This is a genomic window from Vibrio sp. S457-15 (assembly GCF_000960545.1).
GTDB classification, from domain to species: domain Bacteria; phylum Pseudomonadota; class Gammaproteobacteria; order Enterobacterales; family Vibrionaceae; genus Vibrio; species Vibrio parahaemolyticus.
Map to the genome: position 1 here is coordinate 230,686 of NZ_JYOQ01000005.1, position 115,343 is coordinate 346,028.

The window sequence follows — 115,343 nt, forward strand, 5'->3', positions numbered from 1 at the left end:
AGAATCTTATTTTTCAATTCCGAAATGAAGATATGCACGATCTGTGGCGATTCTTCCTCGGGGAGTGCGTTGTAAATAGCCTTGCTGAATCAAATATGGTTCTAGCACATCTTCAATGGTGTCTTTTTCTTCACCAATAGCGGCAGCCATATTGTCGAGTCCAACTGGACCACCACCAAATTTCTCCATGATAGCGAGAAGAAGCTTGCGGTCCATGTAATCGAAGCCCTGAGCATCCACATCCAACATATTAAGCGCTTTATCAGCAACATCGGCACAAATATGTCCGTTGCCCTTCACTTCTGCATAGTCACGGACACGGCGCAATAGACGGTTTGCAATACGAGGCGTACCACGAGCTCGTCGAGCAACTTCTAACGCGCCTTCTGGCTCCATCGACAACCCTAGGCAATCTGCACTGCGTTGAACAATGTTCTGTAGATCTTGCACTTTGTAGTACTCAAGACGCTGAGTAATACCAAAACGGTCACGCAGCGGAGAAGTCAAAGACCCCGCACGCGTCGTTGCGCCAATCAATGTGAATGGTGGCAAATCAATTTTGATAGAACGTGCGGCCGGGCCTTCACCAATCATGATGTCCAATTGGTAATCTTCCATTGCCGGATACAGCACCTCTTCGACCATAGGGCTAAGACGATGGATCTCATCAATGAAAAGCACGTCGTTTTCCTCAAGGTTGGTCAACAACGCGGCCAAATCGCCTGCTTTTTCGAGAACAGGTCCAGAAGTAGTACGGATGTTCACTTCCATCTCGTTAGCAACAATGTTTGCCAACGTCGTTTTACCCAAACCTGGAGGGCCAAAAATAAGTAGGTGGTCTAACGCCTCACTACGCAATTGTGCCGCTTTGATGAAAATCTCCATCTGATCACGGACATGATCCTGACCTTGATAATCCGCCAACTTTTTAGGGCGAATAGCACGGTCAATAACATCTTCATCACGAAACGCTGGATTTTCAGGAGCGATTAAACGATCGGCTTCAATCATACTGTTACCTTGAACTTTCCGTTACACCATTGATTTTAGTGCTTCACGGATCAGCTGCTCGCTGCTCATGTCCGGTTTAGCAATTTGAGAAACGACTTTCGACGCTTGAGTTGGCTTGTAGCCTAGAGCAAGAAGTGCGCTGACCGCCTCTTCTTCTGCACTATTTGACGAAGCGGCAGCCGAGTCAGTAGGAGCGGCATCAGTAAACGGCGTGAATAAGTCGCCAGCTCCCCAACCTTTTAAGCGGTCTTTCATTTCAACGACTAAACGCTCGGCGGTTTTCTTACCAACACCAGGTAACTTCACAAGCGTAGAAACATCTTCACGCTCTACACAAGACACAAACTGGCTCGCTGTCATGCCTGAAAGAATACCTAAGCCAAGTTTAGGGCCAACGCCGTTTGCTTTGATCACTTCACGGAATAGCGCACGCTCTTTTACTGTATTAAAACCGTAAAGCAATTGCGCGTCTTCACGCACAACAAAATGAGTATAAATAATCGCTTCTTCGCCGATATTTGGCAGTTCGTAGAAACAGCTCATTGGCATCTGAACTTCATAGCCAATGCCGTTAACTTCAATTAAAACTTCAGGTGGTTGCTTTTCAAGCAAAATGCCGCGAAGACGTCCAATCACTATAAATACTCTTTGGAAATGAATTTGCGACAGGATAATAAAGAACTGGATAGACATCCAGTCCTTTATGCTGTGGGGTTAGATTTTTGAGACAACTTGATCAAGTTGTTGTGTGAGCGTCCGGACAGCAACAACTTGACCGCTGAGCTCTTTGCCATATTGAGCCACAATCTCGGCAATGTATTTTGTATTCACTACACTATTCGCCACTTCACTACTCGCTTCATCAAGTTCTTTTAGCGCTGCCATTTGCGTTGCCATGATGCTTGATAAACTTTGTACGTCATGAGATATCGTCGTCACTTGCTGAATAATAGTGTTCATCCTCTCCGTGCTTGACGTCACTACGTCTTGACCATGCTTTACTTCTTGCTCACTACGATCAAGTAAGTGACGAATCTCAATAGCGGACTGGCTACTCTTCGCAGATAGCTCTCGTACTTGCTCGGCAACCACAGCAAAACCTCTGCCCTGCTCTCCTGCTCGCGCCGCTTCGATTGCCGCATTTAAAGCCAGCAAGTTGGTTTGCTCTGCGACAGAGGTAATCAAGTCTGCCACTTTCATGATTTCTTCATGGCTAGTAATGATCTGGCTGATCGCTTGGGTAGAATCCTCCAGCAATTCCGAGCTTTTCTCTGCTTGTTGATGAACGTCTTCACTCTTCTCGCGCAGCTCTTCCACAAACTTGCTCGACTCTTCAATCCCTGTGGCCATGTGATGTACTTGTTGGCTCATTTGCTCTGCCGCACTTGCTTGAGATTCACTATTCACGTTGAGTGCATTGACTTGCTCATCCAACTGCGACGATTGCTCATCAAGCGCTTGCGAAACAGATTTCAGCTCTATCGAATTTAAATTAGCTTGTTCCAATACTTCAGCCAGATGCAGTTCACCTTCTGTTGCTTTTTTGGCGACTTGTTCACTTTCGACTTTTGCTGCTTCGGCATTTTCAATCGCATCATCACGTTGCTTAGCAGTAAATGCCTGAGCGATACAAATCACCACCAGCGGCAATACGGTACCAGACCAAATTTCTAATCGCTGAGAAGCTTCCGATAATACCAGTTGAGGAAACTCAAAACCTGAAACATGCTGATGTGTCATTAAGGCGGAAATGGCAATCACCACGCCACTCCAAGCAATAGCGATAAGACGAGTGCCAGATAAGAAGAAAGCGACAACCAACAAAGGCACCCAATAAGTTTGAGTTGAATCAACCACACCACCACTTTGATAAATGATATTGAGTGCATGCACCGACATCCCGACAAAACCAAGGTTAAGTGATAACGCAGGTTGCTTAAACCATTTGAGACTAGAAGCGGAAATAAGCTCAAGAGTAATCAGAATGACAGAAGTTAAGATCAAGCTTTCGTGTCCATGCTTGAACCACTTAATTAAGCTATAAATTCCGACCAGAAAAGCGATGAAGGTAAATAAAGAGAGGATGTCAGCTTGACGTTGTTGCGTTCTCGTCCATTGAGGTTGGCGCGGCATAAATACACTGCGCCACAGCGTGGCTGGATTCATGTTCAATCTTCCTTGATTGATTTCTTATTAGACATCCGACCACTATAGTTTTGCAACATTTTCACAACAAATTTATTCCTTAAATCTGTCTGAGGTGTCTCATTTTTAGTACGGTGAGAGTCTAGCGATAACGCCCTTTTCTCGCACTGCTTGCTTTACCTGCGAGCGCAACCAAGGTCTTGTTCGTATTGGCATGACAAATTGCCACACCGAGTGCATCCGCGGCATCGGCTTGAGGCTTTGCAGGTAATTTTAACATGTGCTGCACCATGTGCTGAACTTGCACTTTGTCTGCACCACCAGTCCCCACTACAGCTTGCTTAATAAGACGGGCAGCATACTCATACACAGGAAGATCCGCATTCACCGCCGCAACGATCGCACTACCGCGAGCCTGCCCTAGCTTTAGAGCAGAATCGGCATTTTTCGCCATGAACACTTGCTCAATTGCAAATACGTCTGGTTGAAACTGGGTGATGATTTCCGTAACGCCGGCATAGATTTGCTTAAGCCGACCTGGCAATTCTTTTTCTGAGGTACGAATACACCCACTGCCAAGATATTGCAGATGACGGCCTTGCTGGCGAATAACGCCATAACCAGTAATACGAGAACCTGGGTCAATACCCAAAATAATTGACATGAAGCGTCCTAAATAACTCGCTATTTTTATTAGAATCTAAACCCAAGCATTCTTAAGTCGTTTGGATATATCCCATTAAAACAAAAACTCCCGCAGGTGCGGGAGTTTTTTCTTTAATTGTTGTGCGCTTATTCTGCGTCTTTTGCTTTCGCTGCAGTTACCGCAATCGCTAGTTCTTCTAGAGCCGCTGGGTTTGCAATGCTTGGAGCATCTGTTAGCAAACACGCCGCTGCTGTTGTTTTCGGGAACGCGATAACATCACGGATGTTCTCAGTACCACATAGCAACATTACTAGACGGTCTAGACCGAATGCAAGGCCAGCGTGTGGAGGCGTACCGAATTTTAGAGCGTCCAATAGGAAGCCGAATTTCAATTGTTGCTCTTCTGCATCGATACCTAGGATATCGAATACCGCTGCTTGCATTTCTGCGTTGTGGATACGTACAGAACCACCGCCCACTTCGTAGCCGTTTAGCACCATATCGTATGCGTTTGAGTTCGCTACTGCTGGGTTCGCTTTTAGCTCTTCCGCTGTCACACCTAGAGGTGATGTGAATGGGTGGTGCATCGCGTGTAGGTTGCCTTCGTCGTCTTCCTCGAACATTGGGAAGTCAACAACCCATAGAGGAGCCCAAGTGCCTTCTTTAGTCAGGCCTAGGTCTTTACCTAGTTTAAGACGAAGTGCGCCTAGTGCTTCCGCAACGATGTTAGCTTTATCTGCACCAAATAGAATGATGTCGCCAGATTCCGCTTGAGTGCGATCTAGGATACCGTTGATCACGTCTTCGCTTAGGAATTTAGCTACAGGAGATTGGATACCTTCCACACCTGCTGCACGGTCGTTCACCTTCATCCATGCTAGACCTTTTGCACCGTAGATACCTACGAACTCTGCATAGCCGTCGATTTGCTTACGAGTTAACTCTGCACCGCCTGGTACACGGATAACTGCAACGCGGCCTTTTTCGTCGTTCGCTGGACCAGAGAATACTTTGAACTCAACGTCTTTTACTAGGTCTGCAACGTCTACTAGCTCTAGTGGGTTACGTAGGTCTGGCTTATCAGAACCGAAACGACGAATCGCTTCGCTAAATGGCATTACTGGGAATTCACCTAGGTCAACGTTCAGTAGCTCTTGCCACATTTCACGAACCATTTTTTCAGTTACTTCACGAACTTGATCAGCCGTCATGAATGACGTTTCGATATCGATCTGAGTGAATTCTGGTTGACGGTCGGCACGCAAGTCTTCATCACGGAAACACTTAACGATTTGGTAGTAACGGTCAAAACCAGACATCATTAGAAGCTGTTTGAATAGCTGTGGAGACTGAGGAAGCGCGTAGAAGCTGCCTTTGTGAACACGGCTAGGTACTAGGTAGTCACGCGCGCCTTCTGGTGTCGCTTTGGTTAGTACTGGTGTTTCGATGTCTAGGAAACCGTTGTCATCTAGGAAACGACGAACAAAGCTAGACGCTTTAGCACGTAGCTTGATACGGTCGCTCATTTCTGGACGACGTAGATCTAGGTAACGGTACTTCAGACGTTGCTCTTCTGAGTTCTTTTGGTTGAAGTCTAGAGGCAGAACGTCACTGCGGTTGATGATTTCAAGACCTTTCGCAAGGATCTCAACTTCACCTGTTGCCATGTCTTTGTTTACTTGGCTTTCTGGACGAACGCGAACTTCACCCGTCAATTTGATACAGAATTCATTACGAAGTGTGTTAGCCACTTCATACGCATCCGCCATATCTGGATCTACAACTACCTGAACGATGCCTTCACGATCTCGCATATCAATGAAAATAAGACCGCCTAAATCACGACGACGGTTAACCCAGCCGCAAAGTTCTACAGTTTGTCCTGCAAGGGACTTGTTCAGGTGACCACAGTAATGGGTACGCATAATGAAATTCCCAATCTCTCAAATATTGTTAACTACGCTCTGTCAGCCTCATTGCCGAGCAGAGTAAAGATTCCGTTATACGCTGAAAGTCTATGAAAATCGACTACTCAACATACAATTAAGTGTGTTTTATCATTCCCTGGTGGTTTTTAGTACAACAAATGTTCAAAAGCCCACCAAAGCGAAAAAATTGGTGGGGATTATAGCGTGAAATTACCTATTTCAGCAAAACTCTCGTAAAGTGCGTACAGGAGATACAAACAATAAAGAATGATGGATAATTTACCCCTTCGACTTGGTTTAACCATGTGGTCTCACAACCAATGGCAACAAAGCTTTTACGGTAGTGGAACTAAACCTGCTGAGCGTTTAGAAAAATACGCTCAGGTATTTCATACTGTGGAAGGAAATACCACCTTTTACGCCACGCCGACACACAACACGGTGCAAAATTGGAAAGCCGCGACTCACGACGATTTCAAATTCACGTTTAAGTTGCCCAAAGCCATCACCCACGAACAAATGCTCAAAGGCTGTAGCGAGCAGTTACGTGACTTCATGAAAGTCATGGAGCCGCTGCATGAACGAGTCGGTCAATGGACGATTCAGCTTCCTGCCGCTTTTGGTCCCGAACACCTCGATAGACTGAAAAAGTTTTGCGCCAGTTTCCCACCCAACTTTCCATTGGGCGTAGAAGTGCGTCATATGGCCTTTTTCTCTAAAGGCGAGGAAGAGCGAGCGCTTAATCAGTGGTTGGTCGAAAACGGTATTGACCGAATAATCATGGATAGCCGCCCTGTATTTGCGGCAAAGCCTGACAATGAAGCCATCATTGATGCTCAAATGAAGAAGCCCAAAGTTCCCGTTCATGCGATTGCAACCGCTTCACACCCGATGATTCGTTTTATTGGCCATCCGGAAGAACAACAAAATTACGACTTCTTTGTGCCTTGGCTAAGTAAATTGCCACAGTGGATTGCGGAAGGTAAACAGCCATATGTGATGATTCACACAGCAGACAATATTATTGCACCTGAGCTGGCAGCGAACATTTACAAGAATCTACAAAAGCATGTCGCCCTGCCAGATTTAGCCCCCTTCCCTGCCAATGATGGCAACTCGCAGTTACAGATGTTCTAACAATAATTTGCTCAACGCATGACAGAGGCGCGAATTTCTCATAAAATACGCGCCTTTTTTGATGCCTGACGTTTTTTGAAAACTAGACCAATAGTTTTTTGAAGACGAATCGCCCCGTCAGCTTGTATGCAGAGATTTGGTTATGAACCCTAAGAGCAATCCAGATACTATTTTTTCGGCTCCAATCGATAAAATTGGGGATTTCACGTTCGATGAACGCGTAGCGGAAGTTTTCCCTGACATGATTCAGCGATCAGTGCCGGGTTACAGCAATATCATTTCTGCAATCGGTATGTTGGCTGAACGTTTTGTTAAGCCTCACTCAAACATCTACGACTTAGGTTGTTCTTTGGGTGCCGCTACGCTGTCTATGCGTCGTCATATCAAACAAGAAGGCTGCCAAATCATTGCGGTAGACAACTCTCCAGCAATGGTTGAGCGTTGTAAGTTACACGTCAACGCTTACCGCAGCGACACACCAGTGACTGTGGTTGAAGCCGATATTCGTAATATCGAAATCGAAAATGCATCTGTCGTGGTGCTGAACTTCACACTCCAGTTTTTGTCACCAGAAGACCGCTACGCGCTGCTTGAGAAAATCTATGCAGGTCTGCGCCCGGGCGGCATTTTGATTCTGTCTGAAAAGTTCGTGTTTGAAGATGAAGTATCGAACGAGCTGCTCATTGACCTTCACCACGATTTCAAACGTGCCAACGGTTACAGCGAACTGGAAATCAGCCAAAAACGCAGCGCGATCGAAAACGTGATGCGCCCTGACTCGAAGAAAGATCACAAAGAACGTTTTGCGAAAATTGGCTTCTCAAGCTACGACGTTTGGTTCCAATGCTTTAACTTCGGATCTATGTTCGCGATTAAGTAAGGTTCGCGATCAAATAGAATTCGCGACCAAGTTACGTTTGCGGCCTTAGGCAGCAATTCAATTATTTTTTACACCATCAACTCAGCGATTAACTAACTATGTTTAACTTTGCAAATTTCTACCAATTGATTGCCCAAGACACACGTCTTCAACCTTGGCTGAATGTGTTACCACAACAGTTAACGGACTGGCAAAATGCAGAGCACGGTGACTTTGGTCGCTGGTTGAAAGCACTGAACAAAATTCCAGAAGGCTCACCAGATCAAGTTGATATCAAGAACTCTGTAACCATCAGCAACGATACGCCTTTCCATGAAGGCGAACTGAAAAAGCTAGAAAACTTACTGCGTACTTTCCACCCTTGGCGCAAAGGTCCATACACGGTGCACGGCATTCATATCGATACCGAGTGGCGTAGCGACTGGAAATGGGATCGCGTACTTCCACACATTTCTCCACTGAAAAATCGCAGCGTGCTCGATGTGGGTTGTGGCAATGGTTACCACATGTGGCGCATGTTAGGCGAAGGTGCTCGTCTTTGCGTGGGTATCGACCCGTCTCACCTGTTCCTGATCCAGTTTGAAGCAATTCGCAAACTCATGGGCGGTGACCAACGTGCGCACCTACTGCCGCTGGGTATTGAACAACTGCCTAAACTGGAAGCGTTTGATACCGTGTTCAGCATGGGTGTTCTATACCACCGTCGTTCTCCACTTGACCATTTGATTCAACTAAAAGATCAGTTGGTTTCTGGTGGTGAGTTAGTATTGGAAACTTTGGTAATCGAAGGCGATGAAAACGCAGTACTTGTGCCGACCTCACGCTACGCTCAAATGCGCAATGTGTACTTCTTCCCGTCTGCGAAAGCACTAAAAGTGTGGCTAGAACTGGTTGGTTTTGAAGATGTTCATATTGTGGATGAGAACGTGACTTCTGTTGATGAACAACGCACAACAGATTGGATGACACACAACTCTCTACCAGATTACTTAGATCCAAACGATCCAAGCAAAACAGTGGAAGGCTACCCGGCACCACGCCGCGCTGTGCTGGTAGCACGTAAGCCATAATTAACTGAGATTTCTGACATTGTCTTAACTCTTTCCTGCCATTAAGACATTACCCTCTCTTCTATTCTCATCAAGGGTGCACTTTGCATCCTTGATTATTAGCTTTTCATCACTATTCCTCACTCAATAAGAGATAGAGAAAGATTCTTACTTGTGAGCCTTTATCGATATAAGCTAAACTCTTAAAAAACAAACAACTTAATCCAATCCCAAGGTTTTCAATGTTAATACGATTGACTCCGGTTGTTGCCATCGCCTTATTATCTGGATGCACACTTACCAAAGGCGAACAGTACCACCAAGAAACGTTAGCCGCTATTCAAGCTTCAGAAGCGAATTTCAATAATCGCATAACTAACTTAGAGCTGCAGATCAGTAACCAATCAGATTACATCGACAGCCTTGAAGACCAAGTCGATAAGTTACAAGGTGATCTAAGCACCTTCCGCGAAGAGGCAATGGCAGAGGTTAAAAAACCGAAAGAGCCTATTATTGTCCAAGCGCCCGCCCCTATTGAACCAACGCCGACTCATGACATCGTTTTAGGTTCAATCGAAAAAGTGACCATCGACTCCATCAAACAAACGTTTGATGCTCGCGTCGATACAGGTGCGGCTACATCATCTTTGAATGCAGTTGATATTGAAGAATTCGAAAGAAACGGCAAAAACTGGGTTCGTTTCCATCTTGCTGATGCAACAAAATCAGAAGAAGAGAAAAATACATGGATCGAAGCGCCTGTTCTTCGTTATGTGAAAATTCGTCAAGTAACAAGCGAAGAACTGGAGCGTCGCGCAGTGGTCGAACTTTGGGTGCGAGTTGGAAAAATTCATGAAAAAGCGCAATTTACGTTGGCGGATCGCTCCCACATGAACCATCCTGTTTTACTAGGTAGAGAATTTATGCGCGACATCGCATTGGTTGATGTGAGCCGTACATACATTCAAACGGACGAAGATAAAAAATAATAAGGTAGATTATGACGTCAAAAATACCGTTTTACCTTTCAATCATCTTGTTGGTGGTTGCGGGCATTGCTTTGAGTGTTTTCAGACACCAAAATTACGGCGTGCCTTGGACGCCAGGCGAAACACGTCAAGTGTGGGATGTAGAGGCTCGTATCGAGTTCAATGCAAACGGGAATGAAGTGAAAGCTTCTCTTGCCGCTCCTCATACACAGAGTGGTTATACACTGATTGGCGAGTCTGCTTCTTCTTCTGGTTATGGCGTTTCCTACATTAACTCTGATTCAGGTCGCCGTGCCGAATGGTCGATTCGCCAAGCGAAAGGCCCTCAAACAATTTACTACAAAGCGCAGTTCTTAGTTGATCCACAAGCTAAAGTAGAACCACTGCCTCCTGCTGGCGATATCACGCCACCGACTTTATCCGCTCCGCAACAAGCGGCAGCAAGCGCCCTCATCGATCAAGCCATGAGCCGTTCTGCGGACAACGTGACGTTTGCACGCGAGTTAATCAAAGCGCTTAACGATCCAGACAGCCAAAACTCCGCTCTATTATTGAACGATTTTGACCGCACCGATGCATTGCACAAGATTCTTCTGTCAGCTGGCGTTCAAAGTAAAATTGTTGGCGTAATCGAGCTTGAAGATGGCCGTCGTCGTCAAACCATCCAACCGATGGTGCAAGTTTGGTCTGGAAAAGATTGGGTTCTGTTCTCGCCAAATTCAGAGCAGAAAGCCGTAAAACCTAACCTTCTTGTTTGGGATGAATCGAACGTTTCGTTACTTGACCTTGTGGGAGGTAAGAACAGCCAAGTTCATTTCTCCATGATCAAACAAGAAGTGACGCCTCAACAAGCGACAAACAACAAGGTTGAGGCCGATGGCCTGCTTAACTTATCAATCCACAGCTTGCCTCTAGAAGAGCAAGCGATGTTCAAGACCATCATGCTGATCCCAATTGGCGCATTGATCGTTGTGTTCCTGCGCGTGATTATTGGTCTTAAAACCTCTGGTACGTTCATGCCAGTACTGATTGCGGTTGCGTTCGTTCAAACGCAGCTTGTGACTGGTATTGTGGGCTTCCTATTAATTGTTGGTACAGGCTTGATCATCCGAAGCTACTTATCGCGGCTCAACTTACTTCTGGTAGCAAGGATATCCGCGGTTATTATCACGGTTATTATGATCATCTCGGTGTTTACCGTTGTAGCATTCAAGATTGGTTTGACAGAAGGTCTAACAATCACCTTCTTCCCAATGATCATCTTGTCATGGACGATCGAACGTATGTCGATTCTGTGGGAGGAAGAAGGCGCGAAAGAAGTAGCAATGCAAGGTGGTGGTTCACTACTGACTGCGGTACTGGTTTACTTGGCGATGACCAACTCGTATATCCAGCACTTAACGTTTAACTTTATCGGCCTACAGCTAATTGTTTTGGCGGGTATTCTATTACTAGGTACTTACACTGGTTACCGTCTAACAGAACTACGTCGTTTCAAACCGCTAGCGGAGGATTAAACGATGTTTGAACGTTACACTACGCCATCAAAACTTCGCCACAAAGGCATTATGGGCATGAACAAGCGTAACCATAGCTACATTGGTCGCTATAACGATCGCTCTAAATACCCATTGGTGGATGACAAGCTAAAAACCAAGATCATCGCTCAAGCTGCAGGGGCAACCGTCCCTGCCCTTATCGGCGTGATCCACAACCAAGCAGAAGTAAAAACCATCCACAACATGGTGAAAGACTGGCCTGGTTTTGTGATCAAGCCAGCTCAAGGCAGCGGTGGTAAAGGTATTCTAGTGGTGACATCGCATAAAGACGGTGTGTACACCAAACCTTCTGGTGCGACAATCAACAAAGAAGAAGTGGAACGCCACATCAGTAATGCACTGGCGGGGCTGTTCTCGCTCGGCGGTAAGAACGATGTTGCCGTGGTTGAGAACTTGATTAAGTTTGATGACTGCTTCGATGGTTTCAGCTACGAAGGTGTGCCAGACGTACGTATCATCGTATTTAAAGGCTACCCTGTCATGGCGATGATGCGCTGCTCAACATCAGCGTCTGATGGTAAAGCTAACCTTCACCAAGGCGCGGTCGGCGTCGGCATTGATATCGCAACAGGCAAAGCCATTCGCGCGGTGCAATTCGACCAACCAGTAACGCACCACCCAGATACGGGTAAAGATTTATCGACTCTGCAAGTGCCTCATTGGGAGCGTTTGCTAGAACTTGCGTCAAGTGCTTGGGAAATGACGGGGCTTGGTTACATGGGCACCGACATGGTTCTCGACAAAGAAGAAGGTCCGATGGTACTTGAGCTGAATGCTCGTCCTGGTTTGGCTATTCAAATCGCGAACGGAGCAGGATTGCTTCCTCGCTTGAAGCATATTGAAAGCCTCGGCACTCCAGCGGAGTACCCTAAGCCTATAGAGCGCGTAGCCTACGCGGTTGAGCAATTTGGTGTAAAACCAAAGTTCTAAACCTTACAAGCTAGCAATCAGCACATGGTTGCTAGCTTTTTTCTTTCTGCCATCGTTTTCACTCCCCTTCCTATCTCATTTCGCCGGTTTCATCATTTGAATCAATGATCGAGCTAACAGAATCAACATAGATCGTTTCTTTTCTACTGAGCCCATTGAGTATGATGTTTACTCCCCTTACTCAACTTAAAGAGGTTGGGCGATGCTAACAAAAGAAACAAATAATAATGAACCACAGCTTGTAGACCAGGAAACTTTTGACCAACACTTACAGCGTTTGTCTGAGCTTTCGGTTCAAGCACTTGAAGAGCTTGCTGAAATTATCGAAGCTGGAACCGATATTTCAGAGGAATAGCGCTTAGATTGTTTCCAATACTCCCTGCTATTGGTCTAAGTGCTCACGAAAAAGCCGAGACTGTCGTCCTACAGCCTCGGCTTATTTTATGCCCGTTACCTGCATCTCTCTGTTAATCAGATACAAAAACGCCCGCTTTAATTGCGGGCGTTTTTTATGCTTCCAAGCTTATGATTCAAACTCTTCAATCATTTCTTGAACTTCACTCTTCGGTTTATCTGTTTGACCAAAGCCACGTAGACCAACAACGTGTACGTGTTCGTGATCTTTAAACACCTTACGTACCAACTTGTAGGTTGTACCTTTCTCTGGGCTAATGTTCTCTGGCGCAGCAATCAACAGCTGCATATCCAGACGGTCACACAGTTCGAATAGCGTTGAAATCGACTTCGCATCCAGACGAGCCGCCTCATCGAGGAACAACAAACGACATGGGATGATGTCTTTGCTGCGTAGACGACGGGATTCTTCTTCCCAGCTCTGAACAACCATCAATAGGATAGACTGGCCAGTACCGATTGCCTCACCCGTTGATAGCGCCCCAGATTCCGCTTGCAGCCAACCATCAGAACCACGGTTAACTTCCACACTTAGCTCTAGATAGTTACGATAATCCAGTAGCTCTTCACCCAGAACCTGAGGAGAGCGTTGACCCATATCGATGTGAGGGTTCACGCGTTGGAACAGTTTTGCCATCGCTTCTGAGAAAGTGAAACGTGGAGATTCAAACAAATCTTTATGCTGTTCTTGCTGCGAAGACAGACCATGTAATAGCACTTCATGGCTTTCACGGATCTTCACGTTTAGACGCACACCTTTCACCTGACCGAACGAGATGTTCGACAAGCCTTGGTTTAGCATGCGAATACGGTTTTGCTCACGCTGAATCGTCTTCTTGATGATGCTTGCCACAGACTCAGAGCTGATTGCCAGACGGTTTTCGCGTTGAGTTAGCTCTTCAGTCAGACGCGCTAGCTCTACTTCCATTTCTTCGATGGCTTCTACTGGGTCATCTGTGCGGATGATGTCCTGACGAATACGCTCACGAAGGTGCTGGTAAACCGCAATGTAAAACAGAACTTTACGCTCTGGACGTGCATTATCTTCAGACAAACGTAACGCATCACGTAGGTCATCATTGTTTGCAACAGCAAGACGCAGCGCACCCAACGATTTATCCGACATTGAACGCAGTTCATCGGCAGACATGTACGCCAACTCGCGCTTGTGAAGACGACGTTCAACATCGTTTTCACGTGCCAAGCGAAGTACTGAACACCAGCCCGCTTTCGCAGCAACCACGAAGGTACGCAGCTCTGCGTATTCCTTCTGAACTTTCTTCAGACGTTTCGCCAGACCTTTCATCTCTAGCTCAGTAGAGGTGATGGTACGCTCGTATTCACTCTTACGACTACGAGATGTGTGTAGACGCTCGTGCAGCTCATCACGGCGACGGATCGCACGCTCTTCTGCGCCTTCATCGGCGTTAACACCAAACTCTTGCAGTTCTTGTTTGAACTCTTGAACGGTTTCCAATTTCGCTTGGTGCGAGCTTTTCAATGATGCCAATACTTGGTTGTATTGGTTCATTTGACCTTGCGCTTGTTTCAACTCTTCACGAGAGCGTGTACGCATTTGCTCAGCCTGAACCAGCTTCGCTTTTAACTGCTCACTAAGTTCACTGCTTTGGTTAAGCAAATCAACAGAGTCTGAATAGGCAAAGTAGTGACGACGCTCAACGAGGTCAGACAAGGCAAAGATCTGCTTCTTCAATTCTTGAAGTTGCTCGTCCGCAGCTTTGTATTCTGCTTCTAACGCATCGAACTGTTCAGGGTCTGCATCAAGTGCAGAAGCAATTTTTTCAAGCTCAGCCACGGCTTTCGCGTGGTTGTTCAAGAACGCTTTCGCTTCTGACAGTTGCGCAATTTTCTCTTCCAGCTCGTCGAAACGCGCTTGCAGCGTATCGTCTTCAATCAGAGCCATGTTTGGTGCGAGCTTGTCTAACGAAGACAGAGCTTGCTTGCTAGTCTGAAGCTGAGAACGATGTTGTTGTTCTTTCGCTTCCAAATCAGCCAATACACGGGCGATTTGACCACGTTTTTCGCGAACATTTGCCAATGCTTGTTCTGGGTCAGCTTCAAACGCGACTTGAATGTGGTTAGCCACAAACTGGTTGAATGCTTGGTATAGACGCTGCATCTTTTGTGAATCGAAAGCCGCTTTTGCGTGCTTCTCAACCACTTCCTCACGTTCATTGCGCAGTAGCTCTAAACGCTGTTCACGCGCCGCGCGTCCAAACAATGGAATTTCAGGGAAACGAGAGTAACGCATTTGGCGGTCGTTCATACGAACGCATACCGCGCCTTCAAGTTCTTCTGCGTCAAACGAACTGTCATCAAAGGCATCTATGTCACCTTCAATGATGTACAAATCTTCCGGACAGTCGTCTAGCTCTACCAGTTTCTCTTCGATACCCGACAGGTCAGAAACCACAATCGCGTGACGTGCCGGACCATACATCGCGCTGAAGTAAGGTGCGTCGTCGATTGTAATGTCGTCGTAAATCTCGGATAGAAGCACACCGCCTAGTGTATCTGCCAAGCCTTTCAGACGAGGATCGTTTGAACCACCAGGTGATGCCAATCGTTCGATTTCGCTTTCTAGTTGCGAGCGACGCTCTGCCAGTTTGTCTTTCGCTAGAGACAGTTCTTTCTCTTGCTCCAGAACAACCTGCATGTGGCTCATCACAGCATGGCGATCTTCTAAGTCTACACCGCTTTGCTCACGCAATTTTTCTAGCGCATCGTTCGCCGCAATCCATGTTGGTGCAATGGCTTCTAGCTTGTTGATTTCTGCCGCAGCATCTTGTTCTAGACGACGCTGTTCACTGCGTTGTTCACGCAGCTCTTCTTGCGTCATTTCTAGCGTTTCGATTTGCATCGCGTGACGTTCACGTTCTTGTTCAAACGTGATTTCGTCCGTCAGTTCAGCATGGAACTGTTTTTGATATTCCGTGACCAATTCACGAGCTTGACGCTGTTGGTTTAAGCTACGTTCGAGGTCGCGATGTTGAGCACGCCATTGTTGTTCGTTTTGTGCGATTTGCTGAGATTCACGCGCTTTCGTAATGACGATTTTCGCTTGTTCAGCCGCATCTTTACGTTCGACTTGCCCAACGATACTTTGTACGAGCTTCAGCGCAGTTTCAAATTGCTCTGCTGCTGCAGAAGACATATCCAGCTTGTGCTTAACCGATAACAGCGCATTGGTGCTTTCTGATTCTTTGTTCTTAAGCTCAGAAACAAGTGCTTGCGCGGATTCTGCCGTCAGGCAGTCATCACCAAGTAGTTGTTTCGCTTTCTCAAGTGCTTGAACCGCTTGTTGGTATTGAAGAGCACGAGTTTGCTGAACGTCTAGTGCTTGTTGGTAGTCAGCAAGTTGCGTCTTGAGGCTGTCCACCTCTTCTTCTGCAACGGTTGCTTGCTCTTCCACCATCATCACGCGTTCTTGCGCTTCTTCAACGACCATCATCTGCTCTTCAAGACGCTCGCTAAGCTCTTCAAGATCTTCTTGGTAACGTTCGATTTTCTCTTGCTGACGCAGTGCGTTTTGCACCAATTGCAAGTGGTCAGAAGCCGCTTGATAGTCTTGCTCTAGGGCCGATTCCGATTCGATTAGAAGCTCAAGTTCTTCTTGAACGCGATTAAGCAGATTGTTTTGCTCAATCAACGTCTCGCGTGAGCCAAAGAGCTCAGAGCGCAAAGATAGAGTTTGTTCAAGCTTGTTGCGACGATCGTTAGCATGGCGCATGTAGTCAGCAGCCACGTAGTTTGTCGACTCGGTGATCAAGTGTTTGAACAAGTCACGGTCAGCCTGAGTGGTTTTGATCGCTTCTAGCGTCATGCGGTTTTCACGCAACGCCGATTCCATGTCTTGGAATGCTTTCTTCACACCACCGTTTTGTGGCAGAAGGTAATCGCGCAGTGAGCGTGTAATCGCACTCGAGATACCGCCGTAAAGCGAGGCTTCGATCAAACGATAGAATTTAGAGCGGTCACTTGAGTTGCGCAATTTCTTCGGAATCACACCGAACTCGAACATTTGCGCGTGGTAATCCACGATTGAAGAGAAGGCTTTGAATTGAACGCCTTCAAATTCCGCAATCGCATCTTTGACTTCATTGATTTGACGTACGCGCGCTTGAGTCGCCGATACGCTTTCAACCAGAATATCCGTTGGTTTCACATGGCTTGGAAGACCTTGGATAACAAACGGTTTGATGTCTACTTTTTTGTCACGACCCGCGACTTGCTGCAGTTTTACTGCAAACAATAGACGTTGGTTACGTGAGTTCACTACGTCTAACGCTGCGTAACACGCACCCGGCTGTAGCTTACCGTATAGACCTTTATCGCGAGACGATTGGCTGCTGCCCGCTTCGGTTGTGTTACGGAAGTGCAGTAGCGTTTGGTCAGGAATCAACGCTGTGATAAACGCTGCCATCGTGGTTGATTTACCGGCACCGTTACCGCCCGACAGCGTCGTAACCAGACCATCGATGTCAAACGTACGGGCAAAGAAGCCGTTCCAGTTGACCATGGTCAGCGATTGATATTTACCGCGTTCAATCATGCTCATGCTTCACCCTCTTCTGTCATTTCTTCTTGGGCTTGTTCTTCTTGGTCTTCTTCAGACAGCAAGCTGCCTTGGCTCGGCTCTTTAGTGTGAACTACGGCTTCACCATCACGGATCAGACGCAGCTGCGCTTCACGGATGTCATCGCCCACACGAACATCAGCACCAAAACGGAATACCGCTTCGCTAATGCTGAATTTACCGGTTTCACCGATGTTGATGATCATCCCTAAACGACGTAGGCGACGAAGTGACGTACGTACTTTTTCAAACAGTTTTTCTTTGTCTAGATCCGAACCCGTTGCACGGTTCGTCACGAGTTTCATCAGCTTTTTCTCGTCTGCTAATGCAAGCAACTCGTCGTAAAGCTCTTGATTGGTGAAAATGCCTTCGTGCGCTAAGCGCTCTGGGCTTAGGTATAGGAAACACAGTACCTTACCCACCAGCATATCCAGCTCAGATAAAACACTGCGGCCAATCAATGACGTTGAACGTGGACGTAGGTAGAAAAAGCCTTCTGGCGCTTTTACCAACTCGGTGTTGTAGCGCTGGTAGAAAGAAGAAAGCTCAAGTTCGAAATCAGACAACAACGCGTGATTGTCGAGATCTTCAGTTGAAATATGACGCCCTGCTCGTAGCATGCTGTCTAGCGCTGGGAACAGAGGGTTAGAAATTGCTTTTGCCAGATTATCTGACATGTATTCATTAGTATCGGTCGATGACATTCGCTTGTACCTTTGCCCCAAATTCGTTGATTGCTTTCCAGTCAGGCTGAATCGCTTGATAATCCGATTCCGAATAACCAAGACGTACGGCTTGATCAACGATAATTCGAGCTAAATCAAAGTGATGAGTGTATGGATGTTGTGCAAGGTAATCTCGCAGCACCACACTCAAATCGATTGGCGTGCCTTGCTCTTTATGCGCTTTTAGCATGTCACCAATGCGTTCTGATAGCTCATCATTGACTTGTTGAAATTCTTCGTATTCCACTTCCATCGGAACTTGGCCGGTTACCTCGTCATCACGCAGTACCAAAGCTTCATCACGAAGGTCGGAAAGCCTTTCTGCATCTGCAAAAGTCAGATACCAAGGCATATCAAAATAGTCTTTTATCGATTGACGCAGACGCGAGCTAAATGCACGGTTCTTATCCATATCGATAGCGGTACGGATGAACTTGTGCACGTGTCGGTCGTAGCCAATCCAGAGGTCAATCGCTTGCTGGCCCCAGCTTGTGATTCGGTCTAGCTTCATTTGCAGACCAAACAAGGCTTCTTCAATAAACTCAAGCTCAGAGTCACCATAAACAATCTCTTGGATGTCTAGGATTTGAGTTTGCAGTTCATCACTCGCGGCTTGCAGCGTATCTTGAAGTTCACGCAGCGTGCTGGAGGTTTCGGACAATAACGCTTCACAGTTGTTGATTGCTTCACGCCAGTCTTTGTTTAGCAGGTCGGCAATTTGTTGTTTCACAGATTGCTGCTGCTCATCCATGACACGTTGGTTGAGGTCGATTTGATCGAAGATTTCGCCTACAGAAAATTTTAAAACTCCGTACACGTTTTTCTTCCAGTGGCCCGGTGTGCCACCTTTTTGTGCCGCTTCAATCGCTTTCGCCATTTCATCCGCTACCATCGATAGCTGGATAGACAGACGCAGTCTTGAAAACTCGCGATGACGCACGTAGTAATCGGTAATTCCTATCGCTAAAGGCGACAAGCGGTAAATGCTCGCTCCGTCAGTAATTTCACTGACAAAACGGCTAATAAGACGCTGCTTGACCATCTCGTTGATGGCGTTGTTCGCACGAAAAGCGGAGGCTTCGCCAGTCTCATCAAATAGTCGAGTGACGATGGCAAACGCATCGTGCAGTTCACCTTCACCCAGTTCTTCGTCGAACCTTTCATTGCTCAGTACGGCGATGGCAATCAAAAATGCCAATCGCTCTGTGGTCAGGTTCAACGAGAAATCGTGCTGCTTAACCCAGCCAACCAACTCATCGATTGGTTGCTCTGCAGCATTGAGAGTCATCTCACTCATTGTTATTCCTGTTTATCGTTCTTTTTGGCCCACACGTGAATATAGCGGCCTAATGAGAGGTATGGCTCTTGTCGACATAGTTGTTTTTCTAGCGCCAACACATCTTCAAACTCGTAATCGCCCATGTATTGCATATTACCTATGTAATCACTAAAGGAACGAATACCAGATTTGCCACAAATGCTAAAACCAGCCTCTTCTATCCAGTGATAGACATCTTCCGGTTTCAAGCCTTTTTGCGGCTGTAGTTTAAATCTTTTTCGGTGGGGCATGCCGTCTAAAATATGAGGAATGTTGCCACAAACCACGTTTTTGTAGACTAAACCATGGTGGTTATAGAACATCACTGATGCGATGCCCCCCGGCTTTACTTGTTCCAATACTGTCTCTAGCGCCGTTTTAGGATCAACGAGCCACTCCATGACAGCGTGGAACATAACGAGATCCACCTGTTCTTCCATGTGCTCCGCAATGGACTGAACAGGCGAATGAATCAGGCGATACTGCTCAAGCAAACCGTTTTTTTCAATATCCTGTTTGGCTAGTTGCAGCATTTCCGAAGATAGATCACATAACGCAACACGATGTCCGAGCTTAGCAAGCTTTTGCGACATTTGTGCTAAACCACCACCTGCATCAAGTACTTCTAGGGGTTGCTGGCTCGCATCCAATTCACTTAGAATCTGTAGAAAATCTTCCCACACAATGATTTGGCGGATCTCCCCTTTATCGGAGCCGTAAATATTTTTTGCAAATTTGTGGGCGATATCGTCGAAATTGCGGTCTTCTGTCACTTCTGCTGAGTTATCATATCGGATTGTGCCGCTATTCTGGCACAAGGAAAGCAGGAATAAAGAGGGTCACCCTCATTTTTATTATCAATTGATGTTTTTTCGGACTATTTATGTATGTTTGAGCTGAAAAAAGTAATGTCAGCCTTGCTTATGCCGCTTCCGGCATTGCTACTGATAGGCTTGTTAGGTCTTGCTCTCATTAGTTTTACCACAAAACGTAAAACTGGCTGCTTCGTTGTTCTGTTCTCTTTTGTTGGCCTTTTTCTAGTTGCCTTCCAACCTGTTTCAACCAAGCTTCTCATGCCACTTGAGCGCGAGCATAAGGCCTTTTTACCTGTGTCAGGTACCATTGACTACGTTATGGTGCTGGGTAATGGTCACGTGGTCGATGACGAAATTCCACCAACATCGCAATTAAGCCGCGCGGCGTTGATGCGATTAACGGAAGGCATTCGTATTTTGCGTATGTACCCAGGCGCAAAGCTAATTTTATCTGGTTATGATGGTGGCTCTGAGATCAGCCATGCTCGTATGATGGCAAACGTTGCTTTGGCATTAGGTGTTGCAAAATCCGACATTATTTTGTTAGAAGACGCAAAAGACACGTGGGAAGAAGCAAGACAAGCCGCCGCTTTTGTTCAACAAAAAGAGATTGTGCTAGTCACGTCAGCGAGCCACATGAGCCGTGCGCTGTACGAGTTTAACGCAGCTGGAATTAAACCCATCCCTGCTCCAACGAATTTCTTAGCGATAGACGAAGTTAGCCAACCGTGGGACAAGTATTCACCTAAAGCTCGCTACCTTGAGCAAACTGAACTGTTTTGGCATGAATACCTTGGTAGCGTTTGGCAAAGACTGCGTGACACCGTAGGGCAAACGCCGATGGTGGAAGCGGAATAAACCCGATTTATAAACACAAAAAAGGAGAGCATTGGCTCTCCTTTTTCTTTACTGCTTGTTGATGGTGATTAATCACCTGCGAACATATAGCCTTCACCGTGAACGGTCACAAAAATTTGTGGGTTCTTAGGATCAAACTCCATCTTAGCGCGCATGCGTCGGATAAGAACATCAATCGTACGATCATTTGGAGCATCAACTCGATGACTGATCATATTCAAAATACGTTCACGACTCAGCACTTGATTCGGGTAAGACGATAACGCCACCAAAAGCTCATATTCTGCTTTGGTTAGTTTTACTGGCTCACCATTACGGCTAAGTGCTCGACGCTGAATATCGAATGTCCACTCACCAAAGCGAACAATGTGTTCATCGTTTGTTTCGCTTGCCGCTTTACTTGCTCCACTTCGCGCCGCAGAAATGCGCCACAGTAGATTTTTAACTCGAACTAGTAATTCCCTTAGTTCAAAAGGCTTTGTCACATAATCGTCTGCACCCATCTCTAGGCCTACGATTTTGTCGATGCTATCCGTGCGTCCTGTTACCAATATGATGCCGATGTCTGATTGACTGCGTAGCTCACGCGTAAGCATTAGGCCGTCTTCGCCCGGCAAGTTAATATCCAACATAATAAGGTCTACATCACCGCCTTGCAGAACTTCGCGCATCTCCGCGCCACTTTCTGCTTCGCTAACTTTGTAACCTTCATTTTGGAAATATCCCGCAAGCTTACTACGAGTTACAACATCATCTTCTACGACTAATACGTGATAGCTCATTTACACCACTTTCTGTCTTCTTATTATCCAAGACGTATTCTATTCATAACTAGTAACATTTCTAGTCATAGATACATTAAAAAGCAAGATTTAGCGTTTTTATTGATTCAAAACAAGCTTACCCATCACCGTTAACAAGTGCACACAATTCAACATAATCAACAATAATTATAGTTACTGCTATTCATCTTATTTGATTACACTTAGGGGATATCCCTAATTGACTTTATGATGCAATACTCGAAGCATCCTTCAGGAGCCAAAAATGCAAGAAGTGAAAGCTTTTAATGAAAAGCGTGCTGAAATTTACTGGTGGTTTTCGAGCTTATTCGCTAAAGAACTCAGCGAAAAAGAACTAGAAACCTACCACAGTGTTGAAATTCGCAGTTTTTTAGCAGGCTTAGGTGAGAACGAATCACTCAAGCCAGCCGTTGATAGCCTAGTTGATGCCCTAAACCGACTCCAAGACCGCAATGATGCTCAACTAGAACTTGCAGCAGATTTTTGCGAGCTGTTCTTAAAAACAGATAAGTATGGGGCACTGCCGTACGCGTCTATGTACATTGGTGAATCTGGCTTGCTCAATGACAAACCTGCAGAAGAGATGGAAAAACTGATGGCAGATTTTGGGGTTCAGGTAGACGAAAACCTCAAAGAACCAGCAGACCATCTCGCTGTCGAATTGGACTTTTTGGGCAACATGATCATTCGCTCAAATGAGTTAGAGCAAGAAAAACATATGGAAGAGGCTTTCGTTAAACAAAATGACTTCATCCAAAATCAACTCATGTCTTGGTTGCCAAAATTTGCTGAAAAATGTAAGCAATTTGATGAATTTGGCTTCTACTTAAGCGTTGCGCAACTATTAATTGCATTTTGTAAACTGGACAGCGCTTACCTTCTTGGTGAATAATCACCGCCTATTTTTAGGGAGCCGCCTGTCGGGCTCCCTATTTTATTCGCTTGCTTTTAATCTGGCTCAAAGACGTTCGTTCATTTAGCAGTCAAAATGTGACTTCAAATACACAAAACTCTTGCTGAAAATATTGCCAGTCAGCCCACATAAGGCTAAAATGTGAACGCAAACGATTAAACATGATTTATATGTAAACCGCTGAAATATAGCGGTTTTTGTTTTTTATTAATAGGTTGATGACCACTTCCTCATATTTAGTAGGAAGCCGAGTACCTTCAACCAAGTTGCTACAAATCTTTTTATACCGATTTCGGTACAACCGCTGCCTACTAGAATAGACACTACTGTTGTTGTGGTGTTTAGTTTGCGCAAAAAACTAAGCGTATGGTTGTATTCACTACGGTATTAAGTAGCTCGATACAGGACATCATTTATGGCCACTATAAAAGACGTTGCTCGCTTAGCCGGCGTTTCTACTACCACAGTTTCGCACGTTATTAATAAGACACGTTTTGTTGCAGAAGCAACCCAAGAAAAAGTAATGAAAGCGGTTGATGAGCTTAACTACGCACCAAGCGCAGTTGCTCGTAGTTTAAAATGCAACTCAACTCGTACTATTGGTATGTTGGTAACACAGTCAACTAACCTGTTCTTCTCTGAAGTGATCGACGGTGTAGAAAGTTACTGCTACCGTCAAGGTTACACATTGATCTTGTGTAATACTGGCGGCATCTACGAGAAACAGCGCGACTATATCCGCATGCTTGCTGAGAAACGTGTAGATGGCATTTTGGTGATGTGTTCAGATCTAACCGAAGAACTAAAAGAGATGTTAGATCGTCATTCAGACATCCCGAAAGTTGTGATGGATTGGGGCCCAGAGAGTTCTCGTGCGGACAAGATCATCGATAACTCTGAAGAAGGTGGCTACCTAGCAACTAAATACCTTATCGATAATGGCCACACTGACATCGCCTGCCTTAGTGGTCACTTTGAGAAACTAGCTTGCCAAGAGCGTATCGCTGGTTTCCGTCGTGCCATGGCTGAAGCAAAACTGCCAATCAATGAAGATTGGATTCTTGAAGGTAACTTTGAATGCGATACTGCGGTACTGGTTGCAGACAAGATCGCCGCGATGGAAAAACGCCCTACTGCAGTATTCTGCTTTAACGATACCATGGCACTTGGCTTAATGAGCCGTCTGCAACAAAACGGCATCAAGGTTCCAGATGACGTTTCTGTTATCGGTTACGACAACATTGAACTTGCAGAGTACTTCTCACCACCGCTAACAACGATTCACCAACCTAAACGTCGTGTGGGTAAAAATGCGTTTGAGATCCTACTTGAACGCATTAAAGATAAAGAACACGAAAAGCGTGTGTTCGAGATGCAACCAGAGATTGTTATCCGCAACACCGTTAAGAAACTTAATTAAATGAACACAAGCGCCCTTAGGGGCGCTTTTTTTTATTAAAAAAATAACACTTCCCGCACACTTTGCCTCATTCTTAAAAACAATAACTTCCATAAGTTACTGTTTTCTTTACATGTGAATTATTAATTCCCGCTTCTTTTCAAACATTAAGTACAATTCTCAATTATGAGTACCCATGCACAAAATGGCATTATTTATTGAATAAAGATCACGTTTTAAAATCTAAAGTGTGATGTTAATTCAATATACGAAGTATCCTCATCTGGTCACGCACAGGGCAAACCATCCGAAAGGGTGGGACGCAAAGCCTCCGGCCTGAACCATAGTAGTATATGGAAGGTAGCGGGGTTACCGATGGCAAGTGTGCAACCAATGTCTTTACCCTTTAATGACATTGCCTTTGCGCACGTTTGCTACTCTCTCGGACCTGACTTTTGGTGGCGTAATATTAATTACACCGAGATAACAAAACATGGATAAACCGATACTCAAAGACTCTATGAAGCTATTTGAGGCACTTGGTACTATCAAGTCGCGCTCAATGTTTGGTGGCTTCGGACTTTTCGCTGATGAAACGATGTTTGCACTAGTGGTAAACAACCAGCTTCATATACGAGCAGACCAACAAACTTCATCTGACTTCGAGACACAGGGTCTAAAGCCTTACGTTTATAAAAAACGTGGCTTCCCAGTCGTTACTAAGTACTACGCTATTTCCAGCGAATTATGGGAATCTAGCGATCGCTTAATTGAAGTAGCGAAAAAATCCTTAGAAAACGCCAAACTTGAGAAAGAACAACAAGCGAGCACTAAGCCTAATCGCTTGAAAGATCTGCCGAATCTGAGATTGGCTACAGAAAGAATGCTTAAGAAAGCGGGTATTGATTCTGTTGCTCAACTTGAAGAAGAAGGCGCACTAAGTGCTTATAAAGCGATCAGAGACACGCACTCCACCACAGTTAGCCTTGAGCTACTTTGGGCCTTAGAAGGTGCTATTAACGGCACACACTGGAGTGTAGTTCCCCAGTCTCGTCGTGAAGAATTAATGAATGGCCTTTCGTAACAGAAGTCTGCTCTAATCTATCGACTAAAGCCGCAGTGTGAACTGCGGTTTTTTTATGAAATTTTTATAGCTCCCCTCGTGTCTACTCCTTTGTAAATCCCAAAACACCCGTATCTTCAGCGCCACGACTTAGTTTCGATAACGAGATTGTTAAAACAATATTCAGTATGAATACTTTAAGCGGTAGCCTAGATATAGAAACGGAGCACACATGAATAAAAAACTTATCTTTGGACTGATACTTGTTGCCACCATTCTTTTGTTAGGCGCTAATTTTGGTCAATACCTAACGCTTGAAAACGCAAAAGCGCAGCAAGAAGCGCTCAATTCATTCATCGAAACCAACATCGTCTATGCCGCCACGGTGTATTTTTTAGCGTATGTTGCGATTACCGCATTTTCTATTCCCGGAGCAGCAGTGGTTACTTTGCTAGGCGCAGCTTTGTTTGGGTTTTGGTTTAGCTTACTTTTGGTTTCTTTTGCCAGTACGATCGGTGCGACCTTAGCTTTCTTGAGTAGCCGATATTTGCTTAGGGATTGGGTTCAATCGAGATTTGGGGAAAAGCTTGTTGCGATTAACCAAGGAGTAAAAAAGGATGGCGCGTTTTATCTGTTTTCTTTGCGCTTAATTCCAGTGTTCCCATTTTTCCTCATCAACCTACTGATGGGATTAACACCTATGAGCATTGCGCGCTTTTATTTAACCAGTCAAATAGGCATGCTCCCTGGTACTGCCGTTTACCTTAACGCTGGTACTCAGTTAGCAACCATTGATAGCCTTTCTGGTATCGTATCCCCGACTGTATTAGCATCTTTTGCTTTGCTGGGGCTGTTTCCAATACTCGTAAAATGGGTTATGAATAAGGTCAGGCCAACCCCTACTCAGCCAAATGGCAGTATTTGATGAAAATCTTTATCGCGAAAAATCCAGCAGAAGCGCACATCGTATGTGAACTATTAAAAACTGAAGATATATGCTGTGAGGTGCGTGGCGAAGGACTTTTTGGTCTGAAAGGTGAGCTTCCTTTTGGCGATGATACTGATCCTTATGTTTGGCTATTAGATCCAGAACAACAATTGAAAGCTCACGCAATTATTGAAGCATTTAGGCAGCAGTCACAAAGCAACATATATGAAGACTGGCAATGTCCTCATTGTCTTGAACACAACGAAGGACAGTTTGGTGCGTGTTGGCAATGTGGATATCAAATTGGGGAGCCATGATCGTTCCCCTATTCTCGCATTTTAGGTGTCTATCTTGATGGCTAGGCGACGATACTTTGTTGCTTTATAAATTCGATAGAGTGTTGGTTAAAATCTTCAGGACGCTCTACATTGCAAACATGACCGCAGTTTGGAATTTCACGCAAGATACTGAGCTTATGCGCTGCAACCATCTCTTTCACCGGTTGGATGAACATATAGTCTCTATCACCCATCAAATACAATGTCGGTATGGGTAACTCTCTGTCTTTGAAGTACTTCATCAATGGGTTTACATCCGCGGCAAGAATAAACCAGCGTTTAAACTCTTTTTGGCACAGCTTCTTTGCTTCTCGAATAAACAAATGCCTTGATTCACGCTGACTTCGTTGAGGCATCACAATGTAGGCAAACAGCTTATACAACCACATATAAGGCAAGATATGTTTACAGAAGTTACCCAACTTAACCAAAATCTGCGAACGCGTATTCAAGCGTGTCACCGCACCGCCTAAAACCATCGAACGAACTCTTTCAGAAGACAACTCCGCTAAATTTCGAACAATGATCGTACCCAACGACATGCCAACAAAGTGCGCCGACTGGATTTTTAGGTGATCCAGCACTTTTAATATATCTTGCGTCACTTCCGTGAAGGTGTAACGACTAGTTATCAACTCTTTCAAAAGCTGATTGGATTTTCCATGTCCTCGTAAGTCGATCAGCAACAAATTAAAGTGCTGCTTATATGCTTTAATTTGTTTAAACCATATCGAAGAACTGCCACCAGCACCATGCACGAAAACAACCCACTCATTACTAGTAGGATGCAAATAGGTTTTGTGAAAAAGCAGTGGCTGAGTCATGAGTCAGTATAAGTAAGGTTCTTTGTGATAGAGAGTGACAGAATCCTATCACACTCCGTAAAACCAAGGTAATAAAGGCACCTCAATAGGTGCCTTTGGTTACACTTTTTATCAAACTTGCGTCAATTTAACGCTGAACGATAGAGTTGCAAATACGATTCTGCGGCCTTCCGCCAGCAGAAATCTTTTTGCATTGCATGCAGTTGTACTCTTTGCACTTCCGTCAGGTTTTGCGCATACAACAGCAACGCTCGCAGCATAGTAAGTAGCAGCGCTTGAGGCGTCGGTTCATAAAATACAAATCCAGTAGCGTCGCAAGGGTCTACGTCGTAATCATTCACACTGTCTTTTAAGCCACCTACCCCTCTCACGATAGGCAAGGTGCCATAAGCCATGCTGTAGATCTGATTTAAGCCACATGGCTCGAATTCAGAAGGCATTAAGAAGAAATCCGAACCAGCTTCAACTAAATGCGCGAGTTCATTGTCATACGCCTCAACAAATACAAACTTGTCGGAGAATTGCGCCGCAACCTCTTCCAATTGTGCAGCCAGAACGGGATCACCCGTCCCAACAACAACGACTTGAACATCATGCTTCAAAAAATCAGCCAAAGCCGGCAGCAAGTAATGTACGCCTTTTTGCTGAGTCAAACGACAAACCATACCAAACATGGCTACGTCTTTTTCAGCAAGGTTTAGCTTCTGCTGTAATGCGCGCTTACAAGTGTTTTTACCTAGAACCATACTTTGTTTGTCGGCACTATAGTTCATTGGTAAATAAGCATCAGTTTCAGGATTCCAAGCACTGTAATCGCAGCCATTTAAAATTCCGACTAAATCCCCTGCACGTTGCTGAAACTCCCATGCCATTCCATGACTGCCAAGTTCTGTTTTTAACTCTTCAGCGTACGTTGGGCTGACTGCATTTATCTTATCGGCATTCATTACGCCAGCTTTGAGCATAGTAATATGCGTTGCACTCACCGCCGCATCGGGAACGTTTCGGCAGTGAAACTCAGGCAAACACTGTACGTCGTCGTAACTAAATACGCCTTTAAAGACCGCATTATGAATTGAAATGACGCTTTTTGTATGAGCAAAAAAGGGATCATTGCCATACCTGTGCTTAAGCAAAAACGGAACCAGCCCTGTGTGCCAATCATTTGCATGGATGATATCAGGTTGAAACGCCAGTTTCGGCAACATGTCGAGGCATGCAGCGCTGAAAAATGCAAAACGTTCACCATTATCGGTATACGCTTGGTTGTTCTCTGCATACATTGATGGTCGATTGAAGTACGGCTCACAATCAATCAGATAGACAGGATTGTTTCCTAACGTAAGCAATAGAACTCGATATTCTGTATGCGGCCATGACGTTAGATTTGTTTCTAGCACAACTTCTGCGTCCGCTAATCTTTCGATACTGGTGTACGCAGGAATCGTAATTCTTACATCTTGCTGTAGGTTTTGAAGAGCTTCCGGCAGTGCCTTGGCAACATCTGCCAAGCCACCACTTTTAATAAGACCTTCAACCTCAGAAGCTACAAACAGAATGGATAAGTTGTTAGTAGCCAACTCGTGCTCCTTTCGGAATAACAACAATGCCCTCTTCCGACACATGGAAATGCTTTTTATCTTCTTGAAGATTCACACCAATTTGAGTGCCAGGTGCAATATCGGCATCCTTGTCGACAATAACACGACGTAACACACAGCCTTCGCCAATTTTTACGTCACCTAATAGGATACATTCGCTAATATCACACGCGGATGCAATATTGCTGCGAAATCCAAGTACTGACTTCTCGATACGAGAACCACGAACATAACTGCCATTACATACCAAGCTATCGATGATCTGCACTCGACCGTTGTCTGAATCGGTAAACGTTGCAGGTGGCAATGGTGGGTAATAGGTATGAAGAGGCCACTTACGGTTGTACAAAGAGAATGGCGCGTCTTTTTCTAATAGATCCATGTGCGCTTGCCAATAAGCATCAATCGTACCTACATCACGCCAGTAAACCTCTTCTTTCTCACCACTGATTCTGTTGGTGCTGAAGTCATAGACAAAAACGTCACCACGAGGGAACATTTTCGGGATGATATCTTTACCAAAATCATGAGAAGAAGCTTCATTGTCTGCATCTTCCACGAGTTCAGAAAATAGAACTTGTGCTTCGAATACGTAGTTCCCCATCGAGACTAACGCGAAATCTGGTTCTCCAGGAATCGATTTTGGATTAACGGGTTTTTCCTCAAAGCCAATCATTCTGCCTTCAGCATCAACCTCTATTACACCAAACTGAGAAGCTTCTTTTAGTGGCATGCGCAGTGCAGACACCGTCAATGACGCCTTCTTCTCCGTATGGAAGTTCAGCATCTGCTTGATGTCCATCTTGTAAATGTGGTCAGAGCCAAAGATACAAACCTGATCCGGTTCTTCAAGCTCCATAAAACGTAGGTTCTGATAGATAGCATCTGCAGTGCCTTCATACCAACGCTTACCCGTACGCATTTGCGCAGGAATTGGGTCAATAAAGCGATCAGTAATACCATTAATATTCCACCCTTTTTTCAAGTGATGGAAAAGTGACTGAGATTTAAATTGAGTAAGGACATAAATGCGCATCAAATCCGCATTTACAAAGTTGTTTAGAGCGAAATCAATCAGCCGATAACTTCCACCAAAAGGTACCGAAGGTTTACTACGGGATTCAGTTAAAGGTCTCAAACGAGAGCCTTCACCGCCAGCAAGAATCATTCCCAAAACACCAGCCATTCGTTGTTCTCCATATCGTTATAGCTTGGATTTAGTACTCACTTGAATGAGTAAAACTCGGGGAGTCAAGCGAATACATTGTAGCACCTACACCTGAGCCTCTATTGAGCCCTTGCAGTGTAGATAAAAAAGCTATTGCATTTTCCAGTATGCAAATATTCAAATTGTTCTTATTTTTTGACGCTAAATAAATGCATACAATTGCACTAATTTTGTAATAAATTATCCAACCAGAATCTAAATTACAATTTTTAATATGCCGTTCTGTGTTGCATACAAAGGTTACTTGCTCAAGACGATATCCAGATCACACAAGGCCAAGTAAGCGATTACATTGTGAAAACAATTTACGAACGCGTTAACTACAGTTCATGTTTGAAATACCAAGATATAACAAATGTGTGAATATAAAATGAATAGTTCAACTGAATGTTGTTTACAGAAAAGACACTTGTAGATTCATACAACACAAATCGCTAAAAGTGGGAAAACAGAGCTTAAAAAAGGTAGGGAAAGGAGCAGATAGAAACCCGCTTAGACAGGTGGATATAAAAATAAAGGCAGCGTATTTGCTGCCTTTATTTTACAAGTTGAGTTTAAGCTTTCGCTTTTTTACGTTTATCAGTGATTTCCCACTTACCATCAACGTAAAGTGCAGTCCAACCACTTGGTTTACCGTCGTCTTCTGAACGAACATAGTTCTCTTTCGTCTTACGGCTAAAGCGAACCACGGCTGGGCGACCATCTGGATCCTCTTGAGGAGCCGTTGTTAGGTACTTAAACTTCTCTGGTAGACGCTCTTCAAAACGCGCCAGTTCAGAGACTAGAGGTGCTCTTGTTTCACGCGATTTAGGGAAGTTGCTTGCCGCCATAAATAGGCCAGAAGCACCATCACGAAGCACGAAGTACGCATCTGAGTTTTCACATGGCAATTCAGGGAAGTGCACAGGATCTTCTTTAGGTGGCGCTACTTCACCGTTCTTCAGGATTTTACGGGTGTTCTTACAAGTTTCACTCGTACAATCCATGTATTTACCAAAGCGGCCGTTCTTAAGCACCATGTCTGAGCCACACTTGTCACACTCAACAACAGGGCCATCGTAGCCTTTCACTTTGAATTCGCCGTACTCAACAACATAGCCTTCACAGTTCGGGTTGTTACCACAAACGTGCATCTTGCGCTTGTCATCAATCAAGTACGCGTCCATCGCAGTTTCACAGATCGGACAACGTTTTTTCGCACGAAGAGCAGCCGTTTCAACGTCTTCTTCTAAAACGTTGATAATACCTTCTTCGTCACCCAAGTTAATGGTTGTCTTACAACGTTCTTTAGGTGGCAATGCGTAACCAGAACAGCCTAAGAATACGCCTGTAGAAGCGGTACGAATACCCATAGGGCGACCACATGTCGGACACTCGATATCCGTCATCACAATGTGGTTTAGCTTCATACCACCTTCAGATTCATCTAACTCGGCTTTTTCTAGGTCACCAGTGAAATCCGCAAAGAAGTTGTCTAGTACTGCTTTCCAGTTCACTTCACCTTCTGCGATTTGGTCCAGTTTCTGTTCCATACGCGCAGTAAAGTCGTAGTTCATTAAATCGTTGAAACTGTCATCAAGACGGTCAGTAACAATTTCACCCATTTTTTCAGCGTAGAATCGGCGCTGATCTACTTTTACGTAGCCACGGTCTTGAATAGTAGAAATGATCGATGCGTAAGTCGAAGGACGGCCAATGCCTCGTTTTTCTAACTCTTTAACCAATGCCGCTTCCGTAAAGCGCGCAGGTGGCTTTGTAAAGTGCTGTTTAGGGTCAAGTGACTCTAGGCTTAGCTTATCGCCAAGTTGTACCGCAGGAAGGATTGTGTCCTCGTTTTTGCCCATTGGACGCTGTACGCGAGTCCAACCATCAAACTTAAGGATACGACCTTTCGCTTTTAGCGTGTATTCCGCCGCTTTTACGCTGATTGTGGTTGAATCATATTCTGCAGGTGTCATTTGACACGCAACGAACTGATTCCAGATCAGTGAGTAAAGCTTGTGAGCATCCGCATCTACACCTTGCAAGTCTTCTGCTTTCACTGATACATCAGATGGACGAATCGCTTCGTGCGCTTCTTGAGCACCTTCTTTGCTGCCGTACGTCAGTGGCTTAGCTGGAAGATACTTGTCACCAAATTCTGAACCAATGAAGTCACGAACAGCATCAACTGCTTCCGCACTCAAGTTAGTCGAGTCGGTACGCATATAAGTGATGTAACCCGCTTCATACAGACGCTGAGCTAACATCATGGTTTTCTTAACGCCGTAACCTAAACGGGTACTTGCCGCTTGCTGCAATGTTGATGTGATGTATGGCGCAGAAGGCTTGCTCTTCGTCGGGCGGTCTTCGCGCTTACACACTTCGTAGCTTGCGTTTTCAAGGACAGAAATGGCTGCCTTGGTTTCTGTTTCGTTAACAGGCTTAAACGCAACGCCATCTTTCTGCGCAACCAGCAGTTTGAAATCTGACTTATCTTTAGTTTTGGTATTTGCGTGAATATCCCAGAATTCTTCTGGCACAAATGCGTTGATTTCACGCTCACGTTCTACCAATAGCTTCACCGCTACAGATTGAACACGACCAGCAGACAGGCCACGTGCCACTTTCTTCCATAACAATGGAGAAACCATGAAACCTACAACGCGGTCCATGAATCGACGAGCTTGCTGCGCATTAACGCCATCCATATTTAACTCGCCAGGAGTCTGGAAAGCTTGTTGGATAGCATTTTTAGTAATTTCGTTAAAGACTACTCGTTTGTATCGCTCTTCATCGCCACCGATGATCTCACGAAGGTGCCATGCGATTGCTTCCCCCTCGCGGTCCAAATCGGTTGCGAGATAAACGCAATCAGCATCTTTGGCTAATTTTTGTAGTTCGCTTACGACTTTTTCTTTACCCGGAAGAATCTGATAGTTCGCTTCCCAGTCATGATATGGGTTAATCCCCATTTTTTTGATCAGCGCTTTGCGATCTTTTTCTTTTTTAACGCGCGCTTTCTCTTCTGCGCTCATCCCTTTTGTTGAGATAGCTGCAGCTTTCTTCTCACCAGTGCTTTGACCGGCCGTAGGCAGATCACGCACATGACCAACACTAGACTTAACAATAAAGTCCTTACCAAGGTACTTATTTATCGTCTTTGCCTTGGCTGGAGACTCCACTATAACGAGTGATTTACCCATAACTGACTCTAACGTCCTTCATAATAATGCGGGTAGAAACCTCGTTTTAAGGTCACCCGCATAGTGTTCTATTTTATTGCTTCTTTTTTTACTATTGTGCGAGATGAAAAGAAGATCAACTGCTTTTTTGAAATTCAGATCCGATTGGTTGACAATTCATCGTCTTTATACTTCAAAGAGACAGGGGTCTGAAAGGTATTGAGCGGCATATCTAAGCAGGCAAACTTTGCTACTGCTAATCCAATGCAATAAATTTTGTTACTCATCACAAAATATTTTCTGTCAATATGGCGCAACCTTAGGTTGTTGCGCTGAAAGCCACTTTGTATCCGCGTAACCTCAGTACTGAGTTAACCCTCGCCTCAAATCAACCAACGTGGCGATGGAATTAATCATGCAAACCCTTAAAGAATATGGGTATACTTCGCCACACTTTTTAATTTGTAATGAATGATGAGAACGTTATGTCTGATAGAAAGTTTATTGAAGAATTCGACCTTCTTTTAATCGCAAACCAAATCATCCAAGAGCACGATGATTACATCAATGGAATGCGAGCGACAAGCGTAGAAGAAAAAGACGGGGTTTTGGTATTTAAAGGTGAGTACTTCCTTGATGACAAAGGCTTACCAACCGCAAATACTACGGCAGTATTCAATATGTTCAAATACTTAGCCCATCACCTTTCTAAAGAATTTACGCTGATTAAATAACAGCAAATTAAGACAAAAAAGCCAGAGCATCATCGCTCTGGCTTTTCAGTTAGAGATCTAGCAGCTCAACGCTTTAAGCTTGTCGAAATAATCCGGGAATGTTTTGGACGTACATTTCGGGTCATTAATCGTCACTGGTGTATCGCTTAACGCCACCAGAGAAAAGCACATTGCCATACGATGATCATCGTAGGTATCAATCGCCGCATGTTTAAGGTGAGGTACTGGTTTAACGATGATGTAATCCTCACCTTCCTCCACTTCCGCACCAACTTTACGAAGCTCTGTTGCCATTGCAGACAAACGATCGGTTTCTTTTACACGCCAGTTATAAACATTGCGAATTGCCGTGGTACCTTCAGCAAACAAAGCCGTCGTCGCGATGGTCATAGCTGCATCTGGAATATGGTTGTAATCCATATCGATGCCCTTAAGCTTACCGACGCGGGAAATAACGTAATCATCGCCCCATTCAATCTCTGCGCCCATTTTTTCTAGCGCATCAGCAAATTGAATATCACCTTGGATGCTATTTTTACCGATGCCAGTTACTTTGACTTCACCGCCTTTGATTGCAGCCGCCGCTAAAAAGTAAGAGGCCGACGAAGCATCCCCTTCCACAAGAAAATCACCAGGCGCAACATAGTGCTGACCAGCTGGAATCACAAACTCTTGATAGTCGTTGTTGATCACTTCAACACCGAACTGCTTCATGATATGCAGCGTAATATCAATGTAAGGCTTTGATACCAAATCACCTTCAATCTTAATACGCACTTCGCCTTCGGCAAGTGGTGCAGACATCAAAAAAGCCGTGAGAAACTGACTAGAAATAGAGCCATCAATCGACACTGTGCCTGCTTTCAGACCAGTACCGACAATCTTTAGTGGTGGGTAGTTTGTGTTTTCCAGATATTCAATATCTGCTCCCGCCTCTTGCAATGCAGTCACAAGATGACCAATTGGTCGTTCTTTCATACGAGGCTCGCCAGTAAGCACATATTCACCTTGGCCAACACAAAGTGCGGCTGCTAAAGGTCGCATGGCTGTGCCCGCATTGCCCAGAAAGAGCTCGACAGGTTCTGATACTGAGAACGGACGACCAAGGCCTTCAACCACACATTCTGTTTTATCTGCAGATAATGTGTACTTCACGCCTAGTTTAGTGAGTGCGTTTAGCATGTGACGAATGTCGTCACTATCGAGAAGGTTGGTGAGACGAGTCGTCCCCTCTGCTAGTGCAGCGAGTAAAAGTGCTCGATTAGAAACACTTTTGGAACCAGGAAGGTTCACTTCCCCTTGAATTTTATTGATCGGTTGTAACGTTAGGCTTTCCATTAAAAGTTGATAATCCTTTGTGCTCTCAATTCACGCCGTTGTGAGAGCTAAACAATTCTTCGTGGATTCAGACTAACGAAAAAACCAGCACAAAACCAGAGCAAATCTGCGCTAATTTCTGAATAATTAGTCAACGATAAAATTGACGCTAAAATACCCTTTCAGTACGCTAAATCTACGCGCACTCCATCATCGAAATATAAGATACGAACTTCATCCCCTTGGCTAAACAGCATATTCTTATCAACATCCTGAATAACGTTGATCAGCTTGTCGCCTTTAACTTTAATTAGCAGTTCAACCAACTTATATTCAACTGTGTATTGATAATTACTTTGGTTTTGCGCAACCGCAGCGCCAGCCAGTGCGCCGACCGCCGTTGCTACCTCTTTACCCGTGCCACCGCCAAACTGGTTGCCAACTAAACCACCAATGGTTGCCCCTAATAGGGTTTTCCAACCGTTGCTTTTGGATTGCACAACTTCTTGTTGAGTGATGTAACGCACTGAATCTATCTTCCCGTACACCACTTCATTCACTGGTTTTGCGACATTCCTTTGGTACGCTGCATTGGCGAAAAGGGGTAAAAACAGTATGATCCAAAGACATACTTTCAAAAATTTTCTAACTCGAGTCATCACAAGTTCCTTTGGTTCGATATTGGTCAGTACTTTTCTATGGCAATCTATTTAACTGAACTCGATTCAACGTTCAACTTCCCATCCCCTTACGAAGCTCTGTCAGATCCCAATGGTCTGTTGGCTTTTGGCGGAGACTTAGATCCACATAGAATTTTGAGTGGCTACTACCAAGGTATTTTCCCTTGGTATGGTCCAGGAGAACCCATTTTATGGTGGAGTCCTTCGCCACGTGCGGTGTTTGATCCTTTAACGTTTAAGCCATCAAAAAGTCTTAAAAAGTTTCAGCGCAAGCATCAATATAAAGTCACTATAAATCAAGCGACTGAGCGCGTCATTCAACTTTGCTCGTCTACCCGGCCAGCAGATGAAACATGGCTGAATGAAGAAATGCAAGCCGCTTATATTCAGCTATCCAACCTAGGGCATTGCCACTCAGTAGAAGTATGGCATGACAACACGCTTGTTGGCGGTTTATACGGCATTAGCGTGGGTCAACTTTTTTGTGGTGAGTCCATGTTCAGTTTGAAAGACAACGCATCAAAAATCGCATTGTGGTATTTGTGCACGCATTTGGCGTCAAAGCATGGTCAATTAATAGATTGTCAGGTAATGAACCCGCACTTGGCATCTCTCGGCGCATTTGAACTTGACCGAGACGAGTTCATACAAAAGCTACTATCTTTAAGAGAAAAGCAAACGGCTTCTGACACCTTTACGCCCCAAGTTTTGCAGGATTCAGAATCATGAGCACAGATCTACAACACATTCGAATTGGGTTAACCAACAACCATCCTTGTAGCTATTTACCGGATCGACAAGAGCGTGTTGCGGTGGCATTGGACGCTGAATTACATACTGAACAAAACTATCAACTATTGATGGCTAATGGCTTTCGTCGCAGCGGAGATACAATATACAAACCACATTGCGAGCGTTGCCATGCTTGCCAGCCTATTCGCGTATCGATACCTGATTTCGTACTATCTAGAAGTCAAAAACGACTGCTCAGTAAAGCCAAAAATCTGCGTTGGGAGATGAAAACGGAGATGGATGCCGAGTGGTTTGAGCTCTACAGCCGTTACATTTGCAAGCGACACAAAAACGGTACCATGTACCCTCCAAAGCGAGATGAGTTCTCACGTTTTGCACAAACGACTTGGCTGACAACGTTGTTCTTGCATATCTATGATGAATCAAATCAACTACTTGGTGTAGCGGTGACTGATGTGATGGCACAATGTTCTAGCGCGTTTTATACGTTTTTTGATCCAGACTACCCACTTTCACTCGGTACACTAGCGGTGCTGTACCAAGTGAACTACTGCCAACAAAATAACGAGCAGTGGCTATATTTGGGTTATCAGATTGATGAATGTCCAGCAATGAACTACAAAACGCGTTTTCAACGCCACCAAAGGCTAGTAAATCAGCGTTGGCAAGGGTAGAATACGCCCCAACTTTACATAATTCCTATTTAGCGGCACAATAACGCTCGCTAATATTGCCTAATTTCTAAAGAGGATTAAATGGCTAAAGAAGACGTAATCGAGATGCAAGGTACTGTCCTTGACACTCTACCAAACACTATGTTCCGTGTTGAACTTGAAAACGGTCACGTTGTGACTGCTCACATCTCTGGCAAGATGCGCAAGAACTACATCCGTATCCTAACGGGTGACAAAGTAACTGTAGAGATGACTCCATACGACCTATCAAAAGGCCGCATCGTCTTCCGCGCTCGTTAATCTTTGATTTTCGGATGCAAATAAAAAACGGAGCATTTTTGCTCCGTTTTTTATTTGTAAACATTAAATTAAAGTAACGATGACAATTGCTGGATCAGAGTTAACACTGGTCGAGATCTTGTTTCGTAGTTCCCAGCAGTCGTGACAATCACTGCATTTTTGTTCGGAATGGCAACAATGTACTGCTCTCCTATCCCAACAGCCGCAACGCCATTCTCAACGTTAGAAACCTGCCAAAAATGTAACCCATACCCCATCTCATACGAATAGTACTTACTCTTTCTGAGTTCATTCAACCATTCTTTACCAACAATTTGCGTTCCGTTGTATTGTCCTTTGTTAAGCCACATCAAGCCAAACTTACCCATATCTCGGGATGTTAGACGTAAGCCCCAGTCTGCTCCTGCTTCGCCACTGCCGATGTTTGGCAGCCACTGATACTCTTCAATATCTAAAGGGGAAAAAATCTTCTCTTTCATTACTTTCGTAAATGATTGCCCATATACTTTTTCAATCACTTTAGAAAGACCAACTGTAGAAAGACCGCTGTACGCGAACTTTGTTCCTGGATCAAAAGCTAATTGAGTGGAAAGAAACTGCTGTTTTAAGTCCTTCGCATTGTAATGACGAGAAAAAATGTTGCCTTGTCCATATGGTACGGACAATTCATCCAATGCGTAGCCTGTGGACATATTTAGAACATCTCGTAATGTTATCGCTAGCTTCGCCTTTCTATCTGGCTCGGTATACTCTGGAAAGAAATCAAATATTGGCGTATCTAACCCTTCGATTTTGCCTTCATCAATAGCGATGAAAATCAGCGTAGCGACAAAGGATTTCGTGACAGAATGCACGTTATGCACAACCTCTTGCCCGACAGGCACATTTGGTGTTTGACGATTACCATCAAGCCCACCACCTTGACGATACAGTTCCAACGTCAACTGGCTATTTTGCCACACTAGTAAGCTATGCAGGTTTGCTGCTTGTCCTTGTTCTACTCGCTGAATGATAGGATCAAACTCTGGCTTACTCGCCTCAACAACTACAGCGTGTTTATCACACCCTACGAGTAGGATAAGCAACCACGCTATGATGAAAGTTTTCATGCTTCCCTCTTTATTTCTCAATATGCACAACCATGAATAAAGCAGAAATAAAGAGATGAGTCTTCGTGCTAGACAGATATAAAAAAGCGTGCGACCAATCGCACGCTTTTGATTTGAAATTAACGACAAACGTTAGTGCATTGCTGCTTCTTTCTCGCTCAAATATTCAAATTCAAGCGCATCATTTACTAACGACACTTTCACCGTACCACCATCAACAAGTGATCCGAACAACAGTTCATTTGCCAATGGTTTCTTCAATTGCTCTTGGATTACACGGCCCATTGGACGTGCCCCCATCGCTTTGTCATAACCTTTATGTGCTAACCAATGGCGAGCATCTTGCGATACTTCCATGGATACTCCGCGAGCATCCAACTGGACTTGAAGCTCGACAATAAACTTATCGACCACTTGATGGATAACACTTTCATCTAGGCTATTAAACCATATGATATTATCAAGACGGTTACGGAACTCCGGAGTGAACACCTTCTTAATTTCTGCCATGGCATCGTGACTATGATCTTGTTGGATTAAACCGATCGATTTCTTCTCAGTTTCTGCCACACCCGCGTTAGTGGTCATCACAAGGATCACGTTACGGAAGTCGGCCTTGCGACCATTGTTGTCCGTCAGCGTACCGTTATCCATCACTTGCAGTAACAAGTTAAAGATATCTGGGTGCGCTTTCTCAATCTCATCCAACAAAACAACGGAATGAGGATGCTTAATAACGGCATCGGTTAACAAGCCACCTTGATCATAACCAACATAACCTGGAGGAGCACCAATTAAGCGGCTCACAGAGTGACGCTCACCATACTCAGACATATCAAAACGAAGCAGTTCAATACCAAGCAGTTTCGATAGCTGAACAGTTACCTCGGTTTTACCCACACCAGTAGGCCCTGCAAACAAGAACGAACCCACAGGCTTGTTATCTACACCCAAACCAGCACGAGACAGTTTGATAGCCTCCGAAAGCGCATCAATAGCGTTGTCTTGACCAAAGACTAGCATCTTCATTTTGCCATCAAGATTCTTCAAGATGTCTTTGTCAGATGAAGACACCGACTTCTCTGGAATTCGAGCCATTTTTGCAACCATGGCTTCAATATCAGCCACGCCAACCGTCTTCTTACGACGACTTGCTGGAGCTAATCGACTACGAGCACCGGCTTCATCAATAACGTCAATCGCTTTGTCAGGTAGATGACGTTCGTTGATGTACTTCGCAGACAGCTCTACGGCTGCACGCAGTGCTTTGTTGGTGTAACGCACTTCGTGGTGAGCTTCGTACTTTGGTTTCAAGCCCATCAGGATCTTGGTTGTATCGTCCAGAGATGGTTCTACAACGTCGATTTTTTGGAAGCGACGAGATAGCGCACGCTCTTTCTCGAAAATATTGCTGTACTCTTGGTAGGTAGTTGAACCAATACAGCGCAACTTACCGCTACTTAGTAGAGGTTTAATCAAGTTTGCCGCATCGACTTGGCCACCAGACGCTGCACCAGCACCGATAATAGTATGGATCTCATCAATGAACAGGATGGCATCTTCTTCTTTTTCAAGCTGCTTCAAAATCGATTTGAAACGTTTCTCGAAATCACCACGATACTTAGTGCCTGCTAGCAGCGAACCGATATCAAGTGAGTAGATAACGCTATTTTGAATCACCTCAGGCACTTGGCCTTCTACAATTCTCCAAGCTAGGCCTTCTGCAATTGCCGTTTTACCCACACCGGCTTCACCAACGAGCAATGGGTTGTTCTTACGACGACGACATAGAACTTGGATCGTACGTTCTAGCTCTTTGTCACGGCCAATTAATGGATCAATATTACCGGCCTTCGCCACTTGGTTGAGGTTTGTTGCAAAGCTTTCTAAACGCTCATCGGAACCTGTCTCTTCGACACTATCCGAGCTAAACGAATCTGAAGAAGATGGATCTTCTCCGGCGCCAGAAGCTTTCGTAATACCGTGGGAGATAAAGTTGACAATATCTAAGCGAGAAATATCGTTTTTCTTCAATAAATAAGCGGCGTGCGACTCTTGTTCGCTAAAGATTGCGACCAATACATTAGCACCCGTTACTTCGTTGCGACCAGACGACTGAACATGGAAAACCGCGCGTTGCAATACACGTTGAAAACTCAAAGTCGGCTGGGTTTCGCGCGTCTCATCACTTTCAGGGATAAGCGGCGTAGTTTGATCGATGAATATATCGAGCTCATTGCGCAAAGCATCGAGGTCTGCTTTGCAGGCTAAAAGGGCTTCCTTAGCTGCATCGTTTTCCAACAATGCAAGTAGGAGGTGTTCGACAGTCATAAACTCGTGACGTTTGTCTCTTGCACGAGCAAATGCACCGTTAAGGCTTGACTCTAGTTCTTTATTTAGCATAAGTACCTCCCGAAAAAACAACTTGGGTTGTTCGAGCAAGTCTTCTTCTACGCTTGCTCCATAGTACAAAGTAGCGGATGTTCATTTTCCCTTGCGTACATCGTAACTTGCGCTACTTTTGTTTCGGCAATTTCTGCGCTGTAAGTTCCACAGACTGCCTTTCCTTCATAGTGCACTTTGAGCATGATTTGTGTTGCTTTATCAATATCATGTGAAAAGAATCGCTCAAGTACCTCTATGACGAAATCCATAGGTGTATAGTCATCATTATTGAGTACAACGTTATACAGCTTAGGTGGCTGAACTTTTGTACTTTCTCGCTCCAGAAGATCAGAGTCCGGAGTGACCCATTCAAAATTTTTACTCATGGCAATTTAAAGATATCGTATCAAAGGGTTGATGTTTTCGACCTATAAAAACAATCTACCACAAGCATGCTGTGCGGTGTAGTGAGATGTGGCACCGATTTAGAACTTTGATAGATAAAAGTTGCTACCTAATATAGAGACTAATCCACGTCTCGCGGGCGCGCAAATAAAAGATGGTTATCGATAAGCCCTGAACTTTTACTCAAAAATAACTCTCTTTTCTCACTAACGAACAGAATCTAACCAACGCTAATTTCTGTGTTAGATCACACTTCCTCACTGAGAAAAGGTTATTTATCACGAAAACTTCATTTTTTATTCAATCCGATGATTTCACTATCATAAGCAACACCAACAGTATGGATTTTTCGTAACCCGTCGCTTTTTGGTCTAAATATCTAAACTTCGGCGTACGTCCAAAAAACAGTTTGCAAAATTGTTAATCTCAAAAGTGATTTGTTTTCAATTATGTTTCCGTTTGTTGCTCGACACTATTGACTGTATGGATTCATTGACTACAGTGGAAAGTATTGATGCATAAATCCTCATTCTGGATCAGTTTGAGTTTAAGCAACTTGGTGAATGTGATTCTGTATCAATGAGACGTTTGTTAGCGGTTGCTAACAGTAGTACCAAGTTAAAGGTATAACTTGGTTGTTGTAACAACATCAGTAAAAAATGCATGAGGGATGTATAAGCATGGCTACAGGTACAGTAAAGTGGTTTAACAATGCCAAAGGATTTGGGTTTATCTGTTCAGACGAAGAGGAAGGAGACATCTTTGCCCACTACTCAACTATCCAAATGGACGGTTATCGTACACTGAAAGCAGGCCAACAAGTCTCTTACGAGATTGAAAAAGGTCCAAAGGGTTGCCACGCAAGTAGCGTTGTGCCAATTGAAGCCCAAGCCAAGTAAATTGAGTGCTGTCGTAGAAACCATTGCTCTCACATAGCTTAAACCTTTGTGAAGAGAAAAATAAACCCGCCAATTAAGCGGGTTTCTTATTATCTGAAAAACACGCCGCTCACGACGTGTCATCCGCAGATTACTTGTCGATGATTGCGTTAAACGTTTCGCTTGGACGCATCAATTTAGAAACTAAAGCATCGTCTAGTAAGTAGTAACCACCTAGCTCACCTTTCACGCCTTGAGCACTATTAAGTTCTGCAACAATCTTCTCTTCTTGCTCAGCAAGAGATTTTGCAATAGGTGCAAATTCAGTGGCTAAGTCTGCATCCACAGTTTGCTCTGCCAATGCTTTCGCCCAGTACAGTGCTAAGTAGAAGTGACTACCACGGTTATCCAACTCACCTACTTTACGTGATGGCGATTTATTTTTGTCTAGGAATTCACCCGTTGCTTTGTCTAGTGTATCGGCTAGAACTTGCGCTTTAGCATTGCCAGTTACTGAGCTTAAATGCTCTAGAGAAGCAGCTAATGCTAAGAACTCGCCTAGAGAATCCCAACGAAGGTGGTTTTCTTTCTCAACTTGTTGAACGTGTTTTGGAGCAGAACCACCAGCACCGGTTTCAAACAAGCCACCGCCGTTCATCAACGGAACGATTGAGAGCATTTTAGCGGATGTACCCAGTTCCAAAATTGGGAACAAGTCTGTTAGGTAGTCACGAAGTACGTTACCCGTTACAGAAATAGTATCTAAACCAGCTTTCATTCGCTCTAATGAGTATTTACATGCTTCTACTGGAGCAAGAATCTTAATTTCTAGGCCTGTCGTATCGTGATCTGGCAGGTATGCATTGACCTTTTTAATAAGCTCTGCATCGTGTGCGCGGTTTTCATCTAGCCAAAATACAGCTGGAACGCCTGTCGCACGTGCGCGAGTTACTGCAAGTTTCACCCAATCTTGAATTGGCGCGTCTTTTACCTGACACATACGGAAGATGTCACCCTCTTCTACCGCCTGTTCAAGCAGCGCTGCGCCAGAAGCATCAACAACACGTACTGTACCTGCTGCATCTAGGATAAACGTCTTATCGTGAGAACCGTACTCTTCTGCTTTTTGAGCCATCAAACCCACGTTTGGTACGCTGCCCATTGTTGTCGGGTCAAATGCGCCGTGCTCTTTACAGAAATCGATAACTGCTTGGTAGATACCTGCATAGCAGCGATCTGGAATCATCGCTTTAGTATCTTTTTGCTTGCCGTCAGGACCCCACATTTGGCCAGAAGAACGCAACATTGCTGGCATAGATGCATCGACAATGATGTCGCTTGGGACATGCAGGTTCGTGATGCCACGATCCGAATCAACCATCGCAAGTTCAGGCTGAGTTTGGTAAACCGCCTGAATTGCCGCTTCAATCTCTTCTTTTTGTGCTGCTGGTAGTGACTCGATTTTCGAGTAAACATCACCAAGACCATTATTTACATCAACGCCAAGCTCTTCGAATAACTTACCGTATTTAGCAAAAACGTCTTTGTAGTACACTTTTACAGCGTGACCGAAGATAACCGGGTCAGAAACCTTCATCATCGTCGCTTTCATGTGTAGAGAAAGCAGTACGTCTTGCTCTTTTGCATCTGCAATTTCTTTTTCGAAGAACTCAACCAATGCTTTTTTCTTCAGTACAGAGCTATCAATAACTTCTTTGTCTAACAGTGGGAAAGCAGATTTTAGCTCTTTTACAGAGCCATCTGCGCCAACAAACTCGATTTTTACTTCTGTTGCGCCAGAAATGGTTGTTGATTTCTCGCTACCAAAGAAATCGTCACCCGCCATGCTTGATACATGGGATTTAGAGTCTGATGACCATGCGCCCATTGAGTGTGGGTTTTTCTTTGCATAGTTCTTAACAGAAAGTGGCGCACGACGGTCAGAGTTACCTTCACGAAGTACTGGGTTTACCGCACTGCCCTTAATCTTATCGTAAGCCGATTTAATCGCTTTTTCTTCGTAAGTACTTGGCTCTTCTGGGTAGTTTGGCAGGTCGTAACCTTTAGCTTGAAGCTCTTTGATTGCGGCTTTTAGCTGAGGAATAGAAGCCGAAATGTTTGGCAACTTGATGATATTTGCTTCTGGTGTTTGTGCGAGTTCGCCCAGCTCAGTTAACGCGTCGCCAATGCGTTGCTCTTCTTTTAAGTGCTCTGGGAAGTTAGCGATAATTCGACCCGCTAGTGAAATATCACGAGTATCTACGTTGATGCCAGACGATGCAGTAAACGATTGGATGATTGGTAGTAATGAATAAGTTGCTAGCGCCGGTGCTTCATCAGTGATGGTGTAGATAATGGTAGGTTTTTCTGTAGGCATGAAATTTCCCTATTTTTGAATCAACTTGTTGGCTGATCAACTCAGCGTCTGAGTTGGTGTAATTGACGCATTGCTACACGTTAGTAGTGTGTATCTCCTCGCTAACGCCACATGCGGTTTGCACTCTTTCTTGTAGTTTGAAGCTCTTGGCTCTGAATCCATGAGTGCACTGATATAATTAAACAAATAACACGAAATAGTCTATTATTCTGTGCGCATTTGTTAGTTTTAGGCGCGCAAATGATAGCCGATCTTAAGAAAACTTAAAACTTTCAAACACAGTTCATTTACATTTTTGTAGGGTAGTTAACATGTCATCTCGCACAGGTCATGAAAAAGGGCGTCGTACCAGCCAATCTAAAACAGGCCATTTTAAACGTTCCGGTAAACCAAACCGTGTAGAGGATCAAACCACAAGACGCCACCCTACTCGCACAGCCAAAGCCAATAAACCTCGAGTCGACCTGCAAAATAGAAAAGTCATTATTTTCAATAAGCCTTACGATACGCTGAGCCAATTTACCGATGGTGACGGCCGTAAAACATTGGCTGACTACATTCCAGTAAAAGACGTATACGCAGCAGGTCGACTAGATAGAGACAGTGAAGGCCTAATGGTGTTAACCAATGATGGTATCCTACAAGCGAAGCTGACTCAGCCGAAATCAAAGTCGCCGAAAACGTATTGGGTACAGGTGGATGGAGCGCCACAAGAGCAAGATTTAGAGAAGTTGCGTAAAGGCGTTGAATTAAAAGATGGTATGACCTTACCCGCAAAAGTAGAAGTCATTGATGCTCCGACGATTTGGGAGAGAAACCCACCAGTTCGTTTTCGTGCAAATATTCCAACGATATGGCTAGCAATCACTATCGTTGAAGGTAGAAACCGCCAAGTAAGACGCATGACCGCTCATATCGGCTTCCCAACTTTACGCTTAGTACGCTATTCAATGGGCGACATTACCCTTGGAGACTTGCAGCCTGGCCAATGGAAAGAGATTCAGCTCTAGCCATCTTAAAACAGCACATTCCTTAAAGTAGTCAACATCAAAAAACATAAAAGCAGGCCATTGCCTGCTTTTTATATTTTTATCGTCACTAATAACAATTATTGTTGATGAATTATTGCTGTGAGATCCAGAGCTTGAATGCTTCTTGATCGGTCGGAGAAGCTTTTAGATACATAGTTTTTAGCAAGTCGACCATTTGCGTATCTTGTTGCCCAGAACCTTGAGTGCTTTCTACGGTTTTTGAAGCAGGCTCAATACCCGTTACAACTTGTTGATGCTGATTCACAGTAACATAAGTAACTGCAACACTAGCGACACCACCAGCAATATTATAACTGCGAGCTTCTTGTGGATAGTTTCGACCTATTTGAACACCCTCCGATTCGAGAGTATCTTCTACTAAATCGATTGTCTGGCCTTTAGAGTCCAACAGTTGCCACTCTAATGGAGAAATGCTCGTTTGAGCTTGGCGATACGTATTAAATTGAGGAAGCTGGAACTTAAGCTTTTCATTATTAACATCAAACTTAGCAATAATCACATCGCTATATACACTTTTAATATCGTCGCCAATTTCAAATTCAGGTTGATATTTGAAGACAATCTGATTCGTCCCATCAGGTATTTCTATTGTCTTTTCATCAGAAAAGATCCCACCTTCCAACTTAGGTTTTTCCATGTTGACAGCCAGAAGTTTAACATCTTCAGGAACCACCAGAGTTGTTGCAGCATATAGGTTTGAGCTGGCAAAAATAGACAGAGCCATCGCCACTTTAAATGATAACTGCATAGAATTTCTCATCCTTATCTTCATAGTAAAAGACCCAGCATAAAGCTGGGTCTTACAATATCAGACTGGGTTTTGATTACCAGTAGAAACGTGCACCAACACCGAAGTCAGTTTTGCTGTCAACTTTAGAGTTGTCTAGCTTAGTTTCTTCAAATACGTATGCACCTTCAGCGAATACGCGAGCCCATTTAGAGAACTTGTATTCAACACCAGCGTAGAAACGAGAGTCGTCTGCGTCAACAGTGCCAGCAACATCAGAAGAAGACATTACTAGTTCGTAACCAGAGTATAGAGTTGTCTTAGGTGCTACAGCGAACATACCCGCTAGAGAGATACCGTGAGAATCAACAGTTGAGTTAGCGTTTTTATCTTCGTTTTCGTTGTAGTAGTAAGTCGCGCCTAGAGTGTGCTCACCAAGTGCGTATTCACCAGTTACTTCAAAAGATAGGTTTTCAGTGTTGTGCGCAACATTCTTAACTGCAATCTTATTTACAGAAGAAAGTACACCAGCGTGAACAGATAGTTCACCGAAAGACTTACCTACGAATACTTCACGAACTTCTTCGTTCTTGTCTTTCTCACCTAGCGCGTAACCAGCTTTTAGCCAGAATGCATCGTTTTCGAAAGAGTATTTGATTTGAGAGTCGTTGTTCCACTCGTGTCCGTAAAGAAGAGCAGAGCCACCAAAGAAGTAAGAGTAATCAGCACCGTAAACGTCATCCGCGAAAGTACCTTCTTTACCGAAACGAAGTGTACCCATATCGCCCATGTCGAAACCGAAGATGTGACGACGAACGAATACAGTGTCATCTGTACGCTCGCTTGAATCTGCGCCTGCACCGTAGTTGTCACCAAGTGCAACACCGATTTCAACTTCACCTAGAACTTTAAGGCTATCGTTTACAACGTAAACACCGTTTACACCCATACGTGAAGAGCTAGTGTTTAGCTCTGCAGTGTGGTCTGTGCTGTCTAGGAATAGAAGAGTTGGACGTAGTTGACCGTAGAAATCTACAGAACCTTCTTCAGATTTGAATACTTCCGCTGCGTTAACTGAAGTTGCAGACGCAACTACAGCTAGTGCTAATAGAGTCTTTTTCATAATTAATCCACTGCCTTTTCTTAGTTTGGGATATCCTTTCCGAATTCCCTTTTTTATATTTTTGAGGCCACTTGTTATCGATTCGTAACAATGCATGACCTACAAAATCTGGGCACTAGATTGCAAAAGATTATTCTGCCTGTCAAATTTTCTAAATATAAATATCAAAAAATAAAAATAACCAATAAAAACAACCACTTGATTCTATTTATTTAATTTATTCGATGAACATCTAAACTATCGGCTTGATTTTCCTCAATTTATCACCCTATTAATAACCAAAATTTCAACCTAAAAAACAGACTTTAGAACACAAAATACAGAATTAAAACCTGGTAAATCTGCATTTTTGAAGTTTTATATTTTTCATATAATGAAATTATTTGCATTGATATGGAGTTCAATATTTTTTTGTGAAGAAGATCTAGATTCCTTACAAAAGCATTCCGTTTTGTGAACTACTGTACAACTAGTGATGTGTGCTACTATTCGGCTCCAACGCATTTGAGGCCCGTATGCTGACCAGTAACATTCAAAAATCGATTCGCAATAGCTATCAAAACCTACAAGCCCAACTCGATAACTTTGTACCAAGACGAGCTCAAAACTATCTTGTCGCTGAAATCGCAAAGACGCTTTGTGGTCAATATCATAAGTCCAATCGAATACTGGTAGCAGAAGCAGGCACAGGGATCGGTAAATCACTTTCTTATTTGATGGCCGCTATACCAGTTGCCGTGCATAACAACCGCAAAGTCGTTATCTCAACGGCAACCGTCGCGCTTCAAGAACAGCTAGTGAATAAAGACCTTCCTCTATTCCGTCGTATTACAGACCGAGAATTCTCTTTCATTCTTGCCAAAGGTAGGCAACGCTACTGCTGCGCAGAAAAGCTCGCAACAGCCAGTGGTGTGGATGGCGGTCAACTAGCGATGTTTGAGACCAAGCCAAAGAAAAAAGACATTGAATTACTGGAAACCATGTATCGCTCACTCGCTCAAGGGAAATGGGATGGTGACCGCGACGCTTGGCCTAAACCTATAGACGACCGCATCTGGCAATTGATTGTCAGTGACAAGCACAGCTGCAATAACAGTTTGCCAGGTCACAGAGGGTGCCCGTTTCAAAAGGCGCGTTCTGAGTTAGATAAAAATGACGTGATCATCGCGAATCACTCTCTCGTTATGGCTGATGCTGACTTAGGTGGTGGCGTAATCTTACCAGAGCCAGAAAATACGATTTATGTCTTTGACGAAGCTCACCACCTGCCTCACGTCGCCCGTGATCACGCTTCAGCATCCGCGAGTTTAAAAGGCGCAGCAGCGTGGCTAGAGAAGCTGAATCAGTCAATCAGTAAATTTTCATCACTGGCTGATGAGAAACGTGTCGCTCGTTTCCGCAATGACTTGCAAGACTCCGTGCAAAACTTAATACCTGCGCTCACTCAATTGACTAAACAGTTCGACCCAGCTCAGTTTGAAGAAGGCATCTACCGCTTTGAACATGGCGAACTGCCTACTTGGCTAGAAAACCAATCTAAAGAGCTAAAGCAGTTCAGTAAGAAAGTAAACCAAAGCGTCGCGAAAATCGCCGATCTTATCGCAGAAAGAGTCAAAGATGGCGAACTCGCGGCAAGATTGGCCGAGCCTGCGCTCGCTGAACTAGGTTTCTATATTCAACGACTAGAGAACCTCGCCCAAGTTTGGCATTTAATGGCAGAGCCAACACGAGAAAAAGGAGCGCCTTTAGCGAGATGGATAGAAACTCACCCAGATCGTGAAGGCGATTTTGTTGTGAGTGTCTCCCCTCTTGAGATTGGATGGCAGCTAGACCAACAGATTTGGAGTCGTTGTATTGGTGCCGTATTAGTTTCAGCAACAATGCGAGCGTTGAACTCTTTCCACTATTTTTGCCATCAAGTAGGCATTGATGGAAAGCCAGAATCTGGGACTCAGTTTTTGGCACTCGCTTCGCCTTTTGATTATCAAAACCAAGCTGAGTTACTCATACCTGCAATGAAGTACGAACCATCGGCACCTCAGTTTACTGAATATCTTATTGAGATCTTGCCTAAGTACTTAGAAGACAAAAAGGCCAACTTGGTATTATTCTCTTCTTACTGGCAGATGAACCAAGTCGCAGAAGCGCTGTCTTCAGAGTTCATAAAACGAGGCTGGGCTTTGCAAGTACAAGGCGAAAGTTCTCGTCAAGAAATTCTAAAAAAACATAAAAAGCTTGTAGAAACAAACAAAACCAGCGTTCTCTTTGGTACAGGAAGCTTTTCGGAAGGACTCGATTTGCCAGGAGAGTTACTGGAAAACTTAGTGATCACCAAAATTCCATTTGGTGTTCCTACCTCTCCAGTAGAACAAGCGCATTCAGAATACATAGAAAAGAAAGGCGGCAACCCGTTTATGCAAATCACTGTACCTGATGCGAGCAAAAAGCTGATCCAGAGCGTGGGCCGCCTACTGCGTAAAGAACGAGATTCTGGTAGAGTGACCATTCTGGATCGACGCCTCGTAACCAAACGCTACGGGCAAGCACTTATCGACTCACTGCCGCCATTTAAACGAAAAATAGAATATTAGAAGAATAAGAATTTATGGAAATGATAGAGCCGACAATGCTGTTGGTGTTGGCGCTAGTCGCTTTTGTTGCTGGATTTATTGACGCAGTCGCAGGTGGTGGAGGGATGCTAACCGTCCCTGCTTTGCTGTCTTTGGGACTTCCTCCTCACATTGCTTTGGGGACGAACAAGTTGGCTGCTACCTTTGCATCGTCAACTGCCGCATTCACTTACTACAAAAAACGCTTGTTCAAACCTCAGTGTTGGGGGCGCGCGTTTGCAGCAACGCTTGTCGGCGCAGCATTGGGCACGCTCTTTGTCGATGCCATCAGTACGGATTGGCTAGAAAAAGTCTTGCCTCTTATTATATTAGCCGCTGCGCTGTATACTGTATTCCACAAAACGCCACATTCCCCTCATCAAAGCCCAATACCAGAGCCTTGCCCAAAGCTGCATAAAAAACAGTACCTGCAAGGTTTGTCGATTGGTTTTTACGATGGATTAGCCGGTCCAGGAACAGGCGCGTTTTGGACTGTAAGTTCTATGGCGCTGTACCGTCTCAATATATTGCTCGCCTCTGGTTTAGCCAAAGCAATGAACTTCACCAGTAATTTTACCTCACTTATTACTTTCGCTATTTTAGGTCATATTAACTGGGTGCTAGGCTTAACAATGGGTGTGTGTTTAATGGCTGGGGCATTTGTTGGTGCGCATTCTGCAATTCGATTCGGCTCTAAGTTCATTCGTCCCGTTTTTGTCACGGTCGTGAGCGTATTGGCGATTAAGCTGGCTTATGACGCTTGGTTTGTAGGTTTATCATGAACATCGAACAACTTTCGCAAAGTTTAGAACACATGGCGAATCAAGCCGCGACATTGGATCGCCAACGAGGAGAGCATCACGTTCCGTTGTTTGATGAACGTTTATTTAGCTGCCGTTCTCGCTTACTGACCCCTTGCGTAAAAGAAGCGAAATCGACACTGGACGCAATTATCCGAGAGCAAAACGAAAATAAGCTCACCGCTTTGCGCGCGGAGTACCTCACCGAACGACTCGTAGCGCAAATTGGCGCAATTCAGCGAGAGATTTCTACCACCAAAATTCGTAAGAATGAAATCAAGCATAGCAGCCACTTTCGCAAACCAATTAACGTGCTTTATCAAGAGCTCGCGCAGCACCAAGAATGGGCAAGACGCTTGCGAGAAATGGTGTTAGAAAAGGAACGCGCAGTGGAAACTGCACCTAGTTTTATGCGAGCTGAAGCTCAGAAAGTATTACTGGCGACAGAGCAACGTTTAGCTCGTTGTGAGGCAGCGCTTCTTAAACTAGAAAATCAAATTACACATAGGGAAAAGCACCAATAATGGCAGACCAACCAACCTCTCCTCTTGATGACGCGCCAGAAGAGATCAAGCTGGCCGTTGATTTGATCTACTTGCTTGAAACCAACGAGATTGATCCAGAAGTTGCGATTAAAGCATTGAAGATCGTACAAACAGATTTAGAAAACAAATTGAAAGCGCAGTAAAACGCGCTTTTTTCTTTTGTTGAGATTCATTTTCACTACGCTTTCAGAATAATACCATTCTAGAAAAATACGCCCTCAAAAGGATAAATAATGAAAGTAATCAGCTTTAACATCAATGGACTACGTGCTCGACTGCACCAACTCCAAGCGCTCATCGATAAACACCAGCCTGACGTTATTGGTCTTCAAGAGATTAAAGTGCATGATGAAGCGTTCCCGATTGAAGATGTCGAAGCCATGGGTTACAAAGTGTATTTTCATGGCCAGAAGGCGCATTACGGCGTAGCGATGCTTTGTAAGCAAGAGCCAATCCGCGTACAAAAAGGTTTTCCAACGGATAACGAAGAACACCAAAAGCGCATGATCATGGCGACGTTTGAAGACGAAAATGGTGAAAAAGTAACGGTGCTTAATGGCTACTTCCCTCAAGGGGACAACATTAGCCACGAAACGAAATTCCCATACAAGCGCCAGTTCTACAAAGATCTAATGACGTATCTAAACGATCATCACAGCAACGATGAACAGTTGATTGTTATGGGTGATATCAACATCAGCCCTATCGATTCAGATATCGGTATCGGAGAACCAAACCGTAAGCGTTGGTTGAAAACGGGTAAATGCTCTTTCCAACCAGAAGAACGTGAATGGCTACAAACGTTGTTAAATTGGGGATTTGAAGATACTTTCCGTAAGCTTTACCCAGAAGTGAACGATCGCTTCTCGTGGTTTGACTACCGCTCTCGCGGCTTTGATGACAACCGAGGTCTACGAATTGATGTGATTTTGGCGACTCCTTCTCTCGCGCAAAAATGTATTGAGTCGGGTATCGATTATGAATTACGCGGTATTGAGAAGCCTTCAGACCATGCGCCAATCTGGTCGACATTCAAGTAATACTTTACAAAGCAATAACCGTGACTCAACGCTAAGATAAATCTAGTAAAAAGGGAAACTCAGTCTCCCTTTTTCATGCACGTTATTTTCTACTCAGCTAGTTCAGCGGCCAAACCGTTTGACCATCAATACTTACTGGCGTTTGAGCGAATTCGTTCAGACAGTAACCGGTATTGCTGCTTGCAAAGTAAGTGAGAGGCATCGGCGTCAGATTCAACGCAACAACTTGTTGCTTCGCTTTTTCTGAGAACGAGAATCCCCACATGTCGAGATAGTTAGTCATATCTCGCTGAGCCACGTAACTTAGGGCAATGAGCAACCAGTCGTTGTTTGAGATGCTGCTCGCTTCATCCTTGGTATACATCGAGAAACCAATGCTTGATTGTTTCGCATTCCAAAGTGCCTCATCTGCTTTCAAACGATTAAACTCACGCTCAATAAGATGAAGTCGCGCCAGTAAATGCCAACCATTTTTAAGCACACCTTCGTGCTGAGTTGCCATCATCATTTGAATGTAAACGCGAGCACCCCAGCTCCAACCCGTTTGGTTTTGCTTCGCCATATAAGCATTTGGATCGCTTTGTGCTCGACTGGTTTGCAACAGTTCAAACTGACCTTTGAAATCCAAGCTTTGGCAGGTTGATTCCTTACCCGTATTTTGGAAGAAACGAGACTTGCTGTAGTAGGAGTAGTAGTTGGTCGTCGAATGCCCTTCCCAACCAGCGAATCGGAATCGTCCTTTCTCTAAACCGTGGCCTAGCTCATGCAAATCACCGTGACCTAAAGGACTGAAGGCCCAATAAGCATCGTACGGGTTACCAGAGCAGCCATAGCCACAAGTGGCTTGGTCAGCATTCATGTGCTTAACCATATCAATATTGGCAATTTCCCAGCCTTGGTTTTGAGCGTATTGAATAATTTCAGGTACTTCGTCTATACCCGGCCCTTGGAAACCAGCCAGAACATGCGGGTAGTTATGAACATATTCTTCCGTTGCAAGCGCCATTTCCGCAGGGGTAGACCACATTTCATCGTTGACCGACTCTAACATCTTGTCACGCTTTGAGTGCACTTCAAACCCAGGGGTGATCAGCTCGGCCCAATCAAACAAATTGGCTTCTAGCTGCTGGATAAAGGTGTCGTTGTCCTTCTCACTTCTCCATACAGGATGCTGTGCCACATGGTTAAATCTCAGTTCAACCGGAATATCATTTTTGTCAAAGTGAACCTGTACTGGGCCGCCATAAGGAGAAGTCAGCGTGATGGTTTCACCCGCTTTGACTTCGTAAGCAAATGAAGTCAGCAGTTTAGGTCGAGTATAACCGTCTTTACTGAACTCATGAGTCGCTCCACTTCTTAAGCTATTGATGACAATTTTTGTGGCCACATCATTGTTGTCTTTACGCGTTACCGTGAAAGTCTCACCTGGCAGCGCATACACTCCTGCCGAACGGAAGTTACGTTTAGACTCCATATTCACCGTAGTATCAGTTCTCTTTACATCGGCCCCAAATTCACTGCGACTGAAGTTTCCCATATTTGGTTGTTTTGGGTTGATGCGACGACTGTTGTATTGAACGTAGTCCGCGAAGTACGATTTCAAAAACTCAGTCGTCCCCGTAGACTGCTTATCCATTGGAAAAGAGGCCGTTTGACGATAATGATCCGCCAATAACACCATAAGCTTTTCGTATTGATAACCATCTTGTTCAAACAACGAGATTTTTTGCTCATCAAGTAATTTCAGCCATTGGCGAATGCTGTTGGCAGCGTCGTAAAATTGACTGTCCATGTTCGCTGCTTCTGGACATGATTTGTCATCACATTGGGACAAATCAACATTGAAGTTTTGAGTTTCGAAACGGGATAACAACGCTTGTTGCGTGATGACAGAATCTGGCACAAAGTTCATCAGTGATGAAGGTGCCCAATCGACCAAACCTAACTTACGCCAATAGTTGTCCCCCACGTAGTCAACATGGAATTTTGCCAAAATGTCTCGGCCAAGATCGGTCAGCCCACCGTCCCAATGCAGATATAGAACCGGAATTTTAGCTTGCTCGGCATAAGCCAGCGCATCTATTACCTGTTGGTTGGTATCTCCTGACAGCAAATGTTGTGACAGAATCAACAGGTTTGGCTTATCGGCTTTCAAGCAGCTAAGTAATTTTGAACCGTCGCACAGGTTAGCTTCATTAAATGTCAGGTCTGGTGAAATATTGTTGTTTAACCAACTGCGCGTCGCTTGCTCATCAGGAAAGTAATAAGACTGATCCATTTGCGCGATGACGACGTTTGAAGTAGCTCCACCTGACAACCAAGTAACGAGGTTATTTAGCCATTGAGTCATTGCCGCATTAGAAGAGTCAGGAAAACGTTGTGCGGTTCGAAATGGGTTACTGCCTAAAACAGCATAACGCTGGCCATTAGTTTGCTCACCAGCAATACCAATCGACAACGCTTGGTCTTTGTAGCCACTCGCCATCGCTTTATTGGTCATCAAGATGGTGTCGTTGAATCCATAGGTAGGAGCAAAAATCGCGGCATAATGCGTCGGATCCCAGTAAAGACCCGAAAGATTTTTTGCTATCGCAGATTTGATCGCATTCGACTGTTTCTTGTGCGCCTCAACAACTTGACGGCTTTCGCGAATGAAGTCATTTGGGTCAGAAACTAACAGGGCATTGCCTGTTTCTAGCGCTTGTTGAACAGGAACTGGAGTTGGTGTGACTTGACTGTTTGATTGTGACTTGCTCTCTCCACCACCGCATCCGGTGGCAACAGCGGCAAGACCCAACGATATAATTGTTTTTTTCATATTTCACTTATTAAACAAGGGTTTTTGCCGAAGTGTAATGTAAGCGAACGAGGGAGCGAAATAGTCTTGTTGATAAATCAGAAAAGTATGAATGAAGGTATCAAAAATAGAATGGTACCCGTAGGTACCATTACTTAAATACATGATTTAGCTCAGAGGACGCAGGTACGCTAAGAAACGTTTTTCCGCGCGTTTAAAGCACCAAAGAATGATAAACGTGAGCGACATATAGAAAAGTCCAGCCGTCAAGAACGACTCAAATGGTGCGTAATAACGAGAGTTAACTAAGCGCGCTGCACCAGTTAAGTCCACGATGGTTACGATCCCTGCAACCGCACTGCCGTGAAGCATGAAGATCACTTCATTAGAATAAGCAGGTAGTGCTCGGCGTAACGCACTTGGCAAGATGATGCGTTTGTAAGTCATAAATTTACTCATGCCATACGCTTTTGCGGCTTCCACTTCGCCTTTCGGCAAACCGTTAATCGCACCACGAATGATCTCTGCCGTATACGCTGATGTGTTTAGTACAAACGCAACCAGAGCACAAAACCACGCGTGTTCCCATAAGGTATCTTTCACTGGGAAAAACTGATCCATGCCATAGTAAATCAGATACAACTGAACAAGCAGTGGCGTTCCTCGGAAAAAGTAAATGAATCCCCAAGAAGGAAGGCTCAAAGCGTAGTTGGTACTGTTTCTCGCAATGGCGAGTGGAACTGAGACGCACAAGCCAATCACCAATGAAATGCCCACCAGCCAAACGGTCGTCCAAAGCCCTTGAAGGTAAACAGGGAAGCTTTCAAAAATCAACGAAAAATCCATTACTTACCTCGCATGAATACTGAATTTGCGTTCAACGAGTTTTAACAGCCCCGTCGAAATACTGGTGAAGAAAAGGAAAATCAGAGCAACAGCCATGTAGAACGTGAACGGCATTTTTGTTGTACCAGCCGCCAAAGAGCTCATTCTCACCATATCCTCAAGCCCGATGATGGAGACAAGCGCGGTGGTTTTTAACAATACCAACCAGTTGTTACCAAATCCCGGTAGAGCATGGCGAATCATCTGAGGAAGAAGGATTCTTCTGAACGACAACACTGGGCTCATGCCATAAGCTTTTGCTGCTTCCAACTCACCTTTATCGACGGCCATGATCGCACCACGGAAAGTTTCCGCCATGTAAGCTCCAAAGATAAAACCAATTGTCAGCACACCGGCAATAAACGGGCTCACATCAATGTAGTCAGGTAAGTAAGAAGTCCACTCATGATTTGGGTCGCTAGATGCAAACCATTCATTGAGCGTTTCGTTGATGGAATAGAGGCTATTGTTTAAAAGTATTTGCCCACCAAAGAAAATCAACATCATCAGAACTAAGTCTGGAATGCCGCGAATAATGGTGGTGTAAAGTGTGGCAATTGCTCTTGCCCATTTGTAGGGTGCGAGCTTAGCAAGCGCGCCAAGCATTCCCAATATCACCGCAAGCAGTAGTGACAGAACTGCTACTTCGATGGTTACCAAAGCCCCTTTAAAAATGGAGGCTTCATATCCTTGTAAATCCAGCATAGGTGAGTTCCTAATCCCTAAACTCAAAAAATCGACCGTTGACTACTTCTAGGAACAAGCCAACGGCCGCTTAATTACCGCTTATTCGCCGTAAACATCGTAGTTAAAGTACTTGCCAGCAATTTCTTGGTAAATACCTTTATCACGCAGTGACAAGATTGCCGCATCAAGTTTCTTCGTTAGATCTTTATCTTGTTTACGTACAGCGATACCGAAACCTTCACCGAACCATTTCGCATCAGTCAGAGATGGGCCAACAAATTCGTACGCATCACCACCAGCTTTGTTCAATACACCTTCCTCTAGAGCAGAGGCATCGCCCAAAACTGCAGCAACACGGCCGTTCGCAAGGTCTAGATACGCTTCGTCAAAAGAGCCGTAACGTACAATTTCAACTTTGTCACCGTAATTATCAGTTAGATATTTATCGTGAGTGGTCGCACGTTGAACTGCGATTTTTTGGCCATCTAGATTAGCAAAGTCTAGGTTTGCACCTTTCTTAGCGATGAACTTATTTGGGATCAATGCGTATTTGCCCGTAAAATCCACTTTCTTTTTACGTTCTTCGGTAATCGACATTGCCGCGATGATCGCATCGTATTTACGAGCTAATAGAGAAGGAATAATGCCATCCCAATCTTGGGCAACGATCTGACACTTCACTTGCATTTCTTCACACAGCGCATTGGCCATATCAACATCAAAGCCTTTAAGAGAACCATCGGTTTCTGTCCAGCTAAATGGAGGGTATGCGCCTTCAATGCCAAAGCGAACTGTTTTCCATTCTTTCGCTTGAGCAACACCAGACACTGCCGTTGCAGCAAGAGTTGCTGCCAATAACCACTTTTTCATTTCCATACTCCTGTGATTGCTATTTTATTTGGTTTTGTTCGTTGTGCTTACTTAGGAGGCAAAACTCTGCCGCCTAATGAATATTAGTAGATAGATGAGATAAACTGCTGTAATCGCTGAGAATCGGGGTTAGTAAATAGCTTAGCTGGATCTCCCTGTTCTTCCACTAAGCCTTGATGCAAGAACATCACATGATTTGAGACGTCACGAGCAAACGCCATTTCGTGCGTCACCACCAACATGGTTCGCCCTTCATCTGCCAAATCTCTCATTACCCCTAGCACTTCCCCAACAAGCTCAGGGTCAAGCGCAGAGGTAGGCTCGTCAAACAACATAACTTCTGGATCTACGGCAAGGGCACGAGCAATCGCAGCACGCTGTTGCTGCCCACCAGATAAATGACCTGGGTAATAATCTTTACGTTCGTAAAGGCCGACTTTTTTCAGTAACAACTCTGCATTTTCAATTGCTTGAGCTTTCGGCACACCAAGAACGTGGACAGGTGCTTCGATGACGTTTTCAAGAACGGTAAGATGAGACCAAAGGTTAAACCCCTGAAAAACCATAGCTAAACGCGAACGAATACGCTGAACTTGTTTTTCGTTGGCAGGTACATATTCACCCGCGCGGTTGTTTTTCATTTGAATAAGCTCGCCGTTTACCCAAATTTCACCAGCGGTCGGTGTTTCTAGTAAGTTAATACATCTAAGAAAAGTGCTCTTGCCAGAACCGGAAGAGCCAATGATGGAGATAACATCCCCTTTGTGAGCGGCAAGTGAAATGCCTTTCAGGACTTCATTCTGTCCAAATGTTTTGTGCAGGTCTTTTATATCTAGCGCTGGTACATCATTCATGCGCTCTACTCCCTGTGTTTTTGTCACTGCAATTAAGGGACTCCGCCCTCTCTATTTCGGAACAAATTAGCACCACCCCCAGAAAGTTGCAACAAATTATTAACCTAAATAAATCGAATAGATAGATACGATAGACAAATGAATATGCAATATATAGCAACATATTCTTTTATTCGTGAATATAGACCACAAAAAAGCCCCTCGTGCGAGGGGCTAAATAATAAATATTTTTAACAATTATCGTGACAACTTAGTATATTTAAGGGTTCGGATGTCAGTATCATGTCTCGCTCTTTGGCTTGGTTTTACGACCAATGCAACAGTGTCTTCGTCTTCATATTGCGCCATTAAGTTTTGCACCTGTGCTTCTGACAAACTGTCGTACTCATAAGCATCCACAGACAAAGTTTCAGGGGTAGCTGAGGAAAGCCCCGTTTGAGTCAAATCTGGAATCACCAGTTGTGACCCCGCCGGTTTACCAATAATTACGTGCTCTAGCGTTTTGATTGTAGGTGAACTAACACTTTGAGTATACTTCGCGCGAACAACTAACTCGTTCGAAGAGTCCACTCCCGTGATTCGCACAACTCCATTTACTCCAGAGTTGATAATAGAGGGCTTAACATCGTAAGTCTGCAATGAGTCCGGCAATTTGACATCGAGAGAACCTAAGATTCCGCCTACAGTTTTAAATTTCCAACCTGTCGTTAACGTGCCATAAGCTTGGTAGTGATAATTATTATCAAGGCTTGATATAGGGAACGACTCTTCCGTAGCAACATCTGGCGTAAACCAAGAGTAACTGTATGAACCTTTACTTAGACTAATGTTTAGAGACTCAAGATTTGATGTTGGAGCAAATAGGTTTGTCCAATCCAAATCTGTATCAATAGTTTCCAGTACTGCTATGGAAGGCGCAGACTCAGAGCCTAATTTACTCGTAAATTCATAACCAGAAAGTTTTCCATTAAGGATACCTTTAACAAGAACTGATTCATCGCCGAGTTTTTCAACTTCCTTAGAGTTAGATGTATCGATGCTATTGCCCTCTTGGGAAGACAAAAATTGGTAACTATCAGCTTGCACGTTTAGTGTTGATGCTAAGATATAACCTTTTTGAGGAACAGGTGTAGCATCTGCTGAATAACATTTGTCAACTTGCGGTCTTTTGACTTGTATAAGTTGCGACTCAAGATACTCTTTTTGGATAGATAACGCTTTGTAGAAAGGGTCACTATCACTCGGAGAATCTATAACCGTAACATAGCTATTAGCCTCCAAAGGATACTTATCAATAGTTAGAACCCCATTAGTATCAGGGTGTTTAGTATCGATGACATTGCCCTTCGAATCATGGATATAAACTGTTACATCGCTAGCCTTTCGCGCATACGTATATGTCGTAATGTTATCTTTCTGTACTTTATCGAAAATAGTGCAAGTAGCAGATTTATCAGTTGTAGTTGTCACTTTCTGAATAAAAGTAAGAGTGACATAGTCTGACGGAGTACCACCACCGCCACCGCCGCCACCGCCGCCACAACCGACCATTAAACCTGAGATAATTGCCACAAGTGGCAGTACTTTAAGCTGTTTCATGTCTTCTTCCTAAACTGAGCGGCAATGATTAGCCAAAAAATCGTCGTTGCTCGGTACAAAGCAAGAATAAAGCCAGCTTTATATAAACATCGTGAATATTGATCATTTAAGGGTGCCCCATGCGATGCAGGGCAATAAACTCTAATTTTATGCAACTTGTGTAATGAAATTACACACTAAATAACCATCTCATTCGCATACCAGACACTTTCTGTAGTTTTATTTCACATCTATTCTTAAAGTGATCTAAATCAATCACCCTAAATGGCTATCTTGCTAGACTCCAGCCAAAAGATGAGGAATTTTTTGTGCCTCAACACAACAAGTTATTAGCTATGCTTAGGCACGACGTCGACGTGTAACAAATCTAATAATAGCTAGCATAGGACGTGCCGCAGGATGCGGAATAACACACTTGAATGAATAATTCATAACTTTTAAATATATGAGGAATCTATGTCAGACGCAGTTAACAAAGCGCACTCTGATTCAGATATCGAGACCAAAAGCTACCGTGAGCTTCATCGTCCATCATCTGAGTTCGCGAGCCGTTCAGACTACCTAGACCACGAACTACAAATCATGAAGCCGCGTCGTTTCGGCTTAAACTTGCCAGGTCGTGACTTCCGCTTTGAGCTTGAAGACCTTGTTCCAGCACTTGCTGGTACTATCGGCATTATCGCAATGTACTCTGCGGTAATGATGTCTTGGGCTGAAGGCCTTACTGCAGCATGGGACCACGTTAACTTAGGCAAAGATTTTGCCATTGAAGTTGCGCGTGTAGAAATGCTAATCCCTGCACTACTTTTCTGTGTGCTTGCTTCTGGCTTTATCAACCCGAAAGCCAACTTGGCAGGTAACCACGGTCCAATGATCCCTCTTATTGGTACCATCGCTCTCGCTGGTGCTCACCCTCTTGCATTGGCAATTCTTATTGGTGTATTCGGTCTTCTACTTAGCTTCTTGAAAGGCGGTTCTAAACTGGTGAACCTCACCTCAGAGGGTACAGCTGGTGGCTTGCTCATTTTCTTGGGCTTGACGGGGACCATGAGCCAAATCAACTCGATTCAAGAATGGGCAGTTGGCCTTCAATCTTCAACTGTTGAAGCTGGCAGCATGGGTTACGTGGGTCTGATCGTGCTTGCAGTGACGATCGCACTATACGCTTTCCTTGCAAAAGTGAACAAACGTTGGCTTGCGATTCCAGTGTGTGCTTTCACAGGCCTTATTATCGCTCTAGTGCTAGGTGCTGGTTTTGACATCAAATTCGTCACTGAAACTGGTCTACCGAATCTAAACCCTGTTTACTGGTGGGGCAGCACTGAAGAAGGTTGGATGCTCGGTCTTCCTAATATGGAACACTTCATCGCGTCACTGCCTTTTGCAATCCTAGCAGTAGCAATGTGGTCTCCTGACTTCTTAGGTCATCGTATTTTCCAAGAACTTAACTACCCTAAAAAGACTGAAAAAGTACTAATGGACGTTGATGACACAATGACTATGTGTTCTATCCGTCAGATGGTAGGTACAGCGGTAGGTGGTGGTAACATCACTTCATCTTGGGGTACTTACATGATCCCAGCAGCGATTGCAAAACGTCCAATTCCTGGCGGTGCTATCCTTCTTGGTCTTCTAGTAATGATCATCGCGATCCTTGGCTTCCCAATGGACATCGCAGTATGGCCACCAGTAATGCGTGTCGCTCTTCTTGTAGGTGTATCTCTACCTCTACTTGAAGCAGGTATGCAAATGGTGAAAGACTCTAAAGACTCTCAAGCAGCAGGTATCTGTATTTTCGGTTCTGCCGTCGTTAACCCTGTACTAGCATGGGCATTAACAATGCTACTTGATAACAACGGTCTAATTGGTGACAAAGAGCGTGCAGCTCGCCTGTCATTCGTAGACAAGATTGTGATCCCAGTAGGTGTACTTGTTATCTGTTTGGTCGCTATGCTTGCAGTTGGTATGCTAGAAGGCCAGTATGGCATCAAAGCTTGGCTGTAAGGCTGATTGTTCAAAAAACGTGTGGGTAGCGCTTGTCGCTACCCCATTTTTATCGAGATTTTTGAGGATTTATTGATTTAGTTTAAGGTTTGCAAAAAAATTTTAGTTTAACCTCTAGTTGTCTCTTAAAAAGAGTGTCATTAAAGATAGTGGCAATATTTATAGTTTTGTGACCCAATTTTTTAAATTTAAGACTATAAATATTGTTATTCAAAAGAGTGTACTGTTCCCCCTCAGATTTTGGGGATAGCTGGCTCAACGGCGAAGCAGTACGTAATTTTTTTCTACTAAAAAGGTAGGTATGTCATGGCAGAGCAATTTGCTAAAGCTTGGGAAGGTTTTGTTGCAGGTGACTGGCAAAACGAAGTAAACGTTCGTGATTTCATTCAAAAGAACTACACTCCGTACGAAGGCGACGAATCTTTCCTAGTTTCTGAAGGTACTGAAGCAACTAACAAGCTTTGGGCTAAGGTAATGGAAGGTATCAAGCAAGAGAACTCAACTCACGCTCCTGTTGATTTCGATACTTCTATCATCTCTACCATCACTGCTCACGATGCAGGCTACATCGAGAAAGATCTTGAGACTATCGTTGGTCTTCAAACTGACGCTCCTCTAAAACGCGCTATCATCCCTAACGGTGGTATCCGCATGGTTGAAGGTTCGTGCAAAGCATACGACCGCGAACTAGACCCACAAGTTAAAAAAATCTTTACAGAATACCGTAAAACTCACAACGCTGGTGTTTTCGACATCTACACTCCAGAAATCCTAGCTTGTCGTAAATCTGGTGTTCTAACTGGTCTTCCAGATGCTTACGGTCGTGGCCGTATCATCGGCGACTACCGCCGTGTTGCTCTATACGGTATCGACTTCCTAATGAAGGACAAACTGGCTCAATTCAAATCTCTGCAAGAGCGTTTTGAGAACGGTGAAGATCTTCAAATGACTATGCAGCTTCGCGAAGAGATCGCTGAGCAACACCGTGCACTTGGCCAAATGAAAGTTATGGCTGCGAAATACGGTTGTGACATCTCTCGCCCTGCTGAAACTGCACAAGAAGCTATCCAATGGACTTACTTCGGCTACCTAGCGGCTGTTAAGTCTCAAAACGGTGCTGCAATGTCTCTAGGTCGTACTTCTACGTTCCTAGACGTGTTCATCGAGCGTGATATCGCTGCTGGTAAGCTTACTGAAGAACAAGCTCAGGAAATGATCGACCACTTCGTAATGAAACTACGTATGGTTCGTTTCCTACGTACTCCTGAGTACGATGACCTATTCTCTGGCGACCCAATCTGGGCAACTGAGTCTATGGGTGGTATGGGTCTTGACGGTCGTACGCTAGTTACTCGTACTAACTTCCGTTTCCTAAACTCACTATACACAATGGGTCCTTCTCCAGAGCCAAACATCACTGTACTTTGGTCTGAGCAATTACCTGAAGGCTTCAAGAAGTTCTGTGCGAAAGTATCTATCGATACTTCTTCAATCCAGTACGAAAACGACGACCTAATGCGTCCAGACATGAACTCTGACGATTACGCAATCGCATGTTGTGTATCTCCAATGGTTGTTGGTAAGCAAATGCAGTTCTTCGGCGCTCGTGCTAACCTTGCGAAAACTATGCTTTACACCATCAACGGTGGTGTGGATGAGAAGCTAAAAATCCAAGTTGGTCCGAAAATGCCTAAGATCGAAGGCGACGTACTAAGCTATGACGAGTTGTGGGAAAAAATGGACCACTTCATGGATTGGCTAGCGAAGCAGTACGTGACTGCACTAAACGCAATCCACTTCATGCACGACAAGTACAGCTACGAAGCTGCACTAATGGCTCTGCACGACCGTGACGTTAAACGTACTATGGCTTGTGGTATTGCTGGTCTATCTGTTGCTGCTGACTCTCTGTCTGCAATTAAATACGCAACAGTTAAACCTATCCGTGATGAAGACGGTCTAGCAATCGACTTCGAAATCGAAGGCGATTACCCTAAATTTGGTAACAACGACCCACGCGTTGATGACATCGCATGTGAACTTGTTTCTGTATTTATGGGCAAAATCCGTAAGCTTAAGACTTACCGTGATGCAATCCCTACTCAGTCAATTCTTACTATCACTTCAAACGTGGTATACGGTAAGAAAACTGGTAACACACCTGACGGTCGTCGTGCTGGTGCTCCATTTGCTCCAGGTGCAAACCCAATGCACGGTCGCGATGAGAAAGGTGCTGTAGCATCACTAACTTCAGTAGCTAAACTGCCGTTTGCTGACGCACAAGATGGTATCTCTTACACATTCTCTATCGTACCTAACGCACTAGGTAAAGATGAGGGTTCACAACGCGCTAACCTTGCTGGTCTGATGGATGGTTACTTCCACCACGAAGCTGGTATCGAAGGTGGTCAACACCTAAACGTGAACGTTCTTAACCGCGAAACTCTAGAAGACGCAGTTAAGCACCCAGAGAAATACCCTCAGCTAACAATTCGTGTATCTGGTTACGCTGTTCGCTTCAACTCTCTAACTGCAGAGCAACAAGCTGACGTAATCGCACGTACATTCACTGAGTCTCTATAAGACTATAGCGAAATAACGTTTTAGTGATACAACAAAGGCTGATGCTGCAAAGCATCAGCCTTTTTTTGTTTCTTGAACTAAAGTTGTGACATTGCGGAAGATTTTGATTGAATTCTTACGTATGATGCAAAAAAAGTTAGTAAATGCAGTATATGAAACTCAGTAAATTAATTTTCCTTACCCTTTTATCGCCAGTTGCTCTGGCATCCACCAAATCCACAGTATCCTTTACCCTTGATAACGATGGCATTTTTGGTGTCGACCAAGATTACACCAACGGTATATTCTTCTCTTACGCAACCGAGAAACTAAAAAAAGAAAGCGAATGGAAATGGTTCAGCTTAGAAAATGCAGATCAATCCAATGTCGATAAGATCGAGGTAGTACTTGGCCACAAGATGTGGACTCCAAGTGATATTGAAGCAGACTACCCTCTTGCCAATGACCGTCCATACGCTGGTTACCTACACACTGAAATCAACTACCTATCTCTAACCGCCGATCAAGCCGTTCGCTATAACTTCACCATTGGTGCCACAGGTGAAAGTTCTCTATCAGAAAAAGCGCAGGAAATTGTTCACGGCATCACTGGCTCAACCGATCCTCAAGGCTGGGATTACCAAATTGACGATGAAATTGCCTTTAGCGTTGGTTACCGAGCTTTCAATAAACTCATGCGCAGTGAGGGCCAGAAGACGCAATGGGAAATCACTAATGTGAATGACATTAACGCAGGTAACTTCCGCAGCGATGTATCACAAGGTGTCATGTTCCGCTGGGGCACAAATCTAGCCAATAGTATTGGCGCGGCAAACATCAGTGTAGAAAGCCCTTTCTCTGCCAGTATGCTTGCGAAAAATACCTCTAGTTGGTTTGTCTTTACAGGATTTGAAGGTCGATACCGTTTCAACGATATCACCATTGAAGGCGATCGCTCAGGTATTCCTGGCTCATCAGAACCTTATGATGTGACTCTAGAAAACTGGCAAGCAAGTGCCGTTGCAGGTGCAACTTGGTATAACCAGAATTACGGCGCGAGCCTAACCTTTACGGTGAAAACACCTGATTACGAAGAATCACAAACTGACGTTTATGGTACTGGTTCTTTCTCAGTCTTTGCTTTCTTTTAAATAGTATTTATCTCTCCGGCCAATGAACGCGTCATTGGCCGTTTTCTTTGGTCACATTACGCTGCCTTAGCCACCCACAAGGCTGTTTTAACCCTGCTTTTTGTAATAAAATAACAGCAAGAATTTATTAGTAATGAGAGCAAAAGATGTCAACAACTGGTCGTATTCACTCATTTGAATCATGCGGTACCGTAGACGGACCTGGTATTCGTTTTATCGTCTTCTTGCAAGGTTGTTTAATGCGCTGTAAGTATTGCCATAACCGCGATACTTGGGACACGCATGATGGTAAAGAGGTTACTGTTGAAGAAATCATTGCCGAAGCGAAAAGCTACCGTCATTTCATGAATGCATCAGGTGGGGGTATCACTTGTTCTGGTGGCGAAGCCATGCTTCAACCAGAATTTGTTCGCGACTTTTTCCGTGCGGCTCACGCAGAAGGCATCCACACATGTCTAGATACCAATGGCTACATTCGTAAACACACAGAAGTGATCGACGAAGTATTGGACGCGACTGATTTGGTGATGCTAGATATCAAACATATGAAAGATGAAATTCACCAAGACTTTATCGGTGTGTCGAATCGACGTACGTTAGACTTTGCTCGTTACTTGCACAAAATTGGTCAAAAAACATGGATTCGCTACGTAGTTGTGCCGGGTTACACCGATGATCCAGAAGCGGCGCACATGCTGGGTGAATTCATTAAAGATATGGACAACATCGAGAAAGTTGAACTGCTCCCATACCACAAACTCGGTGCACATAAATGGGAAGCTCTTGGTTTAGAGTACCCTCTTGAAGGCGTGAATCCTCCTTCAAAAGAGACAATGGATGAAATTCAATCCATCTTGTCTCAGTACCACTCTAACGTGAAATACTAAGCAAATAAGAAACTTAACGTTCTAGAAATGCCAGCATTTAGCTGGCATTTTTGTATGTAACACTGGCAAATTCCTTATATAAATCACCAAGGCGTGTAAAATAGCGCCCCTACAAAAGGATTAACGTAAAAGTGACAAACGCATTTTAGGAAAAGAGTTCATGGACTGGTTTAACGTAGGCTCACTCATCATCGTCACTTGGGTTGTCGTTGCTTTTTGCATACCCGATTGGAGAAAAGTAGTTTGGCCTAAACTTGAACAAGAGAAAGCATTTCAACATATCGTGTTTGCCTCTTTCTTTCTCATTACGGTTCTTTGGTCTGCTCAAGCAGGAGTAAAAGAAGGGTTACAAATACACTTTCTCGCGTTAACGACACTAACCATGATGTACGGTTGGCGAATGGCTTTTTTGCTCAGCATTCCTGCGATGATCGCCTACCACTGGATACACGATATTTCGTTTATCTTGCTCCCGAGCTCTCTTGTGCTATCGGCGCTCGTTCCAATATTAATCAGCTACTTAGTCTTTTTGCTTAGTTACCATTATTTACCCCGCAACATCTTTGTGTTTATTTTTGTCGCTGGCTTTTTTAATGGCGCACTCACAGGCAGCTTACACTTAGTATTTAACTCGTTTTATCACTTGTTGGTTGGCCACTACGATTGGGAAACCATTCAACACAACTACTTTATTTTTGTCCCATTGCTTGCGTTCCCCGAAGGGTTACTTAACGGGATGTCACTGGCAGTATTAACCGTCTTCAAGCCAGAGTGGTTAAGAGTGTTTTCGGACCGAGATTACATATACAACCACTATCACAAAAAGTAGATATTCTTCTTATATCGTGTATCACGCCGTGGCTGAATTCGACAATTCTTGCCATTTTTTCATATTAAATATGTGTTGAGATCATGTTTCACCCTTGTCTGAAGCGTTAACCTAAGCACATTAAAAATGTATTAGATTATTTAGTGAGGTCATCATGGAAATGTCAAACGCTCAACGTTTGATCCTATCAAACCAATACAACCTAATGTCTCAGCTTGATCCGAATAATGCGGCTAAATACAAACGCCTACAGACGATCGTTGAACGCGGCTATGAGCTACAAATGCGCGAACTGAACAAAGATTTCGGTTGCCTTTCAGAAGCAGAATGCCGTGAAATCATCGACATTATGGAGATGTATCACGCCATGCAAGAATCTAACAATATGTTAGATGCGGAAGAGCGTAGCAAAGTAGACCAACGTCGCTTACAGTTCTTAGGTTTCGATATCGCAACAGAAGCGCAGCAAGTGCATTACGTCCGCTTCCTTGTTGATTCTGAAGGTCTTTACCCACAATTCGACAAGGCAGATCACCACTTTAACAGCCAAATGCCAATGCTAGATAAATACCGCCGCATGCTGCAAACTTGGCGTAACTGCCCTCGTCAATATCACTTGTGTGAAAACGAGCTTGCACAAATTTTTAGTGCGTAAGATAGCAAGTCTTTGATTAGGAGAGCATTCGCTCTCCTTTTTTTATTTTCCTATCACAACTTCCATTCTTCACTACCGTATCCTTCTGCTTATCTTGTGCAATGTGGAATAACGAATCACTGAAATTCTGTATTTTTCACCAAATATTTGATTTATCTCCGCCCTATTTGCGACATAAATTCATCCTCATCTAAAGAGTGATTCAAATGTCACTTTTACAATAAATTCATAATTGTTAAGCAAAATTGCAAATCCCCGACTAGGCTTAAGTAGAGAAAGGCTGTGACTGAAAAGTACACATCCACTGCTCACCGTTGTGATGAAAAAACTGTCCATAAAGCAAAGTCTTTGGTGTTACTGGTCATACATTTCGTACAAACCAAATGAGATAACAGGACGTCGACATTCAGGCAACTAAGAGCACAGCAAAACGTGGAACAGCCTGCACCAACGTTCGTCGGTAGACTGACTATTAAAGGGGAAAGCGACATGAGTATTTTCGACCACTATCAATCCAGATATGAAGCTGCAAAAGATGAAGAGATGTCGTTACAGGAGTTTCTAGCCCTGTGTAAGGATGACAAAAGTGCTTATGCGAATGCAGCAGAACGCCTACTGATGGCAATCGGCGAGCCAGAGATAATAGATACAGCTAAAGACCCACGTTTGAGCCGCATCTTCTCCAACCGCGTTATCTCTCGCTATGAAACATTCAAAGACTTTTATGGTATGGAAGATGCGATTGAACAAATTGTTTCTTACCTCAAACATGCGGCACAAGGATTAGAAGAACGCAAACAGATCCTCTATCTATTAGGCCCTGTTGGTGGCGGTAAGTCCTCACTTGCTGAAAAATTAAAATCGCTTATGGAAGCGATGCCTATTTACGTATTGAGCGCTAATGGCGAACGCAGCCCAGTGAACGACCACCCATTCTGTTTATTCAAAGCGACCGAAGATGGCGAGATTCTGAAAACGGACTACGGTATTGAGCAGCGCTATCTTCGCTCAATCATGTCGCCTTGGGCAGCAAAACGCCTTCACGAATTTGGCGGCGACATCACCAAGTTTAAAGTGATGAAAGTTCGTCCATCTATCCTTGACCAAATCGGTATTGCGAAAACCGAACCTGGTGATGAGAACAACCAAGATATTTCATCACTCGTCGGTAAAGTGGATATCCGTAAACTCGAACACTATTCTCAAGACGACCCAGATGCGTACAGCTACTCTGGCGCGCTGTGTAAAGCAAACCAAGGCTTGATGGAATTCGTCGAGATGTTCAAAGCGCCAATTAAAGTATTGCACCCATTACTAACCGCAACACAGGAAGGCAACTTTAACGGGACGGAAGGCCTTTCTGCAATTCCATTCGACGGCATGATTTTGGCTCACTCCAACGAATCTGAGTGGCAAACCTTCCGCAACAACAAAAACAACGAAGCCTTCCTAGACCGTGTATACATCGTTAAAGTACCCTACTGTTTACGCGTATCGGAAGAAGTTAAAATCTATCAAAAACTGCTTGAAAACAGTGAATTGTCTCAAGCCCCTTGCTCACCAAGCACATTAGAAACATTGGCGCAGTTCAGCATTCTTTCTCGTCTGAAAGAGCCTGAAAACTCGTCTATCTTCTCGAAAATGCGCGTGTACGACGGCGAGACGCTAAAAGACACCGATCCTAAAGCGAAAAGCTACCAAGAATATCGAGATTACGCAGGCGTCGATGAAGGTATGAACGGCCTATCTACACGTTTTGCGTTTAAGATTTTGTCTCGCGTGTTCAACTTTGACCAAACCGAAGTGGCAGCAAACCCAGTTCACTTGTTCTATGTGATTGAACAACAAGTAGAACGCGAACAATTCCCTTCAGAAACCGCAGAAAGATATCTTGAGTTTTTGAAAGGGTACCTCGTTCCTCGTTACGTTGAGTTTATCGGTAAAGAGATTCAAACCGCGTACCTAGAATCTTACTCTGAATACGGCCAAAACATCTTCGACCGTTATGTTACCTACGCAGACTTCTGGATTCAGGACCAAGAATACCGCGATCCAGAAACGGGACAGCTATTTGACCGCGCATCTCTCAATGCGGAACTAGAGAAAATTGAGAAAACCGCTGGTATCTCCAACCCGAAAGATTTCCGAAATGAAATCGTCAACTTTGTGCTTCGTGCGAAAGCCAATAACAATGGTCAAAACCCAGTTTGGACCAGCTACGAAAAACTGCGCACGGTAATCGAGAAGAAAATGTTCTCCAATACCGAAGAGCTTCTTCCGGTTATCTCGTTCAATGCGAAAACCTCTTCTGAAGATCAGAAGAAACACGACGACTTTGTCGCTCGCATGATGGAAAAAGGCTATACCGAGAAACAGGTTCGCCTACTTTCTGAGTGGTACCTACGAGTACGTAAGTCATCCTAACCCAGTGTTGAGTTAGGTCGCTTGTGAAACATGAAGAGGGCTATTTCATGGCGCAATTTATAGACCGCAGGCTCAATGGCAAGAACAAGAGCGCTGTTAACAGACAGCGCTTCTTGAAGCGCCATAAAGAGCAGATCAAAGAGTCGGTAGCTGACGCAGTGAATCGACGCTCGATCACGAATACAGAAACGGGCGAAGACGTCTCAATACCGCACAAAGACATTAACGAGCCGATTTTCCATCAAGGGAAAGGTGGCGTGCGTGAACGCGTACACCCTGGTAACGATCAGTTTATTACGGGTGACAAAATCGAGCGTCCAAAAGGTGGAGGTCAAGGCAGTGGCTCTGGTGAAGGTAATGCGAGTCCAGATGGCGAAGGTCAAGATGAATTTGTGTTCCAAATTTCAAAAGACGAATACCTCGATATTCTGTTTGAAGACTTAGAGCTACCGAATCTAGAAAAAAATCAAATCGCTAAAATTACGGAATGGAAAACTCACCGTGCAGGTTTCCAAACCGCGGGGATCCCTTCCAACATTTCCGTTATTCGTTCATTGCAGCAGTCATTAGCTCGTCGAACCGCCATGACTGCAGGCAAAAAGCGACTTCTTAAAGAACTCGAAGACGAGTTGACTCGCATCAAAAATATTGAGCCAGCACAACAACTTGAAGAAAATCGTCTGAAAAAAGAAATCGAAGAACTGCGCAAGAAAATTGAAAATGTCCCGTTCATCGATACTTTCGATTTACGTTTTAAAAACTACGAAAAACGACCAGTCCCTTCTAGCCAAGCCGTGATGTTTTGTCTGATGGACGTGTCTGGTTCTATGGATCAAGCGACCAAAGACATCGCAAAACGCTTCTATGTGCTGTTGTATCTGTTCTTAACTCGTACCTATGAAAACGTAGACGTTGTGTTTATTCGCCACCACACGCAAGCCAAAGAAGTCGATGAACACGAATTTTTCTACTCGCAAGAAACTGGTGGCACCATCGTATCTAGCGCTTTGAAATTAATGGATGAAATCGTCAAGGAGCGTTACCCGGTTGGTCAGTGGAACATCTACGCAGCCCAAGCGTCCGATGGGGATAACTGGGCGGATGACTCACCACGATGCCGAGATTTACTCGTGAATAAGTTGCTGCCAAATTGTCAGTACTATTCTTATATAGAAATCACGCGTCGCTCACATCAAACCTTATGGCACGAGTATGAGAAGCTTACCGACGAGTTTCCAAACTTCGCTATGAAGAATATTCGCTCTGTGGAGGATATCTTCCCAGTCTTCCGAGAACTATTCCAAAAAGAAACGGCGTAAGGAGGCTAGCGATGACTACCGCAACAAAAAACCTCTCTGGAGAGGCGCCTAAAAAGCGCAACAGCAAGTTGCTACCTGACGGACCAGATTGGACATTCGAACTGCTTGAACGCTATCACAAGGAAATAAAACGTGTCGCGGAGCACTATCGTTTGGACACCTATCCAAATCAGATCGAAGTGATCACGTCTGAGCAGATGATGGATGCGTACTCAAGTATCGGTATGCCTATCAACTACAACCATTGGTCATTTGGTAAAAAGTTCATTCAAACAGAACAGAACTACAAACATGGTCAGATGGGGTTAGCCTACGAGATTGTCATTAACTCCAATCCGTGTATCGCCTATTTGATGGAAGAAAACACCGTGACAATGCAAGCGCTGGTGATTGCTCACGCTTGTTACGGGCACAACTCTTTCTTCAAAGGTAATTATCTGTTCCAAACCTGGACGGACGCTAGCTCCATCATCGATTATTTGCTGTTTGCCAAAAAGTATTTAGCTGAATGTGAGGAGCGATATGGAGTACAGGAAGTGGAAAAACTGCTCGACTCCTGTCACGCCTTAATGAACTTTGGTGTAGATCGTTACAAGCGACCAGAGAAAATCTCCATTACCGAAGAGAAAGCGCGACAAGAAGAACGCGAGGCATACTTACAGTCTCAAGTGAATGAATTGTGGCGCACGGTACCAAGAGCCAAAACCAAAGAGGAAGATCTTAAAGAGCGATTCCCAAGCGAGCCTCAGGAAAACTTGCTCTACTTTTTCGAAAAGCATGCCCCGCTACTAGAGCCGTGGCAACGTGAAGTCGTGCGGATTGTACGCAAAATCAGTCAGTATTTTTATCCGCAAAAACAAACGCAGGTCATGAACGAAGGCTGGGCAACATTCTGGCATTACACCATTCTCAACCATCTTTACGATGAGGGTTTGGTATCCGAAAAGTTCATACTAGAGTTCTTACATAGCCATACCAGTGTGGTTGCTCAACCACCCTACAACAGTCCTTACTTTAGCGGTATCAACCCTTATGCTCTCGGCTTTGCGATGTTCCGCGATATAAAGCGTATTTGTGAAGAGCCAACTGACGAGGATAAAGAGTGGTTCCCGGACCTAGCAGGAACAGATTGGTTAGATGCCTTGCATTTTGCTATGCATAATTTCAAAGATGAAAGCTTTATCAGCCAATATTTGTCTCCGAAATTGATGCGTGATTTCAAACTGTTCGCCATCAACGATGATGACAGGAAGAACTTTATTGAAGTCTCCGCCATACATGATGAAATGGGCTACAAACGCATTCGAGAAACTCTGGCAGCGCAGTACAACCTATCAAACTTAGAGCCTAACATTCAGGTGTTTAACGTGGATGTTCGTGGTGACCGTTCACTCACATTGCAATACGTTCCTCATAACCGCATTCCACTCGATGAAAGTTATGATGAGGTATTGAAACACGTCTATCGCCTATGGGGCTTTGACGTAATCTTAGAAGAAGTTAAAGACACGGGACACAGAGAAACATTAGCCACTTGTCCAAAACGCAATCAGTACGATTCAAACATTTAGCACAAAATATACTCATCCCCTTAAAGCCAAAGGCTCCATGAAAGGAGCCTTTTTATTAACTGCAAGAAGTAGAATCGTTACGCTTTTTTCGCCACAATAGCTCTAACGGCTTCAAGATCTTCTGGCGTATCAACGCCTGCTGCTGGCGCTTCTTTAGCGACTGCAACGTGGATTTTCTCGCCGTACCAAAGCACTCGTAACTGCTCTAGGCATTCAATTTGCTCTAGGGCACTTGGCGCCCAGTTTACGTAAGTATTAATGAAACCTGCGCGGTATGCATAGATACCGATGTGACGCATCAATGGATTCACGATAGCTTTGTCTTGCTTAGCGAAGTTATCACGATCCCAAGGAATTGTTGCTCGGCTAAAGTACATGGCATAACCACGCGTATCAGCAACGACTTTTACGGCATTTGGGTTGAATACTTCATCTTCAGATTCAATTTCAACCGCCAACGTAGCCATAGGTGCATCACTAGCGGCTAAGTTATTTGCGACTTGGCGGATGATAACTGGTGGTACCAAAGGCTCATCACCTTGAACGTTCACAATAATGTGGTCAGCAGGAATGGCCATTTTCTCTACCACTTCCGCTAAACGCTCTGTACCAGATTCGTGGTTTGGCGAAGTCATACAAACTTTGCCACCGAATTGCTCAACCGCTGCAGAAACTCGCTCATCGTCAGTAGCAATGATCACGTCATCAGCGCCAGCTTGCATTGCTTGTTCGTAAACCCATTGCACCATTGGTTTACCACCGATATCAGCCAGTGGTTTACCTGGTAAACGGCTCGAAGAGTAACGAGCCGGTATCACAACCGTAAAAGACATTAACGTCCCTCATCCATACTCATGGTGCGAGCTTCTGGCTCAAGCAGAACAGGAATACCCTCTTTGATAGGGTAAGCAAGGCGATCCAATTTGCAGATCAACTCTTGATTATCTTTATCGTAAGTCAGCTTACCTTTACACACTGGGCAAGCCACAATCTCAAGCAGACGGTGATCCATAAGTCGCTTTAACCTCTTTTATTCGATTTAAAATTCGCTCTGCATCTTTAGGCTCAAGTTGAGCAGATACAGGCAGATACCACCAATTGTCTTGTGCGTAGTCGCTACATTTGACAGCATCTTTCTCTGTCATAATCACATTCGCCCCTTGTAGAGCCAATGCTTCAAGTTCTTTTTGGTCAAAGTCTTGATGGTCAGCAAAACCTTTCGTGACTTTAACATCCGCATGCATTGATTCTAGTGTATTAAAAAACCGAGGTGGATGCCCGATACCGGCAAATGCCACCAGCGCCTTTAACTCACTCACATCAACTTGCTGCTTGGTCTTTAGGTTGATCGCTTTTGATGGCGCTAGAGACATCGAGATCTCCCCCTGATGGGCCAAACCGCCATTGGTGATGATAAAGTCGACTTCCTGAAGTCGCTCAACACCTTCGCGCAATGGACCAAGCGGAATCAAACACTCATTACCAAAACGACGATTTCCATCAACAATCACAAGTTCAACATCACGCTCTAGAGCATAATGCTGCAAACCATCATCGGTAATGATGATATCCACGTCTAACTCTAATAGCGCTTTCACGGCGTTTGCACGTACAGGGTCTACTGCGACAGGAGCTCCGGTGCGCCGGTGGATGAGTTTAGGTTCATCACCACAATGTTGAGTAGGAGTATCATCATTTAACACCAGCGGATACTGCGGAGCCTTCGCACCGTATCCTCGAGACACCACTCCCGGTTTATACCCCAGATGTTGTAATTGCTCGACCAACCAAACCACAACAGGCGTCTTACCATTGCCACCAGCGGTGATATTACCGACCACTACTACGGGCACGGGTGCTTGATACGCTTGCTTGCGACCAGTTTGGAACTGTTGACGCTTCGCTCTACTGATTGCACCAAACAACACACTGAGTGGCCATAATAATGGCCACAACAGATATTTTAGTGGATGATTTTCAAACCAGATTTTTTCAACCACAGTAACTATTCGCCAAACTGGATGCGATGAAGTTGAGCGTAAGCGCCATTCTTAGCAATCAAGTCTGCGTGATTACCTCGTTCAATAATGGCACCGTCGTCTACGACTAGAATCTCATCGGCTTTTTCGATCGTTGACAAGCGGTGAGCAATCACCAACACGGTTTTATCTTTCTGCAGCTCATCTAATGCAGCTTGGATGGCGCGCTCAGATTCCGTATCCAGTGCAGAGGTTGCTTCGTCAAGAATTAGTACAGGCGCATCACGCAGCAACGCACGAGCAATAGCTACACGTTGGCGCTGACCACCAGATAAGCTCGCACCGTTTTCGCCGATCATGGTATCTAAACCATTTTCCATCTTATTGATGAATTCCATTGCGTGAGCCAGCTTCGCTGCATGCTCAATATCGCTGCGCTGGTACTTATCTTCCGTCGCGTAAGCAATGTTGTTTGCTATGGTGTCATTGAAAAGATGTACGTTTTGCGAAACCAACGCAAACTGCTCGCGCAAGTTCTTCAATTCGTAGTCACGAATATCACGACCATCTAATGTAATCGAGCCACTGTCCACGTCATAAAAACGGTTAAACAAGTTCGCAATGGTACTTTTACCTGAACCTGAGCGCCCCACTAGAGCGACCGTTTTACCTCGAGGAATATCAAAACTGACATGCTCTAGAGCCGGCTTTTCTGAACCTACATACGTGAAGCTGACATCTTTCACAGATACATCACCCTTCGCGCGCTCAACCGTGTATTTACCTTCGTTTTTCTCTGGTTCTAAATCGATCAGAGCAAACAAAGTTTGGCTTGCTGCCATACCACGTTGGAACTGAGAAGTTACGTTTGTCAGTGCTTTAAGTGGGCGCATCAAACCAAACATCGCAGAAAAGACCACGGTAAAAGTACCCGGAGTCAACTGCTCTTTGATTGAATCAATGCTTGCGAGATAAAGAACAGCAACAATCGCAAATGATGCAATCATTTGAATGATTGGGTTTGCCGCAGCCTGAGCCGTTACCAACTTCATGCTTTGTTGACGCATTTGGTTGCTGACTTTATCAAAACGTTGACGTTCAATGTCTTGACCACCGTAGCTCAATACGACTTTGTGCCCTTTTAACATTTGCTCAGCCGATGCGGTCACATTACCCATCATCGTTTGCATGTTCTTAGAGATTTTTCTGAATCGCTTAGAAACGACACCAATACCCCAAGCAACCACAGGCGCTACAGCAAACAGCACTAATGACAACTGCCAGCTGTTGTAAAACATCAGAACAAGCAAACCAATAATGCTTGCGCCCTCACGTACGATGCTCACTAACGCTTGGCTCGTCGCCGCAGAGACTTGCTCTGAATCGTAAGTGATTCGAGAAAGCAAGTTACCCGTTTTTTCTTTGTCAAAGTACGATACAGGCATGTGCATAAAGTGATTAAACACCATGCGTCGAACTAGCATCACCACATTGCCAGAGACCCAACTCAAACAATAAGTGGAGACAAAACCACTCGTGCCACGAATGAACATCATGACAAATATAATTAAAGGAAGTGTACGTAGAAAATCAGAATCCGCATTACCAAAACCTTCATCGAGAAGCGGTTTTAGTAGGGAAATCATATAAGTATCAGAGATAGCATTAATCACTAATGCAATGACGGCAACGATAAGGCCAGCCTTGTAAAGGCGGATAAATTGCCAAAGACGTTTAAACGTCTGCCAAGTCGTTTCATCAGTATTTATCGACATAGAAGTGCTTTATTTTCTTACAGTAAGACTCTTATTCTACTCGGTTACGCAGCATCTGCCTATACCAAGGCTCAATTGTCTCACGACGTTTACTTTCAAAACGCCAGTTATTGCCATCAAGTAAGATTGTTATTTGGCCATCACTTCCAGTATCTAACCAACTAACACCACTATCGGTATAGGCCTGAACGACTTCAGGTGCGGGCATTCCCCACTGGTTTAGTTTTGCCGTTGAAGCAATAGCTAAGCTAGGCTCAACAGCATTGATAAACTTAAGGTTAGAAGAGCTTTTGCTTCCATGATGCGGCACTAGCATTACATCACTGCGCAGCTTTTCTGGCTCTCGAAGCAGTATCCATTCACTGATGGCTTCGATATCACCAGTAAACAACATTTTAAAACCTGTACTAGGGTCTTCCAGACTGATGACACAAGAGTGGGGGTTGTATGCACGTACAACAGGTTTAGGAGGCCAAAGTACCTCCATGTTCAACCCTTGCCACTTCCATTTCTCAGCAGCAATACAAGGCTGATAATGTAAAAAGCTCTGGCTGCTTAGTTTGTGTTTAGGTGAAAAGTACTGCTCTATCACTTTTCGGCCGCCAGCATGGTCATTATCGGCATGACTTAAAATCATCGTATCGACACTTGAATAGCCTCTGCGGTGCAGTACTGGCGTAATCACTTGCTCAGCTATACTGCCGTTTTGCCAAGCCTTGCCCGTATCATAGAGTAAAACTCTCCCCTCTTTTTCGACCAGTACCGCCAACCCATGCCCGACATCAAGCACATCAATACGCCAAGTTTGGCTATCTTGCTTAGGAAACAGCCCTGTCACCACAACAATTACACAGACAAACATCCAAACGTAACGAGGCATAACATGTCTTAAAACGAGCACGGCACTCACTACAGCAATAACAAATGTCCACTCGGCACTAATGGGTTGCCAAGTTCCTATGGCATATCGAACCGACCAACTTAGTGGAACCAGGAATATGTCAAGCAAATACCATAGAACGGTCGCCAACATAGGAAAGAGCAATGACGCAATTAAAGCAGCAAACATGATTGGAACGACAACAACGCCAAACCAAGGAATGAAAACCAAATTGTAGACTAAAGAAGACCAGCTAAATCCAGAGAAAAAATAGCCACTGATCGGGACAATCAATAAGCTCAATATCAGTTGAGTCAACAGAAGTATCCGCAACTTTCCCAAACGACCTTCCTTCGAGTCTTGCACTGTATTAACCGCAAACAAAACGGCACCAACGGATAAATAAGACAGCCAAAAACTCAAACTAAAAGAAGCAAAAGGTTGGAAGAAAAGTTGCAACGCCACGGCCAGTAACAGTACGCGCCATGGGCTCCAATGAACAAGCCAATACTTCAAAGCAATATAGATGATACAAACAGAAACGGCTCGGGTCGTCGGCAAAGAAAAATCAGCAAGCCAAGCGTAAACAATGGCAAACGCCAACCCACTCACTGATGGCAGAAACCAATATCGCGGCATAGCAAGCCGAATAAGCCCACCAAGGGCGAGCCCAAACGTCAATGCCATCCCAATGTGTAGACCAGAAATTGATACAAGATGCAGTAGTCCGCTGTCACGCAGAGACTGCCAATCCTCTTTGGTAAGCCCAGTGCGATCAGCAAAAGCCAGTGCTTTGATTAGAGCAAAGTGCTCAAGGCGAGAAATATCACGCTCAACGGTTTGAATAATCGCCTCGCGCCAAGACGAAGAAGTACGAATGACCCAGTGTGAATCTTTAGTTACGACCGCTCTAGCAACAACACCACTTCCCATTGACTGCTTTTCTGCGTCGAAACCCGCTTCATTTCTGAGGCCGATAATGGGCTTAATCAAAACGTTAGTCGTAAACTCACTGTTAACAGCTAGTGGGAATGGCGTTATAAGGCGGACTTTAGGTTTAAGAAAAGGTAACAGAGTGTGAGAATTCACTTGTTTTATCGCTATGACACCTTCATATCCGTGACTTATTTGCGTAAAAGAGCTGTCAACTCTACCAATTATGGTACTATTCTCACCTGCTTGAAAAAGGGCTTGTCTCTGATACTCCATAATATTGCCGTGAACGATGACAACCATAAAGCCCACAATTACGCCTATGCTAATTAAGCCTCGACGTAATTTAATTATTGAGCCAGTGGTAATTATTCCCAGCAGCAACCAACGCCAATCCGGCATCGTCGGCCACCATGCAGACGAAATTACGCTCGCGACAAATAACGCCAAGGTCCAACTTTTTTCTAAGAGAGTCATGTCGTCCTATGCCTAGAAAGCTGATAAAACGCTTCATGCCTGATCACGAAGTGATCAAACGCCAAAAAGCATTGAAGGTCTTCGGCAATGTGTTATACAACCCGAACCTTTGGTGCTTAAACCGTCGCTCTGCGTCAGGTGCTTTTGCCGTTGGCCTATTTATGGCGTTTGTCCCGCTTCCGAGCCAGATGATCATGTCTGCCGGTTTAGCCATTTTAATGGGCGTAAATTTACCTCTGTCAGTCGCTCTCGTTTGGGTCAGCAACCCTATTACCATGCCAGTCTTGTTTTACTTTGCTTACAAGCTCGGTGCATGGGTCATGCATGTTCCACCTCAGCCATTCCATTTTGAGCTATCTTGGGACTTTATCATGCAACAGATGAGCACGATTGGGCCTCCATTCCTATTGGGATGCGCAATTTGCGGTGTGGGTTCTGCGATCATTGGTTATTTCGGTATTCGCGGATTGTGGCGCTACTCTGTCGTTCGCAGTTGGCAAAAACGAAAAGTAAGATAAGCGGATAAGACGCTAAAATCATTCGTTGCGACATGGCTTGAGGTTCAAACGACAATAAAGCTGAAACGAAATGTAAGCAAAGAATGAAAAGATGCTAATGAATACAAAAAAGGACCATGAAAGGTCCTTTTTTGTATCTAGAGTACTTAGCAAAATAAGTCATCGCTAACAACGATGTCTACGAGGCTAGCTTTCCTTCCTTCGCTACTTAGCACTCAAAACTGCGGCAGGGTTCAGTTTCGCTGCGCGAGAAGCTGGGTACCAAGTGGCCAATAGGCTTAATACGATAGCGGTGGTCGACACCAATGCGACGTCAGGCCAATGCAACTGCGATGGAAGAAAGTCCACAAAGTAGATGTCACCCGATAAAAACTGGTGTCCTATTAAGCCTTCAAGCCCCTTAATGATTGGAGTTAAATTCAACGCAACCAACACACCAACAAGGCTACCGACAAGGCTACCAAACACTCCAGAGAAGACGCCCTGCCAAACGAAAATACGTTTAATCAGACCATCTTTTGCCCCCATCGTACGCAAAATCGCGATCTCTGCTGCGCGGTCCTTCACCGCCATCATCAATGTCGAGACGATATTGAAACACGCCACACCAATCACTAATACCATGACTAAATACATGATCGTGCGTACCAACTGAATGTCACGGTAGAGAAAGCCAAACTGCTGCTGCCAACTCTTCAAATATACGTACACATTCACTAGGTTGCCGACTTCTCGAACGATCGAAGGCGCATCAAGAACATCATCGGTTTTTAGAGAAACTCCAGTTACGCCGTCTCCTAAACGAGCGTATTGCTGCGCATCCGCCAGCGGAACTAAAGCCAATGAATGATCAATTTGGCCGTTCAACGTCAAAAAGCCCGCCACTTTGACGCGCACACGTTTCGGCGCTTGAACTTTATTTGTGCCACCCGTTTGAGGAATCATCAACGTGACGTAGTCACCGACTTGCACCTTCAACTCATTTGCAACCCCTCGACCTAAAATCACTTGCTGTTGACCTGAGTAAAAGTTTTGCCACGCCTCTGGATCAATAAAGTCAGACATGCTCGACACCGCTTGCTCATACGCAGGATCCACACCACGCACTTCAATCGCCTTAAGTTTGCTGCCTTTTTCGGCTAAACCTGTAAAGCGGACGTACGGAGCGGCAGCAACGACATGCTCATGTTGCAGCGCTTGGTTCATCGTCTTAGTGTAGTTCTGCAGTGGCCCGTTAACCCCTTCTAACTCACCATGAGGAATCACGGACAACACACGCGACTGAAGCTCACGCTCAAAACCATTCATCGCCGAAAGGCCAATGATGATCACCGCCACGCCTACTGCAATACCAATGGTTGAAGAAAGAGAAATGAACGACACCATTTTGTTGCGCTTTTTCGCACGGCTAAAGCGTCCACCAATCATTAATGCTAAAGAAGAGAACAAAACTAGCCCTCCACTGATGCCGATTCGGTCATCAAACGATCCACCAGAAGGCCATCTTGCATGTGCATCTGACGGTCCATTTTTGCTGCGAGTTCGTTGTCATGCGTCACCACTAAAAAGGCGATGTTCGACTCTTTGTTTAGTTCACGCATCAAATCGTAAATCGCCAAAGCCGTATTGTGATCCAGATTACCAGTTGGTTCGTCAGCCAAAACTAAGTCAGGCTTGTTCACAAGAGCACGAGCAATGGCCACACGCTGGCGCTCACCACCAGACAGCTCTGATGGGCGGTGATCCATACGATGGCTCAAGCCCACTTTCTCAAGCAGCGCTTTTGCCGCCTGTTTAGCTTCTGTCACTTTAATACCGCCAATCAGCAGTGGCATTGCGACATTTTCGAGCGCCGTAAAATCAGCAAGTAAGTGGTGAAATTGATACACAAAACCAAGATGTTTGTTACGCAAAGCAGCCTGCTTATTGGAGCTTAACGCCGATAGGTTCTGCCCTAAAAAATCCACTTCACCTTGCGTTGCGTCGTCCAATGCGCCAAGGATATGAAGCAGCGTACTCTTACCAGAGCCCGACGAGCCAACAATCGAAACGAGTTCACCTTTATCGATATCAAAGCTCACGCCTTTCAACACTTCCGTATCCAACGAACCTTCTCGGTATACTTTACGAATATCACGACATTCTAATAGCTTATTCATAGCGAAGTGCCTCAGCAGGTTTAACAGAAGATGCTCGGTAAGAAGGATAAACAGTAGCAGCCAGACTCAGAGCAATCGCTAGCACTACCACTAATAGAATTTGGAAAGAATCAATCACAATTGGCAAATGCCCGCCAAAGCTGAACAGAGCCACGCCAGCCGATTCCAAAATGGCGTTGAGGTTGAGTGACAACGCCACGCCAACCGCTCCGCCGACAATAGCCCCAATCACACCACTACTTGCGCCTTGCACCATGAAAATCGTCATGACTTGCGATTGGGTCATACCCTGCGTTTTCAAAATCGCGACTTCAGATTGTTTTTCCATCACCACCATGATCAAAGCAGAAATGATGTTAAACGCTGCAACGCCGACAATGAGACCCAGCATTAAGCCCATCATGTTCTTTTCCATTTTCACAGCTTGGAAAAGCTCGCCACGTTGTGCACGCCAATCACTCCACTGCCACCCTTCTGGCATCGGTTTATCAGCGAAATCCGTCACCATAAATGGGTCAGAGAAAAACACTCGCCAGCCAGATACGGTATCTTTGGGCAGGCGCATTAACTTAGCTGCATCCGCCATATTGACGATCATAAGCTGGCCATCGACATCCGAACCGGTATTAAAAATACCAGCCACTGTGAAGTTGCGCTGACTAGGGATTCGACCAAGAGGGGTAAACTGCGTGGCGTTTGTCACCATTAAACGAACTTTGTCGCCAATAGAAACCTTAAGAGAGCGCGCTAAACTGTGGCCAAGAAACACTTTGTACTCTCCCGCTTGAAGAGAAGACAAACGACCCGCAATCAAATGGTTGGCAATCGGGTCGCCTTTCTTAGGCTCAATCCCAATCAAATAACCTGCCGTCAGTTGTGCCGAACTTTGAATTACCGCCTCTCCGCGAACAACAGGTTCTGGCTCAGCAACATCCGACATCGCTTGAATGAATTGCGGCGCAGACTCCGTCAGTGGAGTGCGACCATCATGTTGAGAAATCACCGCGTGAGGAAGAACACCAAGAATGCGCTCTTTCAGTTGTGCTTCGAATCCGTTCATAACCGAAAGCACAGTGACCAACGCCATCACACCGATCGTGATGCCCGCCGTCGACATATAAGAAACAAATCGGCTAAACCTATCTCCGGAGCGTCCCCGAAGATATCTCAAGCCAATAAACAAAGAGATAGGATGATACATACAGGACAAACCAACTGGTTTTCTAATAAGGGCGATTGACCCTAGTTCTAAATAATAAGAGTTATCTTACCTTACTCTTCTCATGAAGAAGACAAGATAATCGCTAAATTTGTCAACGACATGCAATAAGTCTGCATTTAGGGCAAAAAGTTCAAACGCAGTAGTGGTAAACTTGATAACTTCATTCAGTTAGCGATAATCAGTGCCCTATCCCTCTTATTATTCGTGAAATGAGAGTGCTCGCTGGCAACAAAGGACCGATTTATGACAGAGCAAGAATACTTCACCGTTCACCATAACCTCACCATTAACGTGGAAGCCTTGGGGACCGATTTTGCTTTGCCAGACGAACAAACGTTTGTGTCAGAAATTCCTGCGCCTTTTATTGTCGCGAGCGAGTTCAGCCACTTAGATACATTGGCAGATAACGCACGCCTAGAGCTGCAAAATAAAGAGCTTAAACACGTTATTAGTTTGCTCGACACGCAAAACTCAAAGCTCAACTTACTGCTGAGCTTTATGTTGTCTCAGCAAGATGATATTTCGGTTCGCTTCCAGACCACTCAATTTGGTGCAAGTCAGTTGAGTTACCGCTCATCAAGCCCAGTAGAAACGAACCAATTTGTCCGAGTGAAACTCTTTCTTGACCATCCTGCTGCGGCAATTTACTGCTACGCTCAAGTCGTAGAGTGTGTCGTCTCTGAGCAAGGGTTCGTCGTCACTCTTAGATATAAAATGCTCAGAGAAGCAGACCAAGATTTGCTCATTAAAGCCGCTTTATATCAACAACAAAAACTTTTACGTCAGCGCTCACTGGAGCGAGATAAAAAATAACTCCTATGACCAAAGCAACGATACTTTCCGTCACCAATCCAACTGAGCGTGGCGACAAAAAACAACTTGGCAACTTACCCGGTGCAGCGCTGCCACTCGCCATTGCCGAACTGGCCAAGCAGCATTCAAGTCACTCACTACTGGTTGTGCCAGATCCGCAGATCGCGTTGAAACTGCAAGCAGAAATCGAACAGTTTACCGACCAACCGGTGAGCCTTTTCCCTGACTGGGAAACATTGCCATACGACAATTTTTCTCCGCACCAAGAGATCATCTCAGACCGCATTGCACGCCTGTACCAGTTACCGAATCAGCGTGGCGGCATCACTATCGTGCCAGTCAGCACCGTTCTTCAGCGCCAATCTCCGCGAGAATTTTTGTTACAGCACACACTAATGGTCAAAACAGGCGATAATTTCTCGCTAGAAAACCTGAGAGTGCAACTAGAGAACTCGGGTTACCGTCACGTAGACCAAGTATTTGGGCCGGGTGAATACGCGAGCCGAGGTTCGATTCTCGACTTATTCCCGATGGGCAGTGCTGATCCTTACCGTATTGACTTTTTCGATGATGAGATCGACACCATTCGCACTTTCGATCCGGAAAACCAGCGTTCTATTGAAGACATTCAGCAAATCCAATTGCTGCCTGCGCATGAATTCCCAACGACGAAAGAAGCGATTGAAGATTTCCGTACTCGTTGGCGCACCCAGTTTGAGGCGAGACGCGAGCCAGAATCCATCTACATGCAAGTCACCAAAGGAACGTGGCCGGCAGGCATTGAATACTGGCAACCACTGTTCTTCGACCATACCGAAACCCTGTTCGACTACTTACCTGAAGATTCGCAGCTGATCACATACGGCGACATTGAAGCAGCTGTCGACACATTCTTAAATGACGTCGAGTATCGCTACGATCAAAAGAAAATTGATCCTCTGCGTCCACTTCTTGCCCCACATGATTTGTGGCTCAAGAAAGACGAATTGTTTGCACACTTCAAACAACTTCCTCAGGCACAGCTCAGCCTAGAGAAAGTAGTGAAACGTGCTGGCCGCCAAAACTTAGCGGTACAAACACTGGCTGAACTTGGCGTTCAACAGCAAAACAAAGAGCCATTATCTCGTTTGCGCCAATTCAGCGAACAATTTACGGGCAAAATCATCTTTTCGGTGGAATCGGAAGGTCGACGCGAAGCCCTGACTGAGCTTCTGCAAGGCATCAAAGTTCGCCCAGTGGTGCAAGAATCGCTGTATCACGCTTTGGAGTCAGACCACCGTTTCACGTTGATTCTTGGTTCAGCAGAACACGGCTTTATTCATGACGAGCTGAATTTCGCGCTGATATGCGAAAGTGACTTGCTTGGCGATCGCGTAATTCAACGCCGTCGCAAAGACAAAAAAGCCGTCAACAGTGACACTGTTATTCGCCACCTTGCCGAGCTGAAACCAGGCCAACCTGTTGTTCATATTGACCACGGCATCGGCCGCTACATCGGTCTGCAAACCCTTGAAGCGGGGGGAATGAAAACCGAGTATGTGACGCTTGAATATCAAAACGACGCCAAACTTTATGTTCCCGTTTCCTCGCTAAACTTGATCAGCCGTTACTCTGGTGGAGCTGAAGAAACGGCTCCTCTGCACAAACTTGGCGGTGAAGCGTGGTCGAAAGCACGTCGAAAAGCAGCTGAGAAAGTACGCGATGTTGCAGCAGAGCTACTTGATGTATACGCGAAGCGTGAGCTAAAACCGGGCTTTAAATTTGCCTTGGATCGTGGCCAATACGCGACCTTCAAGGCAACATTCCCGTTTGAAGAAACCGATGATCAAGCCATGGCAATCAACGCGGTACTTTCCGATATGTGCCAAGCAAAAGCCATGGATCGCTTGGTGTGTGGTGACGTTGGTTTTGGTAAAACAGAAGTTGCCATGCGTGCGGCCTTTGTTGCTACGGACAACAGCAAGCAAGTTGCCGTACTCGTGCCAACAACCCTGCTTGCTCAGCAGCATTTTGAAAACTTCCGTGACCGCTTCGCGAACTTGCCAATCCGAGTCGAGGTGCTTTCTCGCTTCAAATCAGCCAAAGAGCAAAAAGTGATTTTGCAAGATGTTGCCGATGGCAAAGTTGATATCGTCGTCGGTACGCACAAATTACTCTCCAGCGACATCAAATTCAAAGATTTGGGTTTGTTGATCGTCGACGAAGAGCATCGCTTCGGTGTTCGTCAAAAAGAGAAAGTCAAAGCGATGCGCGCCGATGTGGACATTCTTACCCTAACGGCAACGCCGATTCCTCGTACGCTGAACATGGCAATGAGTGGTATGCGTGATTTGTCGATCATCGCCACACCACCAGCACGCCGTTTAGCTATCAAGACATTTGTTCGTGAACGTGAAGAGTCCGTGGTGCGAGAAGCCGTACTGCGTGAAATTATGCGTGGTGGTCAGGTTTACTTCCTACACAATCAGGTAGAAACCATTGAAAAAACGGCAGAAGACTTACAAAAACTCATTCCAGAAGCCCGTATTACCGTGGCACATGGCCAAATGCGTGAACGCGAACTAGAACGCATCATGAATGATTTCTACCACCAGCGCTTTAACGTGTTGGTGTGTACCACCATCATTGAAACGGGTATCGACGTTCCGACGGCCAACACAATCATTATGGATCGTGCTGACAACCTTGGCTTGGCGCAACTGCATCAATTGCGTGGCCGTGTTGGTCGCTCTCACCATCAAGCTTACGCTTATTTGTTAACGCCACATCCAAAAGCAATGACCAAAGATGCCATTAAACGTCTCGATGCCATTGCTTCACTGGAAGACTTAGGCGCGGGCTTTACTCTGGCAACGCACGATTTGGAAATTCGTGGCGCTGGTGAACTGCTTGGTGACGAACAAAGTGGTCAAATTCAATCTGTTGGTTTTACACTGTATATGGAAATGCTTGAACAAGCGGTTGAAGCGTTGAAAGAAGGTAAAGAGCCATCATTGGATGATCTGCTTCGTGAACAAACAGAAGTAGAACTGAGAATCCCAGCGCTACTGCCTGATGATTACATTCCAGACGTCAATACGCGTCTGTCGATGTACAAACGAATTGCGAGTGTGAGCGACAGCGATGAGCTATCCGAATTAAAAGTTGAGCTGATCGACCGCTTTGGCTTACTTCCTGATGCCGCGAAGAACTTGCTGGCTGTCTCAGAATTGAAATTTGCCGCAGGTAGTATTAAAGCGAAGAAGATAGAAGCCCATGATAAAGGTGGATTTATCGAGTTTTACCCTGATGCTGACATAAATCCAGCGTATTTAGTTAAACTCCTGCAATCACAGCCGCAAAAATTTGCAATGGAAGGTCCAACTAAGTTCAAGTTTAGCGTACCATTGGCGGACCGACGTAAACGCATTCAGTTTGTACAAGACTTACTGAATGATTTTAAACAGAATTTATTACCAACGAGCTAATAGTCGAATGAGAATATTGATCCCGTTATTGCTTCTATGTGTCTCAATGCCTTCTTGGGCTGCGCGTCAATTTGATATTGAAGTAATTATTTTCAAGCGAGCAGTCGACGCTGAAAGCACTACTGAATCTTGGCCAAACCAACTGCCTAAAATCGACATGGAAAATGTCGGCAGTTTGGACAGCGAAGCCTACCGCCGCTCTAAAGGCGTAACTCTGTTACCTCGCTCTTCTTTCCGCTTAAACGCACAAGAAGCGGCGCTGAACAATCACGCCGGATTTAAAGTGCTAAAACACGTAGCATGGCGTCAAGGTGATCGAGGGAAAGCAAGCGCGCCAATCTTTCGAATTGTAGGTGGTCGTGATTTCTCTGGCTCTTACAATGCAGACGGTAGTCCGATTAATGGCAATAACAGCTACTCTAGCGACGGCTATAACGAAGAAACCATCAACGGCCCACTGTATGAGTTAGATGGCAAATTCCAAATTTACGTGCAGCATTACTTGTTTGCAGAAACCACGCTGGATTTGCGCGAACCAAGCGTTCGTGAAGTTCGCTTTGAGTCTAAATCAACTGACCAGTTGAATGATGAACTCGGTGATGTTGACGGCAACGTTCAAGTAGGTAACCTCGCAGAAATCTCACCAACGGTGACTGAAGAAACCTTCTTAAAGAGCTACCGATTGGATCAAAAACGCCGCATGAAAAGCAGCGAAACGCACTACTTAGACAACCCTCTAATGGGAATGATCATCCAAGTGCGACGAGTTAACTAAACTTCGACAGTTCTACAAAGCGCAGCAATCGCTGCGCTTTGTTTTATCTGCCACTTCATATCACCTAAACTCATTTAATCACAACCATGCCAGTAGTCACTCGGTTTGAAGCCTTAGCCTTTGAGCGAAGTAAACCCAAGCCAACAACTACAATGACCTAAGGAACGAAAGGTCGGTATCTCTAAAATCAGCAATGGAAGTCGTATTTATTCATGAGCCCAGATTTTGAAATCATCACCCCTCGCCTAGCCCTTCGTCTTATCCCAGCAGATGACGCTCACTCGCTACAACGATTGCTCTCCCAATCCCCATCTTTGCATACTTGGCTTGATTGGTGTGACGAAGAAGTCTCGCTAAAAGATGCCCAAGACTTTCTACTAGCAACACGTTTAAATTGGGTCAAAACGGAAGCATTTGGTTTCGGTATTTATGATAGAGATAGCAATACCTTGCTGGGAATGGCAGCCGTGAATGAGCTTTATCATACGTTTAATATGGCGAGTATTGGTTATTGGGTAGCAGACCGTTACCAAAGACAAGGCTACGCTCAAGAGGCGATTAAAGCGTTGGCAGAATTTTGTTTTGCGAAACTGAGCTTAACTCGTATTGAAATCGTTTGTGATCCTGATAACAACGCCAGCCAAGCTTTGATCGAATCCGTTGGAGCAAAAAAAGAAGCCATCGCCAGAAATCGATTTATTTTCCATGGCAAACCAAAAGATGGCGTCGTGTATTCACTTCTGCCAACAGATTTGCTGTAAGACAACGGTAAGCGTTGGAAGGTGTATGCCCTTATTGGGGACGGGACAAAACAGAAATAAAAAACCACCGACTTGCGGTGGCTTTTTCTATTCTATGGTTTCAACACTGAAACTGGCTGAATCGCCGATATTAGTGAAGCTTAAGGTTTGGACGCAATACACGGTTAATGCGGCCAACCAGCATCATCAAGCCTGTTTTGAACACGCCGTGAAGTGCCATCAAGTGCATGCGGTATAGTGAGATATAAACAACACGTGCAATACGGCCTTCAACCATCATCGAACCTTTGGTTAAGTTGCCCATCAAGCTACCTACTGTAGAGAAGCGGCTTAGAGACACTAAAGAACCATGGTCTTTGTACACATAGTTTTTCAACTCACGACCATTTAGCTTCGCCACAATGTTGCTGAACGCTTGGCTAGCCATTTGGTGCGCAGCTTGCGCACGAGGTGGCACAAATGAGCCGTCTGGTTGTGTGCATTGCGCCAAGTCGCCGATAACAAAAATATCGTCATCACGCGTTGTTTGCAGTGTTCCTTTCACAACCAATTGGTTAATACGGTTTGTTTCTAGACCTGCAATGTCTTTGATGAAATCAGGTGCTTTGATACCCGCAGCCCAAACCATGATTTGCGCAGGAATCTTTTCGCCATCTTTGGTGGTTAGGCCGTCTTTCTCCGCCTTAGTCACCATCGTTGCTGTACGAACGTTTACACCCAGCTTAACAAGCTCTTGATGCGCCGCAGACGAAATACGTGGTGGCAATGCAGGAAGAATGCGCTCGCCCGCTTCAATCAGGTTAACATTCAGCTTGCTTGAATCTAGATCACCAAATCCGTAAGTGCGAAGTTCTTTCACGGCATTGTGCAGCTCTGCCGATAGCTCAACGCCCGTTGCGCCAGCACCAACGATCGCGATATCCACTGTACCGTTACCGTTTTTCGCATGCAGCTTTAGGAACTCATTGTTCATTTCTGTACGGAAACGGTGCGCTTGTTCTGGGCTATCTAGGAAAATACAGTTTTCGCGAACGCCTGGAGTGTTGAAATCGTTCGATGTTGAACCAATCGCCATCACTAGAAGATCGTATTCTAGCTCGCGGCTTGGCATAAGAAGTTCACCGTGCTCGTCTTTCAGCTCACTTAAAATGATCACTTTACGTTCACGGTCGATGTCTTGAAGGCTACCCATTTGGAAATCGAAGCTATGGTTTTTCGCATGAGCACGGTAGCTCAAAGCGTCAACACCTTCGTCCAAAGAACCCGTTGCAACTTCATGCAACAGTGGTTTCCACAAGTGGCTCGCTTTACGGTCTACTAGCATAATTTGCGCACGGTTCTTACGACCAAGAGTACGGCCAAGCTTAGTCGCCAACTCAAGACCACCAGCACCGCCGCCTACAACGATAATGCGTGTCACAATGATTTTCCTCTACAAAAATGAATATATGGGGTTCAGCCCGATGTCTCACTCACAGCAAATCTGCAGTAAAACATCCAACCGATGAATTCTTGGTTCTTAGAGGTGTCTCAGCTTGTTTGGATTAAAACGGATGCCTATGTTTTTCGTTGTTATTAATGTTTGTTCGTTGGGCATCATTTACATCGCCTGAAACATACGATTCCAGACAAAAGTGGGCAAGTTTCTCACTCGCTCTCAATTTTTTTTTGATATTTATCAAATTATTTTAGTCTGGTTCATTATATAGAGCCATCCTTTGAAGGCAACCAAAATCCTTACTCTGGATGCGGATTGACTACTTTTCGACTACTCTACAACAAGGTATTCGTGCCACATAGTTCATCAGTAAGAAAACCATAGAAAGAACACAATATTCTTGCCTTTAAACGGTTGAAAATGTGAGCTGTAATAATCCAGCAAAAAGCGATATGGAACAGATAGAAAAACAGCACTGCAAGCAGTGCTGTTTAAATCGTAAACAATGAGTTTTGCATACTAGGTATTTTTGAACTCTTTCATCGCTTGAAGATGCTGAGAGATTTTCTTGAACTTATGTGACTGCGATTCATCCCAGATAATGTCGTAGTGCTTTTCTAACTCAGAAGCCGTTTTTGTATTGTCATGAATTTCATCTTCTTTCGACAAAATCACTAAACAGCGTCCTTGGTTTTTAGCTCTGAACTGATCTACACACTTCGTTGCAATATCTTCGTATTCTTCTGGGCGATCGATGCGACCAGCCATGGTGTTTTCTGGATGTAAGTTCGGATTGAACATCACTTGCTTAATACCACACAAGAAACCAATACGCTCAGACCAATACCCACCAAGGCCAACCCCACAGATAAGTGGATTAGGATCATCAGACTGATCGATGACCTTTGACACTTCTTTTAACAGGTGCTGCATGTCATGTTTAGGATGAAGCGTGCTGTAATTAATGAAACGAACATCGTCATCGATGAACTGTAGTTGAAGAACTTTTTCGTGGTTACCTGGGCTTGTACTATCAAAGCCGTGCAAGTAAATAATCATGTGTACCTCTCCCTGTAAAATCTGGTACTTTTTTTAAAACTACCACTATTTCCTTACTGATAAAGGGGAAAACGTCACGAGTTCTCAAAACAGTGATCTTCTAAACACAATAAGTCTTTAAACTCTTGCGCACTGTTTAAGTATTGTTCATCTCCCCACAATTTATAAGCAAGCAAGTACCAAAGCATTGCCATCACTAAAGTGCGGGGGTGCCACGCTTTTACTCCTTCAAGCCAAACTGAGGTATTTTCAATATTTCGAATCTGGCAATAGCGTTCAACCGACTCTTCTATTGGCGAATCGGTAATTTGCAAAATGAGCGTTAAATCCAATCTTGGGTCTGCAAGGCTTGCGTACTCCCAATCAATGACTTTCACGCCCTGCTCTCCCCGAACTAGGTTGTAACACCCCAAATCAAAGTGACACAGCGCTAACGGAATTTGCTCAACACTAGGTTCAGAACGCCACTGTTTGTATAGGGTTTCAAATTCTGAACCGACGTACTTTCCTTCTAACTCCAACCAATAATGATCAATTCGCGAGATGTAAGAAAATGGCACAACAGGTATGGAGCTCGAATGGTATTGATGAATGGTCGCCGCGATGGGTAAGAGCTCTTCCAACTCGATGCCATCTTTTGTCAGCGTGATCCCATCGATCCACTCCACTAATAACCCTTGCTCATGAACGAAGATCGGCTTTGGCCCGAGATTTAGCGGCTCAATGGCATGAAGAACTTGATACTCGTTATGACGAGAGATAGAAAAAGCCTTGCATACGTTGCTGGTCGGTCGCCAGACATAAGCAAGGCCTTGAGAAGATTCCAACCGCCAACAGCGGTTTGTGAGCCCGCCGGTGACGGTTTGCACCTTCACCGGTGGTTCTGAAAAGAAGCCATCTAACGCATTTAAGCTCGGATCTAACTGTTTTGCTTGTTGCCAAGAAAACCACGCCATTGATGACTTCTCCATTATGATCAATTAAAGGCCAAATAGGCTCTTAGATTGCTCTTTGCGGATTTCTGTTTCATCAGCCCATTCGATTAGGCCTGTTTCCAAATCCATCAAACGCATTGTCATTTTGTAGTATACATCTTTATCGCTACCTGCATTTTTCACGATGCTAGAAAGGTTACCGTAAAGCATGTATTGCGCACCGACCATTTTACCAAACTGAATTGCTGTACTTTGGTTAACAAGCTCGTCCGTATTTTGGAAGTTAAGTTGTTCACGAACCGATTCTACGCGGTCCATATCAACAAAGCGGAATTTGCCTGAGTTCAGCATTTTAGTTGAGATGGTATCAGTGATCGATTCAGTGTCGATGTGCTCACTGGTTTTGTTCTTGATTCGCTCAACAAACACGATTGGACGTTGGTCACGAGTAATTGCTGCTACTGAACCTGACATCATCATGCTGTCTACCATCTCGCCAGCAATTTTTTGTAGGTCCGTCGAACCGAAATCGATGGTTGTCGTTTCAGTCGCTTGTGAATCACCGTAAGAGACTTTGTTAGAACAACCACCCAAAATAACGGCTAGACCTAAAAGAGCAATAATACTTTTTTTCATGAGAGTTCCTTAGTTATATCAATACCAGCGCATGTTGGCGCGGCAGCTACGGCAAAGCCGTTAAGATTAATCGTCTTGTGCTTCTCTAATTTGAACACGGAAATGTGTGCCATTTGGATTGACCGTGACTTCCGAAAGCGTCACAGATTCAAATCCACGCACGATCATTTTGCGCCAAGGCCCCGGTTTGGTGTTCACTTCCAAACCATTGTTGTCGTACCAGTAGAAGCGATAAAGAATATGCTGGTCACCTTTGTAGTTACTGCTTAACTGCACCACACCACGTGGTCGATCATCGACGTAAGTCGTGGTGATGTTGTCAACCAACAGTCGGCTGCCCAATACGTTATCGTTAAAAAATACGTTTTGTGTTTGGCCATCAACTCGGATCCCAGCAGTGTTGTCCGCACAACCTGCCAAACCGATAATGACTGCTAAGCCAATAAGCCATGCTCTCATTACAATCTCCCTAATTGTTTATGCCATACCGTCGAATGCGCTCCCTGACGAGAAACCCACACCAGTGTGGTTTGCTGCGCTGGTACGTCAAATTGATAGACTTGATCGCCTAAATTTAGCTGCTGTGTACCCGGCTTCACAATTTGTGAGGCTGTCTTCACTTGCGCTGGCAGCGTTTGCCAGCTTCGAGTATCTGGTTGTTCTGTTAACGTATTCCAAACGTTGAAAAGAATATTGCCGACGTCATCGCCTTTTTTCGCTGCTTCTTTTCTGATTCGGTCTTTCGCCCAAACGCGAATGGCTTGGCGAATCACTATTGTCGTTAAGCGTTCATTCAAATCATTCTGAGCCATGGCATTAACGTCAGCCAATGTACTAGAAGGCAGCGTTTTTCCATTCAAAGCCACATCACTAAAGCGTGGTGCCCCACGTTTCGGATAATAAGGTAGTGCCAATGAGTAGATTGCGCCATTGCCGCGACTGTCAAAAATAGGTAAATCAATACGCCAACCTTGCAATGCCTCAACCACACCTTGCTCGTCAATCACAATGACGCGTCCTTGTGACTTATTTAACCCTGTCGGTGCCTTGCCATAGCGTTTTTCAAGCAGACGTAAGTCTTCACGCATACCGAGTTTTTTCGCGGCGTACATCGTGCTTTCAATAACCTGTTTGTTATCTGGCATCACAGCCAAAGCGCGACGGTAATCCACATAAGCGCTGTTAAGATCACGTGACGCTTCGTACAACAAACCAGAAAGATAGAAGAGATAGCCGTTTTGCACCGCGCTGAGTTTTTTCCCTGCATCTGGATAACTCGCGAGCACGCTGCCTAAGTTGGCTGACATACCTTGGTTTTTTAGATCTTTTTCTGCCGACTTCAGCTCTTTTTCACGCGCTTTTCTCGCCGCTTCCTGAACTTGGTTGGCACGACGAACTTCGACGAGTGCGCCTTCTAAATCATTTTTTTGTAGATAGTTCAGACCAAGGTATAAATGCAAAAAGCCGAGTTCGTAGTCTGCAGGTTGGTATTCGTTAAGATTGTCGTTTACAGCGAGTGAACCTACGCTCGTCGCTGTTTCAGAAACAGAAATGGTTGCTCGGTCTTGTTGAACACGTACCGCGCGGTCGCTCTCTTCGAGAGCTTTGAGGCTGGTTGGGTAATCTTTCGCAAGGAATGAAATACGACCCTTTTCGAAATTGCCAAGGATCTCGCCACCGACGTCGCTCGATTGTAGTTGCTCAGCGTTGGCATAATTGCCAGCAACAACTGCCTGATAAACTTCTTGATTCTGGTCGCTGTAGTGGCTAAACAAATTGCCCGCAGACAAATTAGCGCAGCCAGACGCCATCAAGACCCAGCTAATCAGTCCAAACAGCTTCACACCTAATTTCACATTTATCTCCGCAAATGTGTGCTCAGAAAAGAATATAAATAGGGTGGCATAGACACCACCCTTTTCAAATTAGCTTAGCTCAATACCATTGGACCTAAAGGACGACCGCCTAGTAGGTGCATGTGGATATGGTAAACCTCTTGGCCACCGTGAGGGTTGCAATTAAGGATCAAACGGTAACCGTCTTCAGCAATACCTTCTTCTTTCGCAAGCTTCTTCGCCACAGTGAATAGGCGTCCCATCATTGCTTCGTCTTCTGCTTCCACATCGTTCGTTGTCGGAATCAACTTGTTCGGGATGATAAGAATGTGGCTTGGCGCGCGAGGGTTAATATCGCGAAACGCGGTCACTAAATCATCTTGGTAAAGAATGTCTGCTGGGATTTCCTTACGAATAATTTTACTAAAGATAGTTTCTTCCGCCATGGGGACTCCATTTTATAAAGGTGTGTAACCCATTTAGTATGCTCCAACCCAAAGCTGAGCTCAATAAAAAACAGTGTTCACTTAACATTATCAATCTAATGCTAATAAACGAAGCTTTTTTTGTCGTATGCGTCATAAAACGTGCGTCACGAACTCAATACAATCCAATGAATTTTGTTACTTTTTTAAGACAATTCTTATTTATGTTGTCTATTTTTGGGAGAGGAAGCTCACTTATGCGAGGTTCAGTTATTAAAAGGATGTATGCGGGCTTTGCGCTGATCATCATCCTGTTTGCTGTCACAATTGCCATTATGATGGGGGGAATGCACGATATTCACGGGAAATTTGAAACCGTCTCTAAATCATCGTTGCCCCTTGTATCGTTATCTAACCAAACCAGTGTGGAACTGCTTTCTGCCGACAAGTCTTTTAAAGATTTTCTGACCACTGAGAATAAACAGCGCATGGAAGAAATGCGTCAGGAGTTTGCGAGATCTCAACAACGTTTTGAATCCACTTTGGCGCAGCTCGAATCAGCAAGCCAGATCTACCCTTCTCTTGCCGAACCTTTTTCTCAACTGAAGACACTAGAGCAAAGCTACTTTACCGAAGCGCTCGAAGCAATGGACAACTATGAAGCAATGTTTTCAGCACAAGAAGAAGTGCAGAAGTCATCGCGCCGCTTTCAAAAACTCAACACTGAACTTTCTGTTGGCCTGAAAGAATACGTTGCAGACCAATCGAGTATTTCAGTGAAAGTTATGGCGAAAAGCTACTTCATCAAACTCAAAGATGCCGAAGTGATCACCTCTGATGCGCTGGCTAGCTCCAATCCTGAGTTTGTTACGCAAGCGGTAACGAAAAACCGTAAAGCAGTAACGCACTTGAACTACGCATTCCGTGGGTTGGTCACTCAGCTTCCTGAGTTAGAAAAAGCTTTTGGCGAATCCGTAGAACAATTTACCCGTGACGTAGGTATGCGTGGCGGTGTGCTAGACCAACACAACAACTACCTCAACGCTCGAGCAGCTCTGTACGACAACATTGCGAACTTAGCTAACAAAGTCGATTCTACGATGGCTATCCTTGAGCAGTTCACAACGACAGCAACAGACAAACTAAACGAATCTCTTGATGATGCCGGTGACATTTACTCTGCTGGCGTGACGAAAGCGATTGTGATTGGTGTAGTTGTGGTTTTGTTTGCGGCAGCTATCGGCTATCACATCGCGCAAAGTGTGCGTGAGCCATTAACACGTATTCTCAACGCGCTAGAGAGCCTGACTAAAGGCGATATGACGCAACGTATTGATATTCGCTTTAACAACGAGTTCAGCCGCGTTAGTGGTCATATCAACACGTTAGCGGACAGCTTGCACGACATTCTAGTGAAGCTAAATGAAGCATCAGAAAACTTAGCCTCAACCGCGACAACCAACGAACGAACGTCTTCTCAAGCGCAATCTAAGCTGAATGCACAACGTGAGCAGACCGCCAACGTGGCAACGGCTATGACCGAGATGTCTCACTCGGTTCAAGAAGTAGCGCAAAGCGCTCAAGGCTCTTTGGAAATGGTTCAACGTGTTGAGTCTGCATCCGAAGAAGGCCGAAATGTCATGAGTAGCAACATTTCGACCATCAATCAGCTAGAAACGCGCCTTCACGAGTCCGTGTCTGCCGTTTCTGAACTGCAAAAGATGAGTGGTCAAATTGGCTCAATTTTGGATGTCATCCGCAACATTGCTGAGCAAACCAACTTGTTGGCTCTCAATGCCGCGATTGAAGCAGCACGTGCAGGTGAGCAAGGACGCGGATTTGCCGTGGTAGCCGATGAGGTACGTGTGCTGGCATCGAAAACCACACAATCCACCACAGAAATCGAATCGATGATCAGCAATCTGCAATCGAGCTCTCAGTCAGCCAACCAAGTGATTCAAAGCTGCATGAGTGATATGGAAATGTCGGTTGAGCAAGCCTCGAAAGCGAACAGTTCAATGGAAGAGATCCAAGCACTCATTATCGAAATCAGCCAAATGAGTACGCACATTTCTCAAGCGGCAGCAGAGCAAAGCGAAACCTCAGCAGATATAGCGCGCAACATTGAAGACATCAACAATATTGCGGATGAAAGTTACCACGCTATGTCGAGCATCACTCATACGAGTGAATCTCTCACTCAGCTTGCTCATCAGCAAAATGAATTAGTCCATCGCTTTAAATTGTAAATTTTTATGCAATAGTTGATGCAACCAGCTGTATAAGGGCGACTTTTTATGAAGTCGCCCTTGTTTTTTCTCGGCCTTGTCTACATATGGGTAATATGGCCTGCTCATCCCTTGCACTTCTCTTTTCGAGCGGCCACACAAAAAGGAAAATCTATGGCTGTTCATGTTGGTATTATCGACCAAGACCCAGTGAGATTGGTCACTCCTCTATTGGATAATCGCACTTTAAGCACACATATCGTATTCATTGGTGACAAAACACAGGTAGATATGTTTGACCGACTGAGTAGCGTGTTAGAGCAGCGAGAGATTACTTCTGAGTTTTTTGAAATTCCGTCTGCTGTCAATACAACCCTGATTAAACAATCGATTCAAAAGCTCGCGAAAGATCTTCACGACCGTGGAGAAGACGTCAAACTGAACGCAAGCTGTGGCCTTCGTCATCGATTGTTGTCGGTTTACGAGGTTTTCCGTACTTATCGCTGGCCTATCTTCGTAGTTGAACCAAACAGTGACAAACTTTGCTGGCTTTACCCAGATGGCAAAGAAGATACGCAAGTTGAAGACCACATTACTATCTCCGACTACCTAACCATTTTCGGTGCGCGCGGCGAGTTCCACCACGTAGACCTTCCTCCTCTTCTTGATCAAAAACTGTATGAGCTTGGCGAACGCTGGGCGTCAAATGCGCTTGAATTGGGCCCAGGCTTGGCGACACTCAACTACCTTGCGACAACCTGCCGTAAGGAGCAGAAGCTGGATGTGGAGCTGTCTGAGAAGCAACAAGGCTACCGTGAACTCAACATGCTGCTGTCGGATCTTGTCGAAGCACAGATCGCGACTTACGAAAATGGCATTTTGACCTTCGCGAACGAAGACGCACGTCGATTCTCTAACGGCGAATGGTTGGAGACTCTGGTTCACAGCACTGTCAAACAAATCCAAGACACCATGCCAACGATTCAAGATCGCTCTTTGAATGTTCAGGTTTATCGTAAGCTGGGTGAAAGTGAAGTACGTAACGAGCTAGACGTAGCAACGGTTGTAAATAACAAGCTGCACATCATTGAGTGTAAAACGAAAGGCATGCGCGATGATGGTGACGATACGCTGTACAAACTGGAATCTTTGCGTGACCTGCTAGGCGGTCTACAAGCACGCGCTATGCTGGTGAGCTTCCGCCCTCTTCGTCACAATGACATTACTCGTGCAGAGGATCTTGGCCTTGCGCTTATCGGCCCTGAAGAGCTGAAAGATCTCAAAACGCATCTTGCGAAATGGTTTGAAGCCGCTGGCGGTTCTGACGAAATTTAGTCGCCCTCTAAAAACACGAAAGCAGCTCACTGGAGCTGCTTTTTTAATGCCTGTTTTTAGTGCCTATCCTAGCTTCAATCACTTTGCGTTTCAGAATCTAGAAAATCGCACCTTGAACAAGGCGCATAGAAAAACCCAGAGGCAAGCCTCTGGGTTTTTCTGTTTGTTTAAATGCCAACTAAAGTGAGCGCTTAAAGCATTTTACGTGCTGCTTCTACTACAACTTTAATTGAGCGAGCTTCCGTTTCTTTCAGTGTTGAATGATCTGGAATCTCTTTTTGTGTACGGTTGATGATTACACCCGCCACACAACCTGCTTTCAGGCCAGAACTTGCACACATGGTAAGTAGCGTTGCTGATTCCATTTCGAAGTTCAGCACGCCCATGTCTTGCCACTCTTTCATAGAGCCTTGGAAACGCTTCACAACACGACCAGTGAATGTGTCGTAACGCTCTTGACCTGGGTAGAAAGTGTCACTTGAAGCAGTCACACCCATATGAACTGTTGCACCAGATTCTTCAACTGCTGCTTTCATCGCTGTCGCAACATCAAAGTCTGCAACTGCTGGGAATTCCATTGGAGCGAAGTGTAGGCTTGCACCATCTAGACGAACAGAGCCCGTTGTCACGATCATATCGCCTACGTTTACGTGTGGTTGAATTGCACCAGTCGTACCTACGCGTAGGAATGTGCGAACACCAAGCTGTGCTAGCTCTTCTACTGCGATAGAGGTAGATGGACCACCGATACCTGTTGAACAAACCACAACTGGCTTACCGTCTAGTTCTGCGCGGTAAAGCGTGTATTCGCGGTGACTTGCTAGGAATACAGGGTTTTCCATTTGTTCTGCGATTTTTTGAACACGCGCTGGATCACCTGGAATGATGGCTAGAGTTGCACCATTAAGATCAGCTTCAGTAACACCTAAATGGAATACAGCTTGAGACATATGTCGCTCCTTATTGTGGCTTATTTTGTAAACGATAAGCTCATTAGTAAGTTGTTGGGTACAGGAGCACTGTAGCGAACCTTGCACCAACATAGAGTGATCACAATCACATTGATAAAATGTAATAAATCTACAATTTCAAATTAAAACGGTTTTGATCACATTATTCGGGCAAACTTATCATTTCGTTGCATAACAACAAGTCCGACGGCTCAGATTGCATTCACAAAACTTATAGTGCTCACAGAAACATAAAAACCCGAGACGAGAAACGCCTCGGGTTAAATATAGAGCAACTTTGAGAATAGCGTTATTGCACTTGTTTAGATTCAAACCGCAGAAGTCGTAGCGCATTGAGTGTCACTAACGCAGTCGCCCCACTGTCTGCCAAGACCGCAACCCAAAGCCCAGTGATACCCAATAAACTGGTGACTAAGAACACGCCTTTTAAGCCAAGCGCCAATGCCACGTTTTGACGAATGTTATTGAGCGTCGCACGTGATAATTCAATCATTGCTGGCAATTCAACCAAGCGGTTGTGCGTTAGTGCCGCATCAGCAGTTTCTAATGCGACGTCAGTACCTCCGCCCATCGCGATACCAATGCTAGACGCTTTCATCGCAGGTGCGTCGTTAATACCATCACCAACCATCGCAACCGTGTGCTCAGTAGAAAGTTGTTCCACATAACGCACTTTATCGGCAGGCAACAAGCTCGCTTTGTAATCCAAACCAATTTGATGGGCTATCGCTTCTGCACTGCGTGGGTTGTCCCCCGTCAACATCACAGAACTCACGCCCAACATTTTCAACGTCGCGATTGCCTGTTGAGCATCTTGACGAAGAGTATCTTGCCACGCGATCACGCCAATAACTTCGTAATCGTGACGAACGATCACCACGGTTTTGCCTTGTTCTTCCAGTTCAATAACACGTTGTTCAACTTTTGAAGAAACAGGGAAGTCCGCTTTTGATGGCGCAATAACTTGCACTAATTTACCGTTCACCAAACCTGTTACACCAGAGCCGACTTGAGCAGTTTTATCACTTGCCTCAGGAATCGAAACGCCTTGTTCTTCAGCCCGCTTCACTAATGAAACCGCTAAAGGGTGGCTTGACCCCATCTCGATAGAAGCCGTTAAACTCAGTAGTGTTTCTTCTGTTACATCATAAGTCACCACGTCTGTTACTTGCGGTTTACCTTGTGTCAACGTGCCTGTTTTATCAAACGCGACCGACTCCACTTTGCCAAGCAACTCAAGCGCTGCCCCACCTTTGATCAATGCACCACGGCGTGCCGCAGCAGCCAGACCCGACGTAATCGCAGCAGGCGTTGAAATAACCAAGGCACAAGGACAAGCGATTAAGAGCAATGCTAAACCACGGTACACCCATGTTTCCCAAGGTTGAGCGAACAGTAATGGTGGCGTAACGATAACGGCAAGAGACACCAGCATCATAAGTGGCGTGTACCAGCGACTAAATTTATCGAGGAATCGTTCTAACGGCGCTTTGCGCGATTCAGCTTCTTCAATCAAATGAAGGATGCGGTCAATGGCGTTTTCACCTTGGCGGGAGGTCACTTGCACCTGCACTACTTTATCGACAACCACAGCCCCCGCCATGATTTTCCCGCCTTCTTCATGCTCAACAGGAACTGATTCACCGGTCAATGCACTTTCATCAAAGCTGGCTAACGTCGTCATCAATACACCATCAGCAGGCAAACGACCGCCAGGTGCCACTTCAATGACGTCCCCAGGTTGAAGCTGAGACGCTGGCACTTCTTTGCGTACACCATCAATGATCAGCGTGGTGTTTTCTGGTACCAAATCCATTAAGGCCTGAACGCCACTTCGAGCTCGTGATGATGCGTATGCTTCTAGCTTTTCACCAATAAGGAAGAGCAATAACACCATCGCGGCTTCTGCGGTTTCACCTAAGTACAACGCACCTAATGCAGCAACACTCATCAGTGTTTCAATGGCAAATGGTGTGCCACCACGAGCCAGTTTGACGGCCTTACGGGCAATAGGATACAAACCCAGCAAACAGGTTAAAGTAAAAATCCAGCTACTAAGCTGAGGGTTGATGCTTGCGACTAGGCCCGCAAATGCCATAGCACCTGCGATCGATAAAATCTGTAGATTGTCTTGAACAAAACCGAACCAGCCTTTGTTCTCTTTCTTTTGCTTTGGTTTATCCAGCGCAGAAAGCGGGAAACCAGTTTGGCGCGCTGTTTGTTCGATGATCGAACTTAGAGAATGGTCATCAAAATCGACAACTAACTTTTCTGTAGCAAAAAGGACTTTTGCATTAGTAACGCCTTGCAATGACATGATGGCTTTTTCAAGCTTTTGCGCACAAGACGGGCAATCCATGTCGGACACGAGCCAACATCTACGAGTTGAGGATTCTCGCAGCTCCGCGGGGCCTTCTTCATCGGCGGTGTCCGAACTGCAACTGCCTCCACTACAGCAAGAGCTTTCAACAGTATCAACCCCCGCTTGAGCAATATTTAGCGTCGGTTTAGTTGGCGCGCAGCAAGAGTCATGGGCACTGAGTGGCACCGCAGTTTTGATTTTGCCTGACTGGCAACCTTGATGTTTTGTACACATAGTTTGTTTTCCTTATTGGCTGAGACTGTTCATCTACCACTAAGGATAAACCTTGGAGCTAGCTCCAAGGTCAAGACGAATTTTGTTAAAAGAGAAAAATAACCACTTCGCTCAACCTCAGCCTTTTTCCGAAAAAAGAAAGACGCCGCAGCGCCTTTCGAAGTAGTCATGTCGATGTCGTCATCAAACTGGATGTTTAAAGCATTCGTTTAACGTCATCCCAATAGCGCGCAGAACATCACGGCGAGTGATGATGCCAACAAGTTTTCCTCGGTCGTCAACTACTGGGTACATTTTTGGCTTACCGACTTTCATCATATCCGCCAATTCAATGACCGACATTTCTGGCGAGACGGACAACACATCTTCATGCATACACTCTTGCACAGTATGTGTATCTTGGCAGTGGTAGCTGGCTTTCACCAACTTATCTAACAAATCTTGTTCAGATAAGAACCCCACTACTTTTTCGTTTTCATCAATGACTGGACCACCAAGCGTCACGCTCTGCATCACTTTGTTCAAAGCGGCTGTGAGTGACATGTCTTTAGTGAAAGTCACCGCTTGCAACGTCATGTAATCTTTTACTTTTAATGAATGCATTCTTATCTCCTTAGCGGCATTTTATTGCGGCCTTAAGATAAGTGTCGTCTACTTTCTTGATTTTACTAAATGGAAATTAGCAATTTTGTTCATAGGCGTAGTCTATTGATCTCTATCAAAATTCATTTATCTACTGCTCTCAAGCTAAATCTTCTTGCATATTTATCCCAGTAAGAAAAATTTATCTGCAGAAGTAAACACCAACAAAAGCCTGAGACATGACGAGGAAAGGTCTCAAATGTCGCGCAGAAAATGCTCACTAATCCTAATTAGCTATGCAGCACATACAAAAAAGCCAGTCAGCAAAACTGACTGGCTTTCATCAAATCAAAAAGTGATTTAATTATGCATTTTCCATTGCTGCAACGATGTCACGCGCAACCGCCTCTGCGACTTTAATACCATCGATACCAGCAGAAAGAATACCACCAGCGTAACCTGCACCTTCACCCGCAGGGTAGAAGCCTTTTAAGTTTACACTTTGGAAATCTTTACCGCGCTTAATGCAAACTGGTGAAGAGGTACGAGTCTCAACGCCAGTCAGTAGGCCATCTTCAGATGCAAAACCTTTGATCTTACGATCGAAAGCTGGAATGGCTTCACGAATCGCTTCTACCGCAAATGGAGGCAGCGCTTTCGATAAGTCTGTGAGCTTAATGCCCGGCGTGAATGATGGCTCAACATCACCAAGTTGACTTGGATCGCGACCTTTCAGGAAGTCACCGATTTTCTGTGCTGGCGCATCGTAGTTTTCGCCGCCTAGTTTGTAAGCGTTAGATTCAAGTTCACGTTGGAAACGGATACCTGCTAGAGGATCACCCGGGTAATCCACCTCAGGAGAGATACCCACAACAATCGCACTGTTTGCGTTACGCTCTGCACGAGAGTATTGGCTCATGCCGTTCGTCACTACACGACCTTCTTCAGATGTCGCCGCAACAACAGTGCCGCCTGGACACATACAGAAGCTGTACACGGTACGACCATTTTTACAATGGTGAACCAGTTTATAATCCGCAGCACCAAGAATTGGGTGACCCGCATTTGGACCAAAACGTGCTTCGTCGATCATCGATTGCTTGTGCTCGATACGGAAGCCAACCGAGAATGGTTTCGCCTCCATGTACACACCGCGCTCGTGCAACATTTCAAATGTATCACGCGCACTGTGACCAACAGCCAATACCACGTGACGAGATTTGATCTCTTCACCGTTTGACAATGTCACGCCAGTGATTTGACCGTCTTCCATATGAAGATCATCAACACGAGTACTAAAGCGAATTTCACCACCTAGCTCGATGATAGTCGCACGCATTTTCTCGATCATCGTTACCAGCTTGAAAGTACCGATGTGCGGTTTACTTACGTATAGAATTTCTTCTGGTGCGCCAGCCTCAACAAATTCAGTGATCACTTTGCGACCGTAGAAGTTTGGATCTTTCACTTGGCTGTACAGCTTACCGTCAGAGAACGTACCCGCACCGCCCTCACCAAACTGTACGTTTGATTCTGGGTTTAGCGTGCGTTTACGCCAGAAACCGAAAGTATCTTTAGTACGTTCACGAACTTCTTTCCCACGTTCAACAATGATTGGGTTGAAACCCATTTGAGCCAACACCAAACCAGCAAATAGACCACATGGACCAAAACCGATGACGATTGGGCGCTCTGTTAGGTTCTCAGGTGCTTTCGCAACAAACTTGTATTCCATGTCTGGCGTTTGGCGAACGTGAGGATCGTTTGCGAACTTCGCTAGCAACGCGGTTTCATCGCCTTCAACGATGATGTCTAGCGTGTAAATAAGATGAATATTGGTTTTCTTACGAGCATCGTAGCCGCGTCTAAAGACGTTAAAAGAGATAACTTTCTCAGCAGGAATGCCAAGTTTTTTAGTGATCGCGTCTAATAGCGCGCCTTCCTCATGATCAAGAGGAAGCTTAATTTCATTAATACGAATCATGTCGATGTCTCGTTATAGTAGGTGTCTTAGCCAAAAAACCTAACGGCTCCCAGCTCACAATGGCGCGCATTTTACGAGAAATTGAATTGTCTGTCATACTAAATCAAGGTTGGACGACGGATTTAACTTGGTGAATGTTGAATTTTGCCTTGGGATGAGTATTATCCCCCTTCTTTGATTTTGACTAACTTAAGAGCTGATTATCATGGCGTTTGTCGTAACCGATAACTGTATCCAATGTAAATACACCGACTGTGTCGCGGTGTGCCCGGCTGACGCCTTCCACGAAGGTCCAAACTTCATGGTAATCAATCCAATAGAATGTATCGACTGTGGCTTGTGTGTTGACGAGTGTGCCGCAGCGGCAATCTTCCAAGAAGACGAGCTGCCTGAAGATCAAACCATCTACAAAGAGCTCAACGCCGAACTCGCAGAAATCTGGCCGGTACAAACTGAAGTGAAACCAGCGATGGATGAAGCGGAAAAATGGAACGGCGTGCCAAACAAGTTGGATATGTTAGAAAAATAACCGCATTCAAAACGAAAAAAGCGTAATGAACCTCAGCTTGACATCGCCTGGACCGTTACGCTTTTTTTGTATCTAAATTTCGTTGATACGATTAGCTGTGCTGACGACGCATGTTGTCCAAAATGATGCCCGTCGCCATTGCCACGTTTAAAGATTCTGCGCCACCGAAAGCAGGAATCGTGATCTTATCTGTCACGAACTTGGACGCTTCTTCTCGCACACCATGTGACTCGCTGCCCATCAACAAAATACCTTCTGCTGAAAAATCAGTTTTATGCACGCTCTCACCTTCAAGGAAAGCACCATACACTGGCAAGTTTGCTTCAGCTAAGTAGCTTGGCAAATCAACCAAACTCACTTGCACACGCCCAAAACTGCCCATTGTCGCGCTGATGGTTTTTGGGTTATACGGGTCTGCACAGTCAGTGCTCGCAATAATGTGCTTAATGCCATACCAGTCAGCTACACGGATAATCGTACCTAGGTTACCTGGGTCTGAAACACCATCCAGAGCAATCATCAAGCCCTTTGCCTGTGGTTCTTTTACGTTTGGAATCTCTACCACAGCAATGGCGGCGTTGTTGCTCACAAGCGTACTTGCTTTGGTTAGATCATCAAGCGACGCTTCAACGCACTCAAAACCACTCAGCTCTTGGCGGTGACTTTCCAAAAAGTCTGCCGTAGCAAAAATTTGCTTCACAACCAATGAGCTGCTCGCCAACTCTAATACGTTCTTTTCACCTTGAACAAGAAACAAACCATGCGCTTTACGCTGTTTCTTTTGGCCCAAAGCACGAAGCAGTTTTAGTTGGTTTTTTGAAATCATGACAATATCTCAGGTGGAAAGTGAATACTTGGCGAATTAAAACAAGCGTGATTATAAAGTAAAGTGCTCAAGGCAAAAAGAGATGTTAAAAACGAAAAAGCCCCGCTATATAAGCGGGGCTTTTAAAGGGTGGGACCCCAGCCACATCCCGGCACACAAGTCACACGCTGCGGCTGCTTCCTTCCGGACCTGACCGAGTTCACGAGCTATTGTTGCGAGAGGACCAGAGCCCCATAATTCTTTTTTGAGGGCTTGCCTCAAATGATGTTGGGGATTATTCAGTATCGGCCTTCATAATGCAAGGGCAAAAACCGCTAAATCCACTATTCTTCATTCGTTTGGACAAAACTCGATCAATTCATCCATTTAAGACTGAACAAGATAGTCGCTAGAACCAGAATAATGACGAGAAGAATGTTTGCTGACGTACATATCTTCATCCGCCAAATGCAGCGCTTGTTCCAAGCTCATGTGCTGCTTTCGTTTCTCAGAAACACCAACTGAAATCGTGACAGTTTTCAGCTCTGCGCACAATTTATCGGTAACATCCAATCGACTCAGTTCCTGAACGGCTCGCGAAAGCTCTATTTGTGTTGGGTATCCGAGCAAAATAAATTCGTCTCCACCAATACGATAGCTTCGCCCAGACCACACTCGATGTATCTTCAGCGAAAGCAATTGCAGCACTTCATCACCCGCTAAATGACCGTAGGTATCGTTGATTTGTTTGAAGTGATTAATATCTAAATAAAGTATCGCCAAATCCTTATTCACCCCTTGGCGATACTTAACTTGCAAAGAGCGACGATTCCTCAACCCAGTTAAATTATCGGTGTTGGATTGACGATACAGATAGAGAGAAACACAAATTGCCAATACAAGTACGAATAGAAATACCGCTTGGGTTTGTGTTGCCAATCGCACCTCATACTCTAACGCCGTGCGCCAATCTGGACGCAAATCGTATTGAGCCACAATTTTGTCAACGCCCAACATCGCGATCGCGCGGCTAAAATATGGCGCTAACATTGCACCGCGTTCATTCGCGACGAGGCCGATAGACAACTGCGAACTGTAAAACTCCCCTATCGCGGTATCTTGTTCGATGGGCACAAGCTCGCTCAAACGAAGGAAATGGTTGAGCATTGCCGTATCCATCGGGATGTAATCCACCTCCCCTTTAAGCAATGCTTCAATAAGATCGTGCTGCGTGTTAAAACGCTCAAGCTCTTTCAACGGTAAAAGCTGAGTCATCATTTGATCGAAGAAATCGTCTTTGACTACACCGATTCTTTCAGAGATCAATTGTGACACATGGGAATAGGTGTTTGGCTTGTAGCCCAATCGCTTGACCATCACTGAAGCTGGTGAATAGTGTGGTCTTGGAAAATAGCTGAATTCATGCCGTTCTCTGCTCACCGTTAATGGTGCCAAAATATCAAATTCACCTTTCATAAACTGGCGATACATCGACTCCCAACTTTCGTTAGGCTCACTGATGATCACACAGTTTAAATCCAGAATTTCACAGCTTTGTAGAACGATATCGGCTGTCATCCCTTGTACGGTACCATCAGGGTTGTACACCACATAAGGAAAGATGGATTCCATTTTGATTCGAATTGGCTCTTTTAAATTGACAGGCAGTAACTTGATCGCATCTCGCAGGGCTGAACGTCTCAATTCAAATTGATACAACGCGATTTGCTCACGAAGTTGCTTTTGTACCGCTTCACCATGAATAAACGAGGCAAAGGTATCCAACTCTTCTAAGTGGTGACCTTTTTTACTGATGATAGAAACGGGTTTGATGGAGATCTGATCGTTGAGCATTTTGGCATCAAACCCTTCCAACAACATTGGTTTGAGTTGGTTAATCGCATCAACCACGCCATCCACTAAACCAGTTTGTAACAAACGTACGGCTTCGTTATGGCCTTTATAAGGAACTTGTTTTAACTCTGGATGATACTGTTTGATCAGTTCTGAGTAGATGGTGTTTTGAGGCACACCAACACGCGAAATATCATCTAATGTCGAGTCGCTCAGCCCATATAGGTATGTGTATTCAATGTTTGTTGGTCGGGAATAGCTGAAACGCTCGGCGCGAGTATCGGTATAGGTAATGTTGGCAGCAAAGTCTGCGTCTTCATTCGCGACTGCATCTAAAATGGCATCAAAACTCGCGTAGTTGATGTACTCAACACTCACACCAAATTCAGTGGATACCGCATCAAATAAAACGCGAGTGACAACATCATCCGCTTCCGTCGCGATTTTATAGTGAGGCTGTAATGAAGGTTCGGCCTTTACATGAAGGCTTGGCAACAGACAAGCGAAAAGCAGCAGCGTTCGAGCAAGTGTGATCATGACAAACTTATCTAAAATTAACCACTTATAGTGTGGTTATTATTATGGAAAGTAGAATAATTATGAAATGATGAACATATACTAATTCACTTATTGTTTCACAATCAATTCAACAGTCTGCCGCACGGGTCACTTTTTCCTCTGAACGCCTACAACTATTTTATAACTCCGCCTGCTCGTCACTACTACGTAAGATGTAGTCCGTCATCCAAGCAGTACCCAACAAACAGATCCAGACCACAAATACAGGATTTGGTACGTCCGTATTAGGGCTCACCACCAACGCCGCAAAACCGACGGTTGGTAGTGTCCAACAAAGCAACTTACTCCAGCGAATCGAGTCTTTTAATTTGGCGAGTGTTTCCATCGAAGCCAACATCCCAGTAATGCTCAACGCCACCAGCACCGCGTAATGAAGATCGGCAATCCAGAGAGGCAATAGTAAAAGCAAAGGCCACCAGCTGTGTTTTTCTGAGCGTTTCCAATGCGTTGCTGCCCACCACATGACCACAACAGACAACGTTTGAACCACGGTCACCCAAGCTGAACCATCAAGCTTACCGCCTTGTTGCGTGACCATCAGCCCTACTTGTAAGGTAATCACAATCAAACCGGTGGTAAGGAGAACGCCAAGAGAGCTGCGATGTGAGAACACCACCATAAGTAACGGGAATAGAATCAGCACACCAACAGACAACGCAATGGGCTGCATCGAAAGCGTCGCACCAAACACCATCATAGCGCCGAGCAACACTAAGCCAGCAAGGCCACCTTGAGGCAACAGCCATAATGCCGGGATCATGAGTGCGAGTACTGGGATTTCGCCCTCACTCAAACTCATCGCTCGGGCACACACAACAGCAAGAAAAGTTGTGATGAAAAATTGAAGTGTTGAAAAAATCATAGCGCCTCCTGGCTTCCCCACCAACTTGGTAACTCAACGGCAAATAAAACTGGGTATCTAAAGTCGTTGAGTGGGTCTAGATTCAAGCTTAGCTTATCGTTAATTTGTATTTCGTGCGCTTGATGCACCAATTTGTCTTTAGTTAAAAGGGCTTTAAAAAGGCATCTAACTCACTAGCAACAAATGTTAACCATGCACAAGAACTGTTAGCGAAATACAAGTCGTGTGTATTACCATTCCTTAGCAAGCCACAACGGACAGTTTCAGTATGGACCAATTTTTAGTGCAAATCTTTGCTGTAATTCACCAAATTCCAAAAGGAAAAGTATCGACCTACGGCGAAATTGCCAAAATGGCAGGCTATCCGGGATACGCCAGACACGTAGGGAAAGCTCTTGGGAATTTGCCAGAAGGTAGCAAATTGCCTTGGTTTCGAGTCATCAATAGTCAAGGGAAGATATCGCTGAAAGGCAGAGACTTAGACAGACAAAAGCAGAAATTAGAAGCTGAAGGGGTCGAAGTTTCTGAGATAGGAAAAATCGCCCTCAGAAAATACAAATGGCAGCCTTAGGCTGCCATTTTTGTTCGCTAAGTTTGGTATTAACGCGTACCAACTAGACGAATATCCAACTGGTGAGTTTGTGCTTCGTCTGTGATCACACCGTTATGCGTATCACTGATGAAACGCAATTTACCATCCACTTCAATACGCGCGCGCACGCTGTAAGTGTGATTCGGTTTAATTTCGTTGCTGTCGTAACTCAGCTCAAACGAAAGAGGAACTTGCTTACCTTCTGTTTCGAACGTTTGTTTTGCTAGAAGCTTAGATGGCGCATCAGCCAAAGACACATCTTCTAGTGTTACCGTAACCACAGCATTTGGTGGTAGAGCAATACGTTCACGGTAAGCCACTGTACCTGTAATTGTCTTCATTGACGCCTCAGCAGATTCCATTTCTGTTGTTTGAGAAGTTTGGCAACCCACTAACGCAGCGCCAAAAAGTAAAGAAGTAACAAGTAGTAGTGTTTTTTTCATATATTCCTCAAGAAGAGTATTAAATCGGGATAAGTATAGGGTTGGAATATAAAACTGTCTTGTTTCCTTTCGTTTATTTGACAATAGTTTGACTAAGTTAGAATTTTTCAAACAATTGATTTCGTTTCATAATTAGGACTAGCCGGACTTTTCCTGCAAAGCAGAAACGTTGTTACTATTCCTTTTGCCTTATTCGTAGGTTTAAGGATGAGACTACTATTAAGTCACTCAACAGTTCTAAAACAAAGTCACTTCACAGATCATCAGATCTTGAGGTAACGTGAAGAAAAAACACATCGGTGAGGAGACACAATGAGTAAACCATTACGAGAATTGCTCAGCCTACTACAACTCGAAAAATTAGAAGAAGGCTTGTTTCGTGGACAAAGTGAAAACCTAGGTTTACCTCAAGTCTACGGCGGCCAAGTGATTGGACAAGCCCTCTCAGCGGCGCGTTATACAGTAGAAGAAACACGCACTGTACACTCCTTCCATAGCTATTTTCTCTACCCTGGAGACCCTGAAAAGCCGATCATTTACGATGTGGAAAATTTAAGAGATGGACGTAGCTTTAGCACCAGACGCGTTAAAGCAGTGCAAAATGGACGACCTATTTTTTACCTAACGGCTTCTTATCACGGCGATCAACCGGGGTTCGATCACCAGAAAGCCATGCCAGATATTCCGGGGCCTGAAAACTTCGCCTCAGAGAGTGAACTCGCAAGTCATATCGCGGAGTTTCTGCCAGAGCGCTTGCGTAAAACATTCTGCGGAGAAAAACCGATTGAGACTCGCCCTGTCACGGTGATCAATCCTCTAAAACCCAAAAAAGCGGAGCCGCAACAATACCTTTGGATTCGTGCTAACGGTGAGATGCCAGATAACCAACTGATTCATCAATACTTGCTGGCTTACGCGTCAGATTGGGGATTTTTGGTCACGGCGATGCATCCACATGAAGTGTCGTTAATGACGCCGAATTTCCAAGTTGCAACGATTGACCATTCAATCTGGTTCCATCGTCCCTTCAAGATGGATGAATGGCTTTTGTACGCAATAGAAAGCCCAACGGCGAGTAATACTCGAGGCTTAGTGCGTGGCGAAATTTATAACCAGCAAGGTCATTTGGTGGCGACTGCCGTACAAGAAGGAGTCATGCGCTACACGAAGTAACCCGCGCGCATTAGACGCAAAAAGGAGTGCTGAGCACTCCTTTTTAGTGGGTATCAAACGATGATTAATTCGGTTGATACTTCATGGTGACCACTGACCACTCATAAAGTGATTTCGGATAGCCATACTTGCTTTTGCCGTACACCACATTTGGCTTGGCATAAAAACCGCCGTCATCACTCGCTAAGAACTCACGTTGACCGCGACGGTAGTACATGACTGGCGCTGCCAACTCATACTCAATATTTTCTAGTTTAGAGTCGTCAATCACTAAAAAGCGAGTCATACGAATCGTACTACCGTTCGCACAATAGCCTGCTGCATCATAATCAATTGCATCGAATGGTTTTAGATCATCAGAAAACAGATCCGCAGTACAGCCATCAAATCGAGCAACATGTACCCAGACTGCCTTTTGTTGGGTTCGGTCATCGCTACCCACTGGCTTTAACAAGAACAGCGCGACTTTACCTTTGCCAAGTTTTTGCAGCTCATCATCCGTCGGTTCACGCACCGAACGCGACCCCATGATGCCAAACTCACTTTCTTCTAAATTGGAAAACTGTGGGGCACTGAGGGTACTTACGATGACGGTTTGTTCGCTATCAAGTTGTGTGTATTTATCTGCAACACCCGATTCTGCCAAATCGACATGAACCGTAACTCTTGTTCTTGGTAACGCTTTGTAATCTCGCGATTCACTCTCAGAAATATCCAACGCAATAGAATGATATTGAGAGTAATTAGTTAGCGTCAACTCAGCTTTCGCATTGTCTAACGTGGCAAGCTCTTCGCTCACGGTATCAGCAAATGCGTAAGTGCGAGTGCCTACCGTTTTACCAAAATCCAAACTAATCGTCTTAAATGGCGTAAATTCCACAGTTTGAAGCTTCGTCGTAAGACCTGGATGATCCGCTTTATTAATGGTGCCGTTAACCAATACGGTTTTAGTTGTATAGTTACGTGCAGTTAACGTCACTTCCACTTGGTAGTCGCCAGCATGCAGCACTTTCAAACGACCAGAATCTGAAGATAACAACTCAACCACCGGCTCAGCTTGGTTAATCAGACGGTAGCTTGCTTTGGCTTCTCCCCCACTCATCACAGGTGTGATAACCGCACCAGCAGAAAAGTCCAGAGTTGGATAAGTAATAGAAACCGGGTTGCTACCTTGTTTAATCGTTACAGCAAAACTACTTTCACCTGGAGTAAACTTATCGTTGCCTGCGTCCGACACAATAACTCTGGTGCTGCCCGCATTCAGAATGCGCATATCACCCGTTTTGCGATCTAAGGAAACCACATCGGTTGCAGAATCCGTCGCAAATCGGTAGCTCACTTCGCCAACCGTACCGAGAATCGATGGTTTTTGGACATAAGGTTGGTTGATGTTCCACGTACCTTCTACTACGCCTGACTGGATAGCAATTCGGCTTGGCGCACTCAGAATGTTGAAGCGAACTTTTTGATCTGGACCGGCCGTGTAATTTGCACTCTCTTTCCTGCGAACCGTTAACGTCGTTTGACCCGCTTTGTAGACACGAATAAGACCGTCACCAATAACATCTGCAACGCCTGGAGAAGTATTGTCAACGACTTCCAAATGATCATTGCTGGCCGTTAAACCAAAATCACGCTGCAAGTTAAAATCGTAGTCTTTGCTGTATACCATTTCATAATCTTGCGTCGTCATCGCTTGGCCTTGCGCTTTCGCAACTTTGATCACAACATTGAATTGAATTGGTTGGTACAAGTCACCGCCATCATCTTCAAACTTAAGACGATATTCGCCCGCGGTATCCACTTCTAAGTTGCCATCCTTCATTCGAAGACCTTCAGGCAACCCACCAATCAGACTGACTTTGCCTTTCTGACCAGCAAACGTCATTGGAATAGCCAGTTTAGGCTGATAAGTGAGAGACATTTCCACGTCTTTCATTACCGGATGAGGTGCGCGTTCGATTTCAATGTTGAAGCGGGTTTTACTTGCTGGATAATTACGCAAGTCGTATTCGTAGGCTTCAACTTCTGCGCTACCAACGCCTTTGATCAGCAACGCTTTACCATCCGTAGTTTTAGCGACAACGTCTTCACCATTGATGATGCGATATCCATAATCGCCGCGAGCGTGCGCAACTTGAGGGAAAATGCGTCCACCGTATTCATACGTCTTAGCGATATTCGCAACACTTATGGCTTGACGTTGACCCGGTTTAACATCGACCACAAACTGAGCAACTTGCTGCTTGTTTAAGAAAGCATCGCTGTATGTTGCTGTCGCCTCAACGGTTACCTGACCAACGTTGTGGATCAAAAGCAAACCCGTTTCTGGGTTTAGTAACTCGGCAACCTCGTTATCTGGTTCGCTGCGCAAAATTTTGTAAGTGATATTTTGCGTTTCAACTTTATCCAAACGTGAAGGCGCTAAGGTTAAACCGTCTCGATACTCATCTTCGATTAAGGCAAATTTAAGTTGCTCAGCACCTATTGCATACAATGTCACGGTTGCACGAACTTGCTTAGGTAGATATAAGTCGTTACCTGAATCGGAAATCAGTACAGAAGCCTGACCCGCAGAACCAAGTGAATAAACAACGCCGTTATCATCAACACGAATGAGGTTCTGCCCGCTTTCGACTTGGTAACTCAGTTTACCTTTCTGCCCACGCACGGTCAGAGCTTTCCCGTCAGGATCGAGTGCTACTAGGCTTAAATCACTGGCAGAAAGATCATTGTTAAAACCTCGTTCAACCGTGACCGAAAACGTCGTTTCAGAAGATTCATACACAGAACTGGTATCTGTTGCACGAATTATCGCGGTGCCTGGACGCAGGATTTGAAATACTCCCGAATCATTCA

Annotated in this window: 95 protein-coding genes, 1 other RNA gene and 1 riboswitch (1 of these 97 running past the window's edge); of the genes, 43 read left to right on the top strand and 53 right to left on the bottom strand. The window is 44.8% G+C overall.

What is annotated here, in order from left to right:
* Positions 1–6: 6 nt before the first annotated feature.
* From ruvB to aspS, 5 genes are all read right to left on the bottom strand, one after another.
* Positions 7–1,011 carry a Holliday junction branch migration DNA helicase RuvB gene (gene ruvB / locus UF05_RS01315; protein WP_005457270.1) on the bottom strand — a complete coding sequence of 335 codons (1,005 nt, stop codon included), beginning with the start codon at positions 1,009–1,011 and terminating at the stop codon, positions 7–9.
* A 21-nt stretch (positions 1,012–1,032) separates the two neighbouring features.
* Positions 1,033–1,647, bottom strand: coding sequence for a Holliday junction branch migration protein RuvA (gene ruvA / locus UF05_RS01320; protein ID WP_005486097.1), 615 nt, complete (start codon positions 1,645–1,647; stop codon positions 1,033–1,035).
* Between the two features lie 78 nt (positions 1,648–1,725).
* The gene (locus UF05_RS01325) at positions 1,726–3,177 is read right to left on the bottom strand and encodes a methyl-accepting chemotaxis protein (protein WP_025621968.1); all 1,452 of its coding nucleotides are present in this window, start codon (positions 3,175–3,177) and stop codon (positions 1,726–1,728) included.
* Positions 3,178–3,298: 121 nt separating this feature from the next.
* Positions 3,299–3,820 carry a crossover junction endodeoxyribonuclease RuvC gene (gene ruvC, locus UF05_RS01330; RefSeq protein ID WP_005457261.1) on the bottom strand — a complete coding sequence of 174 codons (522 nt, stop codon included), beginning with the start codon at positions 3,818–3,820 and terminating at the stop codon, positions 3,299–3,301.
* A 128-nt stretch (positions 3,821–3,948) separates the two neighbouring features.
* Positions 3,949–5,727: an aspartate--tRNA ligase gene (aspS, locus tag UF05_RS01335; RefSeq protein ID WP_005483110.1), complete on the bottom strand. Its 1,779-nt coding sequence runs from the start codon at positions 5,725–5,727 to the stop codon at positions 3,949–3,951.
* Positions 5,728–6,000: 273 nt separating this feature from the next.
* Here aspS and UF05_RS01340 point away from each other — a divergent pair, with 273 nt between their 5' ends.
* From UF05_RS01340 to UF05_RS23815, 7 genes are all read left to right on the top strand, one after another.
* A complete protein-coding gene (locus tag UF05_RS01340) occupies positions 6,001–6,867 on the top strand; it encodes a DUF72 domain-containing protein (protein ID WP_045546210.1) in 867 nt (288 codons plus the stop codon).
* A gap of 142 nt (positions 6,868–7,009) precedes the next feature.
* Entirely contained in the window at positions 7,010–7,747 is a 738-nt protein-coding gene (gene cmoA / locus UF05_RS01345) for a carboxy-S-adenosyl-L-methionine synthase CmoA (protein WP_020904006.1), read from the top strand.
* A gap of 98 nt (positions 7,748–7,845) precedes the next feature.
* The gene (gene cmoB, locus UF05_RS01350; RefSeq protein ID WP_005483112.1) at positions 7,846–8,817 is read left to right on the top strand and encodes a tRNA 5-methoxyuridine(34)/uridine 5-oxyacetic acid(34) synthase CmoB; all 972 of its coding nucleotides are present in this window, start codon (positions 7,846–7,848) and stop codon (positions 8,815–8,817) included.
* 221 nt (positions 8,818–9,038) lie between these two features.
* A complete protein-coding gene (locus UF05_RS01355) occupies positions 9,039–9,785 on the top strand; it encodes an ATP-dependent zinc protease family protein (protein ID WP_005457212.1) in 747 nt (248 codons plus the stop codon).
* A gap of 11 nt (positions 9,786–9,796) precedes the next feature.
* On the top strand, positions 9,797–11,302 hold the full coding sequence (locus UF05_RS01360; protein ID WP_005495851.1) for an inactive transglutaminase family protein: 1,506 nt from the start codon (positions 9,797–9,799) through the stop codon (positions 11,300–11,302).
* A 3-nt stretch (positions 11,303–11,305) separates the two neighbouring features.
* The gene (locus UF05_RS01365) at positions 11,306–12,274 is read left to right on the top strand and encodes an alpha-L-glutamate ligase-like protein (protein ID WP_005457241.1); all 969 of its coding nucleotides are present in this window, start codon (positions 11,306–11,308) and stop codon (positions 12,272–12,274) included.
* Between the two features lie 202 nt (positions 12,275–12,476).
* A complete protein-coding gene (locus UF05_RS23815; protein WP_005457235.1) occupies positions 12,477–12,629 on the top strand; it encodes a hypothetical protein in 153 nt (50 codons plus the stop codon).
* 168 nt (positions 12,630–12,797) lie between these two features.
* On the opposite strand, the gene mukB is transcribed toward UF05_RS23815, so the two are convergent.
* The 4 genes from mukB to cmoM are packed head-to-tail and all read right to left on the bottom strand — an operon-like array spanning position 12,798 to position 20,101.
* On the bottom strand, positions 12,798–17,261 hold the full coding sequence (gene mukB, locus UF05_RS01370) for a chromosome partition protein MukB (protein ID WP_031831403.1): 4,464 nt from the start codon (positions 17,259–17,261) through the stop codon (positions 12,798–12,800).
* Between the two features lie 2 nt (positions 17,262–17,263).
* The gene (gene mukE / locus UF05_RS01375) at positions 17,264–17,989 is read right to left on the bottom strand and encodes a chromosome partition protein MukE (protein WP_005483111.1); all 726 of its coding nucleotides are present in this window, start codon (positions 17,987–17,989) and stop codon (positions 17,264–17,266) included.
* Entirely contained in the window at positions 17,970–19,307 is a 1,338-nt protein-coding gene (mukF, locus tag UF05_RS01380; protein WP_045546161.1) for a chromosome partition protein MukF, read from the bottom strand. Before mukF ends, mukE begins: the two co-directional genes overlap by 20 nt.
* Before the next feature lie 2 nt (positions 19,308–19,309).
* Positions 19,310–20,101 carry a tRNA uridine 5-oxyacetic acid(34) methyltransferase CmoM gene (cmoM, locus tag UF05_RS01385; RefSeq protein WP_005495865.1) on the bottom strand — a complete coding sequence of 264 codons (792 nt, stop codon included), beginning with the start codon at positions 20,099–20,101 and terminating at the stop codon, positions 19,310–19,312.
* Between the two features lie 114 nt (positions 20,102–20,215).
* Between cmoM and elyC the strand changes: the two genes are divergently transcribed.
* On the top strand, positions 20,216–21,001 hold the full coding sequence (gene elyC / locus UF05_RS01390) for an envelope biogenesis factor ElyC (RefSeq protein WP_005457224.1): 786 nt from the start codon (positions 20,216–20,218) through the stop codon (positions 20,999–21,001).
* 68 nt (positions 21,002–21,069) lie between these two features.
* Here elyC and torR read toward each other — a convergent pair whose 3' ends face one another.
* Positions 21,070–21,783, bottom strand: coding sequence for a two-component system response regulator TorR (gene torR, locus UF05_RS01395; protein ID WP_005457237.1), 714 nt, complete (start codon positions 21,781–21,783; stop codon positions 21,070–21,072).
* Between the two features lie 265 nt (positions 21,784–22,048).
* Between torR and torD the strand changes: the two genes are divergently transcribed.
* The 5 genes from torD to UF05_RS01420 all read left to right on the top strand — a co-directional run bounded on the left by torD (position 22,049) and on the right by UF05_RS01420 (position 26,424).
* Positions 22,049–22,696 (top strand): molecular chaperone TorD, encoded by a 648-nt coding sequence (gene torD, locus UF05_RS01400; protein WP_005457256.1) that lies wholly within the window; start codon positions 22,049–22,051, stop codon positions 22,694–22,696.
* 436 nt (positions 22,697–23,132) lie between these two features.
* Positions 23,133–24,137 (top strand): HTH-type transcriptional repressor PurR, encoded by a 1,005-nt coding sequence (gene purR, locus UF05_RS01405; RefSeq protein WP_015296483.1) that lies wholly within the window; start codon positions 23,133–23,135, stop codon positions 24,135–24,137.
* Between the two features lie 266 nt (positions 24,138–24,403).
* Positions 24,404–24,493, top strand: a riboswitch (cyclic di-GMP riboswitch).
* A 116-nt stretch (positions 24,494–24,609) separates the two neighbouring features.
* Positions 24,610–25,200: a TfoX/Sxy family DNA transformation protein gene (locus UF05_RS01410; protein ID WP_005457243.1), complete on the top strand. Its 591-nt coding sequence runs from the start codon at positions 24,610–24,612 to the stop codon at positions 25,198–25,200.
* A 211-nt stretch (positions 25,201–25,411) separates the two neighbouring features.
* Positions 25,412–26,104: a TVP38/TMEM64 family protein gene (locus UF05_RS01415; protein ID WP_020840339.1), complete on the top strand. Its 693-nt coding sequence runs from the start codon at positions 25,412–25,414 to the stop codon at positions 26,102–26,104.
* Positions 26,104–26,424, top strand: coding sequence for a putative signal transducing protein (locus UF05_RS01420; protein WP_021485379.1), 321 nt, complete (start codon positions 26,104–26,106; stop codon positions 26,422–26,424). Before UF05_RS01415 ends, UF05_RS01420 begins: the two co-directional genes overlap by 1 nt.
* Before the next feature lie 41 nt (positions 26,425–26,465).
* Here the strand turns inward: UF05_RS01420 and UF05_RS01425 are convergent, their stop codons facing one another.
* The 4 genes from UF05_RS01425 to topA all read right to left on the bottom strand — a co-directional run bounded on the left by UF05_RS01425 (position 26,466) and on the right by topA (position 33,283).
* Positions 26,466–27,269 (bottom strand): alpha/beta fold hydrolase, encoded by an 804-nt coding sequence (locus UF05_RS01425; RefSeq protein ID WP_005495870.1) that lies wholly within the window; start codon positions 27,267–27,269, stop codon positions 26,466–26,468.
* Positions 27,270–27,391: 122 nt separating this feature from the next.
* Positions 27,392–28,849, bottom strand: a complete 1,458-nt coding sequence (gene glgA, locus UF05_RS01430; protein WP_082063929.1) for a glycogen synthase GlgA — start codon at positions 28,847–28,849, stop codon at positions 27,392–27,394.
* Positions 28,839–30,056, bottom strand: coding sequence for a glucose-1-phosphate adenylyltransferase (gene glgC / locus UF05_RS01435; protein ID WP_023585404.1), 1,218 nt, complete (start codon positions 30,054–30,056; stop codon positions 28,839–28,841). Before glgC ends, glgA begins: the two co-directional genes overlap by 11 nt.
* Positions 30,057–30,652: 596 nt before the next feature.
* A complete protein-coding gene (gene topA / locus UF05_RS01440) occupies positions 30,653–33,283 on the bottom strand; it encodes a type I DNA topoisomerase (protein WP_005457230.1) in 2,631 nt (876 codons plus the stop codon).
* 464 nt (positions 33,284–33,747) lie between these two features.
* Between topA and UF05_RS01445 the strand changes: the two genes are divergently transcribed.
* On the top strand, positions 33,748–33,996 hold the full coding sequence (locus UF05_RS01445) for a YciN family protein (protein WP_005478953.1): 249 nt from the start codon (positions 33,748–33,750) through the stop codon (positions 33,994–33,996).
* 57 nt (positions 33,997–34,053) lie between these two features.
* Here UF05_RS01445 and aroA read toward each other — a convergent pair whose 3' ends face one another.
* Both aroA and UF05_RS01455 read right to left on the bottom strand, forming a co-directional pair.
* Positions 34,054–35,334, bottom strand: a complete 1,281-nt coding sequence (gene aroA / locus UF05_RS01450) for a 3-phosphoshikimate 1-carboxyvinyltransferase (protein WP_020840335.1) — start codon at positions 35,332–35,334, stop codon at positions 34,054–34,056.
* 161 nt (positions 35,335–35,495) lie between these two features.
* Positions 35,496–35,972, bottom strand: a complete 477-nt coding sequence (locus UF05_RS01455; RefSeq protein WP_025794754.1) for a glycine zipper 2TM domain-containing protein — start codon at positions 35,970–35,972, stop codon at positions 35,496–35,498.
* A gap of 39 nt (positions 35,973–36,011) precedes the next feature.
* On the opposite strand from UF05_RS01455, the gene aat reads away from it, so the two are divergent.
* The 3 genes from aat to infA all read left to right on the top strand — a co-directional run bounded on the left by aat (position 36,012) and on the right by infA (position 37,720).
* Complete coding sequence (aat, locus tag UF05_RS01460) at positions 36,012–36,722, top strand: leucyl/phenylalanyl-tRNA--protein transferase (protein ID WP_020840333.1); 711 nt, start codon at positions 36,012–36,014, stop codon at positions 36,720–36,722.
* Positions 36,719–37,420 carry an arginyltransferase gene (locus UF05_RS01465; protein ID WP_025794752.1) on the top strand — a complete coding sequence of 234 codons (702 nt, stop codon included), beginning with the start codon at positions 36,719–36,721 and terminating at the stop codon, positions 37,418–37,420. Before aat ends, UF05_RS01465 begins: the two co-directional genes overlap by 4 nt.
* Positions 37,421–37,501: 81 nt before the next feature.
* Positions 37,502–37,720, top strand: a complete 219-nt coding sequence (gene infA, locus UF05_RS01470; protein WP_001040192.1) for a translation initiation factor IF-1 — start codon at positions 37,502–37,504, stop codon at positions 37,718–37,720.
* Between the two features lie 68 nt (positions 37,721–37,788).
* Here the strand turns inward: infA and UF05_RS01475 are convergent, their stop codons facing one another.
* From UF05_RS01475 to clpS, 3 genes are all read right to left on the bottom strand, one after another.
* Positions 37,789–38,829: a serine hydrolase domain-containing protein gene (locus UF05_RS01475; protein WP_045546163.1), complete on the bottom strand. Its 1,041-nt coding sequence runs from the start codon at positions 38,827–38,829 to the stop codon at positions 37,789–37,791.
* Positions 38,830–38,961: 132 nt separating this feature from the next.
* Positions 38,962–41,232: an ATP-dependent Clp protease ATP-binding subunit ClpA gene (gene clpA, locus UF05_RS01480; RefSeq protein ID WP_005495889.1), complete on the bottom strand. Its 2,271-nt coding sequence runs from the start codon at positions 41,230–41,232 to the stop codon at positions 38,962–38,964.
* Between the two features lie 47 nt (positions 41,233–41,279).
* A complete protein-coding gene (gene clpS / locus UF05_RS01485) occupies positions 41,280–41,600 on the bottom strand; it encodes an ATP-dependent Clp protease adapter ClpS (RefSeq protein WP_005456259.1) in 321 nt (106 codons plus the stop codon).
* Between the two features lie 699 nt (positions 41,601–42,299).
* Between clpS and cspD the strand changes: the two genes are divergently transcribed.
* Positions 42,300–42,518, top strand: a complete 219-nt coding sequence (cspD, locus tag UF05_RS01490) for a cold shock domain-containing protein CspD (RefSeq protein ID WP_005456215.1) — start codon at positions 42,300–42,302, stop codon at positions 42,516–42,518.
* Between the two features lie 130 nt (positions 42,519–42,648).
* Here the strand turns inward: cspD and UF05_RS01495 are convergent, their stop codons facing one another.
* Positions 42,649–44,874: an NADP-dependent isocitrate dehydrogenase gene (locus UF05_RS01495; protein ID WP_025630842.1), complete on the bottom strand. Its 2,226-nt coding sequence runs from the start codon at positions 44,872–44,874 to the stop codon at positions 42,649–42,651.
* 311 nt (positions 44,875–45,185) lie between these two features.
* Between UF05_RS01495 and UF05_RS01500 the strand changes: the two genes are divergently transcribed.
* Positions 45,186–45,884, top strand: a complete 699-nt coding sequence (locus tag UF05_RS01500; protein ID WP_045546164.1) for a pseudouridine synthase — start codon at positions 45,186–45,188, stop codon at positions 45,882–45,884.
* Positions 45,885–45,996: 112 nt separating this feature from the next.
* Here UF05_RS01500 and UF05_RS01505 read toward each other — a convergent pair whose 3' ends face one another.
* Positions 45,997–46,674 (bottom strand): DUF2057 family protein, encoded by a 678-nt coding sequence (locus UF05_RS01505; RefSeq protein WP_024702777.1) that lies wholly within the window; start codon positions 46,672–46,674, stop codon positions 45,997–45,999.
* Between the two features lie 76 nt (positions 46,675–46,750).
* On the bottom strand, positions 46,751–47,776 hold the full coding sequence (locus UF05_RS01510) for a porin (RefSeq protein WP_021449333.1): 1,026 nt from the start codon (positions 47,774–47,776) through the stop codon (positions 46,751–46,753).
* A gap of 515 nt (positions 47,777–48,291) precedes the next feature.
* Between UF05_RS01510 and dinG the strand changes: the two genes are divergently transcribed.
* The 5 genes from dinG (at position 48,292) to xthA (ending at position 52,770) form a co-directional block, all read left to right on the top strand.
* On the top strand, positions 48,292–50,367 hold the full coding sequence (dinG, locus tag UF05_RS01515; RefSeq protein WP_025630841.1) for an ATP-dependent DNA helicase DinG: 2,076 nt from the start codon (positions 48,292–48,294) through the stop codon (positions 50,365–50,367).
* 14 nt (positions 50,368–50,381) lie between these two features.
* Positions 50,382–51,167, top strand: a complete 786-nt coding sequence (locus tag UF05_RS01520) for a sulfite exporter TauE/SafE family protein (protein WP_025630840.1) — start codon at positions 50,382–50,384, stop codon at positions 51,165–51,167.
* A complete protein-coding gene (locus UF05_RS01525; RefSeq protein ID WP_005456195.1) occupies positions 51,164–51,709 on the top strand; it encodes a primosomal replication protein in 546 nt (181 codons plus the stop codon). The genes UF05_RS01520 and UF05_RS01525 overlap by 4 nt, the downstream gene beginning before the upstream one ends.
* Positions 51,709–51,873 carry a pleiotropic regulatory protein RsmS gene (gene rsmS, locus UF05_RS01530; protein ID WP_005456217.1) on the top strand — a complete coding sequence of 55 codons (165 nt, stop codon included), beginning with the start codon at positions 51,709–51,711 and terminating at the stop codon, positions 51,871–51,873. Before UF05_RS01525 ends, rsmS begins: the two co-directional genes overlap by 1 nt.
* A 90-nt stretch (positions 51,874–51,963) precedes the next feature.
* Positions 51,964–52,770: an exodeoxyribonuclease III gene (gene xthA, locus UF05_RS01535; RefSeq protein WP_020904022.1), complete on the top strand. Its 807-nt coding sequence runs from the start codon at positions 51,964–51,966 to the stop codon at positions 52,768–52,770.
* 97 nt (positions 52,771–52,867) lie between these two features.
* Here xthA and UF05_RS01540 read toward each other — a convergent pair whose 3' ends face one another.
* The 6 genes from UF05_RS01540 to UF05_RS01565 all read right to left on the bottom strand — a co-directional run bounded on the left by UF05_RS01540 (position 52,868) and on the right by UF05_RS01565 (position 60,462).
* Positions 52,868–55,588, bottom strand: a complete 2,721-nt coding sequence (locus UF05_RS01540) for an ImpA family metalloprotease (protein WP_045546165.1) — start codon at positions 55,586–55,588, stop codon at positions 52,868–52,870.
* A gap of 147 nt (positions 55,589–55,735) precedes the next feature.
* Positions 55,736–56,413: an ABC transporter permease gene (locus UF05_RS01545; RefSeq protein WP_020840323.1), complete on the bottom strand. Its 678-nt coding sequence runs from the start codon at positions 56,411–56,413 to the stop codon at positions 55,736–55,738.
* Positions 56,414–56,416: 3 nt separating this feature from the next.
* Positions 56,417–57,157: an ABC transporter permease gene (locus UF05_RS01550; protein WP_005456256.1), complete on the bottom strand. Its 741-nt coding sequence runs from the start codon at positions 57,155–57,157 to the stop codon at positions 56,417–56,419.
* Positions 57,158–57,238: 81 nt separating this feature from the next.
* Positions 57,239–58,009 carry an ABC transporter substrate-binding protein gene (locus tag UF05_RS01555; protein ID WP_005456273.1) on the bottom strand — a complete coding sequence of 257 codons (771 nt, stop codon included), beginning with the start codon at positions 58,007–58,009 and terminating at the stop codon, positions 57,239–57,241.
* Positions 58,010–58,092: 83 nt separating this feature from the next.
* Positions 58,093–58,863 carry an ABC transporter ATP-binding protein gene (locus UF05_RS01560; protein WP_045546166.1) on the bottom strand — a complete coding sequence of 257 codons (771 nt, stop codon included), beginning with the start codon at positions 58,861–58,863 and terminating at the stop codon, positions 58,093–58,095.
* Between the two features lie 237 nt (positions 58,864–59,100).
* Complete coding sequence (locus UF05_RS01565; protein WP_020840322.1) at positions 59,101–60,462, bottom strand: hypothetical protein; 1,362 nt, start codon at positions 60,460–60,462, stop codon at positions 59,101–59,103.
* Positions 60,463–60,918: 456 nt separating this feature from the next.
* Between UF05_RS01565 and UF05_RS01570 the strand changes: the two genes are divergently transcribed.
* From UF05_RS01570 to UF05_RS01610, 9 genes are all read left to right on the top strand, one after another.
* Positions 60,919–62,466 (top strand): DUF3360 family protein, encoded by a 1,548-nt coding sequence (locus tag UF05_RS01570; protein WP_005456280.1) that lies wholly within the window; start codon positions 60,919–60,921, stop codon positions 62,464–62,466.
* A 306-nt stretch (positions 62,467–62,772) separates the two neighbouring features.
* Positions 62,773–65,049, top strand: a complete 2,277-nt coding sequence (pflB, locus tag UF05_RS01575; protein ID WP_005456189.1) for a formate C-acetyltransferase — start codon at positions 62,773–62,775, stop codon at positions 65,047–65,049.
* 152 nt (positions 65,050–65,201) lie between these two features.
* On the top strand, positions 65,202–66,179 hold the full coding sequence (locus UF05_RS01580; RefSeq protein WP_005481800.1) for a lipid A deacylase LpxR family protein: 978 nt from the start codon (positions 65,202–65,204) through the stop codon (positions 66,177–66,179).
* A 146-nt stretch (positions 66,180–66,325) separates the two neighbouring features.
* A complete protein-coding gene (pflA, locus tag UF05_RS01585) occupies positions 66,326–67,066 on the top strand; it encodes a pyruvate formate lyase 1-activating protein (RefSeq protein ID WP_005456250.1) in 741 nt (246 codons plus the stop codon).
* A gap of 160 nt (positions 67,067–67,226) precedes the next feature.
* Positions 67,227–67,895 carry an energy-coupling factor ABC transporter permease gene (locus UF05_RS01590; RefSeq protein ID WP_017448256.1) on the top strand — a complete coding sequence of 223 codons (669 nt, stop codon included), beginning with the start codon at positions 67,227–67,229 and terminating at the stop codon, positions 67,893–67,895.
* A 154-nt stretch (positions 67,896–68,049) separates the two neighbouring features.
* A complete protein-coding gene (locus UF05_RS01595) occupies positions 68,050–68,550 on the top strand; it encodes a YfbU family protein (protein ID WP_005456271.1) in 501 nt (166 codons plus the stop codon).
* A 489-nt stretch (positions 68,551–69,039) separates the two neighbouring features.
* Positions 69,040–70,974, top strand: coding sequence for a PrkA family serine protein kinase (locus tag UF05_RS01600; protein WP_029864289.1), 1,935 nt, complete (start codon positions 69,040–69,042; stop codon positions 70,972–70,974).
* A 47-nt stretch (positions 70,975–71,021) separates the two neighbouring features.
* On the top strand, positions 71,022–72,293 hold the full coding sequence (locus UF05_RS01605) for a YeaH/YhbH family protein (protein WP_005481863.1): 1,272 nt from the start codon (positions 71,022–71,024) through the stop codon (positions 72,291–72,293).
* Between the two features lie 11 nt (positions 72,294–72,304).
* Positions 72,305–73,864 (top strand): SpoVR family protein, encoded by a 1,560-nt coding sequence (locus tag UF05_RS01610; protein WP_045546167.1) that lies wholly within the window; start codon positions 72,305–72,307, stop codon positions 73,862–73,864.
* 77 nt (positions 73,865–73,941) lie between these two features.
* Here the strand turns inward: UF05_RS01610 and kdsB are convergent, their stop codons facing one another.
* The 5 genes from kdsB to UF05_RS01635 are packed head-to-tail and all read right to left on the bottom strand — an operon-like array spanning position 73,942 to position 79,908.
* Positions 73,942–74,697: a 3-deoxy-manno-octulosonate cytidylyltransferase gene (gene kdsB, locus UF05_RS01615; protein ID WP_045546168.1), complete on the bottom strand. Its 756-nt coding sequence runs from the start codon at positions 74,695–74,697 to the stop codon at positions 73,942–73,944.
* The gene (locus UF05_RS01620) at positions 74,697–74,876 is read right to left on the bottom strand and encodes a Trm112 family protein (RefSeq protein WP_005378451.1); all 180 of its coding nucleotides are present in this window, start codon (positions 74,874–74,876) and stop codon (positions 74,697–74,699) included. Before UF05_RS01620 ends, kdsB begins: the two co-directional genes overlap by 1 nt.
* Positions 74,857–75,864, bottom strand: a complete 1,008-nt coding sequence (lpxK, locus tag UF05_RS01625; protein ID WP_005495917.1) for a tetraacyldisaccharide 4'-kinase — start codon at positions 75,862–75,864, stop codon at positions 74,857–74,859. The genes UF05_RS01620 and lpxK overlap by 20 nt, the downstream gene beginning before the upstream one ends.
* A 5-nt stretch (positions 75,865–75,869) precedes the next feature.
* On the bottom strand, positions 75,870–77,618 hold the full coding sequence (gene msbA, locus UF05_RS01630; protein WP_025533624.1) for a lipid A ABC transporter ATP-binding protein/permease MsbA: 1,749 nt from the start codon (positions 77,616–77,618) through the stop codon (positions 75,870–75,872).
* Between the two features lie 31 nt (positions 77,619–77,649).
* Positions 77,650–79,908 (bottom strand): DNA internalization-related competence protein ComEC/Rec2, encoded by a 2,259-nt coding sequence (locus tag UF05_RS01635; RefSeq protein ID WP_045546169.1) that lies wholly within the window; start codon positions 79,906–79,908, stop codon positions 77,650–77,652.
* Between the two features lie 8 nt (positions 79,909–79,916).
* Between UF05_RS01635 and UF05_RS01640 the strand changes: the two genes are divergently transcribed.
* Positions 79,917–80,426 (top strand): DUF2062 domain-containing protein, encoded by a 510-nt coding sequence (locus tag UF05_RS01640; protein ID WP_005456245.1) that lies wholly within the window; start codon positions 79,917–79,919, stop codon positions 80,424–80,426.
* Positions 80,427–80,630: 204 nt separating this feature from the next.
* On the opposite strand, the gene lolE is transcribed toward UF05_RS01640, so the two are convergent.
* Genes lolE through lolC form a run of 3 tightly spaced genes read right to left on the bottom strand, consistent with a single transcriptional unit; the run spans position 80,631 to position 83,786 of the window.
* The gene (gene lolE, locus UF05_RS01645; RefSeq protein ID WP_045546170.1) at positions 80,631–81,875 is read right to left on the bottom strand and encodes a lipoprotein-releasing ABC transporter permease subunit LolE; all 1,245 of its coding nucleotides are present in this window, start codon (positions 81,873–81,875) and stop codon (positions 80,631–80,633) included.
* A gap of 2 nt (positions 81,876–81,877) precedes the next feature.
* Positions 81,878–82,585, bottom strand: coding sequence for a lipoprotein-releasing ABC transporter ATP-binding protein LolD (gene lolD, locus UF05_RS01650; protein WP_005481886.1), 708 nt, complete (start codon positions 82,583–82,585; stop codon positions 81,878–81,880).
* Positions 82,578–83,786, bottom strand: coding sequence for a lipoprotein-releasing ABC transporter permease subunit LolC (gene lolC, locus UF05_RS01655; protein ID WP_029785989.1), 1,209 nt, complete (start codon positions 83,784–83,786; stop codon positions 82,578–82,580). The genes lolD and lolC overlap by 8 nt, the downstream gene beginning before the upstream one ends.
* A gap of 264 nt (positions 83,787–84,050) precedes the next feature.
* On the opposite strand from lolC, the gene UF05_RS01660 reads away from it, so the two are divergent.
* The 4 genes from UF05_RS01660 (at position 84,051) to UF05_RS01675 (ending at position 89,623) form a co-directional block, all read left to right on the top strand.
* Entirely contained in the window at positions 84,051–84,620 is a 570-nt protein-coding gene (locus tag UF05_RS01660; RefSeq protein WP_025632192.1) for a PilZ domain-containing protein, read from the top strand.
* Positions 84,621–84,625: 5 nt separating this feature from the next.
* Entirely contained in the window at positions 84,626–88,087 is a 3,462-nt protein-coding gene (gene mfd / locus UF05_RS01665) for a transcription-repair coupling factor (protein WP_045546171.1), read from the top strand.
* Positions 88,088–88,094: 7 nt separating this feature from the next.
* The gene (locus UF05_RS01670) at positions 88,095–88,862 is read left to right on the top strand and encodes a peptidoglycan binding protein CsiV (RefSeq protein ID WP_021449347.1); all 768 of its coding nucleotides are present in this window, start codon (positions 88,095–88,097) and stop codon (positions 88,860–88,862) included.
* A gap of 212 nt (positions 88,863–89,074) precedes the next feature.
* A complete protein-coding gene (locus UF05_RS01675; protein ID WP_045546172.1) occupies positions 89,075–89,623 on the top strand; it encodes a GNAT family N-acetyltransferase in 549 nt (182 codons plus the stop codon).
* A gap of 130 nt (positions 89,624–89,753) precedes the next feature.
* Here UF05_RS01675 and UF05_RS01680 read toward each other — a convergent pair whose 3' ends face one another.
* The 7 genes from UF05_RS01680 to hinT form a co-directional block, all read right to left on the bottom strand.
* Positions 89,754–91,043, bottom strand: a complete 1,290-nt coding sequence (locus UF05_RS01680; protein ID WP_045546173.1) for an NAD(P)/FAD-dependent oxidoreductase — start codon at positions 91,041–91,043, stop codon at positions 89,754–89,756.
* Positions 91,044–91,580: 537 nt separating this feature from the next.
* Complete coding sequence (ycfP, locus tag UF05_RS01685) at positions 91,581–92,120, bottom strand: alpha/beta hydrolase YcfP (RefSeq protein WP_005456278.1); 540 nt, start codon at positions 92,118–92,120, stop codon at positions 91,581–91,583.
* Between the two features lie 74 nt (positions 92,121–92,194).
* Positions 92,195–93,076, bottom strand: a complete 882-nt coding sequence (gene thiK, locus UF05_RS01690) for a thiamine kinase (RefSeq protein ID WP_020840306.1) — start codon at positions 93,074–93,076, stop codon at positions 92,195–92,197.
* Positions 93,077–93,100: 24 nt separating this feature from the next.
* Positions 93,101–93,691 (bottom strand): penicillin-binding protein activator LpoB, encoded by a 591-nt coding sequence (gene lpoB / locus UF05_RS01695; protein ID WP_005456187.1) that lies wholly within the window; start codon positions 93,689–93,691, stop codon positions 93,101–93,103.
* A gap of 66 nt (positions 93,692–93,757) precedes the next feature.
* Positions 93,758–94,150 (bottom strand): YcfL family protein, encoded by a 393-nt coding sequence (locus UF05_RS01700; RefSeq protein WP_005456243.1) that lies wholly within the window; start codon positions 94,148–94,150, stop codon positions 93,758–93,760.
* A complete protein-coding gene (locus UF05_RS01705) occupies positions 94,150–95,547 on the bottom strand; it encodes a COG3014 family protein (RefSeq protein ID WP_025509310.1) in 1,398 nt (465 codons plus the stop codon). The genes UF05_RS01700 and UF05_RS01705 overlap by 1 nt, the downstream gene beginning before the upstream one ends.
* Positions 95,548–95,621: 74 nt before the next feature.
* A complete protein-coding gene (gene hinT, locus UF05_RS01710; RefSeq protein WP_005461572.1) occupies positions 95,622–95,972 on the bottom strand; it encodes a purine nucleoside phosphoramidase in 351 nt (116 codons plus the stop codon).
* Positions 95,973–96,208: 236 nt separating this feature from the next.
* On the opposite strand from hinT, the gene UF05_RS01715 reads away from it, so the two are divergent.
* Positions 96,209–98,200: a methyl-accepting chemotaxis protein gene (locus tag UF05_RS01715; RefSeq protein ID WP_005481899.1), complete on the top strand. Its 1,992-nt coding sequence runs from the start codon at positions 96,209–96,211 to the stop codon at positions 98,198–98,200.
* Between the two features lie 153 nt (positions 98,201–98,353).
* A complete protein-coding gene (locus UF05_RS01720) occupies positions 98,354–99,514 on the top strand; it encodes a DUF1887 family protein (RefSeq protein ID WP_005461150.1) in 1,161 nt (386 codons plus the stop codon).
* A 191-nt stretch (positions 99,515–99,705) separates the two neighbouring features.
* Here UF05_RS01720 and udp read toward each other — a convergent pair whose 3' ends face one another.
* The 4 genes from udp to UF05_RS01740 all read right to left on the bottom strand — a co-directional run bounded on the left by udp (position 99,706) and on the right by UF05_RS01740 (position 105,647).
* The gene (udp, locus tag UF05_RS01725) at positions 99,706–100,464 is read right to left on the bottom strand and encodes a uridine phosphorylase (protein ID WP_005461152.1); all 759 of its coding nucleotides are present in this window, start codon (positions 100,462–100,464) and stop codon (positions 99,706–99,708) included.
* 310 nt (positions 100,465–100,774) lie between these two features.
* Positions 100,775–103,081, bottom strand: a complete 2,307-nt coding sequence (locus tag UF05_RS01730) for a zinc/cadmium/mercury/lead-transporting ATPase (protein WP_025794718.1) — start codon at positions 103,079–103,081, stop codon at positions 100,775–100,777.
* A 183-nt stretch (positions 103,082–103,264) separates the two neighbouring features.
* Positions 103,265–103,684 (bottom strand): CBS domain-containing protein, encoded by a 420-nt coding sequence (locus UF05_RS01735; RefSeq protein WP_005461138.1) that lies wholly within the window; start codon positions 103,682–103,684, stop codon positions 103,265–103,267.
* 343 nt (positions 103,685–104,027) lie between these two features.
* Positions 104,028–105,647, bottom strand: coding sequence for an NAD(P)/FAD-dependent oxidoreductase (locus tag UF05_RS01740; RefSeq protein ID WP_005461132.1), 1,620 nt, complete (start codon positions 105,645–105,647; stop codon positions 104,028–104,030).
* Positions 105,648–105,852: 205 nt separating this feature from the next.
* On the opposite strand from UF05_RS01740, the gene fdxA reads away from it, so the two are divergent.
* Positions 105,853–106,176 carry a ferredoxin FdxA gene (gene fdxA, locus UF05_RS01745; protein WP_005461160.1) on the top strand — a complete coding sequence of 108 codons (324 nt, stop codon included), beginning with the start codon at positions 105,853–105,855 and terminating at the stop codon, positions 106,174–106,176.
* Between the two features lie 91 nt (positions 106,177–106,267).
* Here fdxA and UF05_RS01750 read toward each other — a convergent pair whose 3' ends face one another.
* From UF05_RS01750 to UF05_RS01760, 4 genes are all read right to left on the bottom strand, one after another.
* Positions 106,268–107,002, bottom strand: a complete 735-nt coding sequence (locus UF05_RS01750; RefSeq protein WP_005495942.1) for an RNA methyltransferase — start codon at positions 107,000–107,002, stop codon at positions 106,268–106,270.
* Positions 107,003–107,134: 132 nt separating this feature from the next.
* Positions 107,135–107,231, bottom strand: an RNA gene (gene ffs / locus UF05_RS23825) — signal recognition particle sRNA small type.
* Between the two features lie 137 nt (positions 107,232–107,368).
* Positions 107,369–109,372 (bottom strand): GGDEF domain-containing protein, encoded by a 2,004-nt coding sequence (locus tag UF05_RS01755; protein WP_025593774.1) that lies wholly within the window; start codon positions 109,370–109,372, stop codon positions 107,369–107,371.
* Between the two features lie 160 nt (positions 109,373–109,532).
* The gene (locus UF05_RS01760) at positions 109,533–110,276 is read right to left on the bottom strand and encodes a hypothetical protein (protein WP_005461144.1); all 744 of its coding nucleotides are present in this window, start codon (positions 110,274–110,276) and stop codon (positions 109,533–109,535) included.
* 268 nt (positions 110,277–110,544) lie between these two features.
* Here UF05_RS01760 and UF05_RS01765 point away from each other — a divergent pair, with 268 nt between their 5' ends.
* Positions 110,545–110,847, top strand: a complete 303-nt coding sequence (locus UF05_RS01765; RefSeq protein WP_005481834.1) for a DNA base-flipping protein — start codon at positions 110,545–110,547, stop codon at positions 110,845–110,847.
* A gap of 29 nt (positions 110,848–110,876) precedes the next feature.
* Here the strand turns inward: UF05_RS01765 and UF05_RS01770 are convergent, their stop codons facing one another.
* On the bottom strand, positions 110,877–111,311 hold the full coding sequence (locus UF05_RS01770; RefSeq protein WP_005461146.1) for a YbaY family lipoprotein: 435 nt from the start codon (positions 111,309–111,311) through the stop codon (positions 110,877–110,879).
* A 312-nt stretch (positions 111,312–111,623) separates the two neighbouring features.
* Between UF05_RS01770 and tesB the strand changes: the two genes are divergently transcribed.
* On the top strand, positions 111,624–112,484 hold the full coding sequence (gene tesB, locus UF05_RS01775; RefSeq protein ID WP_045546174.1) for an acyl-CoA thioesterase II: 861 nt from the start codon (positions 111,624–111,626) through the stop codon (positions 112,482–112,484).
* A 64-nt stretch (positions 112,485–112,548) separates the two neighbouring features.
* On the opposite strand, the gene UF05_RS01780 is transcribed toward tesB, so the two are convergent.
* Positions 112,549–115,343, bottom strand: partial view of a hypothetical protein gene (locus tag UF05_RS01780; protein WP_045546175.1) — the 3' portion only. Its footprint extends 250 nt past the window's final position; 2,795 of the gene's 3,045 nt are visible here — the last part of the coding sequence; the start codon falls outside the window, past its right edge; it ends in the stop codon at positions 112,549–112,551.

Excerpts from the sequence above, each read along its gene's own strand:
- ruvB (WP_005457270.1), bottom strand. The coding sequence starts at position 1,011 with ATGATTGAAGCCGATCGTTTAATCGCTCCTGAAAATCCAGCGTTTCGT.
- UF05_RS01325 (WP_025621968.1), bottom strand. The coding sequence starts at position 3,177 with ATGAATCCAGCCACGCTGTGGCGCAGTGTATTTATGCCGCGCCAACCT.
- ruvC (WP_005457261.1), bottom strand. The coding sequence starts at position 3,820 with ATGTCAATTATTTTGGGTATTGACCCAGGTTCTCGTATTACTGGTTAT.
- aspS (WP_005483110.1), bottom strand. The coding sequence starts at position 5,727 with ATGCGTACCCATTACTGTGGTCACCTGAACAAGTCCCTTGCAGGACAA.
- UF05_RS01340 (WP_045546210.1), top strand. The coding sequence starts at position 6,001 with ATGGATAATTTACCCCTTCGACTTGGTTTAACCATGTGGTCTCACAAC.
- cmoA (WP_020904006.1), top strand. The coding sequence starts at position 7,010 with ATGAACCCTAAGAGCAATCCAGATACTATTTTTTCGGCTCCAATCGAT.
- cmoB (WP_005483112.1), top strand. The coding sequence starts at position 7,846 with ATGTTTAACTTTGCAAATTTCTACCAATTGATTGCCCAAGACACACGT.
- UF05_RS01355 (WP_005457212.1), top strand. The coding sequence starts at position 9,039 with ATGTTAATACGATTGACTCCGGTTGTTGCCATCGCCTTATTATCTGGA.
- UF05_RS01360 (WP_005495851.1), top strand. The coding sequence starts at position 9,797 with ATGACGTCAAAAATACCGTTTTACCTTTCAATCATCTTGTTGGTGGTT.
- UF05_RS01365 (WP_005457241.1), top strand. The coding sequence starts at position 11,306 with ATGTTTGAACGTTACACTACGCCATCAAAACTTCGCCACAAAGGCATT.
- UF05_RS23815 (WP_005457235.1), top strand. The coding sequence starts at position 12,477 with ATGCTAACAAAAGAAACAAATAATAATGAACCACAGCTTGTAGACCAG.
- mukB (WP_031831403.1), bottom strand. The coding sequence starts at position 17,261 with ATGATTGAACGCGGTAAATATCAATCGCTGACCATGGTCAACTGGAAC.
- mukE (WP_005483111.1), bottom strand. The coding sequence starts at position 17,989 with ATGTCATCGACCGATACTAATGAATACATGTCAGATAATCTGGCAAAA.
- mukF (WP_045546161.1), bottom strand. The coding sequence starts at position 19,307 with ATGAGTGAGATGACTCTCAATGCTGCAGAGCAACCAATCGATGAGTTG.
- elyC (WP_005457224.1), top strand. The coding sequence starts at position 20,216 with ATGTTTGAGCTGAAAAAAGTAATGTCAGCCTTGCTTATGCCGCTTCCG.
- torR (WP_005457237.1), bottom strand. The coding sequence starts at position 21,783 with ATGAGCTATCACGTATTAGTCGTAGAAGATGATGTTGTAACTCGTAGT.
- torD (WP_005457256.1), top strand. The coding sequence starts at position 22,049 with ATGCAAGAAGTGAAAGCTTTTAATGAAAAGCGTGCTGAAATTTACTGG.
- purR (WP_015296483.1), top strand. The coding sequence starts at position 23,133 with ATGGCCACTATAAAAGACGTTGCTCGCTTAGCCGGCGTTTCTACTACC.
- UF05_RS01410 (WP_005457243.1), top strand. The coding sequence starts at position 24,610 with ATGGATAAACCGATACTCAAAGACTCTATGAAGCTATTTGAGGCACTT.
- UF05_RS01415 (WP_020840339.1), top strand. The coding sequence starts at position 25,412 with ATGAATAAAAAACTTATCTTTGGACTGATACTTGTTGCCACCATTCTT.
- UF05_RS01420 (WP_021485379.1), top strand. The coding sequence starts at position 26,104 with ATGAAAATCTTTATCGCGAAAAATCCAGCAGAAGCGCACATCGTATGT.
- UF05_RS01425 (WP_005495870.1), bottom strand. The coding sequence starts at position 27,269 with ATGACTCAGCCACTGCTTTTTCACAAAACCTATTTGCATCCTACTAGT.
- glgC (WP_023585404.1), bottom strand. The coding sequence starts at position 30,056 with ATGGCTGGTGTTTTGGGAATGATTCTTGCTGGCGGTGAAGGCTCTCGT.
- topA (WP_005457230.1), bottom strand. The coding sequence starts at position 33,283 with ATGGGTAAATCACTCGTTATAGTGGAGTCTCCAGCCAAGGCAAAGACG.
- UF05_RS01445 (WP_005478953.1), top strand. The coding sequence starts at position 33,748 with ATGTCTGATAGAAAGTTTATTGAAGAATTCGACCTTCTTTTAATCGCA.
- aroA (WP_020840335.1), bottom strand. The coding sequence starts at position 35,334 with ATGGAAAGCCTAACGTTACAACCGATCAATAAAATTCAAGGGGAAGTG.
- UF05_RS01455 (WP_025794754.1), bottom strand. The coding sequence starts at position 35,972 with ATGACTCGAGTTAGAAAATTTTTGAAAGTATGTCTTTGGATCATACTG.
- aat (WP_020840333.1), top strand. The coding sequence starts at position 36,012 with ATGGCAATCTATTTAACTGAACTCGATTCAACGTTCAACTTCCCATCC.
- UF05_RS01465 (WP_025794752.1), top strand. The coding sequence starts at position 36,719 with ATGAGCACAGATCTACAACACATTCGAATTGGGTTAACCAACAACCAT.
- infA (WP_001040192.1), top strand. The coding sequence starts at position 37,502 with ATGGCTAAAGAAGACGTAATCGAGATGCAAGGTACTGTCCTTGACACT.
- UF05_RS01475 (WP_045546163.1), bottom strand. The coding sequence starts at position 38,829 with ATGAAAACTTTCATCATAGCGTGGTTGCTTATCCTACTCGTAGGGTGT.
- clpA (WP_005495889.1), bottom strand. The coding sequence starts at position 41,232 with ATGCTAAATAAAGAACTAGAGTCAAGCCTTAACGGTGCATTTGCTCGT.
- clpS (WP_005456259.1), bottom strand. The coding sequence starts at position 41,600 with ATGAGTAAAAATTTTGAATGGGTCACTCCGGACTCTGATCTTCTGGAG.
- cspD (WP_005456215.1), top strand. The coding sequence starts at position 42,300 with ATGGCTACAGGTACAGTAAAGTGGTTTAACAATGCCAAAGGATTTGGG.
- UF05_RS01495 (WP_025630842.1), bottom strand. The coding sequence starts at position 44,874 with ATGCCTACAGAAAAACCTACCATTATCTACACCATCACTGATGAAGCA.
- UF05_RS01500 (WP_045546164.1), top strand. The coding sequence starts at position 45,186 with ATGTCATCTCGCACAGGTCATGAAAAAGGGCGTCGTACCAGCCAATCT.
- UF05_RS01505 (WP_024702777.1), bottom strand. The coding sequence starts at position 46,674 with ATGCAGTTATCATTTAAAGTGGCGATGGCTCTGTCTATTTTTGCCAGC.
- UF05_RS01510 (WP_021449333.1), bottom strand. The coding sequence starts at position 47,776 with ATGAAAAAGACTCTATTAGCACTAGCTGTAGTTGCGTCTGCAACTTCA.
- dinG (WP_025630841.1), top strand. The coding sequence starts at position 48,292 with ATGCTGACCAGTAACATTCAAAAATCGATTCGCAATAGCTATCAAAAC.
- UF05_RS01520 (WP_025630840.1), top strand. The coding sequence starts at position 50,382 with ATGGAAATGATAGAGCCGACAATGCTGTTGGTGTTGGCGCTAGTCGCT.
- UF05_RS01525 (WP_005456195.1), top strand. The coding sequence starts at position 51,164 with ATGAACATCGAACAACTTTCGCAAAGTTTAGAACACATGGCGAATCAA.
- rsmS (WP_005456217.1), top strand. The coding sequence starts at position 51,709 with ATGGCAGACCAACCAACCTCTCCTCTTGATGACGCGCCAGAAGAGATC.
- xthA (WP_020904022.1), top strand. The coding sequence starts at position 51,964 with ATGAAAGTAATCAGCTTTAACATCAATGGACTACGTGCTCGACTGCAC.
- UF05_RS01540 (WP_045546165.1), bottom strand. The coding sequence starts at position 55,588 with ATGAAAAAAACAATTATATCGTTGGGTCTTGCCGCTGTTGCCACCGGA.
- UF05_RS01545 (WP_020840323.1), bottom strand. The coding sequence starts at position 56,413 with ATGGATTTTTCGTTGATTTTTGAAAGCTTCCCTGTTTACCTTCAAGGG.
- UF05_RS01550 (WP_005456256.1), bottom strand. The coding sequence starts at position 57,157 with ATGCTGGATTTACAAGGATATGAAGCCTCCATTTTTAAAGGGGCTTTG.
- UF05_RS01555 (WP_005456273.1), bottom strand. The coding sequence starts at position 58,009 with ATGAAAAAGTGGTTATTGGCAGCAACTCTTGCTGCAACGGCAGTGTCT.
- UF05_RS01560 (WP_045546166.1), bottom strand. The coding sequence starts at position 58,863 with ATGAATGATGTACCAGCGCTAGATATAAAAGACCTGCACAAAACATTT.
- UF05_RS01565 (WP_020840322.1), bottom strand. The coding sequence starts at position 60,462 with ATGAAACAGCTTAAAGTACTGCCACTTGTGGCAATTATCTCAGGTTTA.
- UF05_RS01570 (WP_005456280.1), top strand. The coding sequence starts at position 60,919 with ATGTCAGACGCAGTTAACAAAGCGCACTCTGATTCAGATATCGAGACC.
- pflB (WP_005456189.1), top strand. The coding sequence starts at position 62,773 with ATGGCAGAGCAATTTGCTAAAGCTTGGGAAGGTTTTGTTGCAGGTGAC.
- UF05_RS01580 (WP_005481800.1), top strand. The coding sequence starts at position 65,202 with ATGAAACTCAGTAAATTAATTTTCCTTACCCTTTTATCGCCAGTTGCT.
- pflA (WP_005456250.1), top strand. The coding sequence starts at position 66,326 with ATGTCAACAACTGGTCGTATTCACTCATTTGAATCATGCGGTACCGTA.
- UF05_RS01590 (WP_017448256.1), top strand. The coding sequence starts at position 67,227 with ATGGACTGGTTTAACGTAGGCTCACTCATCATCGTCACTTGGGTTGTC.
- UF05_RS01595 (WP_005456271.1), top strand. The coding sequence starts at position 68,050 with ATGGAAATGTCAAACGCTCAACGTTTGATCCTATCAAACCAATACAAC.
- UF05_RS01600 (WP_029864289.1), top strand. The coding sequence starts at position 69,040 with ATGAGTATTTTCGACCACTATCAATCCAGATATGAAGCTGCAAAAGAT.
- UF05_RS01605 (WP_005481863.1), top strand. The coding sequence starts at position 71,022 with ATGGCGCAATTTATAGACCGCAGGCTCAATGGCAAGAACAAGAGCGCT.
- UF05_RS01610 (WP_045546167.1), top strand. The coding sequence starts at position 72,305 with ATGACTACCGCAACAAAAAACCTCTCTGGAGAGGCGCCTAAAAAGCGC.
- kdsB (WP_045546168.1), bottom strand. The coding sequence starts at position 74,697 with ATGTCTTTTACGGTTGTGATACCGGCTCGTTACTCTTCGAGCCGTTTA.
- UF05_RS01620 (WP_005378451.1), bottom strand. The coding sequence starts at position 74,876 with ATGGATCACCGTCTGCTTGAGATTGTGGCTTGCCCAGTGTGTAAAGGT.
- msbA (WP_025533624.1), bottom strand. The coding sequence starts at position 77,618 with ATGTCGATAAATACTGATGAAACGACTTGGCAGACGTTTAAACGTCTT.
- UF05_RS01635 (WP_045546169.1), bottom strand. The coding sequence starts at position 79,908 with ATGACTCTCTTAGAAAAAAGTTGGACCTTGGCGTTATTTGTCGCGAGC.
- UF05_RS01640 (WP_005456245.1), top strand. The coding sequence starts at position 79,917 with ATGCCTAGAAAGCTGATAAAACGCTTCATGCCTGATCACGAAGTGATC.
- lolD (WP_005481886.1), bottom strand. The coding sequence starts at position 82,585 with ATGAATAAGCTATTAGAATGTCGTGATATTCGTAAAGTATACCGAGAA.
- lolC (WP_029785989.1), bottom strand. The coding sequence starts at position 83,786 with ATGTATCATCCTATCTCTTTGTTTATTGGCTTGAGATATCTTCGGGGA.
- UF05_RS01660 (WP_025632192.1), top strand. The coding sequence starts at position 84,051 with ATGACAGAGCAAGAATACTTCACCGTTCACCATAACCTCACCATTAAC.
- mfd (WP_045546171.1), top strand. The coding sequence starts at position 84,626 with ATGACCAAAGCAACGATACTTTCCGTCACCAATCCAACTGAGCGTGGC.
- UF05_RS01670 (WP_021449347.1), top strand. The coding sequence starts at position 88,095 with ATGAGAATATTGATCCCGTTATTGCTTCTATGTGTCTCAATGCCTTCT.
- UF05_RS01675 (WP_045546172.1), top strand. The coding sequence starts at position 89,075 with ATGAGCCCAGATTTTGAAATCATCACCCCTCGCCTAGCCCTTCGTCTT.
- ycfP (WP_005456278.1), bottom strand. The coding sequence starts at position 92,120 with ATGATTATTTACTTGCACGGCTTTGATAGTACAAGCCCAGGTAACCAC.
- thiK (WP_020840306.1), bottom strand. The coding sequence starts at position 93,076 with ATGGCGTGGTTTTCTTGGCAACAAGCAAAACAGTTAGATCCGAGCTTA.
- lpoB (WP_005456187.1), bottom strand. The coding sequence starts at position 93,691 with ATGAAAAAAAGTATTATTGCTCTTTTAGGTCTAGCCGTTATTTTGGGT.
- UF05_RS01700 (WP_005456243.1), bottom strand. The coding sequence starts at position 94,150 with ATGAGAGCATGGCTTATTGGCTTAGCAGTCATTATCGGTTTGGCAGGT.
- hinT (WP_005461572.1), bottom strand. The coding sequence starts at position 95,972 with ATGGCGGAAGAAACTATCTTTAGTAAAATTATTCGTAAGGAAATCCCA.
- UF05_RS01715 (WP_005481899.1), top strand. The coding sequence starts at position 96,209 with ATGCGAGGTTCAGTTATTAAAAGGATGTATGCGGGCTTTGCGCTGATC.
- UF05_RS01720 (WP_005461150.1), top strand. The coding sequence starts at position 98,354 with ATGGCTGTTCATGTTGGTATTATCGACCAAGACCCAGTGAGATTGGTC.
- udp (WP_005461152.1), bottom strand. The coding sequence starts at position 100,464 with ATGTCTCAAGCTGTATTCCATTTAGGTGTTACTGAAGCTGATCTTAAT.
- UF05_RS01730 (WP_025794718.1), bottom strand. The coding sequence starts at position 103,081 with ATGTGTACAAAACATCAAGGTTGCCAGTCAGGCAAAATCAAAACTGCG.
- UF05_RS01735 (WP_005461138.1), bottom strand. The coding sequence starts at position 103,684 with ATGCATTCATTAAAAGTAAAAGATTACATGACGTTGCAAGCGGTGACT.
- UF05_RS01740 (WP_005461132.1), bottom strand. The coding sequence starts at position 105,647 with ATGATTCGTATTAATGAAATTAAGCTTCCTCTTGATCATGAGGAAGGC.
- fdxA (WP_005461160.1), top strand. The coding sequence starts at position 105,853 with ATGGCGTTTGTCGTAACCGATAACTGTATCCAATGTAAATACACCGAC.
- UF05_RS01750 (WP_005495942.1), bottom strand. The coding sequence starts at position 107,002 with ATGATTTCAAAAAACCAACTAAAACTGCTTCGTGCTTTGGGCCAAAAG.
- UF05_RS01755 (WP_025593774.1), bottom strand. The coding sequence starts at position 109,372 with ATGATCACACTTGCTCGAACGCTGCTGCTTTTCGCTTGTCTGTTGCCA.
- UF05_RS01760 (WP_005461144.1), bottom strand. The coding sequence starts at position 110,276 with ATGATTTTTTCAACACTTCAATTTTTCATCACAACTTTTCTTGCTGTT.
- UF05_RS01765 (WP_005481834.1), top strand. The coding sequence starts at position 110,545 with ATGGACCAATTTTTAGTGCAAATCTTTGCTGTAATTCACCAAATTCCA.
- UF05_RS01770 (WP_005461146.1), bottom strand. The coding sequence starts at position 111,311 with ATGAAAAAAACACTACTACTTGTTACTTCTTTACTTTTTGGCGCTGCG.
- tesB (WP_045546174.1), top strand. The coding sequence starts at position 111,624 with ATGAGTAAACCATTACGAGAATTGCTCAGCCTACTACAACTCGAAAAA.